102 protein-coding genes, 3 tRNA genes and 3 rRNA genes (2 of these 108 only partly in view) are annotated in these 113787 nt (G+C 66.1%); 58 read left to right on the forward strand and 50 right to left on the reverse strand.

Annotated elements, in window-relative coordinates:
- Nucleotides 1-761, forward strand: the final stretch of a protein-coding gene (locus WS64_RS00830; protein WP_059640114.1) for an APC family permease. It extends 838 nt beyond the left edge of the window; the window shows 761 of its 1599 coding nt (coding positions 839-1599); the start codon falls outside the window, past its left edge; the stop codon is at nt 759-761.
- A 110-nt stretch (nt 762-871) separates the two neighbouring features.
- On the opposite strand, the gene WS64_RS00835 is transcribed toward WS64_RS00830, so the two are convergent.
- The 7 genes from WS64_RS00835 to WS64_RS00865 all read right to left on the reverse strand — a co-directional run bounded on the left by WS64_RS00835 (nt 872) and on the right by WS64_RS00865 (nt 6980).
- Nucleotides 872-1663, reverse strand: coding sequence for a DODA-type extradiol aromatic ring-opening family dioxygenase (locus tag WS64_RS00835; RefSeq protein ID WP_060315415.1), 792 nt, complete (start codon nt 1661-1663; stop codon nt 872-874).
- Nucleotides 1664-1865: 202 nt separating this feature from the next.
- The gene (locus WS64_RS00840; protein WP_060315412.1) at nt 1866-2462 is read right to left on the reverse strand and encodes a UbiX family flavin prenyltransferase; all 597 of its coding nucleotides are present in this window, start codon (nt 2460-2462) and stop codon (nt 1866-1868) included.
- Between the two features lie 24 nt (nt 2463-2486).
- On the reverse strand, nt 2487-2798 hold the full coding sequence (gene grxD / locus WS64_RS00845) for a Grx4 family monothiol glutaredoxin (protein WP_060965513.1): 312 nt from the start codon (nt 2796-2798) through the stop codon (nt 2487-2489).
- 67 nt (nt 2799-2865) lie between these two features.
- Complete coding sequence (prmC, locus tag WS64_RS00850) at nt 2866-3708, reverse strand: peptide chain release factor N(5)-glutamine methyltransferase (protein ID WP_060965514.1); 843 nt, start codon at nt 3706-3708, stop codon at nt 2866-2868.
- Between the two features lie 7 nt (nt 3709-3715).
- Complete coding sequence (gene prfA / locus WS64_RS00855) at nt 3716-4798, reverse strand: peptide chain release factor 1 (protein WP_059577095.1); 1083 nt, start codon at nt 4796-4798, stop codon at nt 3716-3718.
- 92 nt (nt 4799-4890) lie between these two features.
- A complete protein-coding gene (gene hemA, locus WS64_RS00860; RefSeq protein ID WP_059577092.1) occupies nt 4891-6189 on the reverse strand; it encodes a glutamyl-tRNA reductase in 1299 nt (432 codons plus the stop codon).
- Between the two features lie 26 nt (nt 6190-6215).
- Nucleotides 6216-6980, reverse strand: a complete 765-nt coding sequence (locus WS64_RS00865) for a response regulator transcription factor (protein ID WP_060965515.1) — start codon at nt 6978-6980, stop codon at nt 6216-6218.
- A 171-nt stretch (nt 6981-7151) separates the two neighbouring features.
- Here WS64_RS00865 and WS64_RS00870 point away from each other — a divergent pair, with 171 nt between their 5' ends.
- The 4 genes from WS64_RS00870 to WS64_RS00885 all read left to right on the forward strand — a co-directional run bounded on the left by WS64_RS00870 (nt 7152) and on the right by WS64_RS00885 (nt 10488).
- A complete protein-coding gene (locus WS64_RS00870; protein WP_059640126.1) occupies nt 7152-7406 on the forward strand; it encodes a DUF1129 domain-containing protein in 255 nt (84 codons plus the stop codon).
- Between the two features lie 18 nt (nt 7407-7424).
- The gene (locus WS64_RS00875; protein WP_060965516.1) at nt 7425-9239 is read left to right on the forward strand and encodes an aminopeptidase P family protein; all 1815 of its coding nucleotides are present in this window, start codon (nt 7425-7427) and stop codon (nt 9237-9239) included.
- 77 nt (nt 9240-9316) lie between these two features.
- Nucleotides 9317-9868, forward strand: a complete 552-nt coding sequence (locus WS64_RS00880) for a cysteine hydrolase family protein (protein WP_060965517.1) — start codon at nt 9317-9319, stop codon at nt 9866-9868.
- The gene (locus WS64_RS00885; RefSeq protein WP_059577077.1) at nt 9865-10488 is read left to right on the forward strand and encodes an HAD family hydrolase; all 624 of its coding nucleotides are present in this window, start codon (nt 9865-9867) and stop codon (nt 10486-10488) included. Before WS64_RS00880 ends, WS64_RS00885 begins: the two co-directional genes overlap by 4 nt.
- Nucleotides 10489-10620: 132 nt before the next feature.
- Here the strand turns inward: WS64_RS00885 and ettA are convergent, their stop codons facing one another.
- The 3 genes from ettA to gcvA all read right to left on the reverse strand — a co-directional run bounded on the left by ettA (nt 10621) and on the right by gcvA (nt 13785).
- Nucleotides 10621-12288, reverse strand: coding sequence for an energy-dependent translational throttle protein EttA (gene ettA / locus WS64_RS00890; protein WP_006494122.1), 1668 nt, complete (start codon nt 12286-12288; stop codon nt 10621-10623).
- A gap of 171 nt (nt 12289-12459) precedes the next feature.
- Nucleotides 12460-12768, reverse strand: coding sequence for a DUF3761 domain-containing protein (locus WS64_RS00895; protein ID WP_060965518.1), 309 nt, complete (start codon nt 12766-12768; stop codon nt 12460-12462).
- A gap of 99 nt (nt 12769-12867) precedes the next feature.
- Complete coding sequence (gcvA, locus tag WS64_RS00900; protein ID WP_060965519.1) at nt 12868-13785, reverse strand: transcriptional regulator GcvA; 918 nt, start codon at nt 13783-13785, stop codon at nt 12868-12870.
- Nucleotides 13786-13977: 192 nt separating this feature from the next.
- On the opposite strand from gcvA, the gene WS64_RS00905 reads away from it, so the two are divergent.
- From WS64_RS00905 to gabP, 3 genes are all read left to right on the forward strand, one after another.
- Nucleotides 13978-15243 (forward strand): MFS transporter, encoded by a 1266-nt coding sequence (locus WS64_RS00905; protein ID WP_060965520.1) that lies wholly within the window; start codon nt 13978-13980, stop codon nt 15241-15243.
- An 81-nt stretch (nt 15244-15324) separates the two neighbouring features.
- Nucleotides 15325-15669 carry an MmcQ/YjbR family DNA-binding protein gene (locus tag WS64_RS00910; protein WP_060965521.1) on the forward strand — a complete coding sequence of 115 codons (345 nt, stop codon included), beginning with the start codon at nt 15325-15327 and terminating at the stop codon, nt 15667-15669.
- Nucleotides 15670-16045: 376 nt separating this feature from the next.
- A complete protein-coding gene (gene gabP / locus WS64_RS00915; protein WP_060965522.1) occupies nt 16046-17437 on the forward strand; it encodes a GABA permease in 1392 nt (463 codons plus the stop codon).
- 280 nt (nt 17438-17717) lie between these two features.
- On the opposite strand, the gene WS64_RS00920 is transcribed toward gabP, so the two are convergent.
- On the reverse strand, nt 17718-18143 hold the full coding sequence (locus tag WS64_RS00920; RefSeq protein WP_060965523.1) for a lysozyme inhibitor LprI family protein: 426 nt from the start codon (nt 18141-18143) through the stop codon (nt 17718-17720).
- Nucleotides 18144-18250: 107 nt separating this feature from the next.
- Nucleotides 18251-19345 (reverse strand): redox-regulated ATPase YchF, encoded by a 1095-nt coding sequence (gene ychF / locus WS64_RS00925; RefSeq protein ID WP_006482062.1) that lies wholly within the window; start codon nt 19343-19345, stop codon nt 18251-18253.
- Between the two features lie 247 nt (nt 19346-19592).
- Here ychF and WS64_RS00930 point away from each other — a divergent pair, with 247 nt between their 5' ends.
- From WS64_RS00930 to WS64_RS00945, 4 genes are all read left to right on the forward strand, one after another.
- Entirely contained in the window at nt 19593-20771 is a 1179-nt protein-coding gene (locus WS64_RS00930) for a UbiH/UbiF family hydroxylase (RefSeq protein ID WP_060965524.1), read from the forward strand.
- Nucleotides 20772-20861: 90 nt separating this feature from the next.
- Nucleotides 20862-21590: a DsbC family protein gene (locus WS64_RS00935; protein WP_060965525.1), complete on the forward strand. Its 729-nt coding sequence runs from the start codon at nt 20862-20864 to the stop codon at nt 21588-21590.
- Nucleotides 21591-21695: 105 nt separating this feature from the next.
- On the forward strand, nt 21696-23507 hold the full coding sequence (locus WS64_RS00940; RefSeq protein ID WP_060965526.1) for a M61 family metallopeptidase: 1812 nt from the start codon (nt 21696-21698) through the stop codon (nt 23505-23507).
- A gap of 136 nt (nt 23508-23643) precedes the next feature.
- The gene (locus tag WS64_RS00945; RefSeq protein WP_059577049.1) at nt 23644-24240 is read left to right on the forward strand and encodes an FMN-dependent NADH-azoreductase; all 597 of its coding nucleotides are present in this window, start codon (nt 23644-23646) and stop codon (nt 24238-24240) included.
- A gap of 116 nt (nt 24241-24356) precedes the next feature.
- Here WS64_RS00945 and WS64_RS00950 read toward each other — a convergent pair whose 3' ends face one another.
- The 8 genes from WS64_RS00950 to rpe all read right to left on the reverse strand — a co-directional run bounded on the left by WS64_RS00950 (nt 24357) and on the right by rpe (nt 31704).
- A complete protein-coding gene (locus WS64_RS00950; protein WP_060965527.1) occupies nt 24357-25286 on the reverse strand; it encodes a uracil-DNA glycosylase in 930 nt (309 codons plus the stop codon).
- Between the two features lie 13 nt (nt 25287-25299).
- Nucleotides 25300-25926, reverse strand: a complete 627-nt coding sequence (locus WS64_RS00955; RefSeq protein WP_060965528.1) for a CYTH domain-containing protein — start codon at nt 25924-25926, stop codon at nt 25300-25302.
- Entirely contained in the window at nt 25926-26711 is a 786-nt protein-coding gene (gene trpC, locus WS64_RS00960) for an indole-3-glycerol phosphate synthase TrpC (RefSeq protein ID WP_060965529.1), read from the reverse strand. The genes WS64_RS00955 and trpC overlap by 1 nt, the downstream gene beginning before the upstream one ends.
- Before the next feature lie 28 nt (nt 26712-26739).
- Nucleotides 26740-27771, reverse strand: a complete 1032-nt coding sequence (gene trpD / locus WS64_RS00965; protein ID WP_059577389.1) for an anthranilate phosphoribosyltransferase — start codon at nt 27769-27771, stop codon at nt 26740-26742.
- Between the two features lie 13 nt (nt 27772-27784).
- On the reverse strand, nt 27785-28384 hold the full coding sequence (locus tag WS64_RS00970; protein ID WP_060965530.1) for an aminodeoxychorismate/anthranilate synthase component II: 600 nt from the start codon (nt 28382-28384) through the stop codon (nt 27785-27787).
- Nucleotides 28385-28397: 13 nt separating this feature from the next.
- Nucleotides 28398-29891: an anthranilate synthase component I gene (trpE, locus tag WS64_RS00975; RefSeq protein ID WP_060965531.1), complete on the reverse strand. Its 1494-nt coding sequence runs from the start codon at nt 29889-29891 to the stop codon at nt 28398-28400.
- A 357-nt stretch (nt 29892-30248) separates the two neighbouring features.
- Nucleotides 30249-31013 (reverse strand): phosphoglycolate phosphatase, encoded by a 765-nt coding sequence (locus tag WS64_RS00980; RefSeq protein ID WP_059576948.1) that lies wholly within the window; start codon nt 31011-31013, stop codon nt 30249-30251.
- A gap of 4 nt (nt 31014-31017) precedes the next feature.
- A complete protein-coding gene (rpe, locus tag WS64_RS00985) occupies nt 31018-31704 on the reverse strand; it encodes a ribulose-phosphate 3-epimerase (RefSeq protein WP_059576943.1) in 687 nt (228 codons plus the stop codon).
- A gap of 177 nt (nt 31705-31881) precedes the next feature.
- Between rpe and apaG the strand changes: the two genes are divergently transcribed.
- Both apaG and mltA read left to right on the forward strand, forming a co-directional pair.
- On the forward strand, nt 31882-32256 hold the full coding sequence (gene apaG / locus WS64_RS00990; RefSeq protein WP_006477037.1) for a Co2+/Mg2+ efflux protein ApaG: 375 nt from the start codon (nt 31882-31884) through the stop codon (nt 32254-32256).
- 78 nt (nt 32257-32334) lie between these two features.
- Nucleotides 32335-33567, forward strand: a complete 1233-nt coding sequence (gene mltA, locus WS64_RS00995; RefSeq protein WP_059577373.1) for a murein transglycosylase A — start codon at nt 32335-32337, stop codon at nt 33565-33567.
- A 248-nt stretch (nt 33568-33815) separates the two neighbouring features.
- On the opposite strand, the gene paaK is transcribed toward mltA, so the two are convergent.
- The 5 genes from paaK to paaN all read right to left on the reverse strand — a co-directional run bounded on the left by paaK (nt 33816) and on the right by paaN (nt 39449).
- Nucleotides 33816-35114, reverse strand: a complete 1299-nt coding sequence (paaK, locus tag WS64_RS01000; protein ID WP_059576941.1) for a phenylacetate--CoA ligase PaaK — start codon at nt 35112-35114, stop codon at nt 33816-33818.
- Nucleotides 35115-35152: 38 nt separating this feature from the next.
- A complete protein-coding gene (paaI, locus tag WS64_RS01005; RefSeq protein WP_059576938.1) occupies nt 35153-35605 on the reverse strand; it encodes a hydroxyphenylacetyl-CoA thioesterase PaaI in 453 nt (150 codons plus the stop codon).
- Nucleotide 35606: 1 nt separating this feature from the next.
- Nucleotides 35607-36398, reverse strand: a complete 792-nt coding sequence (gene paaG / locus WS64_RS01010) for a 2-(1,2-epoxy-1,2-dihydrophenyl)acetyl-CoA isomerase PaaG (protein ID WP_059576935.1) — start codon at nt 36396-36398, stop codon at nt 35607-35609.
- 45 nt (nt 36399-36443) lie between these two features.
- Entirely contained in the window at nt 36444-37655 is a 1212-nt protein-coding gene (pcaF, locus tag WS64_RS01015) for a 3-oxoadipyl-CoA thiolase (RefSeq protein WP_060965532.1), read from the reverse strand.
- 87 nt (nt 37656-37742) lie between these two features.
- Nucleotides 37743-39449, reverse strand: a complete 1707-nt coding sequence (gene paaN / locus WS64_RS01020) for a phenylacetic acid degradation protein PaaN (protein ID WP_059640158.1) — start codon at nt 39447-39449, stop codon at nt 37743-37745.
- A 129-nt stretch (nt 39450-39578) separates the two neighbouring features.
- Here paaN and WS64_RS01025 point away from each other — a divergent pair, with 129 nt between their 5' ends.
- From WS64_RS01025 to WS64_RS01060, 8 genes are all read left to right on the forward strand, one after another.
- A complete protein-coding gene (locus WS64_RS01025; protein ID WP_060965533.1) occupies nt 39579-40355 on the forward strand; it encodes an enoyl-CoA hydratase in 777 nt (258 codons plus the stop codon).
- Nucleotides 40356-40926: 571 nt separating this feature from the next.
- Nucleotides 40927-42459 (forward strand): 16S ribosomal RNA (locus WS64_RS01030).
- Between the two features lie 63 nt (nt 42460-42522).
- Nucleotides 42523-42599 (forward strand) — tRNA-Ile (locus WS64_RS01035).
- A gap of 42 nt (nt 42600-42641) precedes the next feature.
- Nucleotides 42642-42717 (forward strand) — tRNA-Ala (locus tag WS64_RS01040).
- 344 nt (nt 42718-43061) lie between these two features.
- Nucleotides 43062-45942: ribosomal RNA gene (locus WS64_RS01045) — 23S ribosomal RNA — on the forward strand.
- Between the two features lie 187 nt (nt 45943-46129).
- Nucleotides 46130-46242, forward strand: a 5S ribosomal RNA gene (gene rrf / locus WS64_RS01050).
- Together the 16S, 23S and 5S rRNA genes with 2 tRNA genes alongside form the textbook arrangement of a ribosomal RNA operon.
- Nucleotides 46243-46619: 377 nt before the next feature.
- Complete coding sequence (locus WS64_RS01055) at nt 46620-48695, forward strand: molybdopterin-containing oxidoreductase family protein (RefSeq protein ID WP_060965534.1); 2076 nt, start codon at nt 46620-46622, stop codon at nt 48693-48695.
- Between the two features lie 137 nt (nt 48696-48832).
- A complete protein-coding gene (locus tag WS64_RS01060) occupies nt 48833-50506 on the forward strand; it encodes a long-chain fatty acid--CoA ligase (protein ID WP_060965535.1) in 1674 nt (557 codons plus the stop codon).
- A gap of 286 nt (nt 50507-50792) precedes the next feature.
- On the opposite strand, the gene WS64_RS01065 is transcribed toward WS64_RS01060, so the two are convergent.
- Nucleotides 50793-51944, reverse strand: a complete 1152-nt coding sequence (locus tag WS64_RS01065) for a porin (protein WP_059637989.1) — start codon at nt 51942-51944, stop codon at nt 50793-50795.
- A gap of 276 nt (nt 51945-52220) precedes the next feature.
- On the opposite strand from WS64_RS01065, the gene coq7 reads away from it, so the two are divergent.
- The 18 genes from coq7 to lpxC all read left to right on the forward strand — a co-directional run bounded on the left by coq7 (nt 52221) and on the right by lpxC (nt 72595).
- Nucleotides 52221-52847, forward strand: a complete 627-nt coding sequence (coq7, locus tag WS64_RS01070; protein WP_060312576.1) for a 2-polyprenyl-3-methyl-6-methoxy-1,4-benzoquinone monooxygenase — start codon at nt 52221-52223, stop codon at nt 52845-52847.
- 386 nt (nt 52848-53233) lie between these two features.
- Nucleotides 53234-53662, forward strand: a complete 429-nt coding sequence (gene mraZ / locus WS64_RS01075; protein WP_006487094.1) for a division/cell wall cluster transcriptional repressor MraZ — start codon at nt 53234-53236, stop codon at nt 53660-53662.
- Between the two features lie 23 nt (nt 53663-53685).
- A complete protein-coding gene (rsmH, locus tag WS64_RS01080; protein WP_060966868.1) occupies nt 53686-54627 on the forward strand; it encodes a 16S rRNA (cytosine(1402)-N(4))-methyltransferase RsmH in 942 nt (313 codons plus the stop codon).
- Nucleotides 54624-54965, forward strand: a complete 342-nt coding sequence (ftsL, locus tag WS64_RS01085) for a cell division protein FtsL (RefSeq protein WP_059580826.1) — start codon at nt 54624-54626, stop codon at nt 54963-54965. The genes rsmH and ftsL overlap by 4 nt, the downstream gene beginning before the upstream one ends.
- The gene (locus WS64_RS01090) at nt 54962-56809 is read left to right on the forward strand and encodes a peptidoglycan D,D-transpeptidase FtsI family protein (protein WP_059580829.1); all 1848 of its coding nucleotides are present in this window, start codon (nt 54962-54964) and stop codon (nt 56807-56809) included. Before ftsL ends, WS64_RS01090 begins: the two co-directional genes overlap by 4 nt.
- Nucleotides 56806-58344: a UDP-N-acetylmuramoyl-L-alanyl-D-glutamate--2,6-diaminopimelate ligase gene (locus WS64_RS01095; protein WP_060965536.1), complete on the forward strand. Its 1539-nt coding sequence runs from the start codon at nt 56806-56808 to the stop codon at nt 58342-58344. Before WS64_RS01090 ends, WS64_RS01095 begins: the two co-directional genes overlap by 4 nt.
- Entirely contained in the window at nt 58341-59747 is a 1407-nt protein-coding gene (locus WS64_RS01100; protein WP_060965537.1) for a UDP-N-acetylmuramoyl-tripeptide--D-alanyl-D-alanine ligase, read from the forward strand. The genes WS64_RS01095 and WS64_RS01100 overlap by 4 nt, the downstream gene beginning before the upstream one ends.
- Before the next feature lie 16 nt (nt 59748-59763).
- Nucleotides 59764-60933 carry a phospho-N-acetylmuramoyl-pentapeptide-transferase gene (gene mraY, locus WS64_RS01105; protein ID WP_006477019.1) on the forward strand — a complete coding sequence of 390 codons (1170 nt, stop codon included), beginning with the start codon at nt 59764-59766 and terminating at the stop codon, nt 60931-60933.
- 28 nt (nt 60934-60961) lie between these two features.
- Nucleotides 60962-62473, forward strand: a complete 1512-nt coding sequence (gene murD / locus WS64_RS01110; RefSeq protein ID WP_060965538.1) for a UDP-N-acetylmuramoyl-L-alanine--D-glutamate ligase — start codon at nt 60962-60964, stop codon at nt 62471-62473.
- Complete coding sequence (gene ftsW / locus WS64_RS01115; RefSeq protein ID WP_060965539.1) at nt 62470-63753, forward strand: putative lipid II flippase FtsW; 1284 nt, start codon at nt 62470-62472, stop codon at nt 63751-63753. Before murD ends, ftsW begins: the two co-directional genes overlap by 4 nt.
- Before the next feature lie 121 nt (nt 63754-63874).
- Entirely contained in the window at nt 63875-64978 is a 1104-nt protein-coding gene (gene murG, locus WS64_RS01120; RefSeq protein WP_059580842.1) for an undecaprenyldiphospho-muramoylpentapeptide beta-N-acetylglucosaminyltransferase, read from the forward strand.
- A complete protein-coding gene (gene murC / locus WS64_RS01125; RefSeq protein ID WP_059580845.1) occupies nt 64975-66372 on the forward strand; it encodes a UDP-N-acetylmuramate--L-alanine ligase in 1398 nt (465 codons plus the stop codon). Before murG ends, murC begins: the two co-directional genes overlap by 4 nt.
- Before the next feature lie 84 nt (nt 66373-66456).
- Nucleotides 66457-67398: a D-alanine--D-alanine ligase gene (locus WS64_RS01130; RefSeq protein WP_034206326.1), complete on the forward strand. Its 942-nt coding sequence runs from the start codon at nt 66457-66459 to the stop codon at nt 67396-67398.
- Between the two features lie 19 nt (nt 67399-67417).
- Nucleotides 67418-68170: a cell division protein FtsQ/DivIB gene (locus tag WS64_RS01135; protein WP_034186356.1), complete on the forward strand. Its 753-nt coding sequence runs from the start codon at nt 67418-67420 to the stop codon at nt 68168-68170.
- 26 nt (nt 68171-68196) lie between these two features.
- Nucleotides 68197-69429, forward strand: coding sequence for a cell division protein FtsA (gene ftsA, locus WS64_RS01140; protein ID WP_006487138.1), 1233 nt, complete (start codon nt 68197-68199; stop codon nt 69427-69429).
- Between the two features lie 116 nt (nt 69430-69545).
- Complete coding sequence (gene ftsZ, locus WS64_RS01145; protein ID WP_021159911.1) at nt 69546-70742, forward strand: cell division protein FtsZ; 1197 nt, start codon at nt 69546-69548, stop codon at nt 70740-70742.
- A 188-nt stretch (nt 70743-70930) separates the two neighbouring features.
- Nucleotides 70931-71437, forward strand: a complete 507-nt coding sequence (locus tag WS64_RS01150; protein WP_059580848.1) for a peroxiredoxin — start codon at nt 70931-70933, stop codon at nt 71435-71437.
- Nucleotides 71438-71677: 240 nt separating this feature from the next.
- Nucleotides 71678-72595: a UDP-3-O-acyl-N-acetylglucosamine deacetylase gene (lpxC, locus tag WS64_RS01160; RefSeq protein WP_059580853.1), complete on the forward strand. Its 918-nt coding sequence runs from the start codon at nt 71678-71680 to the stop codon at nt 72593-72595.
- Nucleotides 72596-72675: 80 nt separating this feature from the next.
- Here the strand turns inward: lpxC and WS64_RS01165 are convergent, their stop codons facing one another.
- The gene (locus WS64_RS01165; RefSeq protein WP_059580855.1) at nt 72676-73152 is read right to left on the reverse strand and encodes a DciA family protein; all 477 of its coding nucleotides are present in this window, start codon (nt 73150-73152) and stop codon (nt 72676-72678) included.
- A gap of 256 nt (nt 73153-73408) precedes the next feature.
- On the opposite strand from WS64_RS01165, the gene secA reads away from it, so the two are divergent.
- The 4 genes from secA (at nt 73409) to WS64_RS01185 (ending at nt 78922) form a co-directional block, all read left to right on the forward strand.
- Complete coding sequence (secA, locus tag WS64_RS01170) at nt 73409-76207, forward strand: preprotein translocase subunit SecA (RefSeq protein WP_060965540.1); 2799 nt, start codon at nt 73409-73411, stop codon at nt 76205-76207.
- A 144-nt stretch (nt 76208-76351) separates the two neighbouring features.
- On the forward strand, nt 76352-77593 hold the full coding sequence (argJ, locus tag WS64_RS01175) for a bifunctional glutamate N-acetyltransferase/amino-acid acetyltransferase ArgJ (RefSeq protein WP_060965541.1): 1242 nt from the start codon (nt 76352-76354) through the stop codon (nt 77591-77593).
- Nucleotides 77594-77612: 19 nt separating this feature from the next.
- Nucleotides 77613-78482: an ATP-binding protein gene (locus WS64_RS01180; protein WP_027783462.1), complete on the forward strand. Its 870-nt coding sequence runs from the start codon at nt 77613-77615 to the stop codon at nt 78480-78482.
- On the forward strand, nt 78479-78922 hold the full coding sequence (locus WS64_RS01185; RefSeq protein ID WP_059580864.1) for an NUDIX domain-containing protein: 444 nt from the start codon (nt 78479-78481) through the stop codon (nt 78920-78922). Before WS64_RS01180 ends, WS64_RS01185 begins: the two co-directional genes overlap by 4 nt.
- A gap of 57 nt (nt 78923-78979) precedes the next feature.
- On the opposite strand, the gene WS64_RS01190 is transcribed toward WS64_RS01185, so the two are convergent.
- From WS64_RS01190 to WS64_RS01230, 9 genes are all read right to left on the reverse strand, one after another.
- Nucleotides 78980-79180, reverse strand: a complete 201-nt coding sequence (locus WS64_RS01190) for a DNA gyrase inhibitor YacG (RefSeq protein ID WP_059580867.1) — start codon at nt 79178-79180, stop codon at nt 78980-78982.
- Between the two features lie 28 nt (nt 79181-79208).
- Nucleotides 79209-79964, reverse strand: coding sequence for a cell division protein ZapD (gene zapD, locus WS64_RS01195; RefSeq protein ID WP_059580870.1), 756 nt, complete (start codon nt 79962-79964; stop codon nt 79209-79211).
- Between the two features lie 109 nt (nt 79965-80073).
- On the reverse strand, nt 80074-80679 hold the full coding sequence (coaE, locus tag WS64_RS01200; RefSeq protein WP_059638012.1) for a dephospho-CoA kinase: 606 nt from the start codon (nt 80677-80679) through the stop codon (nt 80074-80076).
- A gap of 1 nt (nt 80680) precedes the next feature.
- Nucleotides 80681-81592, reverse strand: a complete 912-nt coding sequence (locus WS64_RS01205; protein ID WP_059638014.1) for a prepilin peptidase — start codon at nt 81590-81592, stop codon at nt 80681-80683.
- 46 nt (nt 81593-81638) lie between these two features.
- Complete coding sequence (locus tag WS64_RS01210) at nt 81639-82850, reverse strand: type II secretion system F family protein (RefSeq protein ID WP_060965542.1); 1212 nt, start codon at nt 82848-82850, stop codon at nt 81639-81641.
- Nucleotides 82847-84109 (reverse strand): GspE/PulE family protein, encoded by a 1263-nt coding sequence (locus WS64_RS01215; RefSeq protein WP_060965543.1) that lies wholly within the window; start codon nt 84107-84109, stop codon nt 82847-82849. The genes WS64_RS01210 and WS64_RS01215 overlap by 4 nt, the downstream gene beginning before the upstream one ends.
- 83 nt (nt 84110-84192) lie before the next feature.
- The gene (locus WS64_RS01220; protein WP_081059040.1) at nt 84193-85485 is read right to left on the reverse strand and encodes an HlyC/CorC family transporter; all 1293 of its coding nucleotides are present in this window, start codon (nt 85483-85485) and stop codon (nt 84193-84195) included.
- 140 nt (nt 85486-85625) lie between these two features.
- Nucleotides 85626-85702, reverse strand: a tRNA-Pro gene (locus tag WS64_RS01225).
- A gap of 149 nt (nt 85703-85851) precedes the next feature.
- On the reverse strand, nt 85852-86847 hold the full coding sequence (locus tag WS64_RS01230) for a polyprenyl synthetase family protein (RefSeq protein ID WP_059580886.1): 996 nt from the start codon (nt 86845-86847) through the stop codon (nt 85852-85854).
- A 210-nt stretch (nt 86848-87057) separates the two neighbouring features.
- Here WS64_RS01230 and rplU point away from each other — a divergent pair, with 210 nt between their 5' ends.
- The 4 genes from rplU to proB all read left to right on the forward strand — a co-directional run bounded on the left by rplU (nt 87058) and on the right by proB (nt 90165).
- Nucleotides 87058-87369: a 50S ribosomal protein L21 gene (rplU, locus tag WS64_RS01240; RefSeq protein ID WP_006025184.1), complete on the forward strand. Its 312-nt coding sequence runs from the start codon at nt 87058-87060 to the stop codon at nt 87367-87369.
- A gap of 24 nt (nt 87370-87393) precedes the next feature.
- A complete protein-coding gene (rpmA, locus tag WS64_RS01245) occupies nt 87394-87657 on the forward strand; it encodes a 50S ribosomal protein L27 (RefSeq protein WP_006476999.1) in 264 nt (87 codons plus the stop codon).
- Nucleotides 87658-87843: 186 nt separating this feature from the next.
- A complete protein-coding gene (gene obgE / locus WS64_RS01250; RefSeq protein WP_059580889.1) occupies nt 87844-88956 on the forward strand; it encodes a GTPase ObgE in 1113 nt (370 codons plus the stop codon).
- 90 nt (nt 88957-89046) lie between these two features.
- Nucleotides 89047-90165, forward strand: coding sequence for a glutamate 5-kinase (gene proB, locus WS64_RS01255; protein WP_059580892.1), 1119 nt, complete (start codon nt 89047-89049; stop codon nt 90163-90165).
- Nucleotides 90166-90262: 97 nt separating this feature from the next.
- On the opposite strand, the gene WS64_RS01260 is transcribed toward proB, so the two are convergent.
- Both WS64_RS01260 and WS64_RS01265 read right to left on the reverse strand, forming a co-directional pair.
- Nucleotides 90263-90871 carry a CNP1-like family protein gene (locus WS64_RS01260; protein WP_059580894.1) on the reverse strand — a complete coding sequence of 203 codons (609 nt, stop codon included), beginning with the start codon at nt 90869-90871 and terminating at the stop codon, nt 90263-90265.
- A 13-nt stretch (nt 90872-90884) separates the two neighbouring features.
- Complete coding sequence (locus tag WS64_RS01265; protein ID WP_006496762.1) at nt 90885-91529, reverse strand: RNA pyrophosphohydrolase; 645 nt, start codon at nt 91527-91529, stop codon at nt 90885-90887.
- A gap of 229 nt (nt 91530-91758) precedes the next feature.
- On the opposite strand from WS64_RS01265, the gene WS64_RS01270 reads away from it, so the two are divergent.
- Entirely contained in the window at nt 91759-93495 is a 1737-nt protein-coding gene (locus WS64_RS01270; RefSeq protein WP_059580899.1) for a proline--tRNA ligase, read from the forward strand.
- 20 nt (nt 93496-93515) lie between these two features.
- The gene (locus WS64_RS01275; RefSeq protein ID WP_059638023.1) at nt 93516-94118 is read left to right on the forward strand and encodes a MarC family protein; all 603 of its coding nucleotides are present in this window, start codon (nt 93516-93518) and stop codon (nt 94116-94118) included.
- A 92-nt stretch (nt 94119-94210) separates the two neighbouring features.
- Here WS64_RS01275 and WS64_RS01280 read toward each other — a convergent pair whose 3' ends face one another.
- Together WS64_RS01280 and ffh are read right to left on the reverse strand one after the other, a co-directional pair.
- On the reverse strand, nt 94211-94762 hold the full coding sequence (locus WS64_RS01280) for a hypoxanthine-guanine phosphoribosyltransferase (protein WP_059580903.1): 552 nt from the start codon (nt 94760-94762) through the stop codon (nt 94211-94213).
- Nucleotides 94763-94856: 94 nt separating this feature from the next.
- A complete protein-coding gene (gene ffh, locus WS64_RS01285) occupies nt 94857-96224 on the reverse strand; it encodes a signal recognition particle protein (protein WP_059580906.1) in 1368 nt (455 codons plus the stop codon).
- An 89-nt stretch (nt 96225-96313) separates the two neighbouring features.
- On the opposite strand from ffh, the gene WS64_RS01290 reads away from it, so the two are divergent.
- The 7 genes from WS64_RS01290 to WS64_RS32090 all read left to right on the forward strand — a co-directional run bounded on the left by WS64_RS01290 (nt 96314) and on the right by WS64_RS32090 (nt 104245).
- Nucleotides 96314-97207 (forward strand): cytochrome C assembly family protein, encoded by an 894-nt coding sequence (locus WS64_RS01290; protein WP_060965544.1) that lies wholly within the window; start codon nt 96314-96316, stop codon nt 97205-97207.
- 13 nt (nt 97208-97220) lie between these two features.
- Complete coding sequence (locus WS64_RS01295; RefSeq protein WP_060965545.1) at nt 97221-97529, forward strand: PP0621 family protein; 309 nt, start codon at nt 97221-97223, stop codon at nt 97527-97529.
- Complete coding sequence (gene ampD / locus WS64_RS01300) at nt 97526-98116, forward strand: 1,6-anhydro-N-acetylmuramyl-L-alanine amidase AmpD (RefSeq protein ID WP_059580913.1); 591 nt, start codon at nt 97526-97528, stop codon at nt 98114-98116. Before WS64_RS01295 ends, ampD begins: the two co-directional genes overlap by 4 nt.
- A 452-nt stretch (nt 98117-98568) precedes the next feature.
- Nucleotides 98569-101583, forward strand: a complete 3015-nt coding sequence (locus WS64_RS01305; RefSeq protein ID WP_060965546.1) for a ribonucleoside-diphosphate reductase subunit alpha — start codon at nt 98569-98571, stop codon at nt 101581-101583.
- Between the two features lie 365 nt (nt 101584-101948).
- Nucleotides 101949-103160 (forward strand): ribonucleotide-diphosphate reductase subunit beta, encoded by a 1212-nt coding sequence (locus tag WS64_RS01310; RefSeq protein ID WP_006476978.1) that lies wholly within the window; start codon nt 101949-101951, stop codon nt 103158-103160.
- Between the two features lie 82 nt (nt 103161-103242).
- Nucleotides 103243-103569: a hypothetical protein gene (locus tag WS64_RS32085; protein ID WP_081059043.1), complete on the forward strand. Its 327-nt coding sequence runs from the start codon at nt 103243-103245 to the stop codon at nt 103567-103569.
- A gap of 28 nt (nt 103570-103597) precedes the next feature.
- Complete coding sequence (locus tag WS64_RS32090; protein WP_081103758.1) at nt 103598-104245, forward strand: histone H1-like DNA-binding protein; 648 nt, start codon at nt 103598-103600, stop codon at nt 104243-104245.
- 236 nt (nt 104246-104481) lie between these two features.
- Here WS64_RS32090 and WS64_RS01320 read toward each other — a convergent pair whose 3' ends face one another.
- The 10 genes from WS64_RS01320 to WS64_RS01365 form a co-directional block, all read right to left on the reverse strand.
- Nucleotides 104482-104955, reverse strand: a complete 474-nt coding sequence (locus tag WS64_RS01320) for an outer membrane lipoprotein (RefSeq protein ID WP_059580922.1) — start codon at nt 104953-104955, stop codon at nt 104482-104484.
- 19 nt (nt 104956-104974) lie between these two features.
- Nucleotides 104975-105913 (reverse strand): carbohydrate kinase family protein, encoded by a 939-nt coding sequence (locus tag WS64_RS01325; RefSeq protein WP_060965548.1) that lies wholly within the window; start codon nt 105911-105913, stop codon nt 104975-104977.
- An 85-nt stretch (nt 105914-105998) separates the two neighbouring features.
- Nucleotides 105999-106502, reverse strand: a complete 504-nt coding sequence (gene tpx, locus WS64_RS01330) for a thiol peroxidase (RefSeq protein WP_050013872.1) — start codon at nt 106500-106502, stop codon at nt 105999-106001.
- Nucleotides 106503-106573: 71 nt separating this feature from the next.
- On the reverse strand, nt 106574-107983 hold the full coding sequence (locus tag WS64_RS01335) for a zinc-ribbon and DUF3426 domain-containing protein (protein WP_060965549.1): 1410 nt from the start codon (nt 107981-107983) through the stop codon (nt 106574-106576).
- 45 nt (nt 107984-108028) lie between these two features.
- A complete protein-coding gene (gene prmA, locus WS64_RS01340; protein WP_059638040.1) occupies nt 108029-108931 on the reverse strand; it encodes a 50S ribosomal protein L11 methyltransferase in 903 nt (300 codons plus the stop codon).
- A 2-nt stretch (nt 108932-108933) separates the two neighbouring features.
- Entirely contained in the window at nt 108934-110301 is a 1368-nt protein-coding gene (gene accC / locus WS64_RS01345; protein WP_059638042.1) for an acetyl-CoA carboxylase biotin carboxylase subunit, read from the reverse strand.
- Nucleotides 110302-110386: 85 nt separating this feature from the next.
- Nucleotides 110387-110860: an acetyl-CoA carboxylase biotin carboxyl carrier protein gene (accB, locus tag WS64_RS01350; RefSeq protein WP_059638044.1), complete on the reverse strand. Its 474-nt coding sequence runs from the start codon at nt 110858-110860 to the stop codon at nt 110387-110389.
- 66 nt (nt 110861-110926) lie between these two features.
- Nucleotides 110927-111379 (reverse strand): type II 3-dehydroquinate dehydratase, encoded by a 453-nt coding sequence (aroQ, locus tag WS64_RS01355; protein ID WP_060965550.1) that lies wholly within the window; start codon nt 111377-111379, stop codon nt 110927-110929.
- Between the two features lie 194 nt (nt 111380-111573).
- On the reverse strand, nt 111574-112125 hold the full coding sequence (locus WS64_RS01360; RefSeq protein WP_059638048.1) for a TlpA family protein disulfide reductase: 552 nt from the start codon (nt 112123-112125) through the stop codon (nt 111574-111576).
- A gap of 7 nt (nt 112126-112132) precedes the next feature.
- The gene (locus WS64_RS01365; RefSeq protein WP_059580939.1) at nt 112133-112777 is read right to left on the reverse strand and encodes a hypothetical protein; all 645 of its coding nucleotides are present in this window, start codon (nt 112775-112777) and stop codon (nt 112133-112135) included.
- 247 nt (nt 112778-113024) lie between these two features.
- Between WS64_RS01365 and mpl the strand changes: the two genes are divergently transcribed.
- A protein-coding gene (gene mpl / locus WS64_RS01370) for a UDP-N-acetylmuramate:L-alanyl-gamma-D-glutamyl-meso-diaminopimelate ligase (RefSeq protein WP_060965551.1) crosses the window boundary here: on the forward strand, nt 113025-113787 show its 5' portion. It continues 623 nt past the right edge of the window; the window shows 763 of its 1386 coding nt (coding positions 1-763); it begins with the start codon at nt 113025-113027; its stop codon lies off the right edge, out of view.

Genomic DNA, 113787 nt, shown 5'->3' on the forward strand with positions numbered 1-113787 from the left:
TCGCGGAACTCGCGATCGCTCTGAACCTGAACTGGCTCGCGATCCTGCTGTACGTCGACGCGTTCATCAGCCCGAGCGGCACCGGTACGACCTACATGGCGACGACGACCCGCATGATCTATGCGATGGAGCGCAACAACACGATGCCGAAGATGTTCGGCAACGTGCACCCGATCTACGGCGTGCCGCGTCAGGCGATGTGGTTCAACCTGCTCGTGTCGTTCATCTTCCTGTTCTTCTTCCGCGGCTGGAGTTCGCTCGCGGCGGTGATCTCGGTCGCGACGGTGATCTCGTACCTGACCGGCCCGATCAGCCTGATGGCGCTGCGCCGCGCGGCGACCGACATCGAGCGTCCGCTGTCGATTCCGCTGATGAAGCTGATCGCCCCGTTCGCGTTCGTGTGCGCGTCGCTGATTCTGTACTGGGCGAAGTGGCCGCTGACGGGCGAAATCATCCTGCTGATGATCGTCGCGCTGCCGGTGTACTTCTACTTCCAGGCGAAGTCGGGCTGGACCGGCTGGGGCGCCGACCTGAAGGCCGCGTGGTGGCTGGTCGCGTACCTGCCGACGATGGCCGTGCTGTCGCTGATCGGCAGCAAGGAATTCGGCGGCTACGGCTACCTGCCGTACGGCTGGGACATGCTGATCGTCGCGGCGATCTCGCTGGTGTTCTACTTCTGGGGCGTGAATACCGGTTACCGGACCCAGTATCTCAACGAGCGCGAGTCGCACGACGAGATTCTCGAAGGCGTCGGTGTCTGACGCCCGGCCTGCCGCCGGATTCGGCGGCGGCGGGATACAGTGAAAAAAGCCCGTCCGAGCGATGCTCGGACGGGCTTTTTGCTGGCCGGCGGTCGCGCCGCCGTCCAGGTTCAGGCGCCGGCGTTCGCGAACACGTAGTTCGTCATCGCGAGCACGCGCTGGTAGGTGCCGAGCGACTGGATGCCGAGCCGGTAGTCGTCGTCCGCCGCACCGAGTGCCGTGAAGACCGGCAGCAGGTGCTCGTCGGTCGGATGCATCAGCGCCGCGTGCGGTGCCTGCCGGCGGTAGTCGAGCAGCGCGTCGACGTCGCGCGACGCGAGTTTCGCCTCGAACCAGTCGGTGAATTCCGCGACGCGCGGGTCCGCGTCCTCGGGCGCCGCGCCGAAGTCGGCGGCGCGCAGGTTGTGCGTGATCTGGCCCGAGCCGATCACCATCACGCCTTCGTCGCGCAGCGGCCTCAGCGCGCGGCCGAGCGCGAAGTGATGCGCGGCGTTCGCGCGCGGCTGGATCGACAACTGCGCGACCGGCACGTCGGCTTCCGGAAACATCAACAGCATCGGCACCCACGCGCCGTGATCGAGGCCGTGCTCGGTCGTCGCGGTCGCGATGCCGGCCGCGTTCAGCAGGGCGGCCGCGCGCTCGGCGACGTCGGGGGCGCCCGGCGCCGGATAGCGGATGTCGTACAGCGCCTGCGGGAACCCGTAGAAGTCGTGAATCGTGTCGGGATGCGCGGCGACGCTCGCGACCGGCCGTTGCGTGCCCCAGTGCGCGGACAGCATCAGCACCGCACGCGGGCGCGGCAATTCGGCGCCGAGGTGCGTGAACGCGCCGGACGGCAGCGTCGGGTCGATCGGCAGCGTCGGGGCGCCGTGAGACAGGTACAGCGAAGGCAAGCGGTTCATGATGGTGACCTGCAAAAGGGTTTGCCGCTGACTATAGGCGCGTACCGTGCATTGATAAATTGGTGTTCCTGAATTTGATTGACGCCTGAGCGTTGATAATTTCGTAGAGGTCCGGCTTTCGGGCGCCGGTTCGCATCGGATCGCGTGAAATAGAAGGCGTTGCGGTGCAGATCGGCGGAAATGCGCGCTGAAGAGGTGTAACTTACTGCGCGTGCCGGATACCGGCCCACGGCGTCGTTTGCGGAGCGCTGAGCGCGAACAGGTCGAGGACACGCGTGACGGTCTGGTCGACGAGTTCCTCGATCGTCTTCGGCATCGCGTAGAACGCGGGCAGCGGGGGAAACACGATGCCGCCCATTTCGGTGACGGCGGTCATGTTGCGCAGATGGGCGAGATTGAACGGCGTTTCGCGCACCATCAGCACGAGACGGCGGCGCTCCTTCAGCGTGACGTCGGCCGCGCGCGTGATCAGGTTGTCGGACAGCCCGTGCGCGACGCTCGCGAGCGTCTTCATCGAACAGGGCGCGATCACCATGCCGTCGGTCGCGAACGAGCCCGACGCGATCGTCGCGCCGACGTCGCGCACCGAATGCACGACGTCCGCGCGGCCTTCGACGTCGGCCTTCGGCAGCTTCAGTTCATGCTGGATGTTGAGCCAGCCGGCGTTCGAAATCAGCAGGTGCGTTTCGACGCCGCCGGCGGCGCGCAGCAGGTCGAGCAGCCGCACACCGTAGATCGCGCCGGTGGCGCCGGTGATCGCGACGATCAGCCGGCGTGGCGGCGCGCTGGGAGATGCCATCGAAAAGGGGGCGGGTGCCGCGCGTCAGGCGGCGGCGAACAGTTGCTGCAGTTCGCCCGACTGGTACATCTCCATCATGATGTCCGAGCCGCCGATGAATTCGCCCTTCACGTAGAGCTGCGGGATGGTCGGCCAGTTCGAGAACGTCTTGATGCCCTGGCGGATTTCGTCGTCCTCGAGCACGTTGACCGTCTTGAACTGGTCGACGCCGCAGGCCTTCAGCACCTGCACGGCGCGGCCCGAGAAGCCGCACATCGGGAATTGCGCGTTGCCCTTCATGAAGAGCACGACCTGGTTTTCGTCGACGATTTGCTTGATACGTTGTTGGGTGTCCATGACTGACCTTGCGTTTGCGGGGCGTTAGATCGAAATGATAGCGGATTTCAACCGGGCGGGCCGGCCATCAGCCCGGCCGGCGGCCGCCGGTCGTGCGTTCGATGGCGGCGAGATCGGCGCGCGATTCCACCGCGACGAAGCCGTGCGACGCCAGGATCGCGCGGACGGCTTCGGCCTGGTCGTAGCCGTGCTCGATCCACAGCGTGCCGCCCGGTTTCAGACAGGCGCCGGCGCCCGCGACGATCGTGCGGATCGCGCTGAGGCCGTCGGCATCGTCGGTGAGCGCGCCGCGCGGCTCGAAACGCAGGTCGCCCTGCGCGAGGTGCGGATCGTGCTGCGCGATGTACGGCGGGTTGCTGACGATCGTATCGAACGCGAGCGCCGGATCGAGCGCCGCGTACCAGTCGCTCTGCAGCCAGCGCAGCGGGCCGCCGGGGCGGTGCGCGTCGAGCAGCTTGTCGGCGTTGCGTTGCGCGACCGCGAGCGCGGCCGGCGAACGGTCGAGCGCCCACACGCGCGCGTCGGGGCGCTCGGCCGCGATCGACACGGCGATCGCGCCGCTGCCGGTACCGAGATCGAGCACGGCCGCATGCGGCAGCCCGTCGATCGCATCGAGCGCCGCTTCGACGAGCAGCTCGGTCTCGGGGCGCGGGATCAGCACGTCGGGCGTCACGTCGAACGGGCGGCCGAAGAACTCGCGCATCCCGACCAGTTGCGCGACGGGCTCGCCGGCGACGCGGCGCGCTTCGAGCGCGCGGTAGCGTTCGACCGCGGCCGCGTCGAGCGGCGCGTCGCCGCGCGTGATCAGTTGCGTGCGGGTCCAGCCGAGGGCGTGCGCGAGCAGCACGCGTGCATCGACCGGGTCGAGCGGCGAGGCGCGCAGCAGGGCGTCGGCGGTGGCGTCGGACATCGCGGCCTCAGTCGGCGTCGCCGAGCGACGCGAGCAGCTCGGCCTGATGCTCGGTGACGAGCGCGCCGATCAGTTCGTCGAGATCGCCGTCCATGATCGCCTCGAGCCGGTACAGCGTCAGGTTGATCCGGTGGTCGGTCATCCGGCCCTGCGGGAAGTTGTACGTGCGGATTCGCTCCGAGCGGTCGCCGGAGCCGATCAGGCTCTTGCGCGTCGCGGCTTCCTTCGCGTGCTGCTCGTGATACTGCTTGTCCTTGATGCGCGCGGCGAGCACCTTCAGCGCGCGATCCTTGTTCTTGTGCTGCGAGCGGTCGTCCTGGCACTCGACGACGATCCCGGTCGGGATGTGCGTGACGCGCACCGCCGAATCGGTCTTGTTGATGTGCTGGCCGCCCGCGCCGGACGCGCGGAACGTGTCGATGCGCAGGTCGGCCGGATTGATCTCGACCTCGCCGATCTCGTCGGCTTCCGGCATCACGGCGACCGTGCACGCGGACGTATGGATGCGCCCCTGCGTCTCGGTGGCCGGCACGCGCTGCACGCGATGGCCGCCCGATTCGAACTTCAGGCGCGAATACGCGCCCTGGCCGGCAATGCGTACGATCACTTCCTTGTAGCCGCCGAGATCCGACGGGCTTTCCGACATCATCTCGACCTGCCAGCGCTGGCGCTCCGCGAAGCGCAGGTACATGCGCAGCAGGTCGCCCGCGAACAGCGCCGATTCGTCGCCGCCCGTGCCCGCGCGGATTTCGAGGAAGATGTTGCGGTCGTCGTTCGGATCCTTCGGCAGCAGCATCTTCTGCAGCTCGGTCTCGAGGCGCGCCATGCCCTCGCGCGCGCTGCGGATTTCGTCTTCCGCGAAATCGCGCATCGACGGATCGGCGAGCAGTTCCTGCGCGGCCGTCTCGTCGCTGCGCGACTGGCGCCATAACGCGTATTGCTCGACGACCGGGCCGAGTTCCGCATGTTCGCGCGTCAGCTTGCGGTACTGGTCGAGGTCCGCCGTGACGTTCTCGCGGCTCAGCAGGTCGTTGAGTTCGGCCAGCCGGGTGGAAAGCTGGTCGAGCTTGCGTTGCATGCTCGTCTTCATGGTGTGGAGCGGCGCTCCCGGGCAAGGGGTCTTCGGAAAGGATAGGCCGGCGGCGGGACAACGGCCGGCGGCGGCAGGGCGACCGGGCGGCGCTAGTGGCCGGACTGGTCGTTCGAGCGCGGCGCGTGCTGGTAGAAGCCGCGCATCAGGTCGATCAGCGAATCGCGATCGGCGCCGTTGACGCGGTTGAGCGCGCTCGTCGGGCCGTGGATCAGCTTGTTGGTCAGCGCCTGCGACAGCGCTTCGAGCACGGCGGCCGGATCGTCCCCGCGCGCGAGCAGCTTCTGTGCCTTCTCGACTTCGGCCCGGCGCAGCGCGTCGGCCTGCGTATGCATGTGACGGATCACCGGCACGACGCTGCGCGTGTCGAGCCATTGCATGAAATTCTGCACGCGCGTCTCGATGATCGCCTCGGCTTGAGCGACCGCGGCCTGGCGCGACGCGTTGCCTTCGCGCACGATCGCGCCGAGATCGTCGACGGTGTAGAGGAACACGTCCTTCAGCTTGCCGACTTCGGGCTCGATGTCGCGCGGCACCGCGAGGTCGACCATGAAGATCGGCCGGTGGCGGCGCGCCTTCACCGCGCGCTCGACCGCGCCGAGGCCGATGATCGGCAGCGTCGATGCGGTGCACGACACGATGATGTCGAATTCGTGCATGCGGGTAGGCAGATCCGCCAGCGGCATCGCGCGGCCGTTGAAGCGTTCGGCGAGCCGCTGGCCGCGTTCGGCCGTGCGGTTCGCGACGACGAGTTCGCGCGGGCCCTGCGCGGCGAAGTGCGTCGCGCACAGCTCGATCATCTCGCCGGCGCCGATGAACAGCACGCGCTGATCCGACACCTTTTCGAAGATCCGTTGCGCGAGGCGAACCGCGGCCGCGGCCATCGACACCGACTGCGTGCCGATTTCGGTCGTGCCGCGCACTTCCTTGGCCACCGCGAACGTGCGCTGGAACAGCTGGTTCAGATAGGTGCCGAGCGCGCCGGCCTCCGTCGCGGTGCGAACGGCGTCCTTCATCTGGCCCAGAATCTGGGTTTCGCCCAGCACCATCGAGTCGAGGCCGGACGCGACGCGGAACGCGTGCCGGACCGCTTCCGACTGCGGCAGCGCATAGACGTGCGGTGCCAGCTCGTCGACCGGGATCCGGTGATACTCCGACAGCCAGCGGACCGCGCCTTCGCGGGCCGCGCGATCGTCGGTCGCGCAATACAGTTCGGTGCGGTTGCAGGTGGAGAGGATCGCCGCTTCGGGCGTATTGGGCGCCTGCGGGCCGAGAAACACGTTCTTGAACGTGGCGAGAGCCGGCTTGATCTGCTCGAGCGGAAACGCCACGCGTTCGCGCAGGGCGACAGGCGCAGTGTGGTGGTTGATTCCGATCGTGAGGAGTTGCATATCGAGGGCTATCGTTTAGCCCCATATTATAGCGTTTCGGTGATTTCCTCACTCGCTGCGTACCGGCCATCGGCGTGGCGGGGCCGCGAATTTGGGGGTTCGATCGGCACGCGGTCGAGCTGATAGCCGAAGCCGTAGAGCGGCAACAGCCGGTAGCCGCGCTCCGGAAGCAGTTGCAATTTGCTGCGTAGCCGGGACGCGTGCGTGTCGAGCGTGCGCGACTTCATGTCGCGGCGGCGCCCCCACACCGTTTCGAGGATATGGGCGCGCGACACGGGCCGCGATACGTTCGTGAGCAATAACTGCGCGAAGCGGAACTCCTTCGGCGTCAGTGAAACGATTGCGTCGTCGAAACGCACGAGGCAATGCGTGGCGTCGAATGCGTATTCGCCATACATTTCGCGCGAGCGGGCGGGTGCGCGGCGTACGCCGGCGCGCCGGATCAGCGCGTTGACGCGCGCGAGCAGCTCGGGCCCGCTCACGGGGCGCACGAGACAATCGTCGGCGCCCGCGTGCAGGCACGAGACGATTTCGCTCTCTCGCGCCGACGGCATCACGGCGATGGCCGGCAACCCGGGCAGGACCGCTTGCGCGCGCGGAATGACTTCCTGCGCCGGCTGGTCGCCGGCCCAGTGCCCCGTGACCAGCATGTCGCAGGTGTTGTCGGCGGCGAGCCACGCGAAGAATGCGGCGCTGGACGCAAATGCGTGACACACGTGACCGCCCGCGAAGAGCAGGCGGTTCAGGAGTGCGGCATGGCGCGACTCGGGATCGATCAGAGCGATTCGCATGAGAATTTCTTCAATACGGCAGCAGGCGCGCGCTTGCCATAACGTCGAGTCGGCCCCTACACTCGAACGTTCGCGGCGCCCGGTTGGTCTCGGGTTCGATGAATGAATCGATGCTAGCCGCTGGCAACGTTCACGCCTATGGGACGAATCTGAATTTATAGAAGGCGTCGAATGAACTGGTTTGGAATCCTTGTCCTGGGAGCGGCCGTCGGGCTGTTCGGCCGCTGGCTGCACCCGATGCGGCGCACGGGCCGGCCGGCGTGGTGGATCGCGGTGCTCGTCGGCATCGTGGGCGCGGCCGCCGCCCGCATGGTCGGCAATCTCTCGGGACTGTTTTACGATGGCGAGACGCTTGAATGGCCGGTCTGCACCGGCGTCGCGTTCGTCGCCGTAGCCGTGACGGTCGCGTTGTCGGCCCGTCGCTGAATGCTCTCAGGTGAAATCATGAATGCCCGTCTTCCCGAAGTCTCGCCGGTGCCGGCCCGCCTCGCGCTGCTGCGCGACGCCATGGCCCGCGAGAATCTGGCCGCCTATCTCGTGCCGTCCGCCGATCCCCATCTGTCCGAATACCTGCCCGAACGCTGGCAGGCGCGCCGCTGGCTGTCCGGCTTCACGGGTTCGGTCGGCACGCTGGTCGTGACCGCGGATTTCGCGGGGTTGTGGGTCGACAGCCGCTACTGGGTGCAGGCCGACGTCGAGCTGGCGGGCACCGGCGTGCAGCTGATGAAGATGACGGGCGGGCAGCAGAGCGCGCCGCACGTCGACTGGCTCGCGCAGAACGTGGCGGCGGGCGCGACGGTCGGCGTCGACGGCGCCGTGCTCGGCGTCGCGGCCGCGCGCGCGCTGACGGCCGCGCTGAGCGCGCGCGGCATCGCGCTGCGTACCGACGTCGACCTGCTCGACGCGATCTGGCCGGAGCGGCCCGGGCTGCCCGGCGATGCGGTTTTCGAGCACGTGGCGCCGCAGGCGGACACGACGCGCGCGAGCAAGCTCGCCGAAGTGCGCCGCGCGATGCACGCGCAGGGCGCGCAATGGCACTTCGTGTCGACGCTCGACGATCTCGCGTGGCTGTTCAACCTGCGCGGCGCCGACGTCAACTTCAATCCGGTGTTCGTTGCGCACGCAATGATCGGCGCCGATCGCGCGACGCTGTTCGTCGCCGACGGCAAGGTGTCGCCGGCGCTGGCCGCGTCGCTCGCGCAGGATGGCGTCGACGTCCGCGCCTACGACGCCGCGCGCACGGCGCTCGCGGCGCTGCCCGACGGCGCGACGCTGCTGATCGATCCGCGCCGCGTGACGTTCGGCACGCTCCAGGCCGTGCCGGCCGGTGTGAAGCTCGTCGAGGCCGTGAATCCGTCGACGTTCGCGAAGTCGCGCAAGACGTCCGCCGAGATCGAGCACGTACGCGTGACGATGGAGCACGACGGCGCCGCGCTTGCCGAATTCTTCGCGTGGTTCGAACAGGCCGTCAATCGCGAGACGATCACCGAGCTGACGATCGAGGAGAAGCTCACGGCCGCGCGCGCCCGCCGCCCCGGCTATGTATCGGCGAGCTTCGCGACGATCGCCGGCTTCAACGCGAACGGCGCGATGCCGCACTACCACGCGACGCGCGAGTCGCACGCGACGATCGCCGGCGACGGCCTGCTGCTGATCGATTCGGGCGGCCAGTACGTGACGGGCACGACCGACATCACGCGCGTCGTGCCGGTCGGTACCGTCAGCGACCTGCAGCGGCGCGATTTCACGATCGTGCTGAAGTCGATGATGGCGCTGTCGCGCGCCCGCTTCCCGCGCGGCATCCGCTCGCCGATGCTCGACGCGATCGCGCGCGCGCCGATGTGGGCGGCCGGCCTCGACTACGGTCACGGCACCGGGCATGGCGTCGGTTACTTCCTGAACGTGCACGAGGGCCCGCAGGTCATCTCGCACTACGCGCCCGCCGAGCCGTACACGGCGATGGAAGAGGGGATGATCACGTCGATCGAGCCGGGCGTGTACCGTCCGGGCCAGTGGGGCATCCGGATCGAGAACCTGGTCGTGAACCGGGCGGCCGGGCAGACGGAATTCGGCGATTTCCTCGCGTTCGAGACGCTGACACTGTGCCCGATCGACACGCGCTGCGTGCTGATCGAGATGCTGCACGACGAAGAGCGCGCGTGGCTGAACACGTATCACGCGACGGTGCGCGAGCGCGTCGGCCGGCACCTGAGCGGCGACGCGAAGGCGTGGCTCGACGCGCGCACGCAGCCGATCTGACGCAACGTGCGGCAACGGCCGGATCGCGATTCGGCAACGATCGAGCGACGGCCGGACGATAACAGCGAGGGAAGGCAATGGCGGACACCGCGGTGATCGTAATCGACATGCAGCGCGGGCTGGTGGAGCGGGCGCGGCCCGCGTACCGGCTCGACGACGTGGTGTCGGGCATCAACCGGTTGACGGCGGCGGCGCGCGCGGCGAACGCGCCGGTGTGCTTCGTGCAGCACGACGGCGACGCGGACGACGACATCGTGCCCGGCACGCCGGGCTGGGAACTGCATGCGGGGCTGGTCGTCGGTCGAGCCGACTGGCGCGTGCGCAAGCAGGCAAGCGATGCGTTTCACGACACGCCGCTCGCGGCGCAGCTCGATCGCCACGGCATCCGTTCGGTGCTGATCTGCGGCTATGCGACCGAGTTCTGCGTCGATTCCGCCGCGCGCCGTGCCGCGCTGCTCGGCTACCGGACGACCGTCGTGTCCGACCTGCACACGACGAACGAGCGCGCCCATCTGTCGGCGGCGCAGATCGTCGCGCACCACCACTTCATCTGGAACAACAATTCGCTGTCCGGCAACGCGGTGACGCCGCGGCCGCTCGCGGACGTGCTCGCCACGGAGTTCGCATGACGATCAAGGCAGTGGTGTTCGATTTCGGCGGCGTGCTGATCGACTGGAGCCCCGAGTACCTTTACCGTGAGCTGATTCCCGACGATGCCGAGCGCCGCTGGTTCCTCACGCACGTGTGTGCGATGGACTGGGTGGTCCGCCAGGACGGCGGGCAGACGATCGAGGAAGGCACGGCCGAACTCGTCGCGAAGTTTCCGGAGCACGAGGCGCTGATCCGCGCGTTCTACGCGCGCTGGCACGAGATGATCGGCGGCGTGCTGGAGGAGGGTGCGGCGCTCGTCGACCGGCTGGACGCGCAGCGGATGCCGCTGTTCGGGCTGACCAACTGGTCCGCGCAGACGTTTCCGTATGCCTGGGACAACTTCCCGGTGCTGCGCCGGTTCAAGGACATCGTCGTGTCGGGGCGCGTGAAGCTCGTGAAACCCGATCCGGCGATCTACCGCGAGATGCAGGCACGGATCGAGCCGCACCTGCCCGGCATCGCGCCGCACGAGCTCGTGTTCATCGACGACAACGCGCACAACGCGGCGGCCGCGACGGCGCTCGGCTGGCATGGCATTCATCACACGAGCGCGGCGGCGACCGAGGCGCGGCTGCGCGAACTGGGCGCGCTCGCGTAAGCGGCGGGGCGAGCGCCGGGCGGATAAAGAAAGCGGGCCATGAGCCCGCTTCTTCGTTGTGCCGTGCCGGATGCGGCCCGCTTCGGCGTCGGCCCCGCGCGAGCGCGGCGCCGGTTGCCTGGGCTGCGCCGCTCAGCGGCTGATCGGCTTGTAGCGCAGACGCTTCGGCTTCGCGGCCTCCTCGCCGAGGCGCGCACGCTTGTCGGCTTCGTACTCCTGGTAGTTGCCGTCGAAGAACGTGACCTGCGAATCGCCTTCGAACGCGAGGATGTGCGTCGCGATCCGGTCGAGGAACCAGCGATCGTGCGAGATCACCATCACCGAACCCGCGAATTCGAGCAGCGCGTCTTCCAGCGCGCGCAGCGTTTCGACGTCGAGGTCGTTCGACGGTTCGTCCAGCAGCAGCACGTTGCCGCCCGAGATCAGCGTCTTCGCGAGATGCAGGCGGCCGCGCTCGCCGCCGGACAGGTTGCCGACGATCTTCTGCTGGTCGCCGCCCTTGAAGTTGAAGCGGCCGATGTACGCACGCGACGGCGTTTCGTACTTGCCGACCGTCAGCACGTCGGCGCCGCCCGAGATTTCCTCGAACACCGTCTTCGACCCGTCGAGCGCGTCGCGGCTCTGGTCGACGTACGCGAGCTTCACCGTCGGGCCCATCACGACTTCGCCCGAATCCGGCTGTTCCTTGCCGGTCAGCATCTTGAACAGCGTCGACTTGCCGGCGCCGTTCGGCCCGATGATGCCGACGATCGCGCCGGCCGGAATCTTGAAGCTCAGGTTGTCGATCAGCAGGCGGTCGCCGAACGACTTGCTGACGTTCTTGAACTCGATCACTTCATTGCCGAGGCGTTCGCCGGCCGGAATGAAGATTTCCTGCGTTTCGTTGCGCTTCTGGTATTCCTGGCTGCTCAGTTCCTCGAAGCGGGCGATACGCGCCTTCGACTTCGCCTGACGGCCCTTCGGGTTCTGGCGCACCCACTCCAGTTCCTTCTTGATCGCCTTCTGGCGTGCCGACTCCGACGCTTCTTCCTGCTTCAGGCGCTCTTCCTTCTGGTCGAGCCAGCTGCTGTAGTTGCCCTTCCACGGAATGCCGTGGCCGCGGTCGAGTTCGAGAATCCATTCGGCCGCGTTGTCGAGGAAGTAGCGATCGTGCGTGACCGCGACGACGGTGCCCGGGAAGCGCACCAGGAACTGCTCGAGCCAGTCGACCGATTCGGCGTCGAGGTGGTTGGTCGGTTCGTCGAGCAGCAGCATGTCGGGCTTTTCGAGCAGCAGCTTGCACAGCGCGACGCGGCGCTTTTCACCGCCGGACAGGTGCTCGATCTTCGCGTCCCACGGCGGCAGGCGCAGCGCGTCGGCCGCCACTTCGAGCTGCTGCTCGGGGCTGCCGCCGTCGCTCGACGCGAGGATCGCCTCGTACTTCGCCTGCTCGGCCGCGAGCGCGTCGAAGTCGGCGTCCGGTTCGGCGTAGGCCGCGTAGATTTCTTCCAGCTTCTTGTTGGCCTGGAACAGGTCGCCGAGGCCTTCCTCGACGGCTTCGCGCACGGTCTTCGTCGGATCGAGCTGCGGTTCCTGCGGCAGGTAGCCGATGTTCAGGTTCGGCATCGGCGTGGCTTCGCCCTCGATGTCCTTGTCGACGCCCGCCATGATGCGGATCAGCGTCGACTTGCCCGAGCCGTTCAGGCCGAGCACGCCGATCTTCGCGCCGGGAAAGAACGACAGCGAGATGTCCTTCAGGATCTGGCGCTTGGGCGGCACGATCTTGCCGACCCGGTTCATCGTGAAAACGTATTGGGCCATTTCGGTGTGAAAGTCAGAAGTGGTTGAGACGGCCGCGCAGCGCGCGCGGGCGTGGCGGCGTCGGGTGATTCGGTACGGAGCGTGCCGCGCGGGGCGCGGCGGTGCGAGCGCGTATTGTACTTCGCCGCCGGCTGCCGCTGGCACGGCGCAGGCCATTCGGCCGACCCGCGCTCACAGCCACGCGGCGACGCCGCCGTGCCCCGAGCACGTGCCGCGCCGGTGGCGGCTGAAGCTGTACGTGCCGTCGCGGCAGCGCGCGCTCGCGCCGTCCGGCACGCGGCCCGATTTCGAATGCGCGGGCGCATGCACGGTTTCGCCGTCGCGGTTGCGATACGTGTCGTGACGGTCGAGATCGGCTTCGTTGCCGTAGCCGGGCGACGCGCGATAGGCATGCGCCGGCGTGGGTAACGCGGCGCCCGCGGCGAACAGCGCGGCGGACAGGGTCGCGACGTGTGTCGCGCGGCGGAGCAGGGCACGCATGGTCTCTCTCGTTCGGTTCGTTGTTATCGATGTCGGGCGATGTCGGGCCGATCGCCCGCGCCGCATGTTAGCGGATCGGCGCCGTGGCGCCGCGCGACGCTACGCCGCGCCGGACATCGACGCCGCGCCATCGGCCTGCGCGGCGTCGAGAATCCAGCGGCGGAACGCGGCAACCTTCGGCCGTTCCGCATGATGCGGCGGATAGACGAGGTAGTACGCGAAATCGTCGAGCCATGCGGCATCGGCAAGCTGCACGAGCCGGCCGCTCGCCAGCTCGCCGCGCACCATCGCGGCCGGCAGCAGCCCGGCGCCTTGGCCGGCTACGATCGCCTGCAGCAGCAAGCCCGAATTGTCGAACGCGGGGCCGCGCGGCGGGCCGAAATCGTCGATCCGCTGCGCGCCGAACCAGATGTGCCAACCCTTGCGTTCGGCGTCGTGCAACTGCGGCCAGCCGACGAGCGCGGCTGGCGTCGCCGGCATGCCGAGCCGCGCGACGAGTTCGGGCGACGCGAGCGCGACGATTTCCACCGTCAGCAGCCGTTCGCTGCACAGCCCGATGTAACGCCCGAGGCCGTGACGGATCGCGACGTCGACGCCGTCGCGCGCGAAATCCGCGAGCGCGTGGCTCGTGACGACCTGCAGGTCGACGTCCGGGCAAGCCTGCCGGAACTGCGCGAGGCGCGGGACGAGCCACGCGGACGCGAAGAACGGTGTGACGCTCACCGTCAGCACGCCGCTGTCGGCGGCGCCCGACACGCGCTGCGACGCATCGGCGATCTGCCGGAACGCGTTGCGCACGGGCGGCAGGTAGTCGCGGCCGGCGGCCGTCAGCAGGATGCCGCGGTTCACGCGCTCGAACAGTTGCACGCCGAGATGCGTCTCGAGCACGCGGATCATCTGGCTCACCGCGCCCGGCGTGACCGACAGCTCCTCCGCCGCCGACTTCACCGACAGGTGGCGGGCCGCGGCTTCGAAGGCGCGCAGTGCGTTGAGCGGCGGCAGGCGGGAACGATTCATTCAGTTTTTCTAAAGCGAAAGGTCGACGAAATATCGTTTGAGGCGGCGCGTGCGCGCGAGTACCGTTGATGCATCGGATCGCTGTTTTGCGGCTGCCTGTCGACAGCCGATGCGGTCAACATAGTTCAACTATATCCATGGGGCAACCCGGCTGCCGCGCGGCGGCCGGTCGAACCTGAGAGGAGCATCGTCATGAACCGCCCGGGCGCGTCGCGCCTTTTCTACGGCTGGTACGTGGTGGCGGCCGCGTTCACCGTCACGTTCGTCGGATTCGGCAGCGCGTATACGTTCAGTGCGTTCGTCGAATCGTTGCAGCGGGATTTCGCCGCGTCGCGCGGCCAGATCTCGCTCGTGTTCTCGCTCGCCGGCTTCCTGTACTTCGGCTTCGGCATCGTCAGCGGGCCGCTGGCCGATCGTTTCGGCTCGCGGCGCCTCGCCGTCGCCGGGATGCTGCTGACCGGCGCGGGGCTCGCGGCCGCCGGCGCGGCGCATACGCTGCTGCAGGTCTATGTCGCGTACGGGCTCGGTGTCGGGTTCGGCGTCGGCTGCGCGTACGTGCCGGCCGTCGGTGCGGTGCAGCGCTGGTTCGTGCGCCGGCGCGGGTTCGCGTCGGGGCTCGCGGTCGCCGGGATCGGCGTCGGCACGCTGGTGATGCCGCCGCTCGCGTCCGCGCTGATCGCGCAGGTCGGCTGGCGCGGCGCGTACTTCACGCTGGCCGCGCTCGTGCTCGTGCTGGGAGCCGGCATGTCGCTGCTGATCGAGAACGATCCGCGCAGGCGCGGTTTGCTGCCGGATGGCGATGCACCCGGCGGCGGCAGTCGGGATGCCGCTGCTGCGTCGACCGGCGCGAACGCGCATGCCGGCGCGACGGTCCGCGAAGCCGTCACGTCGCGGCCGTTCGCGAGCCTGTACGCGGCCTGCCTCGTCTGCTCGTTCGGCGTGTTCGTCCCGTTCGTTCACCTCGTCCCGTACGCGCTCGATCATGGCGTCGCGCCGTCGACGGCCGTGCTGCTGCTCGGCGCGATCGGCGTGGGCAGCACGGCCGGCCGCTTCTTCCTCGGCGGCCTCGCCGATCGCTTCGGCCGCCGCGCATCGCTGCTCGCGATGTTCGCCGGCATGGCCGTCGCGCTCGTCGCATGGGCGGGCGCCGGCACCGTCGCGACGCTGGCCGCGTTCGCACTCGTGTTCGGCGTGTTCTACGGCGGCTGGGTCGCCGTGCTGCCGGCCGTCGTGATGGACTATTTCGGCGGGCGCAACGTGAGCGCGATCATCGGCATCCTGTACACGAGCGTCGCGTTCGGCACGCTGATCGGGCCGGCCGCCGCCGGCTTCATCTACGACGCGGGCGGCGGCTATCTCGTGCCGATCCTCGCGAGCGCCGCCGCGAATGCGATTGCGTTCGCGATCGTCGCAACCACCGGGCGTGCGCCGGCCGCCGCGCGTGCGACCGGCGCATAGCGCCGCGCGGCTGGGCGTGTCGCGCGGTTTCCGGTAGGGTAGCCGGACCGTCAACCATCGGCGTACGGTGGAGGAGGCATCGTGACATTCGACGAAGTCCGGCAGATCGCACTGGCATGGCGCGGCGTCGAGGAAGGCACGTCGTACGGCACGCCCGCGCTCAAGGTGAAGGGCAAGCTGCTCGCGCGGCTGCGCGAGGACGGGGACACGCTCGTCGTGAAGGGCGTGGGCCCCGACGAGCGTGCATGGCTGATCGAGTCGGCGCCCGACGTGTACTACGTGACCGATCACTATGTCGGCTGGCCGATCGTGCTGGTGCGCTTGTCCGCCGCGCACCCCGACGCCGTGAAAAACCTGCTTCTGCGAGAATGGCTCGCGATCGTGCCGGCAAAGTGGCGGGACGAAGCCGCCCGCGACGCGAACTGAATGGCGCGCCCCGTGCTCGAGCCGCCGCCGGAACCAATCAACCGTTGCATCGGTTCGTATCGATGCAACGAGTGGTTCCATCGAAATTCCTCAATTGGTTCTTAGTGAAGAACCGTTTGGTGCTTACACTCCTTCGCTTCGAAGGCGGCTGACGACAGCCGACGGAACGGGCGTACGCGATGCGCCGGCGCCTCGTGCGCCGCATCGCACCCGCAGCTTCGCAGACTGCGCGGACGACCCGACCGGAACGGCCCCCATCCGGCCCATGCCCGCGTGCGACGCACGCGCGGCCGCGGCTGGACTCAAGAACGACAACTCCCCGCGCCGCCTTCACGCGACACCGGTCGTACCGGAACCGTTTTTTGGAGAGAGACAGATGAGTGGAAGCAACACGGGCCTCGGCACGGGCCTGAAGCAGCGTCACGTAACGATGATGTCGATTGCCGGCGTGATCGGCGCGGGCTTGTTCGTCGGCTCCGGCCACGCGATCGCGGAAGCCGGGCCGGCATCGATACTCGCGTATGCGATCGCGGGCGTGCTGGTCGTGCTGGTGATGCGCATGCTCGGCGAGATGGCCGTCGCGCATCCGGACAGCGGGTCGTTCTCGACCTATGCCGATCGCGCGATCGGCCACTGGGCCGGCTTCACGATCGGCTGGCTGTACTGGTGGTTCTGGGTGCTGGTGATCCCGATCGAGGCGACCGCGGCCGCGACCATCCTCAATGCGTGGTTCCCGGGCATCGCGACGTGGATCTTCGCGCTCAGCATCACGCTGCTGCTCACCGTCACCAATCTCTTTTCCGTCAAGAACTACGGCGAATTCGAATTCTGGTTCGCGCTGATCAAGGTCGTCGCGATCGTCGTGTTCCTGTGCATCGGCGGCGCGGCGATCGTCGGCATCATTCCCGCGCCGGCCGTGTCGGGCGTGTCGAACCTGTTCGTGCATGACGGCTTCATGCCGCACGGCGCGAGCGCGGTGCTCGCGGCGATGCTGACGACGATGTTCTCGTTCCTCGGCACCGAGATCGTGACGATCGCGGCCGCTGAATCGGACAATCCGCAACGCCAGATCGTGCGTGCGACGAATTCGGTCATCTGGCGTATCACGCTGTTCTATCTCGGCTCGATCCTCGTCGTCGCGGCCATCGTGCCGTGGAACGACCCGCTGCTGCCGAAGCACGGCTCGTATCAGCGCGCGATGGAACTGATCGGCGTCCCGAACGCGAAGGCGATCATCGACGTGATCGTGCTCGTGTCGGTCGCGAGCTGCCTGAATTCGGCGCTGTACACGGCGTCGCGGATGCTGTTCTCGCTGTCCAGGCGCAAGGACGCGCCCGCGTTCCTGCATCGCACCGATTCGACCGGCACGCCGCGTGCGGCCGTGCTCGCGTCGACGGCGTTCGGTTTCCTGACCGTGATCGCGAACTACCTGATGCCGGAGCAGGTATTCGGCTTTCTGCTCGCGACGTCGGGCGCGATCGCGCTGCTCGTGTATCTCGTGATCGCGATCTCGCAACTGCGGATGCGCAAGACGCTCGAATCGGGCGGCGCCGATCTGACGCTGCGGATGTGGCTGTTCCCGTGGCTCACGTGGGCCGTGATCCTGTTCATCTGCGGCACGCTGACCGTGATGTTCGTCAGCGAGGATCACCGGATGGAAGTGGGCGCGACGGCCGTGCTGGCGTCTCTCGTGCTGCTTGCGTCGTGGTTGAACAAGCGTGGGCGCGATGCGCGGGCGAGTGAAGGGCGGCGCGTGTCGGCGACTTGATGGCGTGACGTGATGGCGGGCGGAAAGCCCGCGCCGTGAAACATGGCCCGATCGGTGTTTGCCGGTCGGGCCGTTTTTATTCCGCAATTGGCAGGATGTCGTCGCGGGATCAACGATCGGGCAACGCTACTGAAGCGCGCCGGATCAAATCCGATTCGTCGCGCCCGTCGCGGTAATCGAAGCGGCCGACGGGCTATGCTCTGCGTCGGCCGGTATCGAAGCGCGGCTGCTGTGCCGGTGCGCAGTAGCGACCACGTTCGCGTGTGTTCGCATCTTTACATCAGGATGGGGCCTGATCCCGCGTCGAGGACAGTGTCTTCGTCATCTTCTTCGTCGATGCCGTCGCACAGATCGCTACCGCCGCAGGAAGCATGGATCCTCCACCCCATTCCTTGCGTGCGGACCTTTCGCATGAGGCGTCTCGCGCCTTCTTCCATTTTGAGATCCGCGCCTCGAGCGACGTTTTGCGCTCCGGGTGCGCGCGGACCTCTTCGTCGATAACGTGCTGCAATTCGCGTTCCGCAACGATCTGATCGCGCCAGGCGCAGAAATTCATGCCGGTTTGGCTCGAGTCGCAGTTGTTCAACAGCGCGGTGACTTCACTGGCCGGCAAACCGCTGCGCGCGGATATCTCGTCGGCCGGTGTCGGGTCGGCGAGTGCGGCAGCCGAAACCGCCATGAACAGCCATAGGCAGTGCTTCGTCATCGTGGCCTGCTAGCGGAATGATGCTGGGAGCATAAAGCGGAAAACCCCTTGCGGCACCATGGCCGCAAGGGGTTCTCCGTGAATTGCCGTACGCCTGGGAGATTCGCTCAAACGTTGAACAGGAAGTTCATCACATCCCCGTCGTGCACGACATATTCCTTCCCTTCCGCGCGCATCTTGCCGGCTTCCTTCGCGCCTTGCTCGCCCTTGTACGTGACGAAGTCGTCGAACGCGATCGTCTGCGCACGGATGAAGCCGCGCTCGAAGTCGGTGTGGATCACGCCGGCCGCCTGCGGAGCGGTGTCGCCGATGTGGATCGTCCACGCGCGCACTTCCTTCACGCCCGCCGTGAAGTAGGTCTGCAGGCCCAGCAGCTTGAAGCCCGCGCGGATCACACGGTCGAGGCCCGGCTCTTCCATGCCCATGTCGGCGAGGAATGCCTCCTTGTCCGCGTCGTCGAGATCGGCGATTTCCGCCTCGATCGCCGCGCACACGGCGACCACCGGCGCATTTTCGCTTTCCGCGTACTTGCGCACCGCCTCGAGGTGCGGATTGTTCTCGAAGCCGTCGTCCTTCACGTTCGCGACATACATCGCCGGCTTCGCGGTGATCAGGCAGAACGGCTTGATCAGCGCCTGTTCGTCGTCCGACAGCGCGAGGCCGCGCACGGCCTTGCCCTGGTCGAGTTGCGCGCGCACCTTCTCGAGCACCGCGACGAGCTTCGCCGCTTCCTTGTCGTTGCCCGACTTCGCCGCCTTCGAATAGCGCGTGAGCGCCTTCTCGATGGTGCCGAGGTCGGCGAGCGCGAGTTCGGTGTTGATCACTTCGATGTCGTCGATCGGGCTGACCTTGCCGGCGACGTGAATGACGTTCTCGTCCTCGAAGCAGCGCACGACGTGCGTGATCGCGTCGGTTTCGCGGATGTTCGCGAGGAACTGGTTGCCGAGGCCTTCACCCTTGCTCGCGCCCGCGACGAGGCCCGCGATGTCGACGAACTCGACGACGGCCGGTACGACACGCTCCGGCTTGACGATTTCGGAGAGCGCCTTCAGGCGCGTATCCGGCACTTCGACGATGCCGACGTTCGGCTCGATCGTGCAGAACGGGTAGTTCTCGGCGGCGATGCCGGCCTTGGTCAGCGCATTGAACAGGGTGGACTTGCCGACGTTGGGCAAGCCGACGATGCCGCATTTGAGACTCATGGAATCCTTCGGACGGGTGAGGCGGCGCGGCCGGACAGGGCACGGCGGCGCGGGAAAAAAGGGCGGCCGGCGCGTGGCGCGCGGCAGGCCGACGGTCAAAGACGCTATTGTACCGTGCCGGCGCCCCGGATTCCGGGCTGGCGCCGAACGGCCGATGCGGCGCGCCGCCGCGCCCGCGCACCGCGCCTGCGATTCTGCTGATTTCCCGCAAAGTCCGGCCGCGTAAGGGTTTGGCCCCGCGGCTATAATGCCCGCCATGACTGCCCACCACACCTTCGACGTCGCCGTGGTCGGCGGCGGGCTCGTCGGCAAGACGGCCGCGCTCGCGCTGACCCAGTCCGGCTACAAGACAGCCTTGCTCGCCCAGCCGGCCACGCCGCGCCCCGCCGATCTCGCGTTCGACACGCGCGTCTACGCGCTGTCGTCCAGTTCGCAGGCGTTGCTCGAGCGGCTGCGGGTCTGGCAGGCGCTCGACCACGGCCGGCTCGCGCCGGTCTACGACATGCGCGTGTATGGCGACGCGCATGCCGAGCTGCATTTCTCCGCCTACCAGGCGTCCGTGCCGCAGCTCGCATGGATCGCCGAGTCGTCGCTGGTCGAGGCGTCGCTCGACGCCGCGCTGCGGTTCCAGCCGAACCTCACGTGGTTCGATGCGCGCGCGCAGGGTTTCGACGTGCGCGACGACGCGGCCGTGCTCACGCTGTCGTCGGGGCAGGTGCTCGAGGCCGATCTCGTCGTCGGCGCCGACGGCGCGCATTCGTGGGTGCGCTCCCAAATGGGGGCCAGGGTGGAGCGGCGCGACTACCGGCAGACGGGCGTCGTCGCGAACTTCAAGGCGTCGCGGCCGCACCGCGAGACGGCCTGGCAGTGGTTCCACGAAGGCGAGATCGTCGCGCTGCTGCCGCTGCCGGACGGCCACGTGTCGCTCGTGTGGTCCGCGCACACCGCGCATGCGGATGAATTGCTGGCGCTCGATCCGGCGCAGCTCGCGGCCGAGGTTGAGCGCGTGTCGCACGGCCAGCTCGGTACGCTCGAATGCGTGACGCCGGCCGCCGGCTTCCCGCTGGCGCTGCAGACGGTCGACAAGCTGATCGCGCCGCGCGTCGCGCTGGTCGGCGATGCCGCGCACCTGATCCACCCGCTCGCGGGGCAGGGGATGAACCTCGGCCTGCGCGACGTCGCCGCGCTCGCCGACGCGATCGCGGGCAAGGAAAGCTTCCGGAATCTCGGCGATACGGTGCTGCTGCGCCGCTACGAGCGTTCGCGCCGCGAGGACATCCGCGCGCTGATGGTCGCCACCGACGGCCTGCAGCGGCTGTTCGCGGTGCCCGGCTCGCTCGCGAAGGCGGTGCGCAATGCGGGCATGGCGTTCGTCGGCGCACAGCCGCTCGTGAAGCGCTGGCTCGTGTCGGCCGCGCTCGGCTGATCGAACCTTCTGCCGCTGCACGGGTCGGAGACGGTTCCATAACGGCGTACACTGTGCCGAGCACTCCGATTGAGCTGAAGGAAGATTTCGATGAAAAAAACGATCCGCATCGCATCGCTGGCGCTGGCCGTCGCGATGGCGACGCTGGGCTGCACCGCGCAGGCCGACCAGACCACCGACAAGCTGAAGGCCACGCTGCAAGCCCGTCTCGGCAACGACGCGCCGATCAAGAGCGTGTCGAAATCGCCGGTTGCAGGGCTTTACGAAGTGAACCTCGGCTCGCAGATCATCTATAGCGACGCGGCGGGTGACTACGTGCTGCTCGGCGATCTCGTCGACGCCAAGACGCACAAGAACCTGACCGACGCCCGCCTGTCCGAAATCAACAAGATCGATTTCGCGAGCCTGCCGTTCGCGAATGCGATCAAGGTCGTCAAGGGCAACGGCGCCCGCAAGATCGCGGTGTTCTCCGATCCGAACTGCCCGTACTGCAAGAAGCTCGAGACGACGCTGCAGTCGGTCGACAACGTGACCGTCTACACGTTCCTGTACCCGGTGCTGTCGCCGGATTCGACCGCGAAGTCGAAGGCGATCTGGTGCGCGACCGACCGCGCGAAGACGTGGTCGAGCTGGATGCTCGACCACCGCGCGCCGTCCGGCCCCGGTACCTGCGATACCAGCGCGCTCGACAAGAACCTCGCGCTGGGCCGCGGGATGAACGTCACGGGCACGCCGACGATCTTCCTGCCGGACGGCCGCCGCCTGCCGGGCGCGGTATCGGCCGACCAGCTCAACCAGGCGCTCGCCTCGAGCAAGTAACCGACTGCACGCCGGGCGCATGGCCCGGCCAGCGAGGGGCGCCCGCACGATCTGCCGGCGCCTCTCTTCGTTTTCGCCGCCGTATTCGACCGACCGATTGCCACGATGACCCAGCCGATCCGCTATTCGATTGTCCCGAAAGATCTTGCCGCGCACCTGTTCGAAGTGACGGTGACGGTTGCCGATCCCGATCCCGAAGGCCAGCGTTTCTCGCTGCCGGTATGGATTCCGGGCAGCTATCTCGTGCGCGAGTTCGCGCGCAACATCGTGACGCTCGGCGCGTTCAACGACGCGGGCCGCAAGGTGCGCATCGCGAAGACCGACAAGCATACGTGGCAGGCCGCGCCCGTCACCGGCACGCTGACGCTGCGTTACGACGTGTATGCGTGGGACCTGTCGGTGCGCTCCGCGTATCTCGACGAATCGGGCGGCTTCTTCAACGCGACGGCCGTGTTCCTGAGCGTCGCGGGCCGCGAGGAGGCGCCCTGCGAAGTCGACATCGCGAAACCGGCCGGCGCGGCGTTCCGCACATGGCGTGTCGGCACCGCGCTGCCCGAGGCGCGCGGCACGAAGCGCTACGGTTTCGGCGCGTATCGCGCGGCGAACTACGACGAACTGTCCGACCATCCGGTGACGATCGGCGAATTCGCGCTCGCGACGTTCGACGCGCACGGCGTGCCGCATGACATCGTGATTGCAGGGCGCGTGACCCAGCTCGACCTGGAGCGGCTGCGTACCGATCTGAAGCGCGTGTGCGAAGCGCAGATCGCGCTGTTCGAGCCGAAATCGAAGAAGGCGCCGATGGACCGCTACGTGTTCATGACGCTTGCAGTCAGCGACGGCTACGGCGGCCTCGAGCATCGCGCGTCGACCGCGCTGATCTGCAACCGGACCGACCTGCCGGTGAAAGGGCGCCCCGAAACGACGGAAGGCTATCGCACGTATCTCGGGCTTTGCAGCCACGAGTATTTCCACACGTGGAACGTGAAGCGCATCAAGCCGGCGGCGTTCGTGCCGTACGACCTCACGCGCGAGAACTACACGTCGCTGTTGTGGCTGTTCGAGGGCTTCACGTCGTATTACGACGACCTGATGCTGGTCCGCAGCGGGCTGATGTCGCAGGACGAATATTTCGCGGCGCTGGGCCGCACCATCGGCGGCGTGTTGCGCGGCACGGGCCGGCTCAAGCAGAGCGTCGCGGAAAGCTCGTTCGACGCGTGGATCAAGTACTACCGCCAGGACGAGAACGCGACCAACGCGATCGTCAGCTATTACACGAAGGGCTCGCTCGTCGCGCTGGCATTCGATCTCGCGATCCGCGCGCGGACGCGCAACCGGAAGTCGCTCGACGACGTGATGCGCCTGCTGTGGCAGCGCTACGGCCGCGACTTCTATCGCGGCAAGCAGGCGGGCGTCGAGGAAAACGAAGTCGAGGCGCTGATCGAGGAAGCGACGGGCGTCGCGCTCGGCCGCCTGTTCGCCGACGCCGTGCACGGCACGCGCGATCTGCCGCTTGCCGAACTGCTTGCGCCGTTCGGCGTAACGCTGGCGCCCGACGTCGCGACCGGCGCGGCCGCGAAGCCGACGATCGGCGCGCGTTTGCGCGGCGGCGCGGACTGCACGCTCGCGGCGGTCTACGAAGGCGGCGCCGCGCATCGCGCGGGGTTGTCGGCCGGCGACACGCTGATCGCGGTCGACGGGCTGCGCGTGACGGGCACGAACCTCGATGCGCTGCTCGCGCGCTACCGGCCGGGCGACAAGGTCGAGGTTCACGCGTTTCGCCGCGACGAGCTGCGCACCGCGAAACTGAAGCTCGACGGCCCGGACGTCACGCGCTACCGGCTGACGGCGGCCGCGAAGCCGGCTGCGGCCACGAAGGCCCGCGAAGCGTGGCTGAAGGGGGTAATCGTCCGATAGCGGGTATCGGGGCGCGATCAAGGATTGTTCTGCTGCTGCAACAATCCGTCGCCCTGGGCCCGCTTTTTCGCGGTCATGCGGCCACGCACAATGGCGTCACTCGCGCTACCGAAGCGCAACCCCACCGGAGCCTGACATGACGACCATTCTGCAAATCAATTCCGCTGCGCGTTCGCAAGGCGCGCAGTCCACGCTGCTGGCCAACGAACTGACGGCAAAGCTGCAACAATCGAACCCCGGCGCGAACGTCGTGGTTCGCGATCTGCTGGCCGACGCGCTGCCGCACCTCGACGAATCGGTGCTCGGCGCATTCTTCACGCCGGCCGACAAGCGCACCGCGGAACAGAATGCGATCGTCGCGAAGAGCGATGCGCTGATCGCCGAGTTGCAGGCTGCCGACATCATCGTGATCGGCGCACCGATGTACAACTTCGGCATCTCGTCGCAACTGAAGACGTATTTCGACTGGATCGCCCGCGCAGGCGTCACGTTCCGCTACACCGAGAACGGTCCGGAAGGCCTGATCAAGGGCAAGAAGGTTCACGTGGTGACGGCCCGCGGCGGCAAGTACGCCGGCACGCCGAACGACAGCCAGACGCCGTACCTGCGCACGTTCCTCGGCTTCATCGGCCTGACCGACGTGAGCTTCATCTTCGCGGAAGGCCTGAACCTCGGCCCGGATGCGCAAAGCGCCGCGCTCGCCAGCGCGCGCGAGGCGATCGCCGCCGCGTAACGCGTGAGGTCGACGCGGGTGCGACGCACCGGCTGCGTCACCCGATAAAAAACGCCGCGCCCCGAAAGGGGCGCGGCGTTGTTGCATTCGGGCCGGCGAACCCGCCGCCTGGGCCGTTACGCGAGCGTTTCGGCCACGTCCGGCAGACGCCAGTCGATCGGCTCGCGGCCTGCTTCGACCAGATAGTCGTTCGCGAGCGCGAAATGGCGGCAGCCGAGGAAGCCGCGATGCGCGGACAGCGGCGACGGATGCGGCGCCTCGAGCACGCAATGCGCGTTCGCGTCGAACAGTGCGCGCTTGGCCTGCGCGTGCGCGCCCCACAGCATGAACACGAGCCCGCGATGACGGCCGGCGAGCTCGCGGATCAGCGTGTCCGTGCATTGCTCCCAGCCGCGCTTCGCATGGCTCGCGGCCGCGCCGCGCTCGACCGTCAGCACGGTGTTGAGCAACAGCACGCCCTGGCGCGCCCACGTGTCGAGGCAGCCGTGCCGCGGCGTGTCGTGACCGAAGTTCGCGGCGATTTCCTTGAAGATGTTGCGCAGCGACGGCGGCGTGCGGACGGCCGGCGGCACCGAGAACGCGAGGCCGTGCGCCTGCGGCGTGCCGCGATCGTCGCCGTGGTACGGATCCTGGCCGAGGATCACGACCTTCACGTCGTCCGGGCTCGTCAGGCGCAGCGCGCGGAACACGTCGGTCGGGTAGACCGTCTTGCCGGCCGCACGCTCCTCATCGACGAAGCGGCACAGCGGCGCGTACGCGTCGCTGTCGGTGAACGGTTTCAGCACGTCGCGCCAGACAGCCGGCAGCGCGTCGAATTGCGCGGCGAGATGCGGTACGTCGGCGGCGACGGGTCGCGGCGCCGCGGCGGCCGAGGCCGGCTCGGGCATGGGCGCGGGTGCGGGTGCTGCAGTTTTCTTCGCTGCTTTGCGCCGAGCGGCAGGCGGCTCGGAAGCCGGGGACGGAATATCGTCCGGTGCCGTTTCCGGCACGGGATCGTCGAACAGCGACGCCTGTTGCGGCGCGCGGGAAGTCTTGCGGGTTGCCATGCGTGATGCGGGTTTATTGCGCGCGCAGCCGGTAGCCGCGCTGCGCTTTGCTGATGTTTTCGGGAACGAGGCCCGGCAGCGCCTGCTGCAATTCGGCGGCGAGCGTCGCGAGCGCCGATTCCGGGCCGTCGATCAGTTCGAGTTCGATTTCGCTGATCGGTTCGCGGCGCGTTTCGTGTTCCGCCTGGACGACGATCTCGCCGAGGTCCACCGCGGCCTCGACCGTCGCGCCGCCGATGGCGATGCGCCACAGCGTACGCGAAAAATCCGTGCGGAACAGCGCATGCAGCGCGCCGGCCGCGTCATTCAGCGCGGCGGCGGCTTCCGGCACGTCGCAGGCCGCGACGAGCGCATCGATTTCGAGCGCGTCGCCCGCGACCGGCAGTTCCCATTCGTGGCGGCGGTGCAGGCCGCCTTCCGCGCTGCCGACCGTCTTGAACGTCTGCAGCCAGCCGTCCGGCGTGCGGCGCACGCGCACCGCGCTCTTCGAGCGCGCCAGCGCGAGATCGGGCGTGTCGTAATAGACGTTCGCGAGCGTGATCACGCGGCCGGGTTCGCCGGTCAGCGTCTCGAAGAAGCGGCGCGCGGCATCGGCCTGGCCGGCCGGCAGCGCGAGCTTGATTTCCTTTTCGATCGCCATCAGAAGAACATCCGTGCGAGTTCCTCGCCCGGCTGATCGGCGCGCATGAACGCCTCGCCGACGAGGAACGTGTTCACGTTCGCCGCGCGCATCGTGTCGACGTCGGTGCGCGACAGGATGCCCGATTCCGTCACGACGATGCGGTCCGCCGGAATCATGTCGAGCATGTCGAGCGTGGTCTGGATCGACGTCTCGAACGTGCGCAGGTTGCGGTTGTTGATGCCGAGCAGCGGCGTCTTGAGCGTCAGCGCCTGTTCCATCTCGTGGCGGTCGTGCACTTCGACGAGCACCGCGAGGCCGAGCGAATGCGCATAGGCCTCGAGATCCTGCATCAGCGGCGTGTCGAGCGCGGCGGCGATCAGCAGGATCGCGTCGGCGCCCATCGCGCGGGCTTCGACGATCTGGTACGCGTCGACGATGAAGTCCTTGCGCAGCACCGGCAGCGTGCAGGCCGCGCGCGCTTCCTCGAGGTAGCGGACGCCGCCCTGGAAGAACTGCTCGTCGGTCAGCACCGACAGGCACGCGGCGCCGTGCGCCGCATACGAGCGCGCGATGTCGGCCGGCACGAAATGCTCGCGCAGCACGCCTTTCGACGGGCTCGCCTTCTTGATTTCGGCGATCACGGCGGCGTTGCCGGCCGCGTGCTTCGCGCGCAGCGCGCCGACGAAGTCGCGCAGGTCGCGTGCCGATGCTTCGAGTTTCAGCGCCTCGAGCGGCGCGCTGCGCAGGGCCGCCGCGATTTCTTCGCGCTTGACGGCGATGATTCGGTCGAGAATGTCGCTCATGTGGGTTCCTGCTGGATTCGTAAGAGGGTCAGCGCTTGAACTGCTGCGTGAAGCGCACGAGTTCGTCGACTTTCGCGCGGGCCTTGCCGCTCGCGATCGCTTCGCGGGCGAGCTGGATGCCGTCCGCGATCGACTCGGCGATATTGGCCGCATAGAGCGCGGTGCCCGCGTTCAGCGTGACGATCTCGCGCGCGACGCCCGGCTGGTTGTCCAGCGCGCCGAGCAGCATCGTGCGCGATTCGTCGGCATTTTCCACCTTCAGCGTGCGGTTCGACACCATCTGCAGGCCGAAGTCCTCCGGATGGATCTCGTACTCGTGCACCTTGCCGTCGCGCAATTCGCCGACGAGCGTCGCGGCGCCGAGCGACACCTCGTCCATTCCGTCCTTGCCGTACACGACGAGCACGTGCTGCGCGCCGAGGCGCTGCATCACGCGCACCTGGATGCCGACGAGGTCGGGGTGGAACACGCCCATCAGCTGGTTCGGCGCGCCGGCCGGATTGGTCAGCGGGCCGAGGATGTTGAAGATCGTGCGTACGCCGAGCTCGCGGCGCACGGCCGCGATGTTCTTCATCGCCGGGTGATGGTTCGGCGCGAACATGAAGCCCATGCCGGTTTCGGCGATCGACGCGGCGACCTGGTCCGATTGCAGGTCGATGTTCACGCCGAGCGCTTCGAGCACGTCGGCGCTGCCGGATTTGCTCGACACGCCGCGGTTGCCGTGCTTCGCGACCTTCGCGCCCGCGGCCGCCGTGACGAACATCGACGCGGTCGAGATGTTGAACGTGTGCGAGCCGTCGCCGCCGGTGCCGACGATGTCGACGAAATTCGAGTTGTCCTGCACCTCGACGTGGTTCGCGAATTCGCGCATCACGGTGGCGGCGGCGGCGATCTCGCCGATCGTCTCCTTCTTCACGCGCAGCCCGGTGATGATCGCGGCCGCCATCACGGGCGACATGTCGCCGCGCATGATCAGCCGCATCAGGTGCAGCATTTCGTCGTGGAAGATCTCGCGGTGCTCGATCGTGCGCTGCAGCGCTTCCTGCGGGGTAATCGTCATCGTGCGTCTCCCGTCAGGCAGTCGGTGCGGCGGCATGCGCCGCTGCGCGATGCTGCTTCAGGAAATTCTCGAGCAGCGCGTGGCCGTGCTCCGAGAGAATCGATTCCGGGTGGAACTGCACGCCTTCGACCGGCAGCGTCTTGTGGCGCACGCCCATGATCTCGCCGTCGTCGGTCCACGCGGATACCTCCAGGCAGTCGGGCAGCGATTCGGGCTCGATCGCGAGCGAGTGATAGCGCGTGACGTCGAAATGCTTCGGCAGATCGGCGAATACGCCGCGGCAGTCGGTTTCGATCCGGCTCACCTTGCCGTGCATGATGGTCTTCGCGCGCACGACGCGGCCGCCGAACGCTTCGCCGATCGCCTGGTGGCCGAGGCAGACGCCGAGGATCGGCTTCCTGCCCGCGAATTCGCGCAGCACGTCGAGCGTGATGCCCGCGTGCTGCGGATTGCTCGGGCCGGGCGACAGGCAGATGGTGTCGGGGTTCAGGCGCGCGATGTCGTCGAGCGTGATTTCGTCGTTGCGGCAGGTACGCACGTCCTCGCCGAGTTCGCCGAAGTACTGGACCAGGTTGTAGGTAAACGAGTCGTAGTTGTCGATCATGAGCAGCATGGTCAGTCTCCGGTCAGAAGTCGCTATCGAGGCCGTCCTGGACCTGTTCGGCCGCACGCAGCACCGCGCGCGCCTTGTTCTCGGTCTCTTGCCATTCGGATTCGGGCACCGAATCGGCGACGACGCCGGCCGCCGCTTGCACGTACAGGTTGCCGTTGTGGATCAGGCCCGTGCGGATCGCGATCGCGAGATCCATCTCGCCCGAGAACGACAGGTAGCCGACCGCACCGCCGTACAGCCCGCGCTTGACCGGCTCGAGCTCGTCGATCAGTTCCATCGCGCGCACCTTCGGCGCGCCTGACAGCGTGCCGGCCGGGAACGTCGCGCGCAGCACGTCGTAGTTCGTCATGCCGGGCTTCAGCTTGCCTTCGACCGAGCTGACGATGTGCTGCACGTGCGAGTACTTCTCGATCACCATCTTGTCGGTCACCTGCACCGAGCCGATTTCCGCGATGCGGCCCACGTCGTTGCGCGCGAGGTCGATCAGCATCACGTGCTCGGCGATCTCCTTCGGATCGTTCAGCAGCTCGGTCGCCAGTTCCGCATCACGCTCGGGCGTGTTGCCGCGCGGGCGCGTGCCGGCGAGCGGCCGGATCGTGACGATCTGGTCGTCGCCGCGCTTTTCCTGGCGCACCAGGATTTCCGGCGACGCGCCGACCACGTGGGAATCGCCGAAGTTGTAGTAATACATGTACGGCGACGGGTTCAGCGAGCGCAGCGCGCGGTACAGCGACAGCGGATTGTCGCGGTACGGCTTCGTCAGCCGCTGGCCGACCTGGATCTGCATCAGCTCGCCGGCCGCGATGTATTCCTTCGCCTGGCGCACGGCGGCCAGGTAATCCTCCTTCTTGAATTCGCGGAACGTCTCGGTGCGCACGCTCGCCGACGTGACGGGCGGCTGCACGGTCGTGCGCAGGCGCTGCTTCAGTTCGCGCAGGCGCTGTTTCGCCTTCGCGTACGCTTCGGGCTGGCCCGGATCCGCGTAGATGATCAGGTAGAGCTTGCCGGCGAGGTTGTCGATCACCGCGACTTCCTCGGTCAGCAGCAACTGGATGTCGGGCAGGCCGAGATCGTCGCGCGGCGCGGTGTTCGCGAGCTTCTTCTCGATGTAGCGCACCGCGTCGTAGCCGAAGTAGCCGGCGAGGCCGCCGCAGAAACGCGGCAGGCCCGGACGCTGCGCGACCTTGAAGCGGGCCTGGAACGATTCGATGAACTGGAACGGGTCGCCTTCGTGCGTCTCGACGATCTGGCCGTCGCGCACGACCTCCGACACGCCGTTGCGGGTGCGTACGAGCGTGCGGGCGGGCAGGCCGATGAACGAGTAGCGGCCGAAGCGTTCGCCGCCGACCACCGATTCGAGCAGGAACGAGTTGGCGCCCGCGCGTTCGGGCTGGGCCAGCTTCAGGTAGAGGGACAGCGGCGTTTCGAGATCGGCAAGGGCTTCCGCGATCAGCGGGATGCGGTTGTAGCCTTCGTTCGCGAGCGATTGGAATTCGAGTTCGGTCATGTTCCGGTCCTGTTCGGGACGAGCGGCGCGTGCGCCAGGGATCACTTGACGCTGCGCGGGTGGCCGTCGGCGAAAGGGCGGTCGATCGAGAAGTGCCTGTTGCCGGCCGGCACTCCGGGCGTGAACGTCGCGAGCCTGCGGCCGACCCTGAACGCGAGCGTTCGGACGCGGTGGAACTCGAGGTGGTGCGACGGTCGGCGCGCGGATGCGCAGCGAGATAAAAAACGGCGCTGAAGACGTGCTTCAGCGTACCTCATCGAAGAGGTTAGCGCGACCAGCGACGCCAGGGCCAGGCTCCCCGGTCGATGCTGCTCAGACTCCGTTTTTTATTCAGAAACATGCGGATGGAAGAAATAATCAGACGGTTGGCCGGCCGGCATTGTGCGCGGAAATTGCGCGAGCCGCGACCAGCAACGAATCGACTATACCATCCGAATTTATCGTTTGTATAGCTTTGCCGTGGTTGTAGCCGTACGGCACCGTCAGCGTCGCCATCCCGGCCGCGCGGCCTGCCAGCGCGTCGTTTTCCGAGTCGCCGATCGCGACCGCGGCGCCCGGCGCGACGCCGAGCGCGTCGCAGGCCGTCAGCATCGGCAGCGGATCGGGCTTCTTGCGCGCGACGCTGTCGCCGCCCAGCACGATGCCGAAGCAGCCGGCCAGCCCGTATTGTTCGAGCAGCTCGACCGCGAAGCGGTGCGGCTTGTTCGTCACGCACGCGAGCCGGATGCCGGCCGCGCGCAATGCGTCGAGGCCGGCTGCCACGTCCGGATAGAGACGCGTGTGGCGACCGTTGATCTTCGCGTATTCGGTCTGGTAGATCGCCAGTGCGTCGTCGAAGCGCGCGTGCGCTTCGTCGGCCGGCAAGCGCGGCTTCAGCACGCTCTGGATCAGGTGTTCGGAGCCCTTGCCGACGTAGCCGATGACTTCGTCGCGCGACGTGGCCGGCGCGCCGAGCTGCGCGAGCATCCCGTTCAGGCCGGCCGTGAAATCGTCGGCCGTGTCGACCATCGTGCCGTCGAGGTCGATCAGCGCGGCATCGATGCGCGGCGCGGCAAAGCGGATCGGGGCCGCGTCCGTGGCGGCCCCGGCCGGCGCGTGGCCGGCGAACGACGAATCGGCCACGGCATCAGCTCCGTTCGACGGTGGCGAGCGCCGCGCGCATCTCGTCGATCACCTTGCGGTAGTCGGGCTTGCCGAAGATCGCTGAACCGGCGACGAACGTGTCGGCGCCGGCCGCCGCGATTTCCGCGATGTTGTCGGCCTTCACGCCGCCGTCGACCTCGAGCAGAATCTCGCGGCCGGTGCGCTCGGTGTACGCGTCGAGGCGCGCGCGCGCTTCGCGCAGCTTGTTCAGCGTTTCCGGAATGAACGACTGGCCGCCGAAGCCGGGGTTCACCGACATCAGCAGCACGAAGTCGAGGCGGTCCATCACGTGGTCGAGGTAGTTCAGCGGCGTGGCCGGATTGAACACGAGACCGGCCTTGCAGCCGTGGTCGCGGATCAGCGACAGCGTGCGGTCGATGTGGTCGGAGCCTTCCGGGTGGAAACTGATCAGGTTCGCGCCGGCCTTCGCGAAATCGGGCACGATCCGGTCGACCGGGCGCACCATCAGGTGCACGTCGATCGGCACCTGCACGTGCGGGCGGATCGCCTCGCAGACGAGCGGGCCGATCGTGAGGTTCGGCACATAATGGTTGTCCATCACGTCGAAGTGAATCCAGTCGGCGCCGGCGGCGACCACGTTGCGGACTTCTTCGCCGAGCCGGGCAAAGTCGGCCGACAGGATGCTGGGAGCGATGCGGAATTGAGTCATGGCAGGGGAGCGGGGACGTTGCGGCGCAAAACCGTCATTCTACCGTCCGGCGACCCGGTGCGCGGCGGCAGGCCGTGCGGTTGCCGCCCGATTGCGCATAGAATGCCGAACCAATGCGGCGCGCCCGCGGCCCGGCCGCTAGAATCGGCGCGCGCGGTTACCTACAGCGGACACACCATGAGTCAGTATCAGTTCACCGTTTCGGTGAAAACCAGCTACTTGCCGGAACAATCCGACCCCGATCACCGTCAATACGCATTCGCGTACACGCTGACGATCCGCAACACCGGACAGGTCGCGGCGCAGCTGATCGCCCGTCACTGGATCATCACGGACAGCGAGAGCCACGTGCAGGAAGTGAAGGGGCTCGGCGTCGTCGGGCACCAGCCGCTGCTGCAGCCGGGCGAGCATTTCGAATACACGAGCTGGGCCGTGATCGCGACGCCGGTCGGGACGATGCGCGGCGCGTACTTCTGCGTGGCGGAGGACGGCGAGCGTTTCGAGGCGCCGGTCGACGAGTTCGCCCTGCACATGCCGCGCACGCTGCATTGAGCGTGCGGCGCGCGTCAGCGCGGCTGGCGGTCGTTGTCGTGGGCCGGCTTCTTTCTGCCCGACGACGTCCAGACGACGATGAAGATCAGCAGGGCAAGCGCTACGAAGGCTTCGAGCGCGAAGATGAGCATCGGATATTGGTCGAGAAAATCTGACATGGCGGTTTCCATCAAGAACGGACATTGTATGTGGTTTGGGCCCCGGCTGGCCGGGTGGATGGCCGCAGCCGCGGCGGCGGCGCTGCTCGCCGCGTGCGGCGGCGCGCCGACGCGGACCTCCGCGCTGAAGCCGCCGACCGGCGCGGCGATCGTGCCGGGGCAGGTCGCCGCGAAGCGGCTCACGCCGGTCGCGTGGCAGCAGGTGCCGGGCTGGCAGGACGATTCGCTGATCGGCGCGACGGCCGCGTTGCGGCAGAACTGCGCGCGGCTCGCACGCCAGCCGGCCTGGACGCGCGCTTGCGCGGCCGCCGACCGGCTCGACGAACTCGACGTCAGCAGCGCACGCGCCTTCTTCGAAACGTATTTCACGCCGTTCCAGTTCGCGAATACCGACGGTACGCTCGACGGGCTCGTGACCGGCTATTACGAGCCGCTGCTGCACGGTTCGCGCGTGCGCCGCGGCCCGTATCAGTACGCGCTCTATCGCTGGCCGGCCGGCTATCGCGCGGGCGCCGCGCTGCCCGCACGCGCGCAGCTCGAGCGCGCCGGCATCCTGAACGGCAACGAACTCGTATGGGTCGACGATCCGATCGAGGCGTTCTTCCTGCAGGTGCAGGGCTCGGGGCGCGTGCTGCTCGACGACGGTTCGGTGATGCGGGTCGGCTTTGCCGGTACCAACAACCAGCCGTACCGTTCGATCGGCAAGTGGCTGCTCGATCGCGGCGAGCTGACGCCCGCACAGGCGACGATGCAGGGCATCAAGGCCTGGGCGAAGGCGAACCCCACGCGCGTCGACGCGCTGCTCGACACGAATCCGCGCTTCGTGTTCTTCCGCGACATGCCGACCAAGGAGGATGCGCCGCACGGCGGCGCGGACGGTCCGATCGGCGCGCTCGGCGTGCCGCTGACGCCGGAGCGCTCGATCGCGGTCGATCCGTCGTCGATTCCGCTCGGCACGCCGGTGTTCCTGCAGACCACGCGTCCGCTGACGAATACGCCGATGAACCGGCTCGTGTTCGCGCAGGATACGGGCTCGGCGATCAAGGGCGGCGTGCGGGCAGACTATTTCTGGGGGCTCGGCGACGACGCGGGCGACCAGGCCGGCCGGATGAAGCAGGTCGGCCGGATGTGGCTGCTGTTCCCGAATTCGTGATTTGGGGCAGGGCGGGCTGCCCGGATGGTGGCCCGCGCATGAGACTCGGCATTCGCGGTGCGTCTCCTGCGCGTGGCGCGTGCCGGCCTGATCGCCGGTGTGCCCACGTGATTTCAGTTCGCGTGATCCGGTGAGTGTCACGTCGAACGACGCTTGGAGTAAAGCAGCCCGGTCGGCGTTGGCCGACCGGGCTGTTTCGTTTGCCGGCACGCGCTCGCCGCCGCGCGCCGTGCGTGCGTCGCGCGACTTTAGCCCTTGCGTTTGTCGACGACGCGGCGCGCCTTGCCGACCGAGCGCTCGATGCCGTTCACCGGCAGCACGTTGATCACCGCCGTCACGCCGATCAGCGACTTGATGTCGTACGCGAGCGCCTGTTTGGCCGCCTGTATCGCCGCGGTATCGGGCGCGGTTTCCGGGCAGGGCTCGACGTTGAGCGTCAGCACGTCGAGCGGGCCTTCCTTCGTCAGCACGATCTGATAGTGCGGCGCGAGCGCGCGCTGCTTGAGCAACTGTTCCTCGATTTGCGTCGGGAACACGTTGACGCCGCGCACGATCATCATGTCGTCCGACCGGCCGGTGATCTTCTCCATCCGGCGCATCGTCCGGGCGGTGCCCGGCAACAGGCGCGTGAGATCGCGCGTGCGGTAGCGGATGATCGGCAGCGCTTCCTTCGTCAACGACGTGAACACGAGCTCGCCGAGCTCCCCATCGGGCAGCACTTCGCCGGTTTCCGGGTCGATGACTTCCGGATAGAAGTGGTCTTCCCAGATGGTCGGACCATCCTTGGTCTCGACGCATTCGGACGCCACGCCGGGGCCCATCACTTCGGACAGCCCGTAGATGTCGACCGCGTCGATGCCCATCCGCTGTTCGATTGCGACGCGCATGTCGTTGGTCCACGGCTCCGCGCCGAAGATGCCGATGCGCAGCGAACTCTTGACCGGGTCGAGGCCCTGGCGCTCGATCTCGTCGGCGATCGACAGCATGTAGCTCGGCGTGACCATGATGATGTCGGGCCGGAAATCCTGGATCAGCTGTACCTGCTTTTCGGTCTGGCCGCCGCCGAACGGGATCACGGTGAGGCCTGCGCGCTCGGCGCCGTAGTGCGCGCCGAGCCCGCCCGTGAAGAGCCCATAGCCGTAGCTGACGTGCACCTTGTCGCCGCGGCGCGCACCGGCGGCGCGGATCGACCGGGCGACGAGGTTCGCCCACGTGTCGATGTCGGCGGCCGTATAGCCGACGACCGTCGGCTTGCCGGTCGTGCCCGACGACGCGTGGATGCGCGAGATCTGGTCTTGCGGCACCGCGAACATCCCGAACGGATAGCTGTCGCGCAGGTCGCCCTTGGTCGTAAACGGAAAGCGCGACAGGTCGGCGAGCGTCTTCAGGTCGTCCGGATGCACGCCCGCTTCGTCGAACTTGCGGCGATAGACGGGCGAGTTGTCATACGCATGTCGGAGCGACCACTTGAGGCGTTCCAGTTGCAGCGCGGTCAGCTCGTCGCGCGAGGCGGTCTCGATCGGCTCGAGCGGTAGCGGGGTAGTCATGCATGTCTCCAGTGTTTGTTATGGGCGAGCCGTCGACGTCAGCGGTCTTCCGGGATGACCGTGCCCTTGATCTGGGCGGATTTGCCGCGAAACATCGCAACCGTGTCGCCTGTCTGGTTCGTGACGCGGATGTCGTAGATGCCGTGGCGGCCGGCGCGCGCCTGTTCGACCGCCTCGGCCGTCAGCACGTCGCCGCCGTGGACGGGGCGCAGGAATTCGATCGAGCAGCCGGCCGCGACCGCATTCACGTTGTACGAGTTGCATGCGAACGCGAACGTCGAATCGGCGAGCGTGAAGATGATCCCGCCATGGCAGGTCTGGTGACCGTTCAGGAATTCGGGCCGCACGCGCATCTGCAGACGGGCGTAGCCGGCGCGTACTTCGGCGATTTCCATGCCGAACGCGCGACTGCACGCATCGGCGTCGTACATGGCCCGTGCGGTGGCGCGGGCGAGCGAATCGGGGTCGAGCGTGGCGGTCGCGTTCGTCATGTCAGCGCCCCTCGAAGCGCGGCGCACGCTTCTCGATGAAGGCCTTCACACCTTCTGCGTAGTCATGCGACTGGCCAAGCTTGCGCTGCAGGTCGCGTTCCAAATCGAGCTGCTGATCGAGCGTGTTCGTGATGCCGTCTCGCATCGACTGCTTGATCGATGCGATGGCGAGCGTCGGCTGCTGCGCGAGCTGGGTGGCGAGCTGGCGGGCCGTCGCGACGAGCGCGTCGTCGTCGACCGCGCGCCAGATCAGGCCCCATTGTTCGGCCTGTTCCGCGCCGAGCTTGTCGCCGGTCAGCGCGAGCCCCAGCGCGCGAGCCATGCCGATGCGTTGCGGCAGGAACCAGGTGCCGCCCGAATCGGGTACGAGCCCGATCTTGACGAAGGCTTGAATGAAACTGCTCGAGCGCGCGGCGAACACGAGATCGCACGCAAGTGCGAGATTCGCGCCGGCGCCGGCGGCCGTACCGTTGACGGCGGCGATCACCGGAATCGGCAGACGCTGCAGGCGGCGGATCAGCGGATTGAAATGCTCGTCGATCAGCGTGCCCAGGTCGCTGGACGCGCCCGGTGTGAAGTCGAGGTCGGCCAGGTCCTGGCCCGCGCAAAAGCCGCGCCCCGCACCCGTCAGAATCAGCGCGCGTGCACCGGCCGCCTCGACTTCATCGAGCGCCGACTGCAGTTCGCGATGCATCGCCCGCGTGAAGCTGTTCAGCTTGTCGGGGCGGTTGAGCGTGATCGTGGCCACGCGCGCGGCCTGATCGATATCCAGCTGGATCGCCTGATAGGACATGCAGTATCTCCGTCATGACTTCGTTATAGGCGCGCGGCGCGTCGGTTACACGCGTTCGATCGCGAGCGCGATGCCCTGGCCGACGCCGATGCACATCGTACAGAGCGCGAAGCGGCCGCCGGTGCGCTCGAGTTGATGGAGCGCCGTGGTGACGAGCCGGGCGCCCGATGCGCCGAGCGGGTGGCCGAGCGCGATCGCACCGCCGTTCGGGTTCACGCGTGGATCGTCGTCGGCGACGCCGAGCATGCGCAGCACGGCGAGACCCTGCGACGCGAACGCCTCGTTCAGTTCGATCACGTCGAACTGGTCGATGCGCATGCCGAGCTGCAACAACAGTTTCTGCGTGGCCGGCGCGGGACCGATGCCCATCACGCGCGGCTCGACGCCGGCGGTCGCCATGCCGACGACGCGCGCGCGGCGACGCAGGCCATACTGGTCTGCTGCCTGCGCATTGGCGAGCAGCAGCGCGCAGGCGCCGTCGTTGACGCCCGATGCGTTGCCGGCCGTCACGGAGCCGTCGGGGCGTACCACGCCCTTCAGCTTCGCGAGCGCTTCGAGTGACGTTTCGCGCGGATGCTCGTCGCGCGACACGACGACGGGCTCGCCTTTCTTCTGTGGAATCGTGACCGCGACGATTTCCTCAGCGAGCGTGCCGTCCTGCTGGGCCCGTGCGGCCTTCTGCTGGCTGCGCAGCGCGAAGAGGTCCTGATCGGCGCGGCTGATGTGGTAGTCGACCGCGACGTTCTCGGCCGTCTCCGGCATCGAATCGACGCCATACAGCTGCTTCATCAGCGGATTGACGAAGCGCCAGCCGATCGTCGTATCGAAGATGTCGGCCTGGCGCGCGAACGCGCTCGCGGCCTTGCCCATCACGAACGGTGCGCGGGTCATGCTCTCGACGCCACCTGCGATCATGAGGCGCGCTTCACCCGCCTTGATCGCGCGCGCGGCCGTGCCGACCGCGTCCATCCCGGAGCCGCAGAGCCGGTTCAGCGTCGCGCCGGGCACGGCGGTGGGCAGGCCCGCCAGCAGCGCCGACATGCGTGCGACGTTGCGGTTGTCCTCGCCGGCCTGATTCGCGCAACCGTAGATCACATCGTCGATCGCCGCCCAGTCGACGTCGCGATTGCGCTCGATCAGCGCCTTGAGCGGCACCGCGCCGAGGTCGTCGGCACGAACATCTTTCAGTGCGCCGCCGTAGCGGCCGATGGGGGTGCGAATCGCGTCGCAGATGTAGGCGTCGTAGGCGTCTGTCATGGGCGTATCGATGAGTGACGAACCCGCCGGGTGGCGGATTCGTTCATGGTAGAGAACATGGCGGCGTTTGCATGTCGGCCATTCGGGCTATGCCGGCTGGCCAGCTTCCGCAGGTACCGCCTTCGGGGCAACATGGACACGGCTTTGCACCACGCGGAACCGGTTGGCGACGAACGCGGGGTCGGCCAGCGCCGCGTTGGCCGCCGGGTTCGCGCCCGTTCCGTGGAAGTCGGAGAACGCGGCCGACTGGTTCACGAATACGCCGCCCGTCAGGTTGATCGACAGCGCGACGCCGCCACGCACCGCCGCGTCGTGTGCGGCGTCGATGATTGCGTCATCGGTGCTGTAGACGGAGAGGGTCAGCGCGCCGTGTTCGGCGGCGATTTCACCGGCCAGATCGAGCGATTGCGCGGTCGAGTCGGTCGCGATCACGAACGAGATCGGGCCGAACCATTCCTGCGTGAATTTTTCGCGGTCGGCCACGTCAAGCTGCAGCACGAGCGGCGTGCGCACACGCGCATCGGGGAAGCCGGGATGCTGGAGAGCCACGCTATCCGCAAGCACGCGGCCGAGCTTGCGCGCGTCGTCGATGCGCGCGGTCACGCCTTCGTTCTGGATTGCGCCGATCAGTTCGACCGAGCGTGCCGGGTCGCCAGTGAGTTTTTGCACGGCAACCGCAATCGCTTGCGCGACTTCGTCGAAGCTCGCATGGCCGTCGGCGGTCCGGATGCCGTCGCGCGGCACGTAGATATTCTGCGGCGCCGTGCACATCTGGCCGGAGTACAGCGCCAGCGAGAACGCGATGTTCTTCGCGGCGGCTTTGAGGTCGTCGGTCGAGTCGATCACGATCTGGTTGACGCCCGCTTTCTCGGTATAGACCTGGGCCTGGTGGGCATGGTGTTCGAGCCACGTGCCGTTTTGCGTGCTGCCGGTGAAGTCGATCAACTTGATCTCGGGGCGCAGCGCGAGATCCTGGACGAGGGCGCCGTCGTTGGGCTCGGTCGCGAGGAGCGTGACGACGTTTGGATCGAATCCGGCTTCGCGGAGCACGTCGCGGGCGATTCGGACCGTGATGGCAAGCGGCAGGATCGCGCCCGGGTGCGGTTTGACGATCACCGTATTACCGGTTGCCAGATCGGCGAACAGGCCCGGGTAGCCGTTCCAGGTCGGGAACGTGCAGCAGCCGAGCACGAGGCCGGTGCCGCGCGGCACGATCGTATAGCGCTTGTGCATCGCAAGCGGAGGGTTCTTGCCTTGCGGCTTTTCCCAGTGTGCATCGGCCGGAATGCGGCGCAGTTCGTCCCACGCGTAGGCGACGGCTTCGAGCGCGCGGTCCTGTGCGTGCGGGCCGCCGGCCTGAAACGCCATCATGAAGGCTTGCCCGGTGGTGTGCATCACGCTGTAGGCAATTTCGAAGCTTGCGCGGTTCAGGCGCGCAAGGATTTCGAGGCTAACGCCGATCCACGCGCTCGGGCCGGCTTCGCGCCACGTACGTTGAGCGGCGGCTGCGGCTGCGATCAGTGCGTCCGGCGTGGATTTCGGATACCGGATGCCCAGCGCGATGCCGTATGGCGAGCGCTCGGCGCCAACCGTTTCACCGGATGCGGGCTGGTCAAGCACGAAGGTCTTGTGGAGGTGCGACTTGAACGCCGCCTCGCCGTCCGCGCTTGCGCTTTCCCCGTACACTTTGGGGCTCGGCATTTCGGCGAACGGGCTCCAGTACCCGCGGCTCTCGATGGCGGCGAGTGCGTGTTTCAGCGTGTCTTCGTGCTTCGTGAGCAGGGCATGGGTCATGACGGCGGCCTGATGAACGTTGAGAGGGATCGGATCGATTAATTAACCGACCGGTTGGTCGGAGAATGGTAGCATCAAACTATTCGCATGTGCGAGGCGTTTCTCATTTCATTGATCGAGGAGAAATAGATGGCTTACGAAAACATCCTGGTGGAGACCCGGGGGCGCGTTGGTCTGGTGACGCTCAACCGCCCGAAGGCGCTGAATGCGCTGAACGATGCATTGATGGACGAGTTGGGCGCCGCGCTGAAGGCATTCGATGCGGACGACGACATCGGCGCGATCGTCGTGACGGGCAGCGAGAAGGCGTTCGCGGCCGGCGCGGACATCGGCATGATGGCAACCTACTCCTATATGGATGTTTATCGGGGTGACTACATCACGCGCAACTGGGAGGCGGTCCGCGAGATCCGCAAACCGATCATTGCTGCGGTTTCGGGCTTTGCGCTGGGCGGCGGCTGCGAACTCGCGATGATGTGCGACATCATCTTCGCGGCGGACACGGCCAAGTTCGGCCAGCCGGAAATCAAGCTGGGCGTCATGCCGGGGGCGGGTGGCACGCAGCGCCTGCCGCGCGCGGTGTCGAAGGCGAAGGCAATGGACATGTGTCTGACCGCGCGGTTCATGGACGCCGTCGAGGCCGAGCGTGCCGGGCTCGTCTCGCGCGTGCTGCCGGCCGACAAGTTGCTCGGCGAGGCGATTGCCGCCGCGACGACGATCGCCGAGTTCTCGCTGCCGGCGGTCATGATGGTCAAGGAGTCGGTGAACCGCGCGTACGAGACGACGCTGGCTGAAGGCGTCCACTTCGAGCGCCGGTTGTTCCACTCGTTGTTCGCAACGGAAGACCAGAAGGAAGGGATGGCGGCATTCGTCGAGAAGCGGAAGCCTGTTTTCAAGCACCGCTGATCGGACTGCGTCGGGGCGGGTGTCCGATGGCGGGCCTGTATCGGTTGCGGGCGGGATCGCCTTGTCCGGTTCATCAAAAAAGGCCTCCGTGCGCGACAGCGCACGGAGGCTTTTTTGAACTTTCTTCACAAAGAGCTTGCGTGGATGGGGGCGGGTGCTTAGAATCACGCCTCTTTCGCGCTACCGGAAACGCGGCGCGGGAGAAAGGGAAGCGGTGCTGTTGGGGTTCGGTGGTAACGAGCCGCGGCGGCGCAGGAAGTTGGGCCCCGCAGTCGCAACGAAGTCGTTCAGAAAGTTGTTGACGAGCTGCGAAACACGGTTCATAATCTCGCTTCTCTGCTGCTGAAAACGCAGCGCTGCCGAGGGGTCTCAGATTCCTCGCAGACATGCTCTTTAAAAATTAACAGCCGATAAGTGTGGGCGCTTGATGAAAGCGAGCTGATCCTCGGATCAGATAGCGAAAGTATCAAGAGTCTCACACTAAAGTAAGTCAGGTTTATGAAGTGATTCATATTCCTGTCAGCTTTGAGTGAGCGACCGGTTCTACGGAACCGAAAACAGTAACAGGTTTGAACTGAAGAGTTTGATCCTGGCTCAGATTGAACGCTGGCGGCATGCCTTACACATGCAAGTCGAACGGCAGCACGGGTGCTTGCACCTGGTGGCGAGTGGCGAACGGGTGAGTAATACATCGGAACATGTCCTGTAGTGGGGGATAGCCCGGCGAAAGCCGGATTAATACCGCATACGATCCACGGATGAAAGCGGGGGACCTTCGGGCCTCGCGCTATAGGGTTGGCCGATGGCTGATTAGCTAGTTGGTGGGGTAAAGGCCTACCAAGGCGACGATCAGTAGCTGGTCTGAGAGGACGACCAGCCACACTGGGACTGAGACACGGCCCAGACTCCTACGGGAGGCAGCAGTGGGGAATTTTGGACAATGGGCGAAAGCCTGATCCAGCAATGCCGCGTGTGTGAAGAAGGCCTTCGGGTTGTAAAGCACTTTTGTCCGGAAAGAAATCCTTGGCTCTAATACAGCCGGGGGATGACGGTACCGGAAGAATAAGCACCGGCTAACTACGTGCCAGCAGCCGCGGTAATACGTAGGGTGCGAGCGTTAATCGGAATTACTGGGCGTAAAGCGTGCGCAGGCGGTTTGCTAAGACCGATGTGAAATCCCCGGGCTCAACCTGGGAACTGCATTGGTGACTGGCAGGCTAGAGTCTGGCAGAGGGGGGTAGAATTCCACGTGTAGCAGTGAAATGCGTAGAGATGTGGAGGAATACCGATGGCGAAGGCAGCCCCCTGGGCCAATACTGACGCTCATGCACGAAAGCGTGGGGAGCAAACAGGATTAGATACCCTGGTAGTCCACGCCCTAAACGATGTCAACTAGTTGTTGGGGATTCATTTCCTTAGTAACGTAGCTAACGCGTGAAGTTGACCGCCTGGGGAGTACGGTCGCAAGATTAAAACTCAAAGGAATTGACGGGGACCCGCACAAGCGGTGGATGATGTGGATTAATTCGATGCAACGCGAAAAACCTTACCTACCCTTGACATGGTCGGAAGCCCGATGAGAGTTGGGCGTGCTCGAAAGAGAACCGGCGCACAGGTGCTGCATGGCTGTCGTCAGCTCGTGTCGTGAGATGTTGGGTTAAGTCCCGCAACGAGCGCAACCCTTGTCCTTAGTTGCTACGCAAGAGCACTCTAAGGAGACTGCCGGTGACAAACCGGAGGAAGGTGGGGATGACGTCAAGTCCTCATGGCCCTTATGGGTAGGGCTTCACACGTCATACAATGGTCGGAACAGAGGGTTGCCAACCCGCGAGGGGGAGCTAATCCCAGAAAACCGATCGTAGTCCGGATTGCACTCTGCAACTCGAGTGCATGAAGCTGGAATCGCTAGTAATCGCGGATCAGCATGCCGCGGTGAATACGTTCCCGGGTCTTGTACACACCGCCCGTCACACCATGGGAGTGGGTTTTACCAGAAGTGGCTAGTCTAACCGCAAGGAGGACGGTCACCACGGTAGGATTCATGACTGGGGTGAAGTCGTAACAAGGTAGCCGTATCGGAAGGTGCGGCTGGATCACCTCCTTTCCAGAGCTTCTCGCACAAGTTGAGCGCTCACGCTTATCGGCTGTAAATTAAAGACAGACTCAGGGGTCTGTAGCTCAGTCGGTTAGAGCACCGTCTTGATAAGGCGGGGGTCGTTGGTTCGAATCCAACCAGACCCACCACCGTCTTGTGTGGCGGTACACACCTGGGGCATCTGTACTCATGGGGGCATAGCTCAGCTGGGAGAGCACCTGCTTTGCAAGCAGGGGGTCGTCGGTTCGATCCCGTCTGCCTCCACCAATCTTCAATGACAAGCGTTCGAACGAAGCGTGGTTCGAGTCTTTGTCATTGGCGATTGAGCCAGTCAGAGCGGTACGAAAGTATCGGCTGTCGTTCTTTAACAATCTGGAAGAAGTAAGTAATTTGGATAGCGGAAGCGTCTTGAGATGGACGTGGAAACTATCCGGGTTGTGATTGTATCGATGTATCTCAAGATGATTCGAACTTCATTGTTCGGCTCGATTTTGGAATACGGCACAACGCGAGAACTCAACCTGTAGCGACTGTCGTCCCCCATGCGGGGATGGGGCCCTCGTAAGCGCTAAAGCGCTAACGATGGCCGACATGAGACAGACTCGTTATAGGGTCAAGCGAACAAGTGCATGTGGTGGATGCCTTGGCGATCACAGGCGATGAAGGACGCGGTAGCCTGCGAAAAGCTACGGGGAGCTGGCAAACGAGCTTTGATCCGTAGATGTCCGAATGGGGAAACCCACTCCTTATGGAGTATCCATGGCTGAATACATAGGCCATGCGAAGCGAACGCGGTGAACTGAAACATCTAAGTAACCGCAGGAAAAGAAATCAACCGAGATTCCCAAAGTAGTGGCGAGCGAAATGGGATGAGCCTTGCACTCTTTATTTGTATTGTTAGCCGAACGCTCTGGAAAGTGCGGCCATAGCAGGTGATAGCCCTGTAGGCGAAAACAGTATGAAAGAACTAGGTGTGCGACAAGTAGGGCGGGACACGTGAAATCCTGTCTGAAGATGGGGGGACCATCCTCCAAGGCTAAATACTCGTGATCGACCGATAGTGAACCAGTACCGTGAGGGAAAGGCGAAAAGAACCCCGGGAGGGGAGTGAAATAGATCCTGAAACCGCATGCATACAAACAGTCGGAGCCTCGCAAGGGGTGACGGCGTACCTTTTGTATAATGGGTCAGCGACTTACGTTCAGTAGCAAGCTTAACCGTATAGGGCAGGCGTAGCGAAAGCGAGTCCGAATAGGGCGTTCAGTTGCTGGGCGTAGACCCGAAACCAGGTGATCTATCCATGGCCAGGATGAAGGTGCGGTAACACGTACTGGAGGTCCGAACCCACTAACGTTGAAAAGTTAGGGGATGAGCTGTGGATAGGGGTGAAAGGCTAAACAAACCTGGAAATAGCTGGTTCTCTCCGAAAACTATTTAGGTAGTGCCTCGTGTCTCACCTTCGGGGGTAGAGCACTGTCATGGTTGGGGGGTCTATTGCAGATTACCCCGCCATAGCAAACTCCGAATACCGAAGAGTGCAATCACGGGAGACAGACATCGGGTGCTAACGTCCGGTGTCAAGAGGGAAACAACCCAGACCGCCAGCTAAGGTCCCCAAATATAGCTAAGTGGGAAACGAAGTGGGAAGGCTAAAACAGTCAGGAGGTTGGCTTAGAAGCAGCCACCCTTTAAAGAAAGCGTAATAGCTCACTGATCGAGTCGTCCTGCGCGGAAGATGTAACGGGGCTAAGCTATATACCGAAGCTGCGGATGCGAGCTTGCTCGCATGGTAGGAGAGCGTTCCGTAAGCCTGCGAAGGTGCCTTGTAAAGGGTGCTGGAGGTATCGGAAGTGCGAATGCTGACATGAGTAGCGATAAAGGGGGTGAAAGGCCCCCTCGCCGTAAGCCCAAGGTTTCCTACGCAACGTTCATCGGCGTAGGGTGAGTCGGCCCCTAAGGCGAGGCAGAAATGCGTAGCTGATGGGAAGCAGGTCAATATTCCTGCACCATTGTTAGATGCGATGGGGGGACGGATCGCGGAAGGTTGTCCGGGTGTTGGACGTCCCGGTCGCTGCATTGGAGAAGGCGCTTAGGCAAATCCGGGCGCGGGATTCAAGGGTGTGGCGCGAGCTCCTTCGGGAGCGAAGCAATTGGAAGTGGTTCCAAGAAAAGCCTCTAAGCTTCAGTCTAACGATGACCGTACCGCAAACCGACACAGGTGGGCGAGATGAGTATTCTAAGGCGCTTGAGAGAACTCGGGAGAAGGAACTCGGCAAATTGGTACCGTAACTTCGGGATAAGGTACGCCCTTGTAGCTTGACTGGCCTGCGCCAGGAGGGTGAAGGGGTTGCAATAAACTGGTGGCTGCGACTGTTTAATAAAAACACAGCACTCTGCAAACACGAAAGTGGACGTATAGGGTGTGACGCCTGCCCGGTGCCGGAAGATTAAATGATGGGGTGCAAGCTCTTGATTGAAGTCCCGGTAAACGGCGGCCGTAACTATAACGGTCCTAAGGTAGCGAAATTCCTTGTCGGGTAAGTTCCGACCTGCACGAATGGCGTAACGATGGCCACACTGTCTCCTCCCGAGACTCAGCGAAGTTGAAGTGTTTGTGATGATGCAATCTACCCGCGGCTAGACGGAAAGACCCCATGAACCTTTACTGTAGCTTTGCATTGGACTTTGAACCGATCTGTGTAGGATAGGTGGGAGGCTATGAAACCGGAACGCTAGTTTCGGTGGAGCCGTCCTTGAAATACCACCCTGGTTTGTTTGAGGTTCTAACCTTGGCCCGTGATCCGGGTCGGGGACAGTGCATGGTAGGCAGTTTGACTGGGGCGGTCTCCTCCCAAAGCGTAACGGAGGAGTACGAAGGTACGCTAGGTACGGTCGGAAATCGTGCTGATAGTGCAATGGCATAAGCGTGCTTAACTGCGAGACCGACAAGTCGAGCAGGTGCGAAAGCAGGTCATAGTGATCCGGTGGTTCTGTATGGAAGGGCCATCGCTCAACGGATAAAAGGTACTCTGGGGATAACAGGCTGATACCGCCCAAGAGTTCATATCGACGGCGGTGTTTGGCACCTCGATGTCGGCTCATCTCATCCTGGGGCTGTAGCCGGTCCCAAGGGTATGGCTGTTCGCCATTTAAAGAGGTACGTGAGCTGGGTTTAAAACGTCGTGAGACAGTTTGGTCCCTATCTGCCGTGGGCGTTGGATATTTGAAGGGGGCTGCTCCTAGTACGAGAGGACCGGAGTGGACGAACCTCTGGTGTACCGGTTGTCACGCCAGTGGCATCGCCGGGTAGCTATGTTCGGAAGAGATAACCGCTGAAAGCATCTAAGCGGGAAACTCGCCTTAAGATGAGATATCCCTGGAGGCTTGACCTCCTTGAAGGGTCGTTCGAGACCAGGACGTTGATAGGTCGGGTGTGTAAGCGCAGTAATGCGTTCAGCTAACCGATACTAATTGCCCGTAAGGCTTGATCCTATAACAAGTCTGTCTCGATGCCCGTTAGCGCTTTAGCGCTTACGGACATCGAGCGTCGAGTGCGAGGCACTCGACGTACGACGGTTGAAGTACCGCGTACGTGTGAGATACAGCTCACAACCCAAATCAAGATTACTGCTTCTTCCAAGATTGGTTGCGCTGCGAAGCAACGCAACAACCCCCTTTGCCTGATGACCATAGCGAGTCGGTCCCACCCCTTCCCATCCCGAACAGGACCGTGAAACGACTCTACGCCGATGATAGTGCGGATTCCCGTGTGAAAGTAGGTAATCGTCAGGCTCCCTAAGCCAAAAACCCCCGCCCGACAAGGCGGGGGTTTTTGCATTTGGGCGATGCAAACGCACGCGGGCGGGCAAAGCGTTGCCAAGGTGACTACCTGAGTGAACTTCCCGTCCGACACATCGATCGCGGCGTCGTTCTCCCAATGGCTGCCATCTCTAGTGATTCAGCCGCATACTGGCCGTATCTCCGATCAAGATCGCACTTGTCTTGAAGCGCCTCACCGGCAAGCAGTACGGTGCGGTTGCTTTCCCTCCGCCGCAGCCCGGCACCACTACTTGGTCTTCGGTCAGATAATCCCCAATCGGTGCGAAATGAACGCGTTATTCAGCGTGTCCACGTAAAATTTGCGAATCCCCATCTCTGCATTCAAGACCATGAACGCCGCCACCCAAGTAGCCCGGGCCGTTTGCCCGCATGATTGTCCGGACACATGCGCAATGCGTGTGACCGTCGAAAATGGCAAGGCGATCAAGGTCACGGGCGATCCCGACCATCCGCCGACGCAGGGCGTGTTGTGTACGAAAGTCAGCCGATACGCGGATCGCGTTCATCATCCCGACCGCCTCACGGTCCCGCTCAAGCGTGTCGGTGCCAAAGGGGAAGGGCGCTTCGTGCCAATCAGCTGGAGCGAGGCGTTCGACGAGATTGGGCGTCGCCTCGGTGAAATCGCCGCGCGCGCGCCGGAGGCGATCGTGCCATACAGCTATGCGGGAACGATGGGGCTCGTGCAAGGCGAGGGCATTGCCCAGCGCTTTTTTCACAAGCTCGGCGCCTCGCGGCTCGAGCGCACGATCTGCTCGGCAGCCGGCGCAGCGGGGTTGCGATATACGTACGGCGGCAACGTCGGCATGCATCTCGAGTACTTCGAGGAAAGCGAGCTGATTCTGATATGGGGCGCGAATCCGATTGCATCGAGCCTGCACTTCTGGACCCGCGCGCAGGAAGCGAAGCGCCGGGGCGCGCGTCTTGTCGCGATCGACCCGTATCGTTCGCTGACCGCGGAGAAATGCCACCAGCACATCGCATTGAAGCCCGGTACCGATGGCGCGTTTGCGCTCGGCATGATGCATGTGCTGATTACCGAAAACCTGCTCGATCACGGTTACATCGCCGACCATACGCTCGGCTTCGACGCGCTCAAGGCGCGCGCCATGTCCTATCCGCCGGAACGCGTTGCGCAGATCTGCGGCATCGACCCATCGGAACTGATCGATCTTGCGCGTCGCTACGGCGCCACCCGCAAGGCTTCGATCCGCCTCAACTACGGCATGCAGCGCGTTCGCGGCGGCGGCAATGCCGTGCGCGCGATCGCCAGCCTGCCGGCGTTGACCGGGGCATGGCGCGATCGGGCCGGTGGGCTGCTGCTCTCGTCGTCGGAATCCGCACCGGTCAACCAGGCGGCGCTGCTGCGTCCGGATCTGATGCCGGGTTGGCCGCACAAGCTGCCGCGCATCATCAACATGAATGCGATCGGCGACGCGTTGCTGCACCCGGGCGACGCGACGTTCGGGCCGAAAGTCGAAGCGATGATCGTGTACAACTCGAATCCGGTCGCGGTCGCGCCCGATTCGTCGAAGGTCGCAGCAGGCTTCGCGCGCGACGATCTGTTCACGGTCGTTCTAGAACACTTCAAGACAGATACGGTCGATTTCGCCGACATTGTATTGCCGGCGACCACGCAACTCGAGCATCTGGATGTCCATAAGTCATACGGCCATACCTACGTGATGGCAAACCTGCCGGCGATTCCGCCGGTGGGCGACGCGCGGCCGAACACGGAGATCTTTCGCGGGATCGCACGCAGCATGGGGCTCGACGAGCCCGCGCTCTATCACAGCGACGAAGAGGTCGCGCGCGCGGCGCTTCGCTGGGACGATCCGGCGCTCGACAGCGACTGGGACACGCTGAAGCAGGCCGGCTGGCTGAAGCTCAAGCTGCCGGACGCGCCGTTCGCGAACGGCGGCTTCCGCACGCCTTCGGGAAAGTGCGAGTTCTACAGCCCGCGGCTCGAGCAGATGGGCAAGGACCCCGTCCCCGACTACCTGCCGCCGTTCGAGTCGGCCGAGGCCGCGCCCGAGCTCGCCGCACGCTATCCGCTGGCGATGATTTCGCCGCCGGCCCGCCACTTCCTGAACAGCACGTTCGTGAACGTCGACAGCCTGCGCTCGACGGAAGGCGAGCCGCACCTCGACATGCACCCGTCCGATGCGAGCGCGCGCGGCATCGCGGAGGGCGACGTCGTCCGCATCTTCAATGACCGCGGCTCGATGCAGGCGCTTGCGCGAATCACTGACCGTGCACGTGCCGGGCTAGTCGTGGGGTTGTCGATATGGTGGAAGAAGCTGTCGCCGGACGGCAGGAACGCGAACGAAGTGACGAGCCAGGCGCTGACCGATCTGGGCAATTCGGCGACGTTTTACGATTGTCTTGTGGAAGTTGAGCGGATTTGATCGAATATTGCCGTATGATCAGACAATATCGATAGGGAAGTTCGAAGTGGACATCTAACCCTGTTGTCTCGGGGCGGGGGAGCCGTTAGGATGCGTTTTAGCACGACCATTCGAAAATCTGTGAGGAGACGCGCGGTATGGACAAAATTTGGCTGAAATCGTACCCACCCGGCGTTCCAGCCGAAATTGACTCCTCGCCTTATCCGTCTGTCCCTGACCTGCTCGACGAGAGCTTCCGTCAGTATCGGGACCGTACCGCGTTCGTCTGCATGGGCAAGGGCATCACGTACGGCGAACTCGACACGCTGTCGCGCGAGTTCGGTGCGTGGCTGCAATCCCGCGGTCTGGCACGCGGGGCGCGCGTCGCGATCATGATGCCGAACGTGCTGCAATACCCGGTGACGATCGCTGCGGTATTGCGCGCCGGCTATACCGTGGTCAACGTCAATCCGCTCTATACGCCGCGCGAGCTCGAGCATCAACTGAAGGACAGTGGTGCCGAGGCGATCGTCATCCTGGAGAATTTCGCGTCGACGCTGCAGGCCGTCATCGCCAATACGGCCGTCAAGCACGTGGTCGTCGCATCGATGGGCGACCTGCTGGGCATCAAGGGATGGCTCGTCAATTACGTCGTGCGCAACGTGAAGAAGATGGTGCCGGCGTGGCAACTGCCGTCGTTCACGCGCTTCAAGGCCGCGCTGTCGGAAGGCGCGCGGCAGGCGTTCAAGCCGCAGAAAATCGGCCCCGACGACGTCGCGTTCCTGCAGTACACGGGTGGTACGACCGGCGTCGCGAAGGGGGCGACGCTGCTGCACCGGAACATCGTGTCGAACGTGCTGCAGGCGGGCGCCTGGCACCATCCGGCTCATGAGAAATTCCCGGACGTGAAACAGTTCGTGACGGTCGTCGCACTGCCGCTGTATCACGTGTTCGCGCTGACCGTCTGCGGTTTCCTGACGATGCGCACGGGCGGCATGGGCATCCTGATTCCGAACCCGCGCGACATCGCCGGGATGATCAAGGAGCTGAAGGGCTACCAGATCTCGACGATTCCGGCCGTCAACACGCTGTACAACGCGCTGCTGAACCATCCCGAATTCGGTCAGCTCGACCTGTCGAAGCTCGTCATCGCCAACGGTGGCGGCATGGCGATCCAGGAAGGCGTGGCGAAGCGCTGGTACGAAAAGACCCGCACCGCGATCATCGAGGGATACGGGTTGTCCGAAACGTCGCCGGTGGCCACCTGCAACCCCGTGACGGCGACCGAATACAGCGGCACGATTGGTCTGCCGCTGCCGTCGACCGAAGTCGCGATCCGCGACGATGCCGGCAACGACGTCCCGCTCGGCGAACCCGGCGAGATCTGCATCCGCGGGCCGCAGGTGATGGCCGGCTACTGGAACCGGCCCGACGAGACCGCGAAGGTCATGTTCGCGGACGGCTTCTTCAAGACGGGCGATGTCGGCGTGATGGATGCGCGCGGCTACGTGAAGATCGTCGATCGCAAGAAGGACATGATTCTCGTATCCGGCTTCAACGTGTATCCGAATGAAGTCGAGGACGTGGTGGCGTCGCATCCGGGCGTATTCGAGGTGGCGGCGGTCGGCGTGCCGGACGAGCATTCCGGCGAAGCCGTGAAGCTGTTCGTCGTGAAAAAGGATCCGGCGCTGACCGACAAGGACATCCTCGCCTATTGCAAGGAGCGGCTCACCGGGTACAAGCGGCCGAAGCTGGTCGAGTTCCGCACGGAGCTGCCGAAGACGAACGTCGGCAAGATCCTGCGGCGTGAACTGCGCGATGGACGCGCGTAATGCGCGCAACGATGCGATCGAACGAGAAAGCCCGGCACTTGCCGGGTTTTTTGTCTGTGGGGCGGGCTGGATGACGGAAGCGCGCGTTACGTGCGGGAGACCGCGGCAAGCCTCGCGTTTCGGCCTGACGGTCGCGGGAGGGACGGCGCGCCGCGACGTGCGTCTACCGTCGACCCGCTCGACCCACCGCCGCCGCCCCGCCACCCGCCGGCCTCCCCGCCGCCCCGGAAAAGAAAAAGGCGCCCGAAGGCGCCTTCAATATGCCGCGGCTTGTCAGACAAGCTGATTAGAACTTGTGACGGATACCGACGCGTGCCGCGACCTGATTGCTCGTGCTCGACCCGGCCAGACCGTTGATCGCTGCCGTTGCCTTCAGGACGTTGCCGTTCGAATCGAGCACGTTGCCCGATGCGTGCTGGTACACGCCGATCGCGTAGATGTCGGTGCGCTTCGACAGGAAGTAGTCGACGCCCAGCGAGCCCTGGTGGTACTTGGCCGCCGAGTTGCCGTCGATCTTGCTGCCTTGCGTGTAGTCGTACGCCGCGCCGAGGATCAACGCCGGGGTCAACTGGTACTTGAAGTTGATTTCGCCGTTGTTGAACGTCGCGGTCTGGTTCACGAACGGGCCTGCCGAGAAGCCCTTGAACTTCGTGTTCGAGTACGTCGCACCGATCGTCGCCGCGCCGAACGTGTAGGCGCCGCCCGCGCCGATGACCTGGTACGTGTTCGCGTTGTTCGCGTACGCGCCGTAGATCGGCGACGAGACCGACGAAGACGTCGAGCCGTTGTTGAACATGCCGCCGAACTGGTTCGGCGTACGTGCGTTCAAGTAACCGACGCCCAACACCAACGGGCCGTTGGTGTAGCCGGCGCCGAGCGACCAGACCTGGTTCTTCGAGAACTGGCCCGCCTGACCGCCGAAGCTGTACAGGCCGCCGAACGTGAGGCCGCCGTAGTTCGCGCTCGTGAACTTGACCGCGTTGTTCACGCGATACGCGTTGTTGAAGTTGTCGAGGTCACCCGGGTGAGCGGCGATGTAGCCGCCCCACTGGTCGCCTGCCTCGAGCGGGCCGACGAAGTCGACGACGGAGTCGTACTGACGACCCAGCGTGACCGTACCGTACGGGCTCGACAGACCGACGTAAGCCTGACGACCGAACATCAGGCCGCCTTGACCGAGCCTGCCGCTGTTCACGTCGAAACCGTTTTCGAGGGTGAAGATCGCCTTCAGGCCGCCACCGAGGTCTTCGGTGCCGCGCAGGCCGAAGCGGCTGCCTTGCATCACGCCGCTGGCGAGGCCGTACAGGTGCTTGCCGCCTGCGTTGTTGTTGAAGAGGAAGCCTTCATCGATGATGCCGTAAAGCGTCACGCTGCTTTGCGCATGGGCAGCGCCAGCGAACGCGCCCAGCGCGACGAGCGCGAGAAGCGACTTTTTCATTAGCGGATCTCCAAGAATCACTGAATTTTTTTGACGGGGCGGATAGTTATGTTCTGTCGACGAGCCCCCTCAACTTCGCAAGAAGTCGGACGTAATGTAGCAAAGCCGATTTTTGCCACAAAGCGAAATGCTGCTGCTCAAGGTCGCCATGTTTCCTTTATGCAACAATGGTTAAAATCACGGGTTAACCGCAATTTCCGCTGAATAATCAAGTCGGTTACGCAGCGGACTCGTGCCCTTGCCGCGCGCAGCGGCACCTGCAGCCAGGAGAACAGGATGGTGTTGGATGAACTGATCAGCGAATTCGATCGTGGCCTGCGATCGCTGACCGGCATTAGCCGGATGAGCCGGCCGGTGCCCGTGCCGGCCGATGCGCCGGACGTCGAACTGACGCCCGCCGAGCGCACGCACGCGGCCGGACTGATGCGTGTGAACCACGTCGGCGAGGTCTGCGCGCAGGCGCTCTACCAGGCGCAGAAGCTCACCGCGCGCACGGCGTCGGCGAAGGCGATGTTCGAGGAGGCCGCGCGCGAGGAGGAGGATCACCTCGCGTGGACCGCGCACCGGCTGAAGGAGCTCGACTCGCGGCCGAGCCTGCTGAATCCGCTGTGGTATGCCGGCGCGCTCGCGATCGGCGTGGCGGCCGGCACCCTCGGCGACAAGGTCAGCCTCGGCTTCATGGCCGAGACGGAGCGGCAGGTCGAGAGCCATCTCGAAGGTCACATGTCGGAGTTGCCGGCCACTGACGCCGCGTCGCGCGCGATCGTCGACCAGATGCGGATCGACGAAGTGAAGCACGGCAAGGCCGCGACCGACGCCGGCGGGATCGAGCTGCCGCTGCCCGCGCGGATGCTGATGCGTGCCGCCTCGAAAGTCATGACGAGCACCGCGTACTATCTCTGAGATTCGCGCCGGGGCGGCGTGGGACGTCGCCCCGGTTCGCCGCCTCCGGTATCGCCCGCCTACTCCTCGTTTTCCCGCCCCCGAAAGCCCCGTCCGCACGCCCGTCTGGCCCGTCTTTCTCACGTATCACCTTCACAAGTTGCACTAGCTCATTCATTTATAACGGTTTTTGGTATGAGGGGCCGCATGAGCTTGTGCGCGTAAGTCCTTGTTCTAACTAACAAAATTCGTCAAAAAAGCGGGCCGCTCCCTTGACCGTGCCACACCCTTCCTCTAAAGTGGGAGACAGTGTGAGAAAGTGTATTTTTGTGTGATTTAGCAGGCTGTTCCGGCTAAATTCTCAGCATTGAGCGGGTGCTTCGGTGCCCTGAACGGGAGAGCGGAAAGTGTTCCAAGGGGCGTCGGCGCTGACGCTCGATGCGAAAGGGCGGATGTCGGTGCCGGCTCGCTATCGCGAAGCGCTGCAAGGACAGGCAGAAGGACGGGTGACTGTGACCAAGCACCCGGACGGCTGCCTGTTGCTGTTTCCGCGCCCCGAATGGGAAGTGTTCCGCGCCAAGATCGCCGCGCTGCCGATGGACGCGCACTGGTGGCGGCGAATTTTTCTCGGCAATGCGATGGATGTCGATCTCGACAGCGCGGGCCGGATTCTCGTATCGCCCGAGCTGCGCATGGCAGCCGGACTGGAAAAGGAAGTCATGTTGTTGGGAATGGGTAGTCACTTCGAGCTGTGGGATTCGCAGACCTACAACGCGAAGGAGCAGGCAGCGATGGCGCAGGGCATGCCCGACGCGCTGAAGAATTTCACGTTCTGATTGCGGTGACGGAGACGCCCGCGATGGGAAATGAATTGCGGCATCGGACGGTGCTGTTGGATGAGGCGGTCGAGTCGCTCGTGACGCGGCCGGACGGCGTGTATGTCGACGGCACGTTCGGGCGCGGCGGCCACAGCCGCGCGGTGCTCGCGCGGCTGGCGTCGGCCGGGCGGCTGATCGCGTTCGACAAGGATCCGAGGGCGATCGAGACGGCGCAGGGCATCGAGGATGCGCGCTTCTCGATCGTGCATGACAGCTTTGCATCGATGCGCGACGCGCTTGCGGCGCGCGGCGTCGAGAAGGTGTCGGGGGTGTTGCTGGACCTGGGCGTGTCCTCGCCGCAGGTGGACGATCCGGCGCGCGGCTTCAGTTTCCGCGCCGATGGTCCGCTGGACATGCGAATGGATCCGACGCGTGGCGAGTCGGCGGCCGAATGGCTCGCGCGGGCTTCGGTGCAGGAATTGACGGAGGTGATACGGGATTATGGGGAAGAACGGTTTGCTTTTCAGATTGCAAAGGCGCTTGTTGCTCGCCGGGCAGAGTCCGACCGTCTTGGGCCTCTCGACACCACGGGCGAGCTTGCCCAAATCGTGGGTCACGTCGTCAAAACCCGTGAGAAGGGCAAGGATCCGGCAACCCGCACCTTTCAGGCTATACGGATTCACGTCAATCAAGAGCTTGCGGACCTGCAAGTCGTACTAGACGCGGCACTGTCGTTGCTGGAGCAAGGGGGGCGGCTGGTGGTCATCAGCTTTCATTCACTCGAGGACCGGATCGTCAAGCGATTCATGCAGGCGCACGCGAGTGCGCCTGCGGTCGATCGTCGCCTGCCGATCCGCGCCGTCGATCTCCCGAGCCCGCCGCTCAAGATCATCAGCCGCCAGTTTCCGAGCGACGCGGAAGTCGCCGCGAATCCGCGCGCCCGCTCGGCCGTGATGCGTATCGCGGAGCGCGTCACGCCATGAGCCGTCTCAATATCTTCCTGCTGATCATCGTGATGGGTTGCGCGCTGTCGGTCGTCAACTCGACGAACCAGCAACGTCAGATCTTCATCCAGCTGCAGCGCGCGCAGTCGCAGGAGCGTCAGCTCCAGCAGGACTACGCGCAGCTTCAATATCAGCAGAGCGCGCTGTCGAAGACGTCGCGCATCGAGCAGCTCGCGAACGATTCGCTGAAAATGCAGGCGATCTCGACGGGCCGCACGCAATACCTGACGCTGCCGCCGGGCGCCGCGAAGGCGATCGACGCGCCGATCCCGGCGTCGGCCGACACGGCCGGCAAGGGCAAGGGAGGCGCGCGATGAAGCCGTCCCCGAAGCGCCAGAACGTGAAGTTCTCGTCGAGCCCGGTGCTGGGCGTGCATCTGCCGATGTGGCGCTCGAAGCTCGTCGTGTTCCTGCTGTTCATGGCGTTCGTCGCGCTGGCCGCGCGGGCGTTCTGGATCCAGGGGCCCGGCAACGCGTTCTATCAGAAGCAGGGCGAAAGCCGCTACCAGCGCACGATCGAACTGCCCGCGACGCGCGGCAAGATCCTCGACCGCAACGGGCTCGTGCTCGCGACGAGCCTGCCCGTGCGCGCGATCTGGGCGATTCCCGACGCGGTGCCGGACGATCTCGACGCCGACAAGATCAACCAGCTCGGCAAGCTCCTCGGCATGACGCCGAAGGAACTGCGCGTGAAGCTGTCGGAAGACAAGGGTTTCGTCTACGTGAAGCGCCAGGTGCCGATCGACGTCGCGGACAAGGTCGCCGCGCTCGACATTCCCGGCATCTATCAGCGCAACGAGTACAAGCGCTTCTACCCGGAAGGCGAGATCACCGCTCACCTGATCGGCTTCACGAACGTCGAGGACGAAGGGCAGGAAGGCGTCGAGCTGGGCGACCAGAAGATGCTGTCCGGCACGTCGGGCATGCGTCGCGTGATCAAGGACCGGATGGGGCACATCGTCGAGGACGTCGCCGAGCAGATCCCGCCGCACAACGGTACTGACGTCGACCTGTCGATCGACAGCAAGATCCAGTACATCGCGTACGCGAACCTGAAGGCCGCCGTCGAGAAGTTCAAGGCGAAGGCCGGCGCGGCGATGGTCGTCGACGTGCGTACCGGCGAAGTGCTCGCGCTCGTCAACTACCCGACCTACAACCCGAACGACCGCTCGCGCATGACCGGCGAGCAGTTGCGCAACCGGATCATGACCGACGTGTTCGAGCCGGGCTCGATCATGAAGCCGTTTACGGTATCGCTCGCGCTCGACTTGCACCGCGTGACGCCGAACACGCTCGTCGAGACGGGCAACGGGCATTTCGTGCTCGACGGCGCGCCGATTACCGATGACGCCGGCTTCGGCACGCTGACGGTCGGCGGCGTGATCCAGAAGTCGAGCAATATCGGCGCGACGAAGATCGCGATGACGATGCGGCCCGAGGAAATGTGGAATATGTATACGAGCATCGGCCTCGGCCAGGCGCCGAAGGTCGGCTTCCCGGGCGCGGTGGCCGGCCGCCTGCGGCCGTGGAAGAGCTGGCGCCGCATCGAGCAGGCGACGATGTCGTACGGCTACGGCCTGTCGGTGTCGCTGTTCCAGCTCGCGCGGGCGTATACGGCGATCGCGCACGACGGCGAGCTGATGCCCGTGACCATTTTCAAGACCGACCCCAATCAGCCGATCGCGGGCACGCAGGTGTTCAACCCGACCACCGCGCGCGAAGTACGCGCGATGCTCGAGACGGTCGTCGCGCCGGGCGGCACGTCGCCGGATGCGGCCGTGCCGGGCTATCGCGTCGGCGGCAAGAGCGGCACCGCGTACAAGCACGAAGGCCACGGCTACACGCGCAAGTACCGCGCGTCGTTCGTCGGGATGGCGCCGATGCCGAACCCGCGCGTCGTGATCGCGGTGTCGGTCGACGAGCCGACGGCCGGCAGCCACTTCGGCGGCCAGGTGTCGGGCCCCGTATTCTCGGCGATCGCCGGCGACACGATGCGCGCGCTGAACGTCCCGCCGAACATGCCGATCAAGCAGCTCGTCGTGTCCGGCGATTCGCCGGATTCCGCCGCCGCAAAAGGCCCGCAAAAGCTGGCTACGGGGGGCGGCGCGAAGCATATGATCGTATCCAGCACGACCCGTAATTCACCAGGAGTTGTTCGATGAGCGCCGCCCGCAGTTCCCATCCGGCGCATCAGCAGATCGCAGCCGCGCTCGCGTGGCTGCGTCAGCATGTGGCCCCCGCGGCGCAACTGCATGCCGACACGCGCAGCCTCAAGGCTGGCGACGTGTTCGTCGCGTATGCGGTCGACGGGGCAGACAATCGCGCGTTCATGGCCGACGCCGTCGCACGCGGCGCGGCCGCCGTGTTGTATCAGCCGGAAGGGCTGGTCGACGCGCCGGCCGTACCCGTCGCGCTCGCGGTGCCGGCGCTCGATCAACTCGCCGGCGAGATCGCCAGCGGCTGGTACGGCGATCCGAGCGACAGCCTGCTCGCGATCGGTGTCACAGGCACGAACGGCAAGACGTCGTGCACGCAATGGATCGCCACCGCACTGACGGCGCTGCGCGAGCCGTGCGCGGTGATCGGCACGCTCGGCACCGGGATGCCCGGCCAGCTCGTGCCGACGGGCTTCACCACGCCCGACGCACCGCAGCTGCAGCGCAGCCTCGCGCAATTGCGCGACGCGGGCGCGCAGGCCGTGGCGATGGAAGTATCGTCGCACGCGCTGCACCAGGGGCGCGTGAACGGAACGGCGTTCGACATCGCGGTGTTTACGAACCTCACGCAGGATCACCTCGACTATCACGGCACGTTCGACGCGTACGAGGCCGCGAAGGCGAAGCTGTTCGCATGGCGCGGCCTGCGCGCGGCGGTGATCAACCGCGACGACGCGGCAGGCCGCCGCCTGCTCGAGAAACTGGCCGGCCGCGTGCGCACGATCGCGTACGGAATCGGCGACGCACCGGCGCCCGACGCCGATCGCGCGCTGGTCGCGCTCGACGTGCGCGCCACCGCGACGGGTACCGCATTCCGCCTGCGTTCGCCGTGGGGCGACGCGGACGTCGAGGTCGGCACGCTCGGCACGTTCAACGTCAGCAACCTGCTTGCCGTGCTGGGTTCGCTGCTCGCGGCCGACGTGCCGTTCGACGCGGCACTCGCCGAGATCGAGCGGCTCGAGTCGGTCAATGGCCGGATGCAGCGGCTTGGCGGCCGGCTGCAGAACGATGAACCGCTCGTCGTGATCGACTACGCACACACGCCCGACGCGCTCGAAAAGACGCTCGATGCGCTGCGCCCGATCGCCGCGGCGCGCGGTGGCCGGCTGATCTGCATGTTCGGCTGCGGCGGCGATCGCGATGCGACGAAGCGCCCGCTGATGGGCGCGATCGTGGAGCGGCTCGCCGACGAAGCAGTCGTCACGAGCGACAACCCGCGCAGCGAAGATCCGCAGCGCATCATCGATCAGGTCGTCGCGGGCATGACCGCACCCGATCGCGCACGCCGTATCGAGGATCGCGCGAGCGCGATCCTGCAGGCCGTGCGCGGCGCCGCACGCGAGGACGTCGTCGTGCTGGCCGGCAAGGGCCACGAGGCCACGCAGGAAATCATGGGCAAGAAGCGCGCATTCTCCGACCAGGACCACGCACGGCTCGCGCTCGCGGCGCGCGCGACGCACGGCAAGGGAGGCGCCGAATGACGATGCTCAGTCTCGGCGAAGCCGCCCGCCTGATTCCCGGCGCCACCGTCCACGGCGACGCGGGCGTCACGTTCGATCGCGTGTCGACCGACAGCCGCACGGTCGGCCCGGGCGACCTGTTCGTCGCGCTGAAGGGCGAGCGCTTCGACGCGCACGACTTTCTCGGCGACGTCGCCGCGCGCGGAGCGGCCGCGGCACTCGTCGCGCACGCGCCGGCGGGCATCGCGATGCCGATGATCGAAGGCGGCGAAACGCGTGCCGCGCTCGGCGCGCTCGCGCACGGCTGGCGCATGCGGTTCCCGCTGCCGCTCGTCGCGGTGACGGGCAGCAACGGCAAGACGACCGTCAAGGAAATGATCGCGGCGATCTTCGCGGCGGCGGTAGGCGCCGACGCGCGGCTCGCGACGGCCGGCAACCTGAACAACGATGTCGGCCTGCCGCTGACGCTGCTGCGCCTGTCGGCCGCGCATCGTCTCGCGGTGATCGAGATCGGCATGAACCACCCGGGCGAAACCGAAGTCCTCGCGCGTCTTACCGCGCCGACGGTCGCGCTCGTCAACAACGCGCAGCGCGAGCACCAGGAATTCATGGCGACGGTCGAAGCCGTCGCGCTCGAACACGCAGCCGTGATCCATGCGCTGCCGCCGGACGGCGTCGCGGTGTTCCCGGCCGACGACGCGTACGCAAGCATCTGGCGCGTCGCGGCGACCGGCAACCGGATCCTCGATTTCGCGCTGCACGACGCCGAACGGCGGAACGACGCGCAGGTCGTCGGTCGCCTGCACGGCGGCGAACTCGCGATCGACACGCCGGCGGGTGCCGTCACGGTGCGGCTGCGCGCGCTCGGCGAACACAACGCGCGCAACGCACTCGCCGCGACGGCCGCGGCGCTCGGCGCCGGCGTCGCGCTGTCGGCGATCCGGCAGGGGCTCGAATCGTTCGAACCGGTCAAGGGCCGGCTGCAGGTGAAGCAGGCGAGCGTCAGCAGCCTCGCCGGCGCGACGGTCGTCGACGATACGTACAACGCGAACCCGGATTCGATGCGCGCCGCGATCGACGTGCTCGCCGCGCATCCGGCGCCGCGCGTGCTGGTGATCGGCGACATGGGCGAGGTCGGCGACGAAGGGCCGGCATTCCACCGCGAGATCGGCGCGTACGCGCGCGAACGCGGGATCGACGCGCTGTTCGCGCTCGGCGACGCATCGCGCGACGCATGCACGGCCTACGGCGACACCGCACGCCATTTCGGCGACGTCGGCGCGCTCGTGTCGGCGCTGCTCGCGGCCGGTTACGGCGCGCAGGCGACGGTGCTCGTGAAGGGCTCGCGGTACATGAAGATGGAGCGCGTGGTCGACGCGCTGACGAACCAACCCGCGGCGGGCACGGTGCCCGCCGCACACTGAGTAGAAGGAAGGAAGCATGCTGCTGGCGCTGGCGCAATGGCTGCAAGGAGACGCAAGCTTTTTGCGCTTGTTCACGTACCTCACGTTCCGTGCGGTGATGGCCACCATCACCGCGCTCGGGATCGGGCTCGTGTGCGGACCGTGGGTGATCCGCAAGCTGACGCAGATGAAGGTCGGGCAGGCCGTGCGCAAGGACGGCCCGCAGACCCACCTCGTCAAGTCCGGCACGCCGACGATGGGCGGCGTGCTGATCCTGATCGGCATCGCGGTCGCGACGCTGCTGTGGGGCGACCTGACGAACCGTTTCATCTGGATCGTGATGCTCGTCACGTTCGGTTTCGGCGTGATCGGCTGGGTCGACGATTACCGCAAGGTCGTCCACAAGGACCCGCGCGGGATGTCGTCGCGCGAGAAGTATTTCTGGCAGTCGGTGATCGGGCTGTTCGCGGCCGTCTATCTCGCGTTCAGCGTGTCCGAGGCGAACAACGTGCGCGTGTTCGACCTGTTCATGGCGTGGGTGAGGAGCGGCCTGTCGATGGGGCTGCCGGCGCGCGCCGACCTGATGCTGCCGTTCCTGAAGTCGATCAGCTACCCGCTCGGCGTGTGGGGCTTCATCGTGCTGACCTACTTCGTGATCGTCGGCGCGAGCAACGCGGTGAACCTGACCGACGGCCTCGACGGCCTCGTGATCATGCCGGTCGTGCTGGTCGGCGCGTCGCTCGGTGTGTTCGCGTACGTGATGGGCAGCGCGGTCTATTCAAAATACCTGCTGTTTCCGCACATCCCCGGCGCGGGCGAACTGCTGATCTTCTGTTCCGCGATGGGCGGAGCCGGGCTCGCGTTCCTCTGGTACAACACGCACCCCGCGCAGGTGTTCATGGGCGACGTCGGCGCGCTGGCGCTGGGCGGCGCGCTCGGCACGGTCGCGGTGATCGTGCGCCAGGAAATCGTGCTGTTCATCATGGGCGGCATCTTCGTCGCGGAAACGCTGTCGGTGATGCTGCAGGTGTCGTGGTTCAAGTACACGAAGAAGCGTTATGGCGAAGGCCGGCGCCTGCTGAAGATGGCGCCGCTGCATCACCATTTCGAATTGTCCGGCTGGAAGGAAACGCAGGTGGTCGTGCGTTTCTGGATCATCACGCTGATGCTGTGCCTGTTCGGTCTGACCACCCTCAAGCTGCGGTAAAGGAAAGGTAACAAGGATGTCTGGCGAGATGTTTGGAGATCGGCAACGGCCGATGGTGCTCGTACTGGGGCTCGGGGAATCGGGTCTTGCGATCGCGCGATGGTGCGCGAGGCACGGGTGCCGGCTGCGCATTGCCGATACCCGCGAGGCGCCGCCGAACCTTGCCGCGCTGCAGGCCGAAGGCATCGACGCGGAATTCGTCGGCGGGGCGTTCACGCCCGCGCTGCTCGACGGCGGCGTCGAGATCGTCGGGCTGAGCCCCGGGCTGTCGCCGCTGGAGCCGGCGCTCGCGGCGCTGGTCGCGGCCGCGAACGAGCGCGGCATCGCGGTATGGGGCGAGCTGGAATTCTTCGCGCAGGCGCTGCGCGCGCTCGGCACGAGCGGCTACCAGCCGAAGGTGCTCGCGATTACCGGCACCAACGGCAAGACCACGACGACGAGCCTCACGGGCCTGCTGTGCCAGCGCTCGGGCAAGAAGGTCGCGGTCGCGGGCAACATCAGCCCGGCGATGCTCGACCGGCTCGCGAGCGCGATCGACGAAACCGCGTTGCCGGACGTCTGGGTGCTCGAACTGTCGAGCTTCCAGCTCGAGACCGCACGCACGTTCGCGCCCGATGCGGCCGCGATCCTCAACATCACGCAGGACCATCTCGACTGGCACGGCAGCTTCGACGCGTACGCGCAGGCAAAGGGCCGGATCTTCGGCGCGACGACGACGCGCGTGCTGAACCGCGACGACGCGGCCGTGATGAAGTTCGCGCCGGCAGCCGGCGCGGCCGATGCGCCGCGCACGGTCACGTTCGGCCTGAACGAGCCGACGCAGGACGGCGACTACGGGCTGTCGCGCGACAACGGCATCGCGTGGCTGGTGGAAGCCGTCGATCGCGACGCGCCGGATGAGGCGACGACGGGCCGCCGGCGCAAGCGCGACGCCGCGCACACGCCCGACATCGCGCAGAAGCGCCTGATGCCGGTCGACGCGCTGCGCATCCGCGGGCTGCACAACGCCGCGAACGCGCTGGCCGCGTTCGCGCTCGCGCGCGCGATCGATCTGCCGGCCGCGCCGCTGCTGCACGCGCTGCGCGAATACCGCGGCGAAGCGCATCGCGTCGAAGTGATCGCGACGATCGACGACGTCGACTACGTCGACGACAGCAAAGGGACGAACGTCGGCGCGACGGTGGCCGCGCTCGACGGGCTCGCGCAGAAGACCGTGCTGATCGCGGGCGGCGACGGCAAGGGGCAGGATTTCGCGCCGCTCGTCGCGCCGGTCGCGCGCTGGTGCCGCGCGGTGATGCTGATCGGCCGCGACGCGCCGGCGCTGCGCGACACGCTCGCCGAAACGGGCGTGCCGCTCGCCGATCACGCGACGCTCGAAGGCGCCGTGCACGCGGCGGCCGAGCTGGCCGAGCCGGGCGATGCGGTGCTGCTGTCGCCCGCGTGCGCGAGCCTCGACATGTTCAGGAACTACGCCCATCGTGCGGAAGTGTTCCGCGCGGCGGTCGACGCCATCGCCATCGACAAAGGAGCGACGCCATGAGCTGGTCCGATCGCCTCGTCTCCCGTTTCAACGACCGACGCGACACCGGCGGCAACGCTGCGGGCGGCCGCGTCGCATCGGCCACGCGCGCCGCGACGGGCGGCCTCGCGAGCGTCGTCAACGGCGTGCGTCCGAGCCGTTCGCGGATGCTCGATTTCGACTATTCGCTGCTGTGGGTCGCGATCGCGCTGCTCGGGCTCGGCGTCGTGATGGTGTATTCGGCGTCGATCGCGATGCCCGATTCGCCAAAATACGCGTCGTATCACGATTACGCGTTCCTGATGCGCCACTGCGTGTCGCTCGGCGTCGCGTTCGTCGCGGCGGTGATCGCGTTCCGCGTGCCGGTGTCGACCTGGGACAAGTACGCGCCGCATCTTTTCCTGATCGCGCTCGTCGGCCTCGTGATCGTGCTGATTCCGCACGTCGGCAAGGGCGTGAACGGTGCGCGCCGCTGGATTCCGCTCGGCATCACGAACATGCAGCCGTCGGAAATCATGAAGCTCGCGGTGACGATTTACGCGGCGAACTACACGGTACGCAAGCAGGAATACATGCAGAGCTTCGCGAAGGGCTTCCTGCCGATGGCGTTCGCGGTCGGTCTCGTCGGCGCGCTGCTGCTGCTCGAGCCCGACATGGGCGCGTTCATGGTGGTCGCCGCGATCGCGATGGGCGTGCTGTTCCTCGGCGGCGTGAACGGCAAGCTCTTCGGCGGCCTCGTCGCGACGGCGGTCGGCACGTTCACGATGCTCGTGTGGCTGTCGCCGTGGCGTCGCGAGCGGATCTTCGCGTATCTCGATCCGTGGGACGAACGCTACGCGCAGGGCAAGGCCTACCAGCTCACGCACTCGCTGATCGCGTTCGGCCGCGGCGAATGGTTCGGCGTCGGTCTCGGCGGCAGCGTCGAGAAGCTGAACTACCTGCCGGAAGCGCATACCGACTTCATCCTCGCGGTGATTGGCGAGGAGCTCGGTTTCATCGGCGTGCTGGTCGTGATTCTGCTGTTCTACTGGATCGTGCGCCGCGCGTTCGAGATCGGCCGCCAGGCGCTCGCGCTCGATCGCACGTTCGCGGGCCTGATGGCGAAGGGCATCGGGATCTGGTTCGGCGCGCAGACGTTCATCAACATGGGCGTGAACCTCGGGCTGCTGCCGACCAAGGGCCTGACGCTGCCGCTCGTGAGCTACGGCGGTTCGGGCATTTTGCTGAACTGCGTCGCGCTCGCGGTGCTGCTGCGGGTCGATTACGAAAATCGCGTACTGATGCGGGGAGGGAAGGTATGACCTCCCCGCGTCAGTACGCGATTTCGGTGAAGGTTCACTTCGTGCGCGAAGCGCGCGAAGTCAAGCGAAGCGGCCGTAGCCAGAACATTCGTTCATTCTTGCTGATGCGCGGAGGGAAGGTATGACCGCGTCGCAACGCACGCTGATGGTGATGGCAGGCGGCACCGGGGGCCACGTGTTCCCGGGGCTCGCGGTCGCGCACCGGATGGAAGCGGCGGGCTGGCGCGTCGTATGGCTCGGCAATCCGGCCGGGATGGAAGCGACGCTCGTGCCGAAGCACGGCATTCCGATGGAGTACGTGCGGTTCGGCGGGCTGCGCGGCAAGGGCCTGAAGACCAAGCTGACGCTGCCGGTCAACCTGCTGCGCGCATGCTGGCAGAGCCTCGGCGCGCTGCGCCGCGTGCGGCCGGACGTCGTGCTCGGGATGGGCGGCTACATCACGTTCCCGGCGGGTGTGATGACCGCGCTGTCGGGGCGTCCGCTCGTGCTGCATGAACAGAATTCGATCGCGGGCCTGACGAACAAGGTGCTCGCGAAACTCGCGAAGCGCGTGCTCGTCGCGTTCCCCGGCGCGCTGCCGCACGCGGAATGGACGGGCAACCCGATTCGCGCGGAACTTGCGCACACCGAGCCGCCCCAGGCGCGCTATGCGTCGCGCAGCGGCCCGCTGAACGTGCTGGTCGTCGGCGGCAGCCTCGGGGCGGCCGCGCTGAACGAAGTCGTGCCGCGCGCGCTGGCGCTGCTGGCGCCGGGCGAGCGCCCGCGCGTCGTGCACCAGGCCGGCGTGAAGCACATCGATGCATTGAAGGCGAATTACGAAGCGGCCGGTTTCGCGGCCGGCGAAGACGTGCGGCTCGTGCCGTTCATCGACGACATGGCGGCCGCGTATGCGGCGGCGGATCTGGTGATCTGCCGGTCGGGCGCGATGACGGTGTCGGAGATCGCGGCGGTGGGCGTGGCGGCGCTATTCGTGCCGTTCCCGTACGCGGTCGACGATCACCAGACGACCAACGCCGCGTTTCTCGCCGATGCCGGCGCGGCCGTGCTGGTGCAACAACGCGACCTGTCGGCGGAACTGCTCGCCGACTGGCTGCGCGGCCAGTCGCGGGCATCGCTCGCGGAGATGGCGGAACGTTCGCGCTCGCTCGCGAAGCCCGAGGCCACCGACGAAGTCGCGCGTGTGTGCGCGAAGGCGGCCGGCGCGAACCTGGAACAACTGCAATGAAACACATCGTCAAACACATTCATTTCGTCGGGATCGGCGGCGCGGGCATGAGCGGCATCGCCGAAGTGCTCGTCAACCTCGGCTACGCGGTCAGCGGCTCGGACCTGTCGCGCAACGCGGTGACCGATCGCCTCGCGGCGCTGGGCGCGCGGATCGCGATCGGCCACGACGCGGCGAACATCGAGGGCGCGAACGCGGTCGTCGTGTCGACGGCCGTGCGCTCCGACAATCCGGAAGTGCTGGCCGCTCGCCACCAGGGCGTGCCGATCGTGCAGCGCGCGGTGATGCTGGCGGAACTGATGCGCCTGAAGCAGGGCATCGCGATCGCCGGCACGCACGGCAAGACCACGACGACGAGCCTCGTCGCGAGCGTGCTCGCGGCGGGCGGGCTGGACCCGACGTTCGTGATCGGCGGCCGGCTGATCAGCGCCGGCGCGAATGCACGGCTCGGCACGGGCGACTTCATCGTCGCCGAGGCCGACGAGTCGGACGCGTCGTTCCTGAATCTGTATCCGGTGATCGAAGTCATCACGAACATCGACGCCGACCACATGGACACCTACGGCCACGATTTCGCGCGGCTCAAGCAGGCGTTCATCGAATTCACGCAGCGCCTGCCGTTCTACGGCAGCGCGGTGGTGTGCGTCGACGATCCGAACGTGCGGCAGATCATTCCGTTCATTTCGAAGCCGGTCGTGCGCTACGGCCTGTCGCCGGACGCGCAGGTGCGCGCGGAGGACATCGACGCGCGCGACGGCCGGATGCATTTCAATGTGATCCGCGAAGGTCGCGCGCCGCTCGCGGTGGTGCTGAACATGCCCGGCCTGCACAACGTGCAGAACGCACTCGCGGCGATCGCGATCGCGACCGATCTCGGCGTGTCGGACGACGCGATCCAGCTGGCGCTGGCGGAATTCAACGGCGTCGGCCGGCGCTTCCAGCGTTACGGCGAAGTGCCGAGCGCGGACGGCGGCCAGTACACGCTGATCGACGACTACGGCCATCACCCGGTCGAGATGGCCGCGACGATCGCGGCCGCGCGCGGTGCGTTCCCGGGCCGCCGCCTCGTGCTGGCGTTTCAGCCGCACCGCTACACGCGCACGCGCGACTGCTTCGACGATTTCGTCAACGTGCTGTCGACGGTCGATGCGCTGGTGCTGACGGAAGTCTACGCTGCCGGCGAGGCCGCGATCCCGACGGCCAGCGGCGACGCGCTGTCGCGTGCGCTGCGCGCGGCGGGCAAGGTCGACCCGGTGTTCGTCGCGACGGTCGACGACGTGCCGGACGCATTGGCGAAAGTCGCGCAGAACGGCGACGTGGTGATCACGATGGGCGCGGGTTCGATCGGCGGCGTGCCGGCGAAGCTCGTGCAACACACTGAACAGAAGGCATGACATGAAACGACTCCCACGCTTACTTCGTTCGCTGCCCCCCGCGGGGGCGGTCAGCCTCCTTGGGGCGGCCCGGCGGAGGTCGGCATGAGCGGAATCGATCCGAAACGCTTCGGCAAGGTGGCGGTGTTGTTCGGCGGCGAATCCGCCGAGCGCGAGGTGTCGCTCACCTCGGGCCGCCTCGTGCTGCAGGGCCTGCGTGACGCGGGCGTCGACGCGCATCCGTTCGACCCGGCCGAGCGGCCGCTGTCGGCGCTGAAGGACGAAGGCTTCGTGCGCGCGTTCAACGCGCTGCACGGCGGCTACGGCGAGAACGGCCAGATCCAGGGCGCGCTCGATTTCTACGGGATCCGCTACACGGGCAGCGGCGTGCTCGGGTCGGCGCTCGGCCTCGACAAGTTCCGCACGAAGCTCGTGTGGCAGCAGACGGGCGTGCCGACGCCGCCGTTCGAGACGGTGATGCGCGGCGACGATCTGGCCGCGCGCGCGACCGACATCGTCGCGAAGCTCGGCCTGCCGCTGTTCGTGAAGCCGGCGAGCGAAGGCTCGAGCGTCGCGGTGCTGAAGGTGAAGACGGCCGACGCGCTGCCGGCCGCGCTCGCGGAAGCCGCGACGCACGACAAGATCGTGATCGTCGAGAAGAGCATCGAAGGCGGCGGCGAATACACCGCGTGCATCGCCGGCGATCTCGACCTGCCGCTGATCAAGATCGTGCCGGCGGGCGAGTTCTACGACTACCACGCGAAGTACGTCGCCGACGATACGCAGTACCTGATCCCGTGCGGCCTGCCGGCGCAACAGGAGGCGGAACTGAAGCGCATCGCGCGTCGCGCGTTCGACGTGCTCGGCTGCACCGACTGGGGCCGTGCGGACTTCATGCTCGACGCGGCCGGCAACGCGTATTTCCTGGAAGTGAACACGGCCCCCGGGATGACCGACCACTCGCTGCCGCCGAAGGCCGCTCGCGCGGTCGGCATCGGCTATTCGGAGCTGGTCGTGAAGGTGTTGTCGCTCACGCTCAACGACTGACGCAGGAACGGAACGACGTATGTGGAACAACGTTCGCCAACTCAACCTTGCCGCCAGCGCGCTGTACGCGCTGCTGCTGCTCGTGTTGGCGGCGGCCGGCTGCTACTGGCTGATCCAGCGCCCGACGTTCGCGCTGCGGGAAATCCGGATCGACGGCGACACCGAGCACATCAACTCGCCGACGGTGCGCGCGGGCGTGGTCGGCCGGCTGAAGGGCAATTTCTTCACGGTCGATCTCGATGCGGCGCGTGCCGCGTTCGAGCAGATGCCGTGGGTGCGTCACGCGAGCGTGCGCCGGGTGTGGCCGAATGCGCTGGCTGTCACGCTCGAGGAGTACAAGCCGCTCGGGACCTGGGGCAGCGATCAGCTGGTGAGCGTCGACGGCGAGCTGTTCACCGCGAACCAGGGCGAGCTGGAGCAGGAACTGCCGGCGTTCGACGGCCCGGAAGGCAGTGCGAAGGAAGTCGTCACGCGGTATCGCGACTTCGGGAAATGGTTTGCGCCGCTGAAGGCGGCGCCGGAAGAAGTGACGCTGTCGGCGCGGTACGCGTGGACGGTGAAGCTGTCGAACGGCATGCAGGTCGAGCTGGGCAAGGAACGCAACAGCGACACGCTGCATGACCGGAGCCAGCGCCTGGTGGCCGCGTGGCCGGCCGTCACGGAGCGTTGGGGCAACGACATCGAGTACGCGGATCTGCGTTATCCGAACGGATTCGCGATTCGCGCGGCAGGCATGCGGTTCCTGACCGATACCGACAAGCGCAAGAAGTAACGAGAGATCACACGCAAGAGCACTTTATGAGCAAAGACTACAAGGATCTGCTGGTTTCCCTCGACATCGGCACGTCGAAGGTAGTGGCCATCGTCGCCGAGCTGAAAGGCGAGGGCCACTACGAGGTGATCGGTCTCGGCCAGAGCGAGTCGAAGGGTCTGAAGAAAGGTGTGGTGGTCAACATCGAGGCCACCGTGCAGTCGATCCAGCGCGCGCTCGAGGAAGCCGAGCTGATGGCCGACTGCAAGATCACCAACGTGTTTACTGGGATCGCGGGCAGCCACATCCGCAGCTTCAACTCGAGCGGGATGGTCGCGATCAAGGACAAGGAGGTCACGCAGACGGACGTCGCGCGCGTGATCGAGACCGCGAAGGCGATCAACATCCCGACCGACCAGCAGGTGCTGCACATCCTCACGCAGGAATTCATCATCGACGGCCAGGAAGACGTGCGCGAGCCGATCGGGATGAGCGGCATCCGGCTGGAAGTGAAGGTGCACATCGTGACGGGCGCGGTGAGCGCCGCGCAGAACATCGTCAAGTGCGTGCGCCGCTGCGGGCTGGAAGTGAACGACCTGATCCTGCAGCCGCTCGCGTCGTCGCTGGCGGTGCTGACGGAAGACGAGAAGGATCTCGGCGTGGTGCTGGTCGACATCGGCGGCGGCACGACGGACATCGCGATCTTCGCCGAAGGCGCGATCCGCCACACGGCGGTGATCCCGATCGCCGGCGACCAGATCACGAGCGACATCGCGATGGCGCTGCGCACGCCGACGCCGGATGCGGAAGACATCAAGGTCGGCTACGGGATCGCGAAGCAGGCGCTCGCCGATCCGGACGAAATGGTCGAAGTGCCGGGCCTCGGCGAACGCGGCCCGCGCACGCTGTCGCGCCAGGCGCTCGCGGCCGTGATCGAGCCGCGCGTCGAGGAACTGTTCTCGCTCGTGCAGCAGGTCGTGCGCGAATCGGGTTACGAAGAACTCCTGAGCTCCGGCGTGGTCATTACCGGCGGCGCTTCGATGATGCCGGGCATGGTCGAGCTCGGCGAAGACATTTTCCTGAAACCGGTGCGCATCGGCGCGCCGGAGTATGCAGGCGGCCTCTCCGACGTCGTGCGCAATCCGCGCTACTCGACGGCGATGGGGTTGCTCGTCGAAGGCAGTGCGCAGCGCATGCGCGGCCGCAAGGTCGCCGTGCAGTCCGGCAACGCGGGGCAGGTGTTCTCGCGGATGAAGGAATGGTTCCTGAGCAACTTCTGACGAGTCGAACCGAATCGAAATTCGCGCTGGTGCCGGCGGCTGGCGCGCGACAGGGGGTTGCCCGATCTCCTGCCGAATAACGGCCGAGTAGCAGTCATTCTCTTGACGGAGGCAACATGGAATTCGAAATGCTGGAAACCGAGACCAACGGCACCATCATCAAGGTGGTCGGCGTTGGCGGCGCTGGCGGCAATGCCGTCCAGCACATGATCAACCGCGGCGTGCAGGGCGTCGATTTCATCGTGATGAACACGGACGCCCAGGCGCTGTCGCGTTCGCGCGCATCGTCGGTGATCCAGCTCGGCAACACGGGTCTTGGCGCCGGTGCGAAGCCGGAAATGGGCCGAGCGGCAGCGGAAGAGGCGCGTGAGCGCATCGCCGACGCACTGCGCGGCGCGCACATGGTGTTCATCACGGCCGGCATGGGTGGCGGCACGGGCACGGGCGCGGCGCCGGTGGTCGCGCAGATCGCGAAGGAGATGGGCATTCTGACGGTCGGTGTCGTCAGCAAGCCGTTCGAGTTCGAAGGCGGCAAGCGCATGCGCGTCGCCGAAGCAGGCTCGCAGCAACTGGAGGATCACGTCGACTCGCTGATCGTCGTGCTGAACGACAAGCTGTTCGACGTGATGGGCGACGACGCCGAGATGGACAAGTGCTTCCAGTGCGCGGACGACGTGTTGAACAACGCGGTGGCGGGTATCGCGGAAATCATCAACGTCGACGGCCTCGTGAACGTCGACTTCGAGGACGTGAAGACGGTGATGGGCGAGCAGGGCAAGGCGATGATGGGCACGGCGACGGTCGCCGGCGTCGATCGCGCGCGCCTCGCGGCGGAACAGGCCGTGGCGAGCCCGCTGCTCGAAGGCGTCGATCTGTCGGGCGCGCGCGGCGTGCTGGTCAACATCACGTCGAGCCGTTCGCTGCGCCTGTCGGAAACGCGCGAAGTGATGAACACGATCAAGAGCTACGCGGCGGAAGATGCGACGGTGATCTTCGGTGCGGTGTACGACGACGCGATGGGCGATGCGTTGCGCGTGACGGTCGTGGCGACGGGTCTGGGCCGTGCGGCGAAGAAGCAGCAGTCGGCACCGATGACGCTGCTGCGCACGGGTACGGACAACCAGCCGGTCAGCGCGGTGTCGCACGGCTATGCGCCGGCGCATCACGTCAGCACGGCCGACTACGGCGCGCTCGATACGCCGGCGGTGTGGCGCAACTCGCGCGAAACCGCGGCATCGCACGTGCAGGCGCTGCAGGAGAAGGGGGTCGACACGTACGACATCCCGGCTTTCCTGCGCAAGCAGGCTGACTGACGCAAACACAGGCGAAGCCGCGGCGACACCGCCGCGGTATCGCCGGCGTGACGGATGCCACGGACCACGACAGGCCGCGTCGGATGCGACGCCGGGCCGGGAAAGGTGCCCTCTTCGCTTGTGCGAAGCGGGATGGGCCGTGCTGTCCGCGACACGCTGAAAAACCGTATCGCTATGAGGGACCAGCCATGATTCAAGTGGGCGACGCGCTGCCCGACGCGCAATTGTTCGAGTTCGTCGACGACGCGCGCGAAGGGTGCACGCTGGGGCCGAATGCCTTCAGCGTGCGCGACCAGGTTGCGGGAAAGCGGGTGGTGATCTTCGGATTGCCGGGCGCGTTCACGCCGACCTGCTCGGCGCAGCATGTGCCGGGCTACGTCGAGCACGCCGAGCAACTGCGCGCGGCGGGTATCGACGAGATCTGGTGCGTGTCCGTCAACGACGCATTCGTGATGGGCGCATGGGGACGTGATCTGCACACCGCGGGCAAGGTGCGCATGATGGCGGACGGCAGCGCGGCTTTCACTCATGCGCTGGGGCTGACGCAGGATTTGTCCGCGCGTGGCATGGGAATTCGTTCCCTGCGCTACGCGATGGTGATCGACGGCGGTGTGGTCAAGACGCTGGCCGTCGAGGCGCCGGGCAAATTCGAAGTGAGCGATGCGGCGAGTGTGCTCGCGACGTTGACGTCCTGATCGTGCGGCGCGCCGTTGCCTTCCGGCAACGTTGCTCGCCGGCCTCAGGGCAGTTGTAACACGGGCCGATGACCGGAAACGCCTCCGTTCCGGGCATCGGCCCGTCCCGTATCGGCGCGGGTAAACAGTCGAAACAGATTGATACGCAGTTTCAGACAGCGTTGAATTGGGAATTACGCTATAATCGCGCCTATCGAATATAACTCCTGATTGATATCCTCAATCAAGACGAAGAAGACCATGTTGAAGCAGCGCACCATCAAATCCATCGTGAAGACCGTCGGTATCGGTCTCCACTCGGGCCGCAAGGTCGAACTGACGCTCCGTCCGGCCGCGCCGGGCACGGGTATCGTGTTCTCGCGCGTCGACCTGCCCACGCCCGTCGATATTCCGGCCTCCGCGATGTCGATCGGCGACACGCGGCTCGCGTCGGTGCTGCAGAAGGATGGCGCGCGCGTGTCGACGGTCGAGCACCTGATGTCGGCGTGCGCCGGCCTCGGCATCGACAACCTGTATGTCGACGTGACGGCCGAGGAAATCCCGATCATGGACGGCAGCGCCGCGTCCTTCGTGTTCCTGATTCAATCCGCCGGCATCGAAGAGCAGAACGCGCCGAAGCGCTTCATCCAGGTGAAGAAGCCGGTCGAAATTCGCGATGGCGACAAGTTCGCGCGTCTCGATCCGTATTTCGGCTTCAAGCTGAAGTTCACGATCGACTTCCGTCACCCGGCCGTCGACAAGACCGGCCAGGAGTTGGAGGTCGATTTCGCGAATACGTCGTACGTACGCGAGATCGCGCGCGCGCGCACGTTCGGTTTTGCCCACGAAGTCGAAATGATGCGCGAGCTGGGTCTCGCCCGCGGCGGCAGCATGGACAACGCGATCGTGCTCGACGAGTACCGGATCCTGAACAACGACGGGCTGCGCTACGACGACGAGTTCGTGAAGCACAAGATGCTCGACGCGATCGGCGACCTGTACGTGATCGGCCACCCGCTGCTGGCATCGTACACCGCGTACAAGTCGGGCCACGGGCTGAACAACGCGTTGCTGCGCGAGCTGCTCGCGCACGAAGACGCGTACGAGATCGTGACGTTCGACGATCCGCAGGCGGCGCCGAAGGGGTTCGCGTTCGACGCGCAGACGGCCTTCGCGTGAGCGGCGTTCAGTGCAAGCGATAAAAAAGCGACCCTCGGGTCGCTTTTTTATTGGCTGGCCGCCGCCTGCGGCCCTGGCGATCAACGCGGCTTCGCGCCGTGCCGTGCCGCCATCCGCGCGAGCGCCGCCTGCAGCGGCGACGGTTCGAGGTGATCGGCGAGGTCGCGCAACGCGGCGGCGCCGGCCGAGGTCATCCGCGCCTGCTTCACATGTGGCGGTTCGGGCGCGTCCTTCGGCCGCACGCGCACCCGCAGCGTCGTCACCGGCCAGCCGCGCTTCTGGAGATCGCCGAGCAGCCGCATTTCGACCTGCCGCAGCCGTGCTGCCAGCGCATTGTGGGCGGCAAAGAGGGTCAGGGTGCCGTCCTTGATGAAGCCCGGTTCGACGTGATTCGCCAGATAATCGGGCAGGCACGCGCCGAGGTCGCGCTGCAGCGACGCGATCTGCTCGACGCCGGCGCGCAACGCCGCGAACGCGTCGGTGCGGCCGAGCACTTCGGACACGGGTTGCGGACGATAGGCGGCGAGCGGGCCGAAACGCTTGGAAAATCGGTTCATCGAGGCTTTCTTCGAGCGCGCACGCGCGCGGAGGTTGCAGCCGATTGTACTCGCGCCGGCTCGCGCACGCGCGGCTTTCGCCCCTGTCCGCCCGGCCCCGGCGCGCGATGGCCGTCCGGCCGGGACGCGGGCGCATGCGTCCCCGCGTGCTAAAATTCGACGTTTGAGTCCACTAATTCGCTAAGCCGCCGAGGCTCGGGCGCCGGGGCGCGCAACACGCGCCGGGCGCCGGTGCTGCGACGCAGGATCCGATCCGATGACAACCGGTTTTCTCCAGAAAATTTTTGGCAGCCGCAACCAGCGGCTCGTCAAGCAATACCAAAAGACCGTCGCGACGATCAATGCGCTCGAAACGCAGATCGAGAAGCTGACGGACGACCAGTTGCGCGGCAAGACGGACGAATTCCGCCAGCGGGTCGCGGCCGGCGAGTCGCTCGACAAGCTGCTGCCCGAAGCGTTCGCGGTCTGTCGCGAGGCAAGCCGCCGCGTGCTGAAGATGCGCCACTTCGACGTGCAGCTGATCGGCGGCATGGTGCTCCACTACGGCAAGATCGCGGAAATGCGCACCGGCGAGGGCAAGACGCTCGTCGCGACGCTGCCCGTGTACCTGAATGCGCTGGCCGGCCGCGGCGTGCACGTCGTGACCGTCAACGACTACCTCGCGCAGCGCGATGCCGAATGGATGGCGCGCCTCTACAACTTCCTCGGTCTGTCGGTCGGCATCAACCTGTCCGGCATGGAGCACGACCAGAAGCAGCAGGCGTACGCGGCGGACATCACGTACGGCACGAACAACGAATTCGGCTTCGACTACCTGCGCGACAACATGGTCTACGAGACCGACGCGCGCGTGCAGCGGGCGCTGAATTTTGCCGTCGTCGACGAAGTGGACTCGATCCTGATCGACGAAGCGCGTACGCCGCTGATCATTTCGGGTCAGGCCGAGGATCACACCGAGCTGTACGTGCGGATGAACGCACTGCCGCCGCTGCTCGAGCGCCAGATCGGCGAAGAGAAGGCCGACGGCACGGGCGTCGAGAAGCCGGGCGACTACACGCTCGACGAAAAGTCGCGTCAGGTGTTCCTGACGGAATCGGGCCACGAGAAGGCCGAGCGCCTGCTCGCCGAATGGGGCCTGATCGGCGAGGGCGAGAGCCTGTACGCGCCGCAGAACATCACGCTGATGCATCACGTGTACGCGGCGCTGCGCGCCCACACGCTGTTCCACAAGGATCAGCACTACGTCGTGCAGAACGGCGAAGTGGTGATCGTCGACGAATTCACGGGCCGCCTGATGGCCGGCCGCCGCTGGTCCGACGGCCTGCACCAGGCGGTCGAGGCGAAGGAGCACGTGAAGATCCAGAGCGAGAACCAGACACTCGCGTCGATCACGTTCCAGAACTACTTCCGGATGTACGCGAAGCTGGCCGGCATGACCGGTACCGCGGACACCGAAGCGTACGAATTCAACGAGATCTACGGCCTCGAGACGGTCGTGATCCCGACCAACCGCCCGCCGAAGCGGATCGACAAGCAGGACCAGATCTACAAGACGGCCAAGGAGCGCTACGACGCGGTGATCCGCGACATTCGCGACTGCTACGAGCGCGGCCAGCCGGTGCTGGTCGGCACGACGTCGATCGAGAACTCCGAACTGCTGTCGCACCTGCTGAAGCAGGCGGGGCTGCCGCACGAAGTGCTGAACGCGAAGCAGCACGAGCGTGAAGCGGCGATCGTCGCGGAAGCCGGCCGTCCGAAGCGCATCACGATCGCGACCAACATGGCCGGCCGCGGTACCGACATCGTGCTCGGCGGCAACGCGGAGAAGCAGGCGGCGTTCATCGAGGCCGACGATTCGATTCCGGCCGACGAAAAGGCACGCCGCATCAAGCAGCTTCACGACGAGTGGGAAACGCTGCACGAGGAGGTGAAGGCCGCGGGCGGCCTGCACATCATCGGCACCGAGCGCCACGAATCGCGCCGGATCGACAACCAGCTGCGCGGCCGTGCGGGCCGTCAGGGCGACCCCGGCTCGTCGCGCTTCTACCTGTCGCTCGACGATCCGCTGCTGCGCATTTTCGCGGGCGACCGCGTGCGCTCGATCATGGATCGCCTGAAGATGCCGGAAGGCGAGGCGATCGAGGCCGGCATCGTCACGCGGTCGATCGAATCGGCGCAGCGCAAGGTCGAGGCGCGCAACTTCGACATCCGCAAGCAGCTGCTCGAATACGACGACGTGTCGAACGACCAGCGCAAGGTGATCTACCAGCAGCGCAACGAACTGCTCGAAGCGCACGACATCACCGAGACGATCACCGCGATGCGTCACGGGGTGATCACCGAAGTCGTCCGCCAGTTCGTGCCGGAAGGCAGCATCGAGGAGCAGTGGGACGTGCCGGAGCTCGAGGAAGCGCTGCGCAAGGACTGGCAGCTCGATCTCGCGATCCAGGAAATGGTGAACGAGTCGTCGTCGATCACGGCCGACGAGATCCTCGACGCCGTGACGACGGCCGCCGACGAGCAGTACGAGGCGAAGGTCGCGATGGTCGGCCGCGAATCGTTCAGCGCGTTCGAGCGCTCGGTGATGCTGCAGACGGTCGACCGCCTGTGGCGCGAGCACCTCGCGGCGCTCGACCACCTGCGCCAGGGTATCCATCTGCGCGGCTACGCGCAGAAGAACCCGAAGCAGGAGTACAAGCGCGAGGCGTTCGAACTGTTCGCCGCGATGCTCGACGCGATCAAGCAGGAAGTCACGCGCATCGTGATGAACGTGCAGATCCAGTCGCCGGAGCAACTCGAGGAAGCCGCCGAGCAGATCGAGGAGCGCAGCGGTCATCTCGAGAACGTCGAATACCAGCATGCCGATTACGCGGACGCCGGCGCGCCGGTGGCGAACGTCACGGCAGCCGCGGCGGCCACGGCGACGGCCGACATGGTCGGCAGCGCGATGACGCACAGCGGCCCCGGCGGCGAAATGCCGAAGGTCGGCCGCAACGATCCGTGCCCGTGCGGCAGCGGCAAGAAGTACAAGCAATGTCACGGGAAGCTGTCATGATCGGCGGCGGCGCGCATCACGCGCGCCGCGTCGTTCGCAGCTTCCAGTCAGTGACGTGAGTTGTGGCGGCCCGCGCGTGCGGCCGCCGGTTCTTCCAATCGATGCCGGCACGTGCCGGCATTTTCCATCCGGCAGGTGTGCCCCATGGCTGTCAATTTTCCGTCGATCGATCCCGCCCAACTCCATCCCGTCGCCGGCGTCACGCTCGGCTGGGCGGAAGCGAACATCCGCAAGCCGAATCGCAAGGACGTGCTGGTCATCTCCGTCGACGAAGGCGCGACGGTCGCGGGCGTGTTCACCGAAAACCGTTTCTGCGCAGCGCCGGTCACCGTCTGCCGCGAGCACCTGGCGAAGGTGCGTGCCGGCGGCGCGGGCATTCGCGCGCTGGTCGTGAATACGGGCAATGCGAACGCGGGCACCGGCGAGCCGGGCCTCGTGAATGCACGCGAAACCTGCACGGAACTCGCGCGTCTGGCCGGCATCGAGCCGGCGCAGGTGCTGCCGTTCTCGACCGGCGTGATCCTCGAGCCGCTGCCGATCGATCGCCTGAAGGCCGGCCTGCCGGCCGCGCTCGCGAACCGCAAGGCCGCGAACTGGTTCGACGCCGCGCAGGCGATCATGACGACCGACACGCTGCCGAAGGCGACGTCGCGCCAGGTGACGATCGACGGCCACACGATCACGCTGACGGGCATCAGCAAGGGCGCGGGCATGATCAAGCCGAACATGGCGACGATGCTCGGCTTCCTCGCGTTCGATGCGAACGTCGCGCAGCCGGTGCTCGACACGCTCGTGAAGGAAGTCGCCGACCGCTCGTTCAACTGCATCACGATCGACGGCGACACGTCCACGAACGACTCGTTCATCCTGATCGCGTCGGGCAAGAGCACGCTGCCCGCGATCACGTCGACCGATTCGCCCGCCTATGCGGCGCTGCGCGACGCGGTGACGGAAGTCGCGCAGGTGCTGTCGCAACTGATCGTGCGCGATGGCGAAGGCGCGACGAAGTTCATGACGGTGCAGGTCGAAGGCGGCAGGAGCGTCGCCGAATGCCGCCAGATCGCATACGCGATCGGCCATTCGCCGCTCGTGAAGACGGCCTTCTACGCATCCGACCCCAACCTCGGCCGGATTCTCGCGGCGATCGGCTATGCGGGCGTCGCGGATCTCGACGTCGGCAAGATCGATCTTTATCTCGACGACGTGCTGGTCGCGAAGGCAGGCGGCCGCAATCCGGCCTACCAGGAAGAAGACGGCCAGCGCGTGATGAAGCAGAGCGAGATCACGATCCGCGTGCTGCTGGGGCGCGGCGATGCGCAGGCCACCGTCTGGACGTGCGACCTGTCGCACGATTACGTGAGCATCAACGCGGATTACCGCTCCTGATCGGGAGCGCTCGAACGACATGGACAAGCTTGAACAGTTTCTGACACGCGCGGAAGCGCTGCTCGGCCGCCTCGAAGGGATGCTGCCGCCCGCGCCGGCGGCCATCGACTGGAACGCGGCGCACGCGTTCCGCTGGCGCAAGCGCCAGGGGCGCGGTTACCTGCAGCCGGTGCCGGCCGTGTCGTCGATCACGCTCGGCGACTTGCACAACATCGACCGCCAGAAAGCGCTGATCGACCAGAACACGCGCCAGTTCGTGCAGCGCAAGCCGGCCAACAACGTGCTGCTGACCGGCGCACGCGGTACCGGCAAGTCGTCGCTGATCAAGGCGTGCCTGAATGCGTACGCGAACGACGGGCTGCGCCTGATCGAAGTGGACAAGGACGACCTGCACGATCTCGGCGACATCGTCGACCTGATCTCGCAGCGTCCGGAGCGGTTCATCGTGTTTTGCGACGACTTGTCGTTCGAGGACGGCGAATCGGGCTACAAGGCGCTGAAGGTCGCGCTCGACGGCTCGATCGCCGCGCAGTCGGACAACGTGCTGATCTACGCGACGTCGAACCGCCGTCACCTGCTGCCCGAGTACATGAGCGACAACGAGTCGTACAAGCATCTGCCGGACGGCGAGATTCACCCCGGCGAAGTCGTCGAGGAGAAGATCTCGCTGTCGGAGCGCTTCGGCCTGTGGGTCAGCTTCTATCCGTTCAAGCAGGACGACTACCTCGACATCGTCGCGCACTGGCTGCGTCACTTCGGCTGCCCGGATGCGGAGATCGAGACCGCGCGCGGCGACGCGCTCGTATGGGCGCTCGAGCGCGGCTCGCGCTCGGGCCGCGTCGCGTGGCAGTTCGCGCGGGACTGGTCGGGCCGCAAGGAGCAGGCATGAGCGCGGATCAGGCACAAGGCGCCGTGCGGGCGCCGGACGGCCGCAAGGTGACCGAAGTCGCGGTTGGCGTGATGGTGCAGCCGGACGGCAGGTATCTGCTCGCGCAACGCCTGCAGGGCAAGCCGTATGAAGGTTACTGGGAGTTCCCGGGCGGCAAGCTGGAGGCCGGCGAAAGCGTCGAGGACGCACTGGCGCGCGAGCTGCACGAGGAACTCGGCATCGAAGTCACGGCCAGCCACCGCTGGCACACGCTTGAGCACGATTATCCGCACGCGTATGTCCGGCTCTATTTCTGCAAGGTGACGGGCTGGACGGGCGAGCCGCACAGCAAGGAAGGGCAGGCGTTCGTGTGGCAGCAGCTGCCGGTCGAGGTCGCGCCGCTGTTGCCGGCGGCGCTGCCGGTGCTCGAACTGCTGGAGAAGGAAGCGGCGTCGCAGTGACGCCGCGGCGGCCTGCCTGAAACGCGGGCCATATTGGCGGACGGCGGCGCGCGCCGCTCAACTGTCGCGGCGGCTGTCCGTGCCGTCTTCTTCCGACGACGGGCCCTCGTCGGAAGAACCGCCGATCCGATACTTTTCCGCGGCCCATGCGCCGAGGTCGAGCTGCTTGCAGCGGGCCGAACAGAACGGACGGAACTTGTTTTCAGGCGTCCAGCGCACTTCTGCGCCGCACGAAGGACATTTCACGACGGTAGTCATACGAAAGCGTTGAACCGGCACGCGGCCGTTACAGATTACACAGGGTCAGATGGAACGGCACGTCGATGTCCACCGCGCGCGGCCGCACGTCGCCGTCCTGCATCGTGAACCGCACCCACAGCATGTATTTGTTGGCGCTCGCCTCGGGAATCACGCGCAGCTCCGGCGACACTCGCACCTGCATCAACTGATAGCTGCGCCCGGACAGCATCTGCTGGTAGCTGCCCTGCATCGCCATGACCTTCGACGCCTGACCCGATTCGCGCGCGAGCCGCAGCACGATCGCCGCTGCGTCGCGCAACGGCAGCAACGGCAGGATCCACTTCGCGATGTCCTGACGCCGCTGCTCGGCCGGCCACTGCTGCCACGCGTAGTACGACGGCAGGTCGAACTTGCACGTACCGCCCGGGATCACCGCGCGGCTGCGGATGCTGGCGAGCCACTCGTTGTCGACGAGGTGCTGGCCGGTCTTGCCCTGCATCTGCGCGAGATTCGCGAGCGTCTGCTCGATTTCGCCGAGTACGGCTTCGAGCGCGTTCTGCTCGATGCCCGGATTGCCGCGAAAGGGGGCGAGCGTCTGGCGTTGGCGTTCGAGCTCCTTCATCAGATCCGATTTCAGGTCCGCGCGGCCCGTCACCTCGGCGATTTCGAACAGCGTCGTCAGCGCGACGTGGTGCTCACGCGGGTCCTCCTGAGCCAAAAAGAACGCGAAGCGCTCGAACAGATCTTCGAGACGCAACAGCGTGCGAATTCGCTCGTTGAACGGATACTCGTAAAGAATCAAGCGCGCTCGCCTCTTGGGTAGGGATTGAAACAATGAAGGACATTCTAATGCCCCCTCTCTACCCTAGCAACGCGCCAATTTCGTACACCATCAGGATTGCATGCGATGCTCAGTGCGCGGCCGCGAATCCGACGTAGCGTTGGTGCAGTGCATCGACCTGCGCGGCGAGCGCGTCGGGCGTGACCGCGTCGTTGACGATCACGTCGTCGGCCGCCGCGAGGCGGGCCTCGCGCGTCGCCTGTCGCGCGATGATCGCTTCGACCTGTTCGCGCGTGAAGCCGTTGCGCCGCATCACGCGCGCGATCTGCGTTTCGACCGGGCAGTCGACGACGAGTACGCGATCGCTGCGCGCCTTCCAGGTGCCCGACTCGACGAGCAGCGGCACGACGAACATCACGTACGGGCCCCGCGCCTCGCGCGCCTCGCGGTCGGTCTCCGCGCGGATCAGCGGATGCGTGATCGCTTCGAGGCGCCGGCGCGCGTCGTCGTCGCTGAAGATCAGCGTGCGCATCTTCGCGCGATCGAGCGAGCCGTCGTCGGCCACGAAGCCGCGACCGAAAGCCTGCTCGATCGCCGGCATCGCGAGACCGCCCGGCGCGGTGATGCGGTGGGCGATCAGGTCGGTATCGACGAGCGATGCGCCGCGGGCGCCGAACAGGTCGGCAACGGTCGTCTTGCCGCTGCCGATGCCGCCCGTGAGTCCTACTGAAAACATGTCAGCCTCCGAGCGCCGCATAGAAAGGGGTGCCGAAAAACAGCGTGGCGACGCCGCCGGCCGCGAGGAACGGGCCGAACGGAATCGGCTCCTCGAAGCGCATGCGGCCGCGCCAGGTCGCGACGAGCCCGACGATCGCGCCGGTCACCGCCGCGAACAGCACGACCTGCGGCAGCGCGGCCCAGCCCATCCATGCGCCGAGCGCGGCCAGCAGCTTCAGGTCGCCGAAACCGATGCCCTCGATGCCGCGCAGCCATTTGAACAGCCAGTAGATCGACCACAGGAACAGGTAGCCGGCCATCGCGCCGATCACGGCCGAGCGCAGCGACGTGAAGGTGCCGCCGAGGTTGAGCGCGAGCCCGGCCCACAGCAGCGGCAGCGTCATCGAATCGGGCAGGTAGCCGGTGCGGATGTCGATCGCGCTCATCGCGAGCAGCGCCGCGCACAGCGCGAACGCGGCAAGCGCGGCGACGGTCGGGCCGAACGCCGCGAGCGAGACGGCGGCGAGCAGCGCGCACGCGAGTTCGACGAGCACATAGCGGATGCCGATCGCATGGCCGCAGCGCCGGCAGCGCCCGCGCAGCACCAGGTAGCTGACGAGCGGGATGTTCTCCCAGGCGCGCAACACGTGGCCGCAATGCGGGCAGGCGCTGCGCGGGCGCCACAGATCGTAGCGCGGCGGATAACCGTCGTCGGGCGGCGGGGGCTCGGTGCCCGTCGCTTCGGCGATTTCGGCCTGCCACGCACGCTGCATCATCACGGGCAGCCGGTGCGCGACCACGTTCAGGAAGCTGCCGACGCACAGGCCGATGACGATCGCGAACGCATACTGCAGCGCGGGCGGCAGCATCGCCAGCGCGAGCAGCGTGCTCTCGGGCGAATCGGAAACGGCGGACAGGAGCGCTGGCGTCATGAGGATCAAGGTTCGAGACAAAAAGGCGACAGAGTCGGTTGCGATGCTACACCACGTTGCCGAGCTGAAGGATGGGCAGGTACATCGCGATCACGAGGCCGCCGACGAGCGCGCCCAGGACGATCACGATCAACGGTTCGCCGAGCGCCGCGAGCGCATCGAGGCGCGCGTCGAGCTGACGTTCGCACAACGCGGCGATGTCGGCGAGCATCGTGTCGAGCGCACCGGTTTCCTCGGCGACGGCGATCGGTTGCACGACGTCGTCCGGAAAGCAGCCGGCCGAATGCATCGCATCGGCCAGGCGCACGCCGCGCAACACGCGTGCGGCGATGTGCGCGGTAGCCTGCGCGAACACCGGGTGGCCGGCCGTGCGCTCGAGCGTGGCGAACGCATCGGCGAGCGGCACGCCGGCGCCGAGCAGGGTCGCCAGCGAGCGGCACCAGCGTGCGGCGGCGAACCGCTCCAGCGCGCTGCCCGCGAGCGGCGCGCGCAGCAAGTGTCGCGCGAGCGCATGGCGCAATGCGGACGAGCGCCGAAGCGCGTGCTGCGCGGCAAGCCCCGTGGCGGCCGCGCCGGCCAGCAGCACGCCGCCCCACGCCGACAGCGCGGAGGACAGCGCGAGCAGCGCGCGGGTCGGCGTGGGCAGGGCGGCGCCGAAACCGTCGAAGATCTGCCGGAAGGTCGGCACGACCCACACCATCAATGCTGCCGAGATCGCGAGCGCGAACAGGATGACGGCGGCCGGATACGCGAGCGCGGCACGCAGCTTGCGCCATTGCGCGTCGGCGCGCTCGCGGTGTTCCGCGACCCGCGTCAGCACGATGCCGAGCGAACCGGACGCCTCGCCGACCTCGATCAACTGACGATACAGCGTACCGAACTGCGAGGGATAACGTGCGAGTGCATCGGCGAAGCGCCGGCCGCCGACGATCTCGCGGGCGAGCCCCGCCGCAATGCGCGGCACGCCGTCGCGCGTGCGGGTGCGCGCGAGCATCTCGAGCGACGGTGCAAGCGGCAGGCCGGCCTGCAGCAGGCTCGCGAGCTGGCGCGTGAAGCGCGTGATGTCACGGGCGCCGGCCGCCGGCGGGCGGGCCGGCCCGCGGACGTCGAGCGACAGTACCGCGATGCCGTCGCGCGCGAGCGTGGCGCGCGCGGCCGCCGCGTCGAAGGCGATGACGATCCCGCGGCGCGGCGCGCCGTCGCGATGGCGGCCGCGCCATGCAAAGCGGGTTTCGCGCGGCGGCGTGCGCACGTTCACGCTGCGGGCGTGGCGGCGACGGCTTCAGCGATGCTCGTCGTGCCGTCCAGTACGCGCGCGAATGCCGCGTCGCGCAGGGTACGCACGCCCTCGGCCGCCACGCATTGCGCGAGTTCCCCGACGCTTGCCCGCGCGACGATGCGCTCGGCCAGCGCGGGCGATACCGGCATCGTCTGATGCAGGCCGATGCGGCCGCGATAGCCGATTCCGTGACAGGCGGAACAGCCGCGCGCGACGAACGGCCGCCAGCCGGTTGCCAGCGCCGCCGGGTCGCAGCCGGCTTCCCGCAGCGCGCGCGCCGATGCGTCCGAATGCACGCGGCAGGCGACGCACAGGCGCCGGACGAGGCGCTGCGCGGTGACGAGGTGCAGCGCGGCCGCGAGGTTGTACGGCGCGACGCCGATGTCGAGCAGCCGTGCGACGGCGGCCGGCGCGTCGTTCGTATGCAGCGTCGACAGCACGAGATGGCCTGTCTGGGCGGCCTTGATCGCGACATCGGCCGTCTCCGCATCGCGAATCTCGCCGACCATGATGACGTCGGGATCCTGTCGCAACAGTGCGCGCAGCGCGGTCGCAAACGTGAGACCGGCCTTGTCGGCGACGCCGACCTGGTTGATCCCGTCGAGCTGGATCTCGGCGGGATCCTCGACCGTACAGACGTTGTGCGCGTCGCGATCGAGCATCTGCAGCGCGCAGTAGAGCGACAGCGTCTTGCCGCTGCCGGTCGGGCCGGTGACGAGCACGAGGCCATGCGGCGCGCGGATCGCGGCCTCCATCGCGGCGGCCTGCCGCGCGTCGAAGCCGAGGTTGGCAAGCGTGAGATCGGGCGGCAGTGTTTCGAGCCGCCGCAGCACGAGCTTTTCGCCGAACAGCGTCGGCAGCGAACTGACGCGGTAGTCGCCGCGCGTGCCGCCGTCGATCACGATGCGCAGCCGGCCGTCCTGCGGAAGCCGCCGCTCGGCGATGTCCATGCGCGAGAGCACCTTGATCCGCGTCACGAGCGCATCGCGCAGGTGCAGCGGCGGTCGCGCATGTTCATGCAGTACGCCGTCGATGCGCAGACGGATGCGCCAGCCGGCTTCGAACGGCTCGACGTGGATGTCCGACGCGTCGCGCACGCGCGCCGCGTGCAGCGTGTCCGTCAGCAGCCGTACGGCGGGGGCATCGTCGAGCTGGGCCGCATCGAGTGCATGGGGCGCGGCGGCGTACGCGGGCGCCGACTGCGTGTGCGGTGACGCCCCGGAGGAAGGGAAGTGCATGTGAGCCGGCACGCTGGCCGCCTGTTGACCGTGATGCGCAGATGATCGCGCGTCGCGGGCGGCGCCGGCAGTCGGCCGTTCGGCTAGCGCGACGCCGCGCGCCCGGTGCGCGTGCCGCGCGGCTTGAAGAGCTTGACGGTACGTACTGCCTGATCGTCGCTGCGCATCACTTCGAGCATCACGTCGCCGATTTTCAGGCACACGTCGTCTTCCGGAATTTCCTCGAGGATCTCGAGCACCAGCCCATTCAGCGTCTTCGGCCCGTCGGTCGGCAGTTTCAGGTGCAGCCAGCGGTTCAGTTCGCGCAGCGGCATGCTGGCCGACACGATGCATTCGCCGTTCTCGTCCCAGCCGCCCGCGCGTTCGCTGCGCGGCATCGACGTCGTGAATTCGCCGATCAGCTCCTCGATGATGTCCTCGGGCGTGACGAGTCCTTCGAGCTCGCCGTACTCGTTGACGACGAGCGCGGTGCGCTGCCGGGTTTCCTGGAAGAACTGGAGCTGCTGGACCACCGGCGTGCCCGACGGCACGTAGTACGGCTCGGCGAGCAGCGTGCGCAGCGTCTCGCGATCGAAATCCTGGTTGTGCAGCCCGGTGAGCGTCTTGCGCACGTGCAGCACGCCGAGCACCTTGTCGATGTCGCCTTCGTAGACGACCAGGCGGTTGTGATAGCAGGTTTCGAGCTGATGCAGGATGTCGTCGAGCGGCGCGTAGAAGTTGAGCGACTCGATCTGGCGGCGCGGCACCATCACGTCGTCGACCGTGATGTTCTCGAGGTCGAACAGGTTGAGCAGGATGCTGCGGTGCTTGGTCGGCATGAAACTGCTCGATTCGAGCACGATGGCGCGCAGCTCGTCGGCCGACATCCGCTGGTCGCGGCCCTTCTTCGTGTTGATGCGCAGCACCCACAGCACGCCGTTCGCGAGCGCATTGACGAACCAGACGACCGGCTTGAACACGCGCATCAACGGGGCGATCACGAGGCTCGCGGGCAGCGCGATGCGCTCGGGGAACGTCGCGCCGACGATCTTCGGCGCGATTTCCGCGAACACGATGATCAGGAACGCGACGACGCCGGTCGCGATCGACAGCGCGAGGTTGTTGCGGCCGAACGTATGGAGCGCGAGCGACGTCGTGAGGACCGGAATGATCGTGTTGAACAGGTTGTTGCCGATCAGGATCACGCTGAGCAGCAAGTCAGTGCGCGTGAGCAGCCCCTGCGTGGTTTTCGCGCCGAGCACGCCCTGGCCGGCGAGATGCTTCAGCCGATGGCGATTGAGCGCCATCATCGCGGTCTCGGAAATGGAAAAGAAGCTGGAACAGAGGAGAAGCAGGAAGACGGCGCCGATTTGCGCCCATAAGGGAATTTGGTCCACGCGTTGGAAAGGGCAGTGAAGGACAGGGATGGGGCAAATATAGCAGAGGCCGGCGACCGCGATGTGTCGCGCGCGACACGAGGGCCCGCGGCGGCCGGACGAAAAAAAACCGTGCACAAGGTGCACGGTTTTTTTAAATCTGGTCGGGGTGAGAGGATTCGAACCTCCGGCCTCTACGTCCCGAACGTAGCGCTCTACCAGGCTAAGCTACACCCCGATTTTTGCTCTTCGGACTTCGCCGTCTTTCTTGAAGATCGCTGCGTCGTCACAAGCAAGAACGTAACTATAACGATGTTTTTTCTAAAAGGGAATACTTTGGTGAAGAAATTTTTCGAGACAAGGCGTCGCTTCCCGTTCGCCGCGTGTTTACGACTGCCGCGACGTCGAGTATGAACACAACCCGAGCAGGCTTTCCTTGTAGATCGAATCGGGGAACGCGGCAATCGCCGCCGCCGCCGCCTGCGCTTCCTGGCGTGCGCATTCGAGCGTGTGGTCGAGCGCGCCCGAGCGCGTGATCGCTTCGAATATCGTGTCGAAGCGATCGGTGCCGCCGTGTTCGATCGCCTCGCGGGCGAGCGCCGACTGGTCGGGCGTGCCGCGTTCGATCAGATAGATGAGCGGCAGCGTCGGCTTGCCTTCGCGCAGGTCGTCGCCGGCATTCTTGCCCATTGCCTCCGCGGTGCCCGCATAGTCGAGCCAGTCGTCCATGATCTGGAATGCGGTGCCGATCCGGCGGCCGTATTCGGCGGCGGCGGCCTCGGTCGGCGCGTCGGCGCCCGCGAGCACGGCGCCCAGGCGGGCCGATGCCTCGAACAGCTTCGCCGTCTTGTAGCGGATCACCTGCATGTAGCGCGTTTCGTCGACGTCCGCGTCGTGCATGTTCAGGAGTTGCAGCACCTCGCCTTCCGAAATGATCGTCGTCGCTTCGGACAGAATCTCCATCACGCGCATCTTGCCGACGCCGACCATCATCTCGAACGAGCGCGAGTAGAGGTAATCGCCTACCAGCACGCTCGCCGCGTTGCCGAACAGCGCATTGGCGGTCTGGCGGCCGCGGCGCAGCTCGGATTCGTCGACGACGTCGTCATGCAGCAGCGTGGCCGTATGGATGAACTCGACGACGGCGGCCAGCACGTGCCGCTGGTGCGACGTTTCGCCGAGCGCGCCGGCGACGAGCAGCAGCAACGCCGGACGCAGCCGCTTGCCGCCCGCGCCGATGATGTACTCGGCGATCTGGTTGATCAGCAGCACGTCGGACGCGAGGCTTTGCCGGATAACGCGATTCACCTGCTCCATGTCGCTGGTGATCGGGGCGAGCAGGTGGGCGGCGCTGAGGGTGGGGGAGGCGGTGGACGACGACATGATGATGGAATTGGGTGATGCGGCGGATTATAAGTCGAATCCGCGATATGCCGGTCTGTCAGACATACCCGTGGCGCGATTTTGGCCGTCCGGCCGAGGCCCGCGCGCGGCAATCGTCGATCGGCTTTGACTTGGGTGCTAACCCCATGTATAATCACGTGTTTTCCGCGCGTGGTGTGCGGAAAAATTGGATCCAGAGTGAGGTTCTCAATGTACGCGGTCATAAAAACCGGCGGCAAGCAGTACAAGGTTGCCGTTGGCGAAAAACTCAAAGTAGAACAGATACCGGCTGACATTGACGCTGAAATCACGCTCGACCAGGTTCTCGCAGTGGGCGAAGGCGAATCGATTAAGTTCGGTACGCCGCTGGTCAGTGGGGCTTCCGTCAAGGCCACCGTCGTGTCGCACGGTCGTCATGCCAAGGTCACCATCTTCAAGATGCGTCGCCGGAAGCACTACCAAAAGCACGGCGGCCACCGCCAGAACTACACTGAGCTGCGCATCGACGCGATCAACGCGTAAGCGCCTCGGTAAAGGAGCAATCAGATGGCACACAAAAAGGCAGGCGGCTCTTCCCGGAACGGCCGCGACTCCGAGTCGAAACGTCTCGGCGTGAAAGTGTACGGCGGCCAGGCAATCAACGCTGGCGGCATCATCGTGCGTCAGCGCGGCACGCGCATGCACGCTGGCGAGAACGTCGGCATGGGCAAGGATCACACCCTGTTCGCGCTGGTCGACGGTCACGTCAAGTTCGCGACGAAGGGCGCGGACAAGAAGCATCTGGTCATCGTCGTCCCGGCGGCTGCCTGAGTCAGGCACCCACGGGCTTCGTAGCCGAAAGGCCCCGCAGTCTTCGCGGGGCCTTTTTTATTGGGTCGCCGGCCGCAAATGCGCGCCGGCGACCCTCGCGCAACCGGCGTACGATCGGCCGAACGGCAGATTGTTCAAGCGTGTCGGCGCGCGGCACAATAGCGGAAATACTGGGCGGAGTGGCGAATGAAGTTCATTGACGAAGCACGAATCGAAGTCATCGCCGGCGACGGAGGCGATGGCAGCGCGTCGATGCGCCGCGAGAAATTCGTCCCGTTCGGCGGGCCGGACGGCGGCGACGGCGGCCGGGGCGGCAGCGTTTACGCGATCGCCGACCGCAACATCAACACACTGATCGACTACCGTTACGCGAAGAAGCACCTCGCGCGCAACGGCGAAAACGGCCGCGGCTCGGATTGCTACGGCAAGGGTGGCGACGATGTCACGCTGCGCATGCCGGTCGGCACGATCATCAGCGACATGGATACCGGCGAGCTGATCGCCGATCTGACCGAGCACGACCAGCGGGTGATGCTCGCGCAGGGCGGCGCCGGCGGCCTCGGCAACCTGCATTTCAAGTCGAGCACGAACCGAGCGCCGCGCCAGAAGACGGACGGCAAGCCGGGCGAGCGGCGCATGCTGAAGCTCGAGCTGAAGGTGCTCGCCGACGTCGGCCTGCTCGGCATGCCCAACGCGGGCAAGTCGACCTTCATCTCGTCGGTGTCGAACGCGAAGCCGAAGATCGCCGACTACCCGTTCACGACGCTCGCGCCGAATCTCGGCGTGGTGCGTGTCGGGCCGAGCAAGAGCTTCGTGATCGCCGATATCCCGGGGCTGATCGAAGGGGCGGCCGAAGGCGCGGGCCTCGGGCATCAATTCCTGCGCCACCTGCAGCGTACCGGCGTGCTGCTGCATCTGGTCGATCTCGCGCCGTTCGACGAAAGCGTCGATCCGGTCGCGGAAGCGACGGCGATCGTCGGCGAGCTGCGCAAGTACGACGAGGCGCTCTACGAGAAGCCGCGCTGGCTCGTGCTCAACAAGCTGGACATGGTGCCGGAAGACGAGCGCGAGGCGCGCGTCGCGGATTTCCTCGACCGTTTCGGCTGGGACGGCCCCGTGTTCGAGATCTCGGCGCTCACGGGCCAGGGCTGCGAAGCGCTGTGCTACGCGATCTACGACTACCTCTCCGAACATTCGGACGCGCATCGCGCGGCGGAGGCGGAGGATCTCGCGGCGGACGTGCGTTTCCGCGAGGCGCCGTCGGCGAAGGGTGGTGCGGCGCCGGGCGACGACGCCTGAACGGTTCGCTGACGCGCCGGGCGTGCCGCCCGGCGTTGGCGTTCCATCGGGCCCGGCCGGGCGGGCATCAGATACAGGAGACAGTGCAGGATGCGTTCGATCATCGCGGATTCGAAGCGATTGGTGGTGAAGGTGGGCTCGAGCCTCGTGACCAACGACGGCAAGGGGCTCGATCATGCTGCAATCGGTCGCTGGGCAGCCCAGATCGCTGCGCTGCGTGCGCAGGGCAAGGAAGTCGTGCTCGTCAGTTCGGGCGCGATTGCCGAAGGCATGCAGCGGCTCGGCTGGAGCAAGCGGCCGCGGGAAATCGACGAGTTGCAGGCCGCCGCCGCGGTCGGCCAGATGGGGCTCGCGCAAGTCTACGAAAGCCGCTTTACCGAGCACGGCATCCGCACCGCGCAGATCCTGCTCACGCACGCCGACCTGGCGGATCGCGAGCGCTATCTGAACGCGCGTTCGACGCTGCTCACGCTGCTGCGGCTCGGCGTCGTGCCGATCATCAACGAGAACGACACGGTCGTCACCGACGAAATCAAGTTCGGCGACAACGACACGCTCGGCGCGCTCGTCGCGAACCTGATCGAAGGCGATGCGCTGATCATCCTTACCGACCAGTCGGGGCTGTTCACGGCCGATCCTCGCAAGGACCCGAATGCGACGCTCGTCGGCGAGGCCAATGCGGGCGCACCGGAGCTCGAGGCGATGGCAGGCGGGGCCGGTTCGAGTCTGGGCCGCGGCGGAATGCTGACGAAGATCCTCGCGGCGAAGCGGGCGGCGCACAGCGGCGCGAATACCGTGATCGCAAGCGGCCGGGAGTCCGACGTGCTCGTGCGGCTGGCGGCCGGCGAGGCGATCGGCACGCAACTGATCGCACGGACCGCGCGGATGGCGGCACGCAAGCAATGGATGGCCGATCATCTGCAGGTGCGCGGCCATGTCGTGATCGATGCCGGCGCGGTCGAGAAGCTGACGGCCGGCGGCAAGAGCCTGCTGCCGATCGGCGTCACCGACGTGCAGGGCGCGTTCGCGCGCGGCGAGGTGATCGCGTGTGTCGGCCCGGACGGGCGCGAGGTGGCGCGCGGGCTCACGAACTACAGCAGCGCGGAAACGAAGCTGATTCACCGCAAGCCGAGCGGCGAGATCGAGGCCGTGCTCGGCTACATGCTGGAGCCCGAACTGATTCATCGCGACAACCTCGTGCTGGTGTGATCGCCAGCCGGTTTTCGTCGCCGAAATGGAAAAGCCCGCATCGCGCGGGCTTTTTCATTGCAGCGGGGCGATGCGGGCGACGGGCCCCCGCGCGCCGTCAGCGCAGCTGCGTCATCGCGGTGCGGTGGAACCGGATGTTTTCGAGGATCTGCCGGGTGGAGCCCTGGGGCATCTTGTTCGAGCAGAAGTAGTCCTGGTAGAGCGCGGAGTGGTAGGCGTTCAACTCGCCGTTCTCGATGCGCCGCCAGTCGTTCTCGACGGTGCGATCCCAGCCGTTGTGGTCCGCGTTCAGGCCGGCGTACTGGCGCCATTCGTAGGTGTCGCAGCGGATGCCTTCGTAGTTCACGTTGCGCGCGCCGGCGGGGCTCGTGATCACGACGGCGTAGCGCACGACGCCGTCGGTGCCGACGTCGAGCGACTTCGCATCGACGAAGAACTTGAGCGGCGTGTTCTGCGACACGTTGAATGGCAGCAGATCGCCCGTTTGCGGTAGCGGCGGCAGCGTGTCGACGGCGTTTTCCTTCCAGGTTCCCTGACGGTCGAGCAGGTACACGAACTCGCTGTCATCCTTGTTGGACGGCGCTTTCGAGTTCGCGCAACCGGCCAGGGCGGCCATCGCGGCGATCGATGCGAGCGCGAGAGCAATCGCTTTCAATATGCATTCCTCGTAAAAAAAGGGCGCGACACCAAGGTCGCGCCCGGTCATGCAGTCCAACTCGTCATTTGCCGACGATCACGCGGGGCGGCATCTCGTCGAGCGTGCTCGCTTCCACTTCGATCTCCGAACAGACTACCGATGCGTCGACAATCGTCAGCGTCTGGGCCTGTGCGCCGATGACGCGCGGATAGCGCGACACACGCGGCCCGCGCGGCTTCTCGGCTCGCTGCGCCGGGCGGCGCAGGAAGCGCGACAGTTCCGTTAGCGCCAACTGATAGACATCCCGCTTGAACTCGATCACCGCATCGAGCGGCACCCAGTACTCGTTCCAGCGCCACGCATCGAACTCCGGGTGATCGGTCGCGCGCAAGCAAATGTCGCAATCGCGTCCAACCATCCGCAGCAGGAACCAGATCTGCTTCTGGCCGCGGTAATGACCGCGTACTTCGCGTTTGATGAACTTGTCAGGCACCTCGTAACGCAACCAGTCGCGAGTGCGGCCGATTATCTTGACGTGTTCCGGATGCAGGCCCGTTTCCTCGTGCAGTTCCCGGTACATCGCCTGCATGGGGGTCTCGCCGTACTTGATCCCACCTTGAGGAAACTGCCAGGAATGCTCGCGGAGCCGCTTGCCCCAAAACACCTCGTTGCGCGCGTTCAAGAGGATGATGCCGACGTTCGGGCGAAAGCCTTCACGATCCAGCATACAACCACCTTCGAATCCTTTAAAATTGCTTTGATTATAAACAGATAACGGGCGCTGCGCACCGTGACGGAGCGAATCCGCGCGGGGTACGCCGGCTGAATTGTCCCTGATTAGTCTGCTACGTCGTCTGCGCCATCGTCGTCCCTCGTTGTTCGCCGCGCGCAGCTTTTTCACCTTGAAACTTTTTCGGGCGCCCCGCCTGGGGGCGCCGTTTTTGGAACCCGTCCGCATGAAAGCTTCCCGTTTCTTTATCGGCACCCTGAAAGAGGCACCCGCCGACGCAGAGATCGTCAGCCACAAGCTGATGGTCCGCGCCGGCATGATCCGTCGCGTCGCCGGCGGCATCTACAACTATCTGCCGGTCGGCCTGCGTTCGATTCGCAAGGTCGAGGCGATCGTGCGCGAGGAAATGAACCGGGCGGGCGCCATCGAGCTGCTGATGCCGGCCGTGCAGCCGGCCGAGCTGTGGCAGGAATCGGGCCGCTGGGAACAGTACGGCCCCGAGTTGCTGCGCTTCAAGGACCGCAAGGACAACGATTTCGTGATCGGGCCGACGCACGAGGAAGTCGTCACCGACATCGCACGCAACCAGATCAAGAGCTACCGGCAGATGCCGGTGAACTTCTACCAGATCCAGACGAAGTTCCGCGACGAGATCCGTCCGCGCTTCGGCGTGATGCGCGGCCGCGAATTCATCATGAAGGACGCGTATTCGTTCGACAAGGATGCGGCCGGCCTGAACGAGTCGTACCGCAAGATGTACGACGCGTACGTGCGCATCTTCACGCGCCTCGGCCTCGAGTTCCGCGCGGTGGCGGCCGACAGCGGCTCGATCGGCGGCAACTTCTCGCACGAATTTCACGTGATCGCCGACACCGGCGAGGACGCGATCGCGTACTGCCCGACGTCCGAATTCGCGGCGAACGTCGAGGCGGCCGAAGCGCTGCCGCTGATTGCCGAGCGCGCGGCGCCGGCCGAAACGATGGAAAAGGTCGCGACGCCCGGCAAGGCGAAGTGCGAGGCCGTCGCCGAACTGCTGTCGATCCCGCTCGAGCGCACGATCAAGTCGATCGTGCTCGCGACCGACAATGAAGGTGCCGAGCCGACCATCTGGCTCGTGATGCTGCGCGGCGATCACGACCTGAACGAGATCAAGGTGTCGAAGCTGCCGGGCCTGAAGAACCACCGCTTCGCGACCGAGCAGGAAATCGTCGAGTGGTTCGGCACGCCGCCGGGCTACCTCGGGCCGGTCGGCACGAAGAAGCCGGTGAAGGTGATCGCCGACCGCACGGTCGCGAACATGAGCGACTTCGTCGTCGGCGCGAACGAGGTCGACTATCACATCGCGGGCGTGAACTGGGGCCGCGACCTGCCGGAGCCGGAAGTTGCCGACGTGCGCAACGTGAAGAAGGGCGATCCGTCGCCGGACGGCAAGGGCGTGATCGACATCTGCCGCGGCATCGAGGTCGGCCACGTGTTCCAGCTCGGCACCAAGTACTCGGAAGCGATGGGCGCGACGTTCCTCGACGAGTCGGGCAAGCCGCAGCCGATGCTGATGGGCTGCTACGGCGTCGGCATCACGCGTATCCTCGGTGCGGCGATCGAGCAGAACTTCGACGACCGCGGCATCATCTGGCCCGAGTCGATCGCGCCGTTCGAGGTCGTGCTGTGCCCGATGGGCTACGACCGCAGCGACATGGTGCGCGAGACGGCCGACAAGCTGTACGCGGAACTCGTCGCCGCCGGCATCGACGTGATCCTCGACGATCGCGGCGAGCGCCCGGGCGTGATGTTCGCCGACTGGGAACTGATCGGCGTGCCGCATCGTCTCGTGATCGGCGAGCGCGGCCTGAAGGAAGGCAAGGTCGAATACCAGGGCCGCCGCGACGCCGAAGCGACGCTGCTGCCGGCCGACGCGGCCGCGGCGACGGTCGCCGAGAAGATCCGCGCCGCGCTCGCGCACTGAGCGCGGCGACCGGGGACACGATGGAATACACGTTCCTGTCCGCCACCGTGCTCCTCGTGCTGATCACGGACCCGCTCGGCAACATCCCGCTGTTCATTTCGGCGATGCGGGATGTGCCGCGCGAGCGGCGCGTGAAGCTGATCCTGCGCGAAGTAGGGATCGCGTTCGTGATCCTGCTGTTCTTCATGCTGGTCGGCGATCGCTTTCTGCGGATGATGAGCCTCACCGACCTGTCGCTGCGGCTCGGCGGCGGGATCGTGCTGTTCCTGATCGCGCTGCGGATGATTTTCCCGCATCCGGACGGCGCGCTCGGCAGCGATCCGCGCGCGGGCGGCGAGCCGTTCATCGTGCCGCTCGCGATTCCGGCGCTGGCGGGGCCGTCCGCGCTCGCGACGGTGATGCTGATGACGTCGCAGGCGCCCGGCAAGATGCTCGAGTGGGTCGGCGCGCTGACGGTCACGATGCTCGTCTGCGCGATCACGCTGGTGCTGGCCGAACGGATCCAGCAGTGGCTCGGCGAGCGGACGGTCGCGGCGTTCGAGCGGCTGATGGGGCTCGTGCTCGTCGCGATCTCGGTCGAGATGCTGCTGGCCGGCATCCGCGCGTTCGTGCACCAGTTATAAGCAGGCGGCGCGGAAACAAAAAAGCGGCGCTCCGGGCAACCGGCGCGCCGCTTTCTATTTATATGGCGGGTATATGGCGGACAGCTCGGCGATCAGACGTTCGCGGTCAGCGCGCGGATCGTCGGCAGGTTGCGCCAGTAGCCCTTCGCGTCCATCCCGCAGCCGAACACGTAGCGGTCCGGCACCGAGAAGCCGCAGAAGTCGGGGTGCAGCGGTTTCGCCTTCGTGAGCGTCTTCTCGCACAGCACGGCGGACATGAAGCGCTTCGCGCCCATGTCGAGGATGCGGTCGCGGATCGCGGCCATCGTCTCGCCTTCGTCGAGGATGTCGTCGAGTACGAGCACGATGCGGTCCTTCACCGATTCGCGCGGTGCGACGCGCCAGTGCATCTCCGGGCTGCCCTGCGTCGTGTTGCGGTAGCGGGTCAGGTGGATGTAGTCGAATTCGAGCGGGAAATCGAGATGCGGCAGCAGCATCCCGGTAAACACCGCGGCGCCGCCCATCACCGAGAGAACGAGCGGGAACGCGTCGCCGATCTCGGCGCGGATCGCGTCGGCCATCTTCGAGATCGACGCGTTGACGGCGTCGGCCGAGACGATCTCTTCGGAGTGGTCGAAAATGTGGAGGGCTTCTTCGCGGTTCATGTGTTCTGGCGGGCAGTCGGTATACAAATAAGGATGAAGCAGAACGACCGGCGCGCGCTACGGCAAAAACCCGCGCGCCGGCCGACGGGCGAAATCAGCGCATGCCGGGCATCATGCCCTTCAGCCCGCGCATCATCTTCTGCATGTTGCCGCCCTTCAGCTTCTTCATCATCGTACGCATCTGGTCGTACTGGTTCAGCATCCGGTTGACTTCCTGCACCGGCACGCCCGCGCCGGCTGCGATGCGGCGCTTGCGCGTCGCCTTGATGATTTCGGGTTTCGCGCGCTCGGCGGGCGTCATCGAGCTGATGATGCCTTCCATCCGGCGGATCGACTTCTCGGCCTGGCCCATGTCGGCGCCGGCCGCCGCCTGCTGGAACTGCGCGGGCAGTTTGTCCATCAGCGACGACAGGCCACCCATGTTCTTCATCTGCGAGATCTGCGCGCGGAAATCGTTCAGGTCGAAGTCGCCGCCTTTCTTGACCTTGTCGGCGAGCTTCTGCGCGGCCTGGACGTCGACGCCGCGCTGCGCCTCCTCGACGAGCGCGAGGATGTCGCCCATGCCGAGGATCCGGTTCGCCATCCGGTCGGGGTGGAACACCTCGAGGCCGTCGAGCTTCTCGGCGACGCCGACGAACTTGATCGGCTTGCCCGTGATGTGCCGCACCGACAACGCGGCGCCGCCGCGCGAGTCGCCGTCGAGCTTGGTCAGCACGACGCCGGTGAGCGGCAGCGTGTCGTTGAAGGCCTTCGCGGTGTTGACCGCGTCCTGGCCGAGCATCGCGTCGACGACGAACAGCGTTTCGGCCGGCTTCAGCACGCCGTGCAGCGCGGCGATTTCCTGCATCATCGCCTCGTCGATGCCGAGGCGGCCGGCCGTGTCGACGATCAGCACGTCATGGTAGTGGCGCTTCGCCCAGTCGACGGCCGCGAGCGCGATGTCGACGGGCTTCTGGTCCGGCGTGGACGGGAAGAAATCGGCGCCGACCTGTTCGCTCACCGTTTTCAGCTGCATGATCGCGGCCGGGCGATACACGTCGCACGACACGGTCAGCACCTTCTTCTTGTACTTCTCGCGCAGCAGCTTCGCGAGCTTGCCGGCGGTCGTGGTCTTGCCCGCGCCCTGCAGGCCGGCCATCAGGATCACCGCGGGCGGCGTGACCGCGAGGTTCAGCTCGGCGGCCTTGCCTTCGTAATCGCCGCCGATCACGGCGGTGAGTTCCTTCTGGACCACGCCGACGAGCGCCTGGCCCGGCGACAGGCTGCTGATCACTTCTTCGCCGAGCGCCTTTTCCTTGACCTTGGCGATGAATTCGCGGACGACCGGCAGCGACACGTCGGCTTCCAGCAGCGCGAGACGCACCTCGCGGAGCATCTCCTGCGTATTCGCCTCGGTGAGCCGGGCCTCGCCGCGCAGCGTCTTGACGACGCGCGCCATCCGTTGAGTGAGATTGTCGAGCATGGGGAGCGATGGACAGTGGGGCCCGAAGGCGCGGCGGAACCGAACAAAGGGAGCCGTCGCGGGGAGGGGGCCTAGTGTAAACTTCGAACATGGATATTGTACTGTATGCCCTCACCGCATTCCTGTACGGCGGCCTCGCCGTCGCAGGCTGGCGTGCGCACCGCCAGGGTGCGACGCCGCTCGTCGCGAGCGTGCCGGCCGTGCCGGTCCCGGCGTCCGCCGCGTCCGGGATGAGCGGGGCCGGCCGCGCGCTGCTGTTCGCCGCGCTGGTCGCGCACGGCGTGCTGCTGCACATGACGATCTTTCCGAACGACGCGATGGTGTTCGGCTTCGCGTTCGCGCTGTCCGCGATGTTCTGGCTCGGCGCCGGCATCTACTGGATCGAGAGCTTCTTCTTCCCGCTCGACAGCCTGCGCCTGCTGGTGCTGCCGCTCGCGTGCGGCGCGTCGCTGCTGCCGCTGATATTCGGCGGCGTGCGGGTGCTGCCCTATGCCGCGGCGCCGCTGTTCAAGCTGCATTTCCTGATCGCGAACATCGCGTACGGCCTCTTCGCGATCGCCGCGCTGCACGCGATCCTGATGCTGATGGTCGAGCGGCGTCTGCAGTCGCTCAGGAGCGGCGGGCGCGACGGCTCGACGGGCTGGATCGCGAGCTGGCTCGAAACGCTGCCGCCGCTGCTCACGCTCGAGAAGCTGCTGTTCCGCCTGATCGGCGCCGGCTTCGTGCTGCTGACGCTGACGCTCGCGTCGGGCATCCTGTTCAGCGAGCAGGTCGACGCGCGCGCGTTGCGGCTCGATCACAAGACGGTGTTCGCGATCCTGTCGTGGCTGATGTTCGGCGGCCTGCTGGTCGCCCACAAGACGTCGGGCTGGCGTGGCCGCGGGGCCGCGCGCTGGGTGCTCGTGTCGTTCGCCGCGCTGCTGCTCGCGTATGTCGGCAGCCGGTTCGTTTTCGAGGTGCTGCTGCACCGCTCCGTGGTTTGACCGCAGGTTTCCGATGCGACAGATTCTTCTCCTGATTCTTCTCTTCTTCGCGGGTTCGTGGCTCGCGCGCAAGCTGCGCCACGCGCAGGAACAGGCGCAGGCGCGCGCCGGTCGCGGCGCCGGTAACGGCGGTGCGCCCGGCGCCGGTGCCGCGCGCCCGAACGGCGACGCACGCTCGCTGCCCGAACCGATGGTGCGCTGCGCCGAGTGCGGCGTGCATGCGCCGAAGGGCGATGCCATCGCCGCGAGCGGCGAATACTTCTGCAGCGCCGAGCATGCGCAGCGCCACGCCGCGCGCGTGAACGGCCGCGACGCGCGATGAGCGACGCGCCGGTGTTGTCGGTCGACGCGAACGGCTGGGTGCGCGAAGCGCGCCATGCGCCGTCGCCGAACTTCGAGGCGCGGCCCGCGGGTGCGGTGCCGACGCTCGTGGTCGTCCACAACATCAGCCTGCCGCCCGGCGAATTCGGCGGCGACGCGATCGAGGCGCTGTTCCTGAATCGTCTCGACTGCGATGCGCACCCCTATTACCAGAGCCACCTGCGCGGCGTGCGCGTGTCCGCCCATTTCCTGATCCGTCGCGGCGGCGAGCTCGTGCAGTTCGTGTCGTGCGACGAGCGCGCATGGCATGCGGGCTCGTCCGAGTTCTTCGGCCGCACGCGCTGCAACGACTTCTCGATCGGCATCGAGCTCGAGGGGGCCGACGACGTGCCGTTCGACGATGCGCAATACGCGGTGCTCGCCGCGCTCTCGCGCGCGCTCGCCGCGCGCTACCCGGTCGATGCGTTCGCCGGGCATTCGGACGTCGCGCCGGGCCGCAAGACCGACCCGGGCCCGCATTTCGATTGGCAACGCTTCGCGAGCGATGCCGGTTTTTCCGCCGAATACTTTCCTTTCCGTCAGCACTGATCGCGGGGTTTTTTGATCGGAGAAAGTTTTTTCTCCGACCAATGCCTTGCCGTGTCTGCGCGTGAGCGATGTCAAGACCTCTATCGCAAATTATCCGTTTGGACGTCCTCCGAATGTCCACTATACTTGGTGCCAGTTGAACGGTTCTGTACTAGATATAGTGTGTGTCGCAGGGGAAAACCCGAGCGGCACCGGCCGGCGGGCAACGTCGGCGGACAGGGTTCTCAAGGCGGCGCGTCAGGCCGGGCGGTCCGGGCGTCGCGACCAGCGCAGCGAACATCGACGGGGCAGGGTACACATGACGAAGCACACGACCGGCCGGGTTGTCGCGCATCGACCGAACCGGCTTCCCCGGCGCATCGCTCGCCTCTTACCGCTCGCGCACCGCATCGCGCAGCGTTCGTTTTAATCCGCGGTTCTCTCCGCACCATCCAACACCAGGAGCTTTGCACATGCAAACCACCGACAACGCGACGTCCCAGTACGAGAGCGCCTCGAGCCGTCCGCTCGGCGGGACCGAACAGGGCGCGAAGGCGCTCGCGCCGCAGGCCACGTTCGCCGACTACAAGGTGATCCGCCGCAACGGCAGCGTGGTGTCGTTCGAACCCTCGAAGATCGCGATCGCGGTGACCAAGGCTTTCCTGGCCGTCAATGGCGGGCAGGGCGCGGCATCGGCGCGCGTACGCGAGCAGGTCGAGCAACTGACGCACAACGTCGTTCGCGCGCTCGTGCGCAGCCGCCCGAACGGCGGTACGTTCCATATCGAAGACATCCAGGATCAGGTCGAACTCGCGCTGATGCGCGGCGGCGAGCACAACGTCGCGCGTGCGTACGTGCTGTACCGCGAGAAGCGTCACCTCGAGCGCCAGCATGCGGGCGAGGAAGCGGCGGCAGCGGGCGGCGAGTCGACCACCGGCATCAACGTCGTCGACAACGGCGTCACGCGTCCGCTCGACCTGAACGCGCTGCGCGCGCTGATCGTGTCGGCGTGCGACGGCCTCGGCGCTGCGGTTAACCCTGACCCGATCGTCGCGGAGACGGTGAAGAACCTGTACGACGGCGTGCCGATGAGCCAGGTCTACGACTCGGCGATCCTCGCGGCGCGCACGATGATCGAAAAGGATCCGGCATACAGCCAGGTCACGGCCCGCATCCTGCTGCACACGATCCGTCGCGAGATCCTCGGCGAGGAAGTCGTGCAGGCCGAGATGTCGACCCGCTACGCCGAATACTTCCCGCAGTTCCTGAAGCGCGGCGTGGACGCCGGCCTGCTCGACGACAAGCTGCTGCAGTTCGACCTGAAGCGCCTCGGCGAAGCGCTCGACGCGAACCGCGACCTGCAGTTCGGCTACCTCGGCCTGCAGACGCTGTACGACCGCTACTTCCTGCACGTCGAAGGCACCCGCATCGAAATGCCGCAGGCATTCTTCATGCGCGTCGCGATGGGCCTGTCGCTGAACGAGATCGACCGCGAAACGCGCGCGATCGAGTTCTACAACGTGCTGTCGAGCTTCGACTTCATGAGCTCGACGCCGACGCTGTTCAACTCGGGCACGCACCGCTCGCAGCTGTCGTCGTGCTACCTGACGACGGTCGCGGACGATCTCGACGGCATCTATGAGGCGCTGAAGGAAAACGCGCTGCTGTCGAAGTTCGCCGGCGGCCTCGGCAACGACTGGACGCGCGTGCGCGCACTCGGCTCGCATATCAAGGGCACGAACGGCAAGTCGCAAGGCGTGGTCCCGTTCCTGAAGGTCGTGAACGACACGGCCGTCGCGGTGAACCAGGGCGGCAAGCGCAAGGGCGCGGTCTGCGCGTACCTCGAATCGTGGCACCTCGACATAGAGGAGTTCCTGGAGCTGCGCAAGAACACCGGTGACGACCGTCGCCGCACGCACGACATGAACACGGCGAACTGGATTCCCGACCTGTTCATGAAGCGCGTGATGGAAGGCGCCGACTGGACGCTGTTCTCGCCGTCGACCTGCCCGGACCTGCACGACAAGTTCGGCGCGGAATTCGAGGCGGCTTACACGGCTTACGAAGACAAGGTCGCGCGCGGCGAGATCAAGCTGTTCAAGAAGATCCCGGCGCAGCAGCTCTGGCGCAAGATGCTCGGCATGCTGTTCGAGACGGGCCACCCGTGGATCACGTTCAAGGATCCGTGCAACGTGCGCTCGCCGCAGCAGCACGTCGGCGTCGTCCACTCGTCGAACCTGTGCACGGAAATCACGCTGAACACGAGCGACACCGAAATCGCGGTGTGCAACCTCGGCTCGGTGAACCTCGTCGCCCACCTGGTGAAGCAGGCCGACGGCAGCTACGCGCTCGACCACGACAAGCTCAAGCGCACGATCAGCGTCGCGATGCGCATGCTCGACAACGTGATCGACATCAACTACTACGCGGTGCCGAAGGCGCGTAACTCGAACCTGAAGCACCGCCCGGTCGGCATGGGCATCATGGGCTTCCAGGACTGCCTGCACCTGCTGCGCACGCCGTACGCGTCGCAAGCGGCGGTCGAGTTCGCCGACCGTTCGATGGAAGCCGTCTGCTACTACGCGTACTACGCGTCGACCGAGCTGGCCGAGGAGCGCGGCCGCTACTCGAGCTACCGCGGCTCGCTGTGGGATCGCGGCATCCTCCCGCAGGACACGCTGAAGCTCCTGACGGAAGCGCGCGGCGGCTACGTCGAGGTCGACACGTCGGAATCGCTCGACTGGACGACGCTGCGTGCGCGGATCGCCACGCACGGCATGCGCAACTCGAACTGCGTCGCGATCGCGCCGACGGCGACGATCTCGAACATCATCGGCGTGTCGGCCTGTATCGAGCCGACCTTCCAGAACCTGTACGTGAAGTCGAACCTGTCGGGCGAATTCACGGTGGTGAACGAATATCTCGTCCGCGACCTGAAGGAGCGCGGCCTGTGGGACGAAGTGATGGTCGCCGACCTGAAGTACTTCGACGGCATGCTGTCGCGCATCGACCGCATCCCGGCCGACCTGCGCGCGATCTACGCGACCGCGTTCGAGGTCGACCCGACGTGGCTGGTCGAAGCGGCATCGCGTCGCCAGAAGTGGATCGACCAGGCGCAGTCGCTGAACATCTACATGGGCGGCGCGTCGGGCAAGAAGCTCGACGAGGTGTACAAGCTCGCATGGCTGCGCGGCCTGAAGACGACCTACTACCTCCGCACGATGGCGGCGACGCACGTCGAGAAGTCGACGGTCGCGCACGGCGCGCTGAACGCGGTGCCGACGGGCGGTGCGGGCAGCGGCGGTGCAGGCGGTTCGGGCAGCGGCGGCGCGCAAGGCGCGGCGGGCGGCTTCGGTGCGGCAGGCGGCGCTGCATCGTCGGGTGCGGTCAACGCGGCGCCGGCGCTCGCGCCGGTCGAAGCAGACGGTCCGGTGTGCACGATGCGTCCGGGCGACCCCGGCTTCGACGAGTGCGAAGCGTGCCAGTAACGCAGTGCGCCTGACCTGAGAAGCAGGCCTGGGCGGCGCGCACGACGACCGATCGAGGTTGAAGTGTGCGCCGCTCTCAACTAAAAAAATGATAAGGAATCTGTAACGCGACACCTGCGTTGCAGGCAGTGACAAGCGATCGAAACAGCCCCGACGACGTCGCGTTTCGATCAGCGTTCGACGCGTCGAGCGCACCTCGCGATACAAGCGCGACTCACGTCGCGCGCTGCATGAATGACGATGCGTTGCTCAAAGTGTTGTATCGAGGTCGCAACGCGAATCGAAAAAAGGATTTTTCGTGAGCGAACCCTTTTATCGCTCAGGAAAAGATGGTACAAACCGTTCTAAATTGATGGTGAGAATTTATGCTCAACTGGGATGACGAGAAGACTGCCGTAACCCCCGCGAGCGGAGCGCAGCAAAACGCGATGCGCACCTCCGCCGGGATGGCTGTCGGAATGCAGGCTGCAACGCCTGCCGCCCATCAGGTCCGTGACATTTTCGAAGGCGATCTTGCGGTGCCGCCGCAAGCATCGGCTGTTCCCGCCGGCGGTACGGAAGCGCGGGTCAATGTCGCCGACAAGCGCATCATCAACGGCCAGACTGACGTCAATCAGCTGGTGCCGTTCAAGTACAAGTGGGCGTGGGAAAAGTATCTGGCCGGTTGCGCGAACCACTGGATGCCGCAGGAAATCAACATGTCCCGCGACATCGCACTGTGGAAGGACCCGAACGGTCTGACCGAGGACGAGCGCCGCATCGTGAAGCGCAACCTCGGCTTCTTCGTGACGGCCGATTCGCTCGCGGCGAACAACATCGTGCTCGGCACGTACCGCCACATCACGGCGCCCGAGTGCCGGCAGTTCCTGCTGCGCCAGGCGTTCGAGGAAGCGATCCACACGCACGCGTACCAATACATCGTCGAATCGCTCGGCCTCGACGAAGGCGAGATCTTCAACGCGTACCACGAGGTCACGTCGATCCGCGCGAAGGACGAATTCCTGATCCCGTTCATTCATACGCTGACGGACCCGGCCTTCAAGACCGGCACGCTCGAAGCGGATCAGAAGCTGCTGAAGTCGTTGATCGTGTTCGCCTGCATCATGGAAGGCCTGTTCTTCTATGTCGGGTTTACGCAGATCCTCGCACTCGGCCGCCAGAACAAGATGACGGGTGCTGCGGAGCAATATCAGTACATCCTGCGCGACGAGTCGATGCACTGCAACTTCGGCATCGACCTGATCAACCAGATCAAGCTCGAGAACCCGCATCTCTGGACCGCCGAATTCCGCGCCGAGATCCGCGAGCTGTTCAAGCAGGCTGTCGAACTCGAATACCGCTACGCCGAGGACACGATGCCGCGCGGCGTGCTGGGTTTGAACGCGTCGATGTTCAAAAGCTATCTGCGCTTCATCAGCAACCGCCGTTGCCAGCAGATCGGCCTCGACCCGCTGTTCCCGAACGAGGAAAACCCGTTCCCGTGGATGAGCGAGATGATCGACCTGAAGAAGGAACGCAACTTCTTCGAGACGCGTGTGATCGAGTATCAGACGGGGGGCGCGCTGTCCTGGGAATAACCCGCAGCAGCGAACCCGTTACATGATGGAGCAGCCGGTGGCCTCTCGGCCCCGGCCCAAGGTTTAGGAGCAAGAACGCCTGATGCAAAGCATGCCCGGTGCCTTAGCGGCCCAACGATACGACAGGCACTTTGCGAACCCTTCAGTGGGATGGGCAAACTTCCCTCCGGAAAAAGCGGACGGCCGTGTGGCGGTCCGCTTGATCAAGCGATTAGGGGTAGCGGCGCGAGGTGCGCCGGCTACCGACTTGATTTGGCGCGCGAGGCCGGGTGGTCACGCGCGCCATACCGTATTCATTAGCGTAAGCGCGCGGTATCTGCGTACGCCGATGAATAGCCCGCTTCGAAGCGCACGTCCTGAACAGCGTCCGCGGGAAGCGGGTTTTGACGAAGGGTGTAGTTTGAACTGACTCTCATCTGAACCTGAAGGAGAACAACATGGCTACTGCCAAGAAGAAACCGGCTGCTAAGAAGGTTGCTGCAAAGAAGACCGTTGCGAAGAAGGCTGCTGCTCCGGCGAAGAAGGCCGCGGTGAAGAAGGTTGCCGCGAAGAAGGTCGCGGTGAAGAAGGTTGCCGCGAAGAAGGCAGCACCGGCGAAGAAGGCAACTGCAAAGAAGGTTGCAGCCAAGAAGGTCGCAACGAAGAAGGTTGCAGCCAAGAAAGTCGCGGCGAAGAAGGTCGCGGTGAAGAAGGTTGCTGCAAAGAAGGCAGCACCGGCGAAGAAGGCCGCCGCGAAGAAGGTTGCAGCCAAGAAAGTCGCGGTGAAGAAGGTTGCCGCGAAGAAGGCCGCACCGGCGAAGAAGGCTGCTGCGAAGAAGGCCGCGCCCGCGAAGAAGGCTGCCGCGAAGAAGGCCGCGCCGGCGAAGAAGGCTGCCGCGAAGAAGGCTGCGCCCGCCAAGAAGGCTGCCCCTGCGAAGACGGCTGCCGCACCGGCGAAGAAGGCTGCTGCCCCGAAGAAGGCCGTCGTGAAGAAGGCCGCGCCGGCGACGACCGCGTCGACCGCATCGGTTGCGCCGGCATCGGGCGTGAAGACCGCGCTCAACCCGGCAGCAGCATGGCCGTTCCCGACCGGCAGCCGTCCGTAATCGCGGCTGAGCAGCATCACCCGGACACTCATGTGTCCGTGGGTTGAGTAGCGCTACTCAATCAGTCCCGCCATCTGGCTCAGGTGGCGGGATTTTTTTCGTCCGTATTCGTCCGTATGGGTCATCGATCGGCGGGCCGACGCGAGCGCGGACGAAAACGGGCGGACGAAAAAAACGCATGCGCGGCTTCGCACATGCGTTCGACCGCGGCTTGCGCCGCGTGCTGAGGATATCGGTTAGTGCGTGACGCGCGTGACGCCGCCGCTCGACAGCAGGCGTACGCGCTCGCCGGCGCGGAACGCTTCGCCGCTCGCTGCCTGCGTGATCGAGCGCAGGTCGCCGTTGTCGAGACGCACGGTGATTTCGACACCGTTCGCCGTGCTGAGGTTTTCGCCGACCGCGTTGCCGGCGACTGCACCGACGAGGCCGCCGGCGATCGCCGTCAGGATCGAACCTTTGCCGCCGCCGATCGCGCTGCCCGCGACCGCACCGAGTGCGCCGCCGCCGAGCGTGCCGATCGCGCTGCCGCCGCCGTCGGACTGGATGCGCACCGCGCGGACGCTTTCGACCGTGCCCATGCGGACCGTTTGTTCGCGCTGCGCCTGGCCGACGCTATAGACATCCGCCGAACCGGGTGCCGTGAAGCAGCCGGCGAGGGTCAGCGTGGCCGTCAGCATGGCCGCGAGCGTGAGGGTTTTTCTGGTCAACATCTTTGCTCTCCCACAATATTCATTTGAGACTGTAACCGAATGCAGTCTCGAAGCGTGCGTCGATTTCCTCGCGCGTCAGTACGTAAGTCTGGGGCCCTTGATGAGCGATCTTGAGCGAGCCCAACAGGCTCGCGAGGCGGCCCGTGGTTGCCCAGTCGAGACCGTGCTCGATGCCGTACAGCAAGCCGCCCCGGAAGGCGTCGCCGCAGCCGGTCGGATCGGCGACGCGCTCGGCCGGCACGACCGGAATCTGCTCCGTGCCCTGCTTGTGGCGGATGGTCGCGCCGTGCTCGCCGCGCGTAATGACGAGAGCGTCGACCCGGCTGGCGATTTCGTCTTCGGACCATCCCGTCTTGTCGCTCACCAGCTTGGCCTCGTAGTCGTTGACCGCTACATAGGTCGCAAGTTCAATGCTGCGGCGCAGCGTCGCACCGTCGAACAGCGGCAGGCCCTGGCCCGGATCGAACACGAACGGCACACCGGCGCGGGCGAGTTCTTCCACATGCTGCACCATTCCGTCGAAACCGTCCGGGCCGACGATCGCGAGCTTGATGTCCGGCGCGTCGCCCGCATGGTTCAGGTGCGACTGCATCATCGCGCCCGGGTGGAATGCGGTGATCTGGTTGTTGTCGAGATCGGTCGTGATCATCGCCTGCGCGGTGTACGTATCGGGCAGCACGCGCACATGGTCGCGGCGCAGGCCGAGCTGGTCGAACCGGTCGAGATACGGCTGCGCGTCGAACGCGCCCATCGTGGCCATGATGCGCGCGTCGCCGCCGAGCAGGTGCAGCGCGTACGCGATGTTGCCCGCACAGCCGCCGAATTCGCGGCGCATCGTCGGCACGAGGAAGCTCAGGTTGATGAGGTGCACCTGGTCGGGCAGGATGTGCTCGCGGAACCGCCCTTCGAAGGTCATGATGGAGTCGTAGGCGATCGAGCCGCAAATCAGCGTAGCCAAGGTGTGCGTTCCTGTAGAAATGAGGGGCCCTGCGCGACAACGCCGCGCGAAGGGCGCGGCGCGGCAGGGGAAAGCGGAAGAAAGCTTACTTCAGTGCGGCGAGCGCTGCATCGTAGTTCGGCTCGTCCTTGATTTCGCCGACGAGTTCCGCGTGGATCACCTTGTCCTGCGCGTCGAGCACCACCACCGCACGCGCGGTCAGGCCGTTCAGCGGGCCGCTCGTCACGTCGACGCCGTACGCGTTCGCGAATGCGCGGCCGGTGCGGAACGTCGATGCCGTCACGACGTTCGCGAGGCCTTCGGTCGTGCAGAAGCGCGTGGCGGCGAACGGCAGGTCGGCGGACACGACGATCACGACCGTGTTGTCGAGCGACGACGCGGCTTCGTTGAACTTGCGGGTGGACGTCGCGCAGGTCGGCGTGTCGAGGCTCGGCACGATGTTCAGCACCTTGCGCTTGCCGGCGAAGCTGGCGAGCGTCAGATCGGCGAGATCCTTGCCGACCAGCTTGAAATCGGCGGCTTGCGCGCCGACGGCCGGGAACGTGCCGGCGAGATCGATCGGGTTGCCACCCAGCGTAACTTTGCTCATGTTCGTGCTCCGAAATAGCGCGCCGCTCGGGCGCGCGGGTTGAGACGGGCGCGCAAGCGCGCCGCGGCGCGTCACGGATAGAAGATCTGGACGCGGAAATTCGAGGCCGGCGTGCCGTTCGTTTCGAGGCGGACGACCATCGTCTGCGTCGTGCCGGGCGGCAGCCCGGCGTCGATCGGCGTGCCCGGGCGCACGTAGTCGCGCGGCGCGAGCACGCGACGCACGGTGACGTGGTTGGTGTCGTCGAGCAGCGTGAGTTCGAGCGACGGGTACGCGAGCGCGACGCGGTAGCGGTTCGTCAGCGGCACCTTCAGTTCGAGCTCGCGCGGGCCGTCGAGCTGGCGCAGGTCGGTCGCGTCGAGCCGCAATCCGTCGATCGCGCGCGGCGGCGTGACCATGCAGCCGAGCGGCGCGCACGCCTGCCGGAACCAGCCCTGCGTGGCGGGCCAGTAGATCATCAGCGTTTCGCGCTGCCACCACGCCAGTTGCGCGGCGAGCAGGGCGACCAGCGCGGCCGCGACGAGGCCGCCGAAAAAGCCGCCGAGCATCCCGCGCCGCTGCGGCGCGCGCGTCTCGCGCGTGACGGCGAAGTGCGGACGATCGTCATCGGTCGGTGCGGTGGGGAACGGGACGGCCAGTTGGACGGCCGGCTGGGCGTCTGGCTGGGCGTCTGGCTGGATGATCGGTTCGTCGGCCGCTGCTGTCGTCGGGGCCTTGTCGTGCCGGGCGAAGGGATCGGGTTCCGATGCGGTTTCGGTTTCGGTAACGGCCGGCGCGGGCCTGAACGCAAAGCGCGGTTCGCGCGGCGCGCGTTCGTCGTCGGGCGCCGCGAAGTGCGCGGGCACGACGGGCTCGACCGGTTCGGCGGCGGTTTCCGTTTCGGGCGGCAGGTGAGCGACGAAGCGCGGCTCGCGCGGATCGCGCTCGACGGGCGCGGGCGACGACGCGGCTTCCCCGGTCTCCTGCGGTTCGTGCGGTTGCGGCGAATGCGGTTCGGCCGGTTGCTCGACAACTGCCGAGGCATCGAGCTCGGCCGGAGACGACGCGAACGGCTCGGGCGTACCCGACAGGTGGACGACGCCGGCTTCCGTGGACGGGAGCGAGAGCGGTATCAGCGGTTCGGTGCGCACGGTCTCGGCGCTGTGCTGCAGCGACGGATCGACGCCGCCGTCGAGCCACGGCGCCCACATGTCCCAGCCTTCCGGCTTGTAATCGGCGCCGGTCGGCAATTCGGGCGGCGCGTCGGAGGTGAACAGCCGAGCCGGGGCGGCCTGCTGGCGTGCGTCGCCGCCCTGCGGCGCGGCAGCCGGTTCGGTCAAGGCCGGCTCGGGCTGCCGCGCGTACTCGGGAACGAGCGATTCGGCGGCGTTGAAGACTTCGTGGCAATGCCCGCAGCGCACGAGCCCCTGGTGCAGCGAGAGCTGTTCCTGCTGCAGCCGGAAGACGGTTTCGCAATGAGGGCAGCGCGTCGCAAGAAGCATGTCGAGCCGGGCGGCCTGCTGGCCAGAGTGAAGGACAGCGCTATTCTAATGGCTTTCGCGGCGGGTTCCGGCGAGGCATACCCAACCTTCGTGCTCGCGCCAGACCGAGATGTCGACGTAGCGCGCATAGACGGCCGCCACTTCGTCGGCCTGGCGCGCGAGCACGCCGGACAGCGCGATGCGCCCGCCCGGCTTGACCTTCGACGCGAGCATCGAGGCCATCAGCTTCAGCGGGTTCGACAGGATGTTCGCGACGACGATGTCGAATTCGCCGTCCGGGCAGGCGTCGGGCAGCCCGTACGTGACTTCCGCGCGGTTGCGTTCGCTGTTCTGGCGCGCCGATTCGACCGCCTGCGGATCGATGTCGATGCCGATCACGGGGTTCGCCCCGCATTTCTTCGCGAGGATCGCGAGGATGCCCGAACCGCAGCCGTAGTCGAGCACCGACTGGCCCGGCTTCACCGACTGCTCGAGCCATTCCATGCACAGCCGGGTAGTAGGGTGGCTGCCGGTGCCGAACGCGAGGCCCGGATCGAGCTCGAGGACGAGCGCATCGGGATCGGGCGCATCGTGCCACGACGGCACGACCCAGATCCGCTCGCCGATCGGGATCGGCTCGAACTGCGACTGCGTGAGCCGCACCCAGTCCTGCTCCTCGACTTCGCGCACGACGAACTTCGGCGTCTCGGCGATGCCGATCTCGTTCGCGGCCGCCGCGAGCAGCACGGCCGGCTCGTGGTCGGCCGACAGCAGCGCGACCACGCGCGAGTGCTGCCACGCGGTGCGATCGGGCACGAGGCCCGGCTCGCCGAAGAGCGGCTGTTCGTCGGGCGTGTCGGCGTCGGCGTCCTCGACGGACACCGACAGCGCGCCGAGCTCGAGCAGCGCGTCGGACAGGGCCTCCGCATGCTCGCGGGCCAGTTCGACGACGAGTTCGCGATAACTCATGCTTACGCTTCTTCCGGTGCGACCTGCTGCTTCTGCGCGAGCCGGTTTTCGAGGTAGTGGATGCTGGTGCCGCCTTCGACGAACTTCGAGTCGATCATCAGCTCGCGGTGCAGCGGGATGTTGGTCTGGATGCCTTCGACGACCATTTCCGACAGCGCGATGCGCATCCGGCGGATCGCCTGTTCGCGCGTCGCGCCGTAGGTGATCAGCTTGCCGATCATCGAATCGTAGTTCGGCGGCACGAAATAACCATTGTATGCGTGCGAATCGACGCGCACGCCGGGGCCGCCCGGCGTATGCCACGACGTGATCCGGCCCGGCGACGGCGTGAACTTGAACGGATCTTCGGCGTTGATCCGGCATTCGATCGCATGCCCGCGGAACTGGATGTCGCGCTGGCGCAGCGCAAGCTTCTCGCCGGCCGCGATGCGGATCTGTTCCTGCACGATGTCGACGCCCGTGATCAGCTCCGATACCGGATGCTCGACCTGCACGCGCGTGTTCATCTCGATGAAGTAGAACTCGCCGTTCTCGTACAGGAATTCGAACGTGCCCGCACCGAGGTAGCCCATCTTCTTGCACGCGTCCGCGCAGCGGTCGCCGATGCGGTCGATCAGGCGGCGCGGAATGCCGGGCGCCGGCGCTTCCTCGATCACCTTCTGGTGGCGGCGCTGCATCGAGCAGTCGCGCTCGCCGAGCCAGATCGCGTTCTTGTGCGCGTCCGACAGCACCTGGATCTCGATGTGGCGCGGGTTCTCGAGGAACTTCTCCATGTACACCTGCGGGTTGCCGAACGCACGGCCGGCTTCCTCGCGGGTCATGTTGACCGCGTTGACGAGCGCGGCTTCGGTGTGCACGACGCGCATCCCGCGCCCGCCGCCGCCGCCTGCCGCCTTGATGATGACCGGATAGCCGATCGCGCGCGCAATCTTGACGATCTCCTTCGGATCGTCCGGCAACGCGCCTTCCGAGCCCGGCACGCACGGCACGCCGGTCTTGATCATCGTCTGCTTCGCGGTGACCTTGTCACCCATCATGCGGATCGTTTCCGGACGCGGGCCGATGAACGTGAAGCCCGACTGCTCGACGCGCTCCGCGAAATCGGCGTTCTCCGACAGGAAGCCGTAGCCGGGGTGGATCGCCTCGGCATCGGTGACTTCCGCGGCGCTGATCAGCGCCGGCATGTTCAGGTAGCTCAGGTTCGACGGGGCCGGGCCGATGCAGACGGCTTCGTCCGCGAGGCGCACGTACTTGGCTTCCTTGTCGGCTTCCGAGTAGACGACCACCGTCTTGACGCCGAGTTCGCGGCACGCACGCTGGATGCGCAGCGCGATTTCACCGCGGTTGGCAATGAGGATTTTTTCAAACATAGCGAGTATTCGTCTCTTCGAGGGGCGCGCGAACGGCGCCTGGCGAGCATCGGCGGCGCGCGGCCGGCTGGGCCGCGCGGCGGGCTTAGCCGATCACGAAAAGCGGCTGGCCGTATTCGACGGCCTGGCCGTTCTCGACGAGGATTTCCTTGATCACGCCGGCCTTGTCCGACTCGATCTCGTTGAGCAGCTTCATCGCTTCGATGATGCAGATCGTCTGGCCTTCCTTGACCGTGTCGCCGGCCTGCACGAACGGGTCGGCGCCCGGCGACGGCGCGCGATAGAACGTGCCGACCATCGGCGACGTCACGACGTGGCCCTGCGGAGCGGCCGGTGCGGCTGCAGCGCCGGCGGCCGGCGCGGCGGCGCCTTCGGCCGGCAGCGCGGCCGACGGAGCGGGCGCGCTGACTTGCGGGGCATACCCAGCCGTCGGCTGCACGTAGACCGGCGGCGCGTTCTTGACGATACGCACCTTGCCTTCGCCTTCCGTCACTTCCAGCTCGGAGATGCCGGATTCGGAAACGAGGTCGATCAGAGTTTTCAGCTTACGAAGATCCATCGGGAATTCCCCTTTCAATACGTGAAAGCGCCGGTTAGCGGCCGGCGCTGAATCTAGATCGCGAAATCAGCCGCGCGACGCGCCTTGCAGCTTGTCCAGCGCGTACTCGAGCGCGTACAGATAACCTTTCCAGCCGAGCCCGCAGATCACGCCTTCGGCCTGGTCGGAAAAGTAGGAGTGGTGCCTGAACGCTTCGCGGCGATGCACGTTCGACAGGTGAACCTCGACGAACGGAATGCCAACACCGGCGATCGCGTCCCGGATCGCAACGCTCGTATGCGTATACGCGGCCGGATTGATCAGGATGAAGTCGGTCTGTTCCTCCCGCGCGGCCTGGACGCGGTCGACCAGCGCACCTTCATGGTTGCTCTGGAACGACGACAGTTCGGCGCCGGCCTCCTGGGCGCGCGCGGCAAGCGCCTGATCGATCTGCGCAAGCGTGACGCGGCCGTACACCTCCGGTTCCCGGGTGCCGAGAAGGTTCAGGTTGGGGCCGTGCAACACCAGCAATCGTGTCATGGTCGCTTCTATTTCTGCGGAATTGCGCGAACTTTAGCGCTATTTAGAGAAATTTGTCTAGTTTTGCCGAACGGCCAGACGCGTCGGACCCGCAAGAATTACCGGTGCGGATGCAAAGTATCGGCGAATTCACGCGAAATTGCGGCGAATGAACGGCAAATCCCCGCGAACGCGCAGGCCGCCGCTTGCGCGGATTACAGCGCGTCGAGCGTCTTTTTCAGCTCGGCCGGCTGGATTTGTCCTAATTTTGTCTCGCGGATCTTGCCGGTTTCGTCGATGACGACGGTAAACGGCAGCGCGCCGGCGGTATTTCCGAAATTGCGGGCCAGATCGGCGCCCGCATAGCCACTGACGAAGACCGGGTAATCGACCTTCACCTTCTGCAGGAAATTCTTCACGTTCTGCTCGGAATCCACGCCGATTCCGACGAAGCGGATGCCTTTCTGCTTGTACTGATGCGACAGCGCGACGAGCTCGGGCATTTCCTCGACGCACGGGCCGCACCACGACGCCCAGAAATTGACGACGACTTTCTGGCCCTTGAAGGCGGCCAGCGTGGCCGGCTTGCCGTCGACGCCGGTGAGCGACGACGCCCACAGCTGGTCGACCGGACTGCCGTGGGCGGCCGGCGCGGCGACGGCGACGCCGTCGTCGGTCGTGCCGCGGAACCAGTGGCCGGCGGCGATCCCGCCGGCAACGGCGGCGGCCGCGACCACCGCGAGCGCCAACATGCGTTTCATCATCATCGTTGAATCATTCCGGTTCGGAAGGGGCCTCGCCTGCCGCGACGAGTGCGCGCAGCGCGGCGGCGTCCGCGCGGGCGACGCGGCCGCGCGCGTCGGCCTTCACCGCGCCGCGCAGGTCGTCGCTCGCATACAGCGCGAGATGGATGCCGATCGCGTCCACGTCGCGCCGCGGGCGCCACAGGAAACTGAGCGTCTCGACGTCGCCGCGGCCCGCGAAATGCCGCGTCTCGGACACGTCGTACTGGACGTTCTGGTTCAGCAGGTAGATCGCGACGTCCTTCGGGTTGTCGGTGAATGCCTGCAAATGGATATCCGAATGCGCGTTCGCGGTGCCGTTCAGCACGGCGCCCGTCACGTAAGGATGGAACTCGGCGAGCCGGCGCATCCAGTCGAGCGCGATCTCGCGCAGGCGGCGCAGTTCGTCCGGCTGCGTGTCGCTCTGGAACAGCGCGAGGTACTCGCGCAGTTCTTCCTCGATCTGGTCGTTATCCGGCAGCCATTCGCCCGCAACGCGCGAATCGCCCAGCAACTGGCGCGCGGCCTTGCGTTTCGCGCCGGCGTAGTCCAGCCCGTCCTCCGCGATCAGGCGGGCGGCGGACTGGGCGATTTCCTCGCGGACGCGCCGCGGGTCGACAAGAGGTTTGCGAGACATGATCCGGCAATCATACTCGATCGTCGCGGCGCCCGAGCACGGGTGCGGCGGCCCGCCGCCCGAGGGTGACGGTGCCGTTCGCCCGCATCGTTCGGGCCGCCGGGCATCGCAGGCCGTCAGTTACAATAGTGCTCTTTTGTGTCGCGGCCAGGTCGTTGGCCGGGCGCCGGCCGCACGGCCTCGCCGGCGCGCCGCACACGCATCCTTTCCGAATCGACGGCGCCCGGCGGCGCGAAAGCATTCATCTATGCACATCCACATTCTTGGCATCTGCGGCACCTTCATGGGCGGTCTCGCCGTACTCGCACGCGCGGCGGGCCACACGGTGACGGGTTGCGACGCGGGCGTCTATCCGCCGATGAGCACGCAGCTCGAGGCGCAGGGCATCACGCTGATCGAGGGCTACGGCGCCGAGCAGATCGACCTGAAGCCGGACCTGTTCGTGATCGGCAACGTCGTCACGCGCGGCAATCCGCTGATGGAGGCGATCCTCGATCGCGGCCTGCCTTACGTGTCCGGCCCGCAGTGGCTCGGCGCGCACGTGCTGGCCGGCAAGTGGGTGCTCGCCGTGGCGGGCACGCACGGCAAGACGACCACGTCGTCGATGCTCGCGTGGCTGCTGGAGGACGCGGGGCTCAACCCGGGGTTCCTGATCGGCGGCGTGCCGCTGAACTTCGGCGTGTCCGCGCGGCTCACCGATTCGAGCTTCTTCGTGATCGAGGCCGACGAGTACGACACGGCATTCTTCGACAAGCGCTCGAAGTTCGTGCACTACCGGCCGCGCACCGCGGTGCTGAACAACCTGGAATTCGATCACGCCGACATCTTCCCCGATCTTGCCGCGATCGAGACGCAATTCCATCATCTGGTGCGCACCGTGCCCGGCGTCGGGCGGATCGTCACGAACGGCCGCTCCGACGCGCTCGAGCGCGTGCTGGCGCGCGGCTGCTGGAGCGAGGTCGAACGCTTCGGCGTCGACGGCGGCTGGCAGGCGCTGCCGGCCGAGGACG

This window comes from Burkholderia anthina (assembly GCF_001547525.1).
GTDB classification, from domain to species: domain Bacteria; phylum Pseudomonadota; class Gammaproteobacteria; order Burkholderiales; family Burkholderiaceae; genus Burkholderia; species Burkholderia semiarida.

Excerpts from the sequence above, each read along its gene's own strand:
- WS64_RS00835 (WP_060315415.1), bottom strand. The coding sequence starts at position 1,663 with ATGAACCGCTTGCCTTCGCTGTACCTGTCTCACGGCGCCCCGACGCTG.
- WS64_RS00840 (WP_060315412.1), bottom strand. The coding sequence starts at position 2,462 with ATGGCATCTCCCAGCGCGCCGCCACGCCGGCTGATCGTCGCGATCACC.
- grxD (WP_060965513.1), bottom strand. The coding sequence starts at position 2,798 with ATGGACACCCAACAACGTATCAAGCAAATCGTCGACGAAAACCAGGTC.
- prmC (WP_060965514.1), bottom strand. The coding sequence starts at position 3,708 with ATGTCCGACGCCACCGCCGACGCCCTGCTGCGCGCCTCGCCGCTCGAC.
- prfA (WP_059577095.1), bottom strand. The coding sequence starts at position 4,798 with ATGAAGACGAGCATGCAACGCAAGCTCGACCAGCTTTCCACCCGGCTG.
- hemA (WP_059577092.1), bottom strand. The coding sequence starts at position 6,189 with ATGCAACTCCTCACGATCGGAATCAACCACCACACTGCGCCTGTCGCC.
- WS64_RS00865 (WP_060965515.1), bottom strand. The coding sequence starts at position 6,980 with ATGCGAATCGCTCTGATCGATCCCGAGTCGCGCCATGCCGCACTCCTG.
- WS64_RS00870 (WP_059640126.1), top strand. The coding sequence starts at position 7,152 with ATGAACTGGTTTGGAATCCTTGTCCTGGGAGCGGCCGTCGGGCTGTTC.
- WS64_RS00875 (WP_060965516.1), top strand. The coding sequence starts at position 7,425 with ATGAATGCCCGTCTTCCCGAAGTCTCGCCGGTGCCGGCCCGCCTCGCG.
- WS64_RS00880 (WP_060965517.1), top strand. The coding sequence starts at position 9,317 with ATGGCGGACACCGCGGTGATCGTAATCGACATGCAGCGCGGGCTGGTG.
- WS64_RS00885 (WP_059577077.1), top strand. The coding sequence starts at position 9,865 with ATGACGATCAAGGCAGTGGTGTTCGATTTCGGCGGCGTGCTGATCGAC.
- ettA (WP_006494122.1), bottom strand. The coding sequence starts at position 12,288 with ATGGCCCAATACGTTTTCACGATGAACCGGGTCGGCAAGATCGTGCCG.
- WS64_RS00895 (WP_060965518.1), bottom strand. The coding sequence starts at position 12,768 with ATGCGTGCCCTGCTCCGCCGCGCGACACACGTCGCGACCCTGTCCGCC.
- gcvA (WP_060965519.1), bottom strand. The coding sequence starts at position 13,785 with ATGAATCGTTCCCGCCTGCCGCCGCTCAACGCACTGCGCGCCTTCGAA.
- WS64_RS00905 (WP_060965520.1), top strand. The coding sequence starts at position 13,978 with ATGAACCGCCCGGGCGCGTCGCGCCTTTTCTACGGCTGGTACGTGGTG.
- gabP (WP_060965522.1), top strand. The coding sequence starts at position 16,046 with ATGAGTGGAAGCAACACGGGCCTCGGCACGGGCCTGAAGCAGCGTCAC.
- WS64_RS00920 (WP_060965523.1), bottom strand. The coding sequence starts at position 18,143 with ATGACGAAGCACTGCCTATGGCTGTTCATGGCGGTTTCGGCTGCCGCA.
- ychF (WP_006482062.1), bottom strand. The coding sequence starts at position 19,345 with ATGAGTCTCAAATGCGGCATCGTCGGCTTGCCCAACGTCGGCAAGTCC.
- WS64_RS00930 (WP_060965524.1), top strand. The coding sequence starts at position 19,593 with ATGCCCGCCATGACTGCCCACCACACCTTCGACGTCGCCGTGGTCGGC.
- WS64_RS00935 (WP_060965525.1), top strand. The coding sequence starts at position 20,862 with ATGAAAAAAACGATCCGCATCGCATCGCTGGCGCTGGCCGTCGCGATG.
- WS64_RS00940 (WP_060965526.1), top strand. The coding sequence starts at position 21,696 with ATGACCCAGCCGATCCGCTATTCGATTGTCCCGAAAGATCTTGCCGCG.
- WS64_RS00945 (WP_059577049.1), top strand. The coding sequence starts at position 23,644 with ATGACGACCATTCTGCAAATCAATTCCGCTGCGCGTTCGCAAGGCGCG.
- WS64_RS00950 (WP_060965527.1), bottom strand. The coding sequence starts at position 25,286 with ATGGCAACCCGCAAGACTTCCCGCGCGCCGCAACAGGCGTCGCTGTTC.
- WS64_RS00955 (WP_060965528.1), bottom strand. The coding sequence starts at position 25,926 with ATGGCGATCGAAAAGGAAATCAAGCTCGCGCTGCCGGCCGGCCAGGCC.
- trpC (WP_060965529.1), bottom strand. The coding sequence starts at position 26,711 with ATGAGCGACATTCTCGACCGAATCATCGCCGTCAAGCGCGAAGAAATC.
- trpD (WP_059577389.1), bottom strand. The coding sequence starts at position 27,771 with ATGACGATTACCCCGCAGGAAGCGCTGCAGCGCACGATCGAGCACCGC.
- WS64_RS00970 (WP_060965530.1), bottom strand. The coding sequence starts at position 28,384 with ATGCTGCTCATGATCGACAACTACGACTCGTTTACCTACAACCTGGTC.
- trpE (WP_060965531.1), bottom strand. The coding sequence starts at position 29,891 with ATGACCGAACTCGAATTCCAATCGCTCGCGAACGAAGGCTACAACCGC.
- rpe (WP_059576943.1), bottom strand. The coding sequence starts at position 31,704 with ATGACTCAATTCCGCATCGCTCCCAGCATCCTGTCGGCCGACTTTGCC.
- apaG (WP_006477037.1), top strand. The coding sequence starts at position 31,882 with ATGAGTCAGTATCAGTTCACCGTTTCGGTGAAAACCAGCTACTTGCCG.
- mltA (WP_059577373.1), top strand. The coding sequence starts at position 32,335 with ATGAAGATCAGCAGGGCAAGCGCTACGAAGGCTTCGAGCGCGAAGATG.
- paaK (WP_059576941.1), bottom strand. The coding sequence starts at position 35,114 with ATGACTACCCCGCTACCGCTCGAGCCGATCGAGACCGCCTCGCGCGAC.
- paaI (WP_059576938.1), bottom strand. The coding sequence starts at position 35,605 with ATGACGAACGCGACCGCCACGCTCGACCCCGATTCGCTCGCCCGCGCC.
- paaG (WP_059576935.1), bottom strand. The coding sequence starts at position 36,398 with ATGTCCTATCAGGCGATCCAGCTGGATATCGATCAGGCCGCGCGCGTG.
- pcaF (WP_060965532.1), bottom strand. The coding sequence starts at position 37,655 with ATGACAGACGCCTACGACGCCTACATCTGCGACGCGATTCGCACCCCC.
- paaN (WP_059640158.1), bottom strand. The coding sequence starts at position 39,449 with ATGACCCATGCCCTGCTCACGAAGCACGAAGACACGCTGAAACACGCA.
- WS64_RS01025 (WP_060965533.1), top strand. The coding sequence starts at position 39,579 with ATGGCTTACGAAAACATCCTGGTGGAGACCCGGGGGCGCGTTGGTCTG.
- WS64_RS01055 (WP_060965534.1), top strand. The coding sequence starts at position 46,620 with ATGAACGCCGCCACCCAAGTAGCCCGGGCCGTTTGCCCGCATGATTGT.
- WS64_RS01060 (WP_060965535.1), top strand. The coding sequence starts at position 48,833 with ATGGACAAAATTTGGCTGAAATCGTACCCACCCGGCGTTCCAGCCGAA.
- WS64_RS01065 (WP_059637989.1), bottom strand. The coding sequence starts at position 51,944 with ATGAAAAAGTCGCTTCTCGCGCTCGTCGCGCTGGGCGCGTTCGCTGGC.
- coq7 (WP_060312576.1), top strand. The coding sequence starts at position 52,221 with ATGGTGTTGGATGAACTGATCAGCGAATTCGATCGTGGCCTGCGATCG.
- rsmH (WP_060966868.1), top strand. The coding sequence starts at position 53,686 with ATGGGAAATGAATTGCGGCATCGGACGGTGCTGTTGGATGAGGCGGTC.
- ftsL (WP_059580826.1), top strand. The coding sequence starts at position 54,624 with ATGAGCCGTCTCAATATCTTCCTGCTGATCATCGTGATGGGTTGCGCG.
- WS64_RS01090 (WP_059580829.1), top strand. The coding sequence starts at position 54,962 with ATGAAGCCGTCCCCGAAGCGCCAGAACGTGAAGTTCTCGTCGAGCCCG.
- WS64_RS01095 (WP_060965536.1), top strand. The coding sequence starts at position 56,806 with ATGAGCGCCGCCCGCAGTTCCCATCCGGCGCATCAGCAGATCGCAGCC.
- WS64_RS01100 (WP_060965537.1), top strand. The coding sequence starts at position 58,341 with ATGACGATGCTCAGTCTCGGCGAAGCCGCCCGCCTGATTCCCGGCGCC.
- mraY (WP_006477019.1), top strand. The coding sequence starts at position 59,764 with ATGCTGCTGGCGCTGGCGCAATGGCTGCAAGGAGACGCAAGCTTTTTG.
- murD (WP_060965538.1), top strand. The coding sequence starts at position 60,962 with ATGTTTGGAGATCGGCAACGGCCGATGGTGCTCGTACTGGGGCTCGGG.
- ftsW (WP_060965539.1), top strand. The coding sequence starts at position 62,470 with ATGAGCTGGTCCGATCGCCTCGTCTCCCGTTTCAACGACCGACGCGAC.
- murG (WP_059580842.1), top strand. The coding sequence starts at position 63,875 with ATGACCGCGTCGCAACGCACGCTGATGGTGATGGCAGGCGGCACCGGG.
- murC (WP_059580845.1), top strand. The coding sequence starts at position 64,975 with ATGAAACACATCGTCAAACACATTCATTTCGTCGGGATCGGCGGCGCG.
- WS64_RS01130 (WP_034206326.1), top strand. The coding sequence starts at position 66,457 with ATGAGCGGAATCGATCCGAAACGCTTCGGCAAGGTGGCGGTGTTGTTC.
- WS64_RS01135 (WP_034186356.1), top strand. The coding sequence starts at position 67,418 with ATGTGGAACAACGTTCGCCAACTCAACCTTGCCGCCAGCGCGCTGTAC.
- ftsA (WP_006487138.1), top strand. The coding sequence starts at position 68,197 with ATGAGCAAAGACTACAAGGATCTGCTGGTTTCCCTCGACATCGGCACG.
- ftsZ (WP_021159911.1), top strand. The coding sequence starts at position 69,546 with ATGGAATTCGAAATGCTGGAAACCGAGACCAACGGCACCATCATCAAG.
- WS64_RS01150 (WP_059580848.1), top strand. The coding sequence starts at position 70,931 with ATGATTCAAGTGGGCGACGCGCTGCCCGACGCGCAATTGTTCGAGTTC.
- lpxC (WP_059580853.1), top strand. The coding sequence starts at position 71,678 with ATGTTGAAGCAGCGCACCATCAAATCCATCGTGAAGACCGTCGGTATC.
- WS64_RS01165 (WP_059580855.1), bottom strand. The coding sequence starts at position 73,152 with ATGAACCGATTTTCCAAGCGTTTCGGCCCGCTCGCCGCCTATCGTCCG.
- secA (WP_060965540.1), top strand. The coding sequence starts at position 73,409 with ATGACAACCGGTTTTCTCCAGAAAATTTTTGGCAGCCGCAACCAGCGG.
- argJ (WP_060965541.1), top strand. The coding sequence starts at position 76,352 with ATGGCTGTCAATTTTCCGTCGATCGATCCCGCCCAACTCCATCCCGTC.
- WS64_RS01180 (WP_027783462.1), top strand. The coding sequence starts at position 77,613 with ATGGACAAGCTTGAACAGTTTCTGACACGCGCGGAAGCGCTGCTCGGC.
- WS64_RS01185 (WP_059580864.1), top strand. The coding sequence starts at position 78,479 with ATGAGCGCGGATCAGGCACAAGGCGCCGTGCGGGCGCCGGACGGCCGC.
- WS64_RS01190 (WP_059580867.1), bottom strand. The coding sequence starts at position 79,180 with ATGACTACCGTCGTGAAATGTCCTTCGTGCGGCGCAGAAGTGCGCTGG.
- coaE (WP_059638012.1), bottom strand. The coding sequence starts at position 80,679 with ATGTTTTCAGTAGGACTCACGGGCGGCATCGGCAGCGGCAAGACGACC.
- WS64_RS01205 (WP_059638014.1), bottom strand. The coding sequence starts at position 81,592 with ATGACGCCAGCGCTCCTGTCCGCCGTTTCCGATTCGCCCGAGAGCACG.
- WS64_RS01215 (WP_060965543.1), bottom strand. The coding sequence starts at position 84,109 with ATGCACTTCCCTTCCTCCGGGGCGTCACCGCACACGCAGTCGGCGCCC.
- WS64_RS01230 (WP_059580886.1), bottom strand. The coding sequence starts at position 86,847 with ATGTCGTCGTCCACCGCCTCCCCCACCCTCAGCGCCGCCCACCTGCTC.
- rplU (WP_006025184.1), top strand. The coding sequence starts at position 87,058 with ATGTACGCGGTCATAAAAACCGGCGGCAAGCAGTACAAGGTTGCCGTT.
- rpmA (WP_006476999.1), top strand. The coding sequence starts at position 87,394 with ATGGCACACAAAAAGGCAGGCGGCTCTTCCCGGAACGGCCGCGACTCC.
- obgE (WP_059580889.1), top strand. The coding sequence starts at position 87,844 with ATGAAGTTCATTGACGAAGCACGAATCGAAGTCATCGCCGGCGACGGA.
- proB (WP_059580892.1), top strand. The coding sequence starts at position 89,047 with ATGCGTTCGATCATCGCGGATTCGAAGCGATTGGTGGTGAAGGTGGGC.
- WS64_RS01260 (WP_059580894.1), bottom strand. The coding sequence starts at position 90,871 with ATGACCGGGCGCGACCTTGGTGTCGCGCCCTTTTTTTACGAGGAATGC.
- WS64_RS01265 (WP_006496762.1), bottom strand. The coding sequence starts at position 91,529 with ATGCTGGATCGTGAAGGCTTTCGCCCGAACGTCGGCATCATCCTCTTG.
- WS64_RS01270 (WP_059580899.1), top strand. The coding sequence starts at position 91,759 with ATGAAAGCTTCCCGTTTCTTTATCGGCACCCTGAAAGAGGCACCCGCC.
- WS64_RS01275 (WP_059638023.1), top strand. The coding sequence starts at position 93,516 with ATGGAATACACGTTCCTGTCCGCCACCGTGCTCCTCGTGCTGATCACG.
- WS64_RS01280 (WP_059580903.1), bottom strand. The coding sequence starts at position 94,762 with ATGAACCGCGAAGAAGCCCTCCACATTTTCGACCACTCCGAAGAGATC.
- ffh (WP_059580906.1), bottom strand. The coding sequence starts at position 96,224 with ATGCTCGACAATCTCACTCAACGGATGGCGCGCGTCGTCAAGACGCTG.
- WS64_RS01290 (WP_060965544.1), top strand. The coding sequence starts at position 96,314 with ATGGATATTGTACTGTATGCCCTCACCGCATTCCTGTACGGCGGCCTC.
- WS64_RS01295 (WP_060965545.1), top strand. The coding sequence starts at position 97,221 with ATGCGACAGATTCTTCTCCTGATTCTTCTCTTCTTCGCGGGTTCGTGG.
- ampD (WP_059580913.1), top strand. The coding sequence starts at position 97,526 with ATGAGCGACGCGCCGGTGTTGTCGGTCGACGCGAACGGCTGGGTGCGC.
- WS64_RS01305 (WP_060965546.1), top strand. The coding sequence starts at position 98,569 with ATGCAAACCACCGACAACGCGACGTCCCAGTACGAGAGCGCCTCGAGC.
- WS64_RS01310 (WP_006476978.1), top strand. The coding sequence starts at position 101,949 with ATGCTCAACTGGGATGACGAGAAGACTGCCGTAACCCCCGCGAGCGGA.
- WS64_RS32085 (WP_081059043.1), top strand. The coding sequence starts at position 103,243 with ATGCAAAGCATGCCCGGTGCCTTAGCGGCCCAACGATACGACAGGCAC.
- WS64_RS32090 (WP_081103758.1), top strand. The coding sequence starts at position 103,598 with ATGGCTACTGCCAAGAAGAAACCGGCTGCTAAGAAGGTTGCTGCAAAG.
- WS64_RS01320 (WP_059580922.1), bottom strand. The coding sequence starts at position 104,955 with ATGTTGACCAGAAAAACCCTCACGCTCGCGGCCATGCTGACGGCCACG.
- tpx (WP_050013872.1), bottom strand. The coding sequence starts at position 106,502 with ATGAGCAAAGTTACGCTGGGTGGCAACCCGATCGATCTCGCCGGCACG.
- WS64_RS01335 (WP_060965549.1), bottom strand. The coding sequence starts at position 107,983 with ATGCTTCTTGCGACGCGCTGCCCTCATTGCGAAACCGTCTTCCGGCTG.
- prmA (WP_059638040.1), bottom strand. The coding sequence starts at position 108,931 with ATGAGTTATCGCGAACTCGTCGTCGAACTGGCCCGCGAGCATGCGGAG.
- accC (WP_059638042.1), bottom strand. The coding sequence starts at position 110,301 with ATGTTTGAAAAAATCCTCATTGCCAACCGCGGTGAAATCGCGCTGCGC.
- accB (WP_059638044.1), bottom strand. The coding sequence starts at position 110,860 with ATGGATCTTCGTAAGCTGAAAACTCTGATCGACCTCGTTTCCGAATCC.
- aroQ (WP_060965550.1), bottom strand. The coding sequence starts at position 111,379 with ATGACACGATTGCTGGTGTTGCACGGCCCCAACCTGAACCTTCTCGGC.
- WS64_RS01360 (WP_059638048.1), bottom strand. The coding sequence starts at position 112,125 with ATGATGATGAAACGCATGTTGGCGCTCGCGGTGGTCGCGGCCGCCGCC.
- WS64_RS01365 (WP_059580939.1), bottom strand. The coding sequence starts at position 112,777 with ATGTCTCGCAAACCTCTTGTCGACCCGCGGCGCGTCCGCGAGGAAATC.